Origin of the sequence: Ensifer soli (assembly GCF_041928815.1) — a bacterium.
Taxonomy (GTDB): domain Bacteria; phylum Pseudomonadota; class Alphaproteobacteria; order Rhizobiales; family Rhizobiaceae; genus JBHFEI01.
The window spans coordinates 334728-447779 of sequence record NZ_JBHFEI010000002.1 but is presented as its reverse complement, the minus strand read 5'-3'; the positions used below and the strand labels follow the sequence as shown (position 1 = coordinate 447779).

General features: G+C 67.1%; 100 protein-coding genes (1 of these 100 cut by a window edge). 57 read left to right on the top strand and 43 right to left on the bottom strand.

Annotated elements, in window-relative coordinates:
- Both ACEVQ6_RS04765 and ACEVQ6_RS04760 read left to right on the top strand, forming a co-directional pair.
- Positions 1–123, top strand: partial view of a YdcF family protein gene (locus ACEVQ6_RS04765; RefSeq protein WP_374887748.1) — the final stretch only. The gene continues 624 nt to the left of window position 1, outside the view; 123 of the gene's 747 nt are visible here — the last part of the coding sequence; its start codon lies beyond the left edge, outside the window; it ends in the stop codon at positions 121–123.
- A gap of 174 nt (positions 124–297) precedes the next feature.
- Positions 298–1092 carry a lysophospholipid acyltransferase family protein gene (locus ACEVQ6_RS04760; RefSeq protein WP_374887747.1) on the top strand — a complete coding sequence of 265 codons (795 nt, stop codon included), beginning with the start codon at positions 298–300 and terminating at the stop codon, positions 1090–1092.
- 6 nt (positions 1093–1098) lie between these two features.
- Here ACEVQ6_RS04760 and ACEVQ6_RS04755 read toward each other — a convergent pair whose 3' ends face one another.
- Entirely contained in the window at positions 1099–1629 is a 531-nt protein-coding gene (locus ACEVQ6_RS04755; protein WP_374887746.1) for a gamma-glutamylcyclotransferase, read from the bottom strand.
- Between the two features lie 112 nt (positions 1630–1741).
- Here ACEVQ6_RS04755 and ACEVQ6_RS04750 point away from each other — a divergent pair, with 112 nt between their 5' ends.
- Positions 1742–2755, top strand: a complete 1014-nt coding sequence (locus tag ACEVQ6_RS04750; RefSeq protein ID WP_374887745.1) for a DUF2125 domain-containing protein — start codon at positions 1742–1744, stop codon at positions 2753–2755.
- A 4-nt stretch (positions 2756–2759) separates the two neighbouring features.
- On the opposite strand, the gene ACEVQ6_RS04745 is transcribed toward ACEVQ6_RS04750, so the two are convergent.
- From ACEVQ6_RS04745 to ACEVQ6_RS04735, 3 genes are all read right to left on the bottom strand, one after another.
- Positions 2760–3689 carry a prephenate/arogenate dehydrogenase family protein gene (locus ACEVQ6_RS04745; protein WP_374887810.1) on the bottom strand — a complete coding sequence of 310 codons (930 nt, stop codon included), beginning with the start codon at positions 3687–3689 and terminating at the stop codon, positions 2760–2762.
- Positions 3686–4792: a histidinol-phosphate transaminase gene (hisC, locus tag ACEVQ6_RS04740; RefSeq protein WP_374887744.1), complete on the bottom strand. Its 1107-nt coding sequence runs from the start codon at positions 4790–4792 to the stop codon at positions 3686–3688. Before hisC ends, ACEVQ6_RS04745 begins: the two co-directional genes overlap by 4 nt.
- Before the next feature lie 69 nt (positions 4793–4861).
- Positions 4862–5599, bottom strand: a complete 738-nt coding sequence (locus ACEVQ6_RS04735; RefSeq protein ID WP_374887743.1) for a class I SAM-dependent methyltransferase — start codon at positions 5597–5599, stop codon at positions 4862–4864.
- 96 nt (positions 5600–5695) lie between these two features.
- On the opposite strand from ACEVQ6_RS04735, the gene gloB reads away from it, so the two are divergent.
- Both gloB and ACEVQ6_RS04725 read left to right on the top strand, forming a co-directional pair.
- Positions 5696–6466, top strand: coding sequence for a hydroxyacylglutathione hydrolase (gloB, locus tag ACEVQ6_RS04730; protein WP_374887742.1), 771 nt, complete (start codon positions 5696–5698; stop codon positions 6464–6466).
- Positions 6466–6915: a cupin domain-containing protein gene (locus ACEVQ6_RS04725; protein WP_374887741.1), complete on the top strand. Its 450-nt coding sequence runs from the start codon at positions 6466–6468 to the stop codon at positions 6913–6915. The genes gloB and ACEVQ6_RS04725 overlap by 1 nt, the downstream gene beginning before the upstream one ends.
- Here the strand turns inward: ACEVQ6_RS04725 and yddG are convergent, their stop codons facing one another.
- Both yddG and ACEVQ6_RS04715 read right to left on the bottom strand, forming a co-directional pair.
- Entirely contained in the window at positions 6916–7806 is an 891-nt protein-coding gene (gene yddG, locus ACEVQ6_RS04720) for an aromatic amino acid exporter YddG (protein ID WP_374887740.1), read from the bottom strand.
- Between the two features lie 28 nt (positions 7807–7834).
- Entirely contained in the window at positions 7835–8614 is a 780-nt protein-coding gene (locus ACEVQ6_RS04715) for a DUF3108 domain-containing protein (protein WP_374887739.1), read from the bottom strand.
- Positions 8615–8903: 289 nt separating this feature from the next.
- On the opposite strand from ACEVQ6_RS04715, the gene rpmB reads away from it, so the two are divergent.
- Both rpmB and ACEVQ6_RS04705 read left to right on the top strand, forming a co-directional pair.
- A complete protein-coding gene (gene rpmB, locus ACEVQ6_RS04710) occupies positions 8904–9194 on the top strand; it encodes a 50S ribosomal protein L28 (protein ID WP_374887738.1) in 291 nt (96 codons plus the stop codon).
- Between the two features lie 117 nt (positions 9195–9311).
- Positions 9312–9950 carry a queuosine precursor transporter gene (locus ACEVQ6_RS04705; RefSeq protein ID WP_374887737.1) on the top strand — a complete coding sequence of 213 codons (639 nt, stop codon included), beginning with the start codon at positions 9312–9314 and terminating at the stop codon, positions 9948–9950.
- A gap of 3 nt (positions 9951–9953) precedes the next feature.
- Here the strand turns inward: ACEVQ6_RS04705 and ACEVQ6_RS04700 are convergent, their stop codons facing one another.
- The 4 genes from ACEVQ6_RS04700 to ACEVQ6_RS04685 all read right to left on the bottom strand — a co-directional run bounded on the left by ACEVQ6_RS04700 (position 9954) and on the right by ACEVQ6_RS04685 (position 14552).
- Positions 9954–10898 carry an esterase-like activity of phytase family protein gene (locus ACEVQ6_RS04700; protein ID WP_374887809.1) on the bottom strand — a complete coding sequence of 315 codons (945 nt, stop codon included), beginning with the start codon at positions 10896–10898 and terminating at the stop codon, positions 9954–9956.
- A 44-nt stretch (positions 10899–10942) separates the two neighbouring features.
- On the bottom strand, positions 10943–12844 hold the full coding sequence (cobT, locus tag ACEVQ6_RS04695; protein WP_374887736.1) for a cobaltochelatase subunit CobT: 1902 nt from the start codon (positions 12842–12844) through the stop codon (positions 10943–10945).
- A gap of 5 nt (positions 12845–12849) precedes the next feature.
- Positions 12850–13845 (bottom strand): cobaltochelatase subunit CobS, encoded by a 996-nt coding sequence (cobS, locus tag ACEVQ6_RS04690; RefSeq protein WP_374887735.1) that lies wholly within the window; start codon positions 13843–13845, stop codon positions 12850–12852.
- A 77-nt stretch (positions 13846–13922) separates the two neighbouring features.
- Positions 13923–14552, bottom strand: coding sequence for a J domain-containing protein (locus tag ACEVQ6_RS04685; RefSeq protein ID WP_374887734.1), 630 nt, complete (start codon positions 14550–14552; stop codon positions 13923–13925).
- A 146-nt stretch (positions 14553–14698) separates the two neighbouring features.
- On the opposite strand from ACEVQ6_RS04685, the gene ACEVQ6_RS04680 reads away from it, so the two are divergent.
- The gene (locus ACEVQ6_RS04680; protein WP_374887808.1) at positions 14699–14974 is read left to right on the top strand and encodes a BolA family protein; all 276 of its coding nucleotides are present in this window, start codon (positions 14699–14701) and stop codon (positions 14972–14974) included.
- 28 nt (positions 14975–15002) lie between these two features.
- Here the strand turns inward: ACEVQ6_RS04680 and aroB are convergent, their stop codons facing one another.
- Together aroB and ACEVQ6_RS04670 are read right to left on the bottom strand one after the other, a co-directional pair.
- Positions 15003–16133: a 3-dehydroquinate synthase gene (gene aroB, locus ACEVQ6_RS04675; RefSeq protein WP_374887733.1), complete on the bottom strand. Its 1131-nt coding sequence runs from the start codon at positions 16131–16133 to the stop codon at positions 15003–15005.
- Complete coding sequence (locus tag ACEVQ6_RS04670; RefSeq protein WP_374887732.1) at positions 16130–16717, bottom strand: shikimate kinase; 588 nt, start codon at positions 16715–16717, stop codon at positions 16130–16132. Before ACEVQ6_RS04670 ends, aroB begins: the two co-directional genes overlap by 4 nt.
- 132 nt (positions 16718–16849) lie before the next feature.
- Here ACEVQ6_RS04670 and ACEVQ6_RS04665 point away from each other — a divergent pair, with 132 nt between their 5' ends.
- The 5 genes from ACEVQ6_RS04665 to ACEVQ6_RS04645 all read left to right on the top strand — a co-directional run bounded on the left by ACEVQ6_RS04665 (position 16850) and on the right by ACEVQ6_RS04645 (position 20920).
- Complete coding sequence (locus ACEVQ6_RS04665; protein ID WP_374887731.1) at positions 16850–16993, top strand: hypothetical protein; 144 nt, start codon at positions 16850–16852, stop codon at positions 16991–16993.
- The gene (xerD, locus tag ACEVQ6_RS04660) at positions 16990–17943 is read left to right on the top strand and encodes a site-specific tyrosine recombinase XerD (protein WP_374887730.1); all 954 of its coding nucleotides are present in this window, start codon (positions 16990–16992) and stop codon (positions 17941–17943) included. The genes ACEVQ6_RS04665 and xerD overlap by 4 nt, the downstream gene beginning before the upstream one ends.
- Positions 17944–18006: 63 nt before the next feature.
- Positions 18007–18960, top strand: coding sequence for an acetyl-CoA carboxylase carboxyltransferase subunit alpha (locus tag ACEVQ6_RS04655; RefSeq protein ID WP_374887729.1), 954 nt, complete (start codon positions 18007–18009; stop codon positions 18958–18960).
- 224 nt (positions 18961–19184) lie between these two features.
- Positions 19185–20657 carry a L,D-transpeptidase family protein gene (locus ACEVQ6_RS04650; protein ID WP_374887728.1) on the top strand — a complete coding sequence of 491 codons (1473 nt, stop codon included), beginning with the start codon at positions 19185–19187 and terminating at the stop codon, positions 20655–20657.
- Positions 20657–20920: a sulfurtransferase TusA family protein gene (locus ACEVQ6_RS04645; protein WP_374887727.1), complete on the top strand. Its 264-nt coding sequence runs from the start codon at positions 20657–20659 to the stop codon at positions 20918–20920. The genes ACEVQ6_RS04650 and ACEVQ6_RS04645 overlap by 1 nt, the downstream gene beginning before the upstream one ends.
- A gap of 43 nt (positions 20921–20963) precedes the next feature.
- Here the strand turns inward: ACEVQ6_RS04645 and ACEVQ6_RS04640 are convergent, their stop codons facing one another.
- Together ACEVQ6_RS04640 and ACEVQ6_RS04635 are read right to left on the bottom strand one after the other, a co-directional pair.
- Positions 20964–22094 (bottom strand): CobW family GTP-binding protein, encoded by a 1131-nt coding sequence (locus ACEVQ6_RS04640; RefSeq protein ID WP_374887726.1) that lies wholly within the window; start codon positions 22092–22094, stop codon positions 20964–20966.
- Between the two features lie 8 nt (positions 22095–22102).
- The gene (locus tag ACEVQ6_RS04635) at positions 22103–23173 is read right to left on the bottom strand and encodes a D-alanyl-D-alanine carboxypeptidase family protein (protein WP_374887807.1); all 1071 of its coding nucleotides are present in this window, start codon (positions 23171–23173) and stop codon (positions 22103–22105) included.
- 176 nt (positions 23174–23349) lie between these two features.
- On the opposite strand from ACEVQ6_RS04635, the gene ACEVQ6_RS04630 reads away from it, so the two are divergent.
- Together ACEVQ6_RS04630 and ACEVQ6_RS04625 are read left to right on the top strand one after the other, a co-directional pair.
- Entirely contained in the window at positions 23350–24513 is a 1164-nt protein-coding gene (locus tag ACEVQ6_RS04630) for a M20 aminoacylase family protein (RefSeq protein ID WP_374887725.1), read from the top strand.
- A gap of 10 nt (positions 24514–24523) precedes the next feature.
- Entirely contained in the window at positions 24524–24988 is a 465-nt protein-coding gene (locus ACEVQ6_RS04625; RefSeq protein WP_374887724.1) for an Lrp/AsnC ligand binding domain-containing protein, read from the top strand.
- A 51-nt stretch (positions 24989–25039) separates the two neighbouring features.
- Here ACEVQ6_RS04625 and ACEVQ6_RS04620 read toward each other — a convergent pair whose 3' ends face one another.
- The 4 genes from ACEVQ6_RS04620 to ACEVQ6_RS04605 form a co-directional block, all read right to left on the bottom strand.
- Positions 25040–26092, bottom strand: a complete 1053-nt coding sequence (locus ACEVQ6_RS04620) for an NAD(P)-dependent alcohol dehydrogenase (protein WP_374887723.1) — start codon at positions 26090–26092, stop codon at positions 25040–25042.
- A gap of 107 nt (positions 26093–26199) precedes the next feature.
- Positions 26200–26574 (bottom strand): response regulator, encoded by a 375-nt coding sequence (locus ACEVQ6_RS04615; RefSeq protein WP_374887722.1) that lies wholly within the window; start codon positions 26572–26574, stop codon positions 26200–26202.
- Positions 26567–28099 carry a sensor histidine kinase gene (locus ACEVQ6_RS04610; RefSeq protein ID WP_374887721.1) on the bottom strand — a complete coding sequence of 511 codons (1533 nt, stop codon included), beginning with the start codon at positions 28097–28099 and terminating at the stop codon, positions 26567–26569. Before ACEVQ6_RS04610 ends, ACEVQ6_RS04615 begins: the two co-directional genes overlap by 8 nt.
- A 119-nt stretch (positions 28100–28218) precedes the next feature.
- A complete protein-coding gene (locus ACEVQ6_RS04605) occupies positions 28219–28947 on the bottom strand; it encodes an outer membrane protein (protein WP_374887720.1) in 729 nt (242 codons plus the stop codon).
- Between the two features lie 393 nt (positions 28948–29340).
- Between ACEVQ6_RS04605 and ACEVQ6_RS04600 the strand changes: the two genes are divergently transcribed.
- Complete coding sequence (locus ACEVQ6_RS04600) at positions 29341–30675, top strand: aminotransferase class I/II-fold pyridoxal phosphate-dependent enzyme (RefSeq protein WP_374887719.1); 1335 nt, start codon at positions 29341–29343, stop codon at positions 30673–30675.
- 224 nt (positions 30676–30899) lie between these two features.
- A complete protein-coding gene (locus ACEVQ6_RS04595) occupies positions 30900–31547 on the top strand; it encodes an OmpW/AlkL family protein (RefSeq protein WP_374887718.1) in 648 nt (215 codons plus the stop codon).
- 49 nt (positions 31548–31596) lie between these two features.
- Here ACEVQ6_RS04595 and ACEVQ6_RS04590 read toward each other — a convergent pair whose 3' ends face one another.
- The 7 genes from ACEVQ6_RS04590 to ACEVQ6_RS04560 form a co-directional block, all read right to left on the bottom strand.
- Positions 31597–33456 (bottom strand): putative bifunctional diguanylate cyclase/phosphodiesterase, encoded by a 1860-nt coding sequence (locus ACEVQ6_RS04590; protein ID WP_374887717.1) that lies wholly within the window; start codon positions 33454–33456, stop codon positions 31597–31599.
- Positions 33457–33495: 39 nt separating this feature from the next.
- A complete protein-coding gene (locus ACEVQ6_RS04585) occupies positions 33496–34920 on the bottom strand; it encodes a sensor histidine kinase (RefSeq protein ID WP_374887716.1) in 1425 nt (474 codons plus the stop codon).
- Positions 34921–35160: 240 nt separating this feature from the next.
- Positions 35161–35934 carry an SDR family NAD(P)-dependent oxidoreductase gene (locus tag ACEVQ6_RS04580; RefSeq protein WP_374887715.1) on the bottom strand — a complete coding sequence of 258 codons (774 nt, stop codon included), beginning with the start codon at positions 35932–35934 and terminating at the stop codon, positions 35161–35163.
- A gap of 43 nt (positions 35935–35977) precedes the next feature.
- Positions 35978–36649 (bottom strand): class II aldolase/adducin family protein, encoded by a 672-nt coding sequence (locus ACEVQ6_RS04575; protein ID WP_374887714.1) that lies wholly within the window; start codon positions 36647–36649, stop codon positions 35978–35980.
- 68 nt (positions 36650–36717) lie between these two features.
- Positions 36718–37491, bottom strand: coding sequence for a DeoR/GlpR family DNA-binding transcription regulator (locus tag ACEVQ6_RS04570; RefSeq protein ID WP_374887713.1), 774 nt, complete (start codon positions 37489–37491; stop codon positions 36718–36720).
- A complete protein-coding gene (locus ACEVQ6_RS04565) occupies positions 37478–38956 on the bottom strand; it encodes a rhamnulokinase (RefSeq protein ID WP_374887712.1) in 1479 nt (492 codons plus the stop codon). The genes ACEVQ6_RS04570 and ACEVQ6_RS04565 overlap by 14 nt, the downstream gene beginning before the upstream one ends.
- 105 nt (positions 38957–39061) lie before the next feature.
- A complete protein-coding gene (locus ACEVQ6_RS04560; RefSeq protein WP_374887711.1) occupies positions 39062–39604 on the bottom strand; it encodes a Pycsar system effector family protein in 543 nt (180 codons plus the stop codon).
- 182 nt (positions 39605–39786) lie between these two features.
- On the opposite strand from ACEVQ6_RS04560, the gene ACEVQ6_RS04555 reads away from it, so the two are divergent.
- Both ACEVQ6_RS04555 and ACEVQ6_RS04550 read left to right on the top strand, forming a co-directional pair.
- Positions 39787–43434, top strand: a complete 3648-nt coding sequence (locus ACEVQ6_RS04555) for a FecR domain-containing protein (RefSeq protein WP_374887710.1) — start codon at positions 39787–39789, stop codon at positions 43432–43434.
- Entirely contained in the window at positions 43434–45392 is a 1959-nt protein-coding gene (locus ACEVQ6_RS04550) for a CHASE2 domain-containing protein (RefSeq protein ID WP_374887709.1), read from the top strand. The genes ACEVQ6_RS04555 and ACEVQ6_RS04550 overlap by 1 nt, the downstream gene beginning before the upstream one ends.
- Positions 45393–45399: 7 nt before the next feature.
- Here ACEVQ6_RS04550 and ACEVQ6_RS04545 read toward each other — a convergent pair whose 3' ends face one another.
- Positions 45400–45873 (bottom strand): GFA family protein, encoded by a 474-nt coding sequence (locus ACEVQ6_RS04545; RefSeq protein WP_374887708.1) that lies wholly within the window; start codon positions 45871–45873, stop codon positions 45400–45402.
- Positions 45874–46018: 145 nt separating this feature from the next.
- On the opposite strand from ACEVQ6_RS04545, the gene ACEVQ6_RS04540 reads away from it, so the two are divergent.
- Both ACEVQ6_RS04540 and ACEVQ6_RS04535 read left to right on the top strand, forming a co-directional pair.
- A complete protein-coding gene (locus ACEVQ6_RS04540; protein ID WP_374887707.1) occupies positions 46019–48163 on the top strand; it encodes a methyl-accepting chemotaxis protein in 2145 nt (714 codons plus the stop codon).
- A 231-nt stretch (positions 48164–48394) separates the two neighbouring features.
- Positions 48395–49396, top strand: a complete 1002-nt coding sequence (locus ACEVQ6_RS04535; protein ID WP_374887706.1) for a GGDEF domain-containing protein — start codon at positions 48395–48397, stop codon at positions 49394–49396.
- Between the two features lie 6 nt (positions 49397–49402).
- Here the strand turns inward: ACEVQ6_RS04535 and ACEVQ6_RS04530 are convergent, their stop codons facing one another.
- Positions 49403–50494 carry a helix-turn-helix transcriptional regulator gene (locus ACEVQ6_RS04530; RefSeq protein ID WP_374887705.1) on the bottom strand — a complete coding sequence of 364 codons (1092 nt, stop codon included), beginning with the start codon at positions 50492–50494 and terminating at the stop codon, positions 49403–49405.
- A gap of 416 nt (positions 50495–50910) precedes the next feature.
- Here ACEVQ6_RS04530 and ACEVQ6_RS04525 point away from each other — a divergent pair, with 416 nt between their 5' ends.
- Together ACEVQ6_RS04525 and ACEVQ6_RS04520 are read left to right on the top strand one after the other, a co-directional pair.
- Positions 50911–51243, top strand: coding sequence for a hypothetical protein (locus tag ACEVQ6_RS04525; protein ID WP_374887704.1), 333 nt, complete (start codon positions 50911–50913; stop codon positions 51241–51243).
- A 223-nt stretch (positions 51244–51466) separates the two neighbouring features.
- A complete protein-coding gene (locus ACEVQ6_RS04520; protein ID WP_374887703.1) occupies positions 51467–52003 on the top strand; it encodes a hypothetical protein in 537 nt (178 codons plus the stop codon).
- 95 nt (positions 52004–52098) lie between these two features.
- Here ACEVQ6_RS04520 and ACEVQ6_RS04515 read toward each other — a convergent pair whose 3' ends face one another.
- On the bottom strand, positions 52099–52392 hold the full coding sequence (locus ACEVQ6_RS04515) for a hypothetical protein (RefSeq protein WP_374887702.1): 294 nt from the start codon (positions 52390–52392) through the stop codon (positions 52099–52101).
- Between the two features lie 253 nt (positions 52393–52645).
- Between ACEVQ6_RS04515 and ACEVQ6_RS04510 the strand changes: the two genes are divergently transcribed.
- Both ACEVQ6_RS04510 and ACEVQ6_RS04505 read left to right on the top strand, forming a co-directional pair.
- Positions 52646–53242, top strand: coding sequence for a 5-formyltetrahydrofolate cyclo-ligase (locus tag ACEVQ6_RS04510; protein ID WP_374887701.1), 597 nt, complete (start codon positions 52646–52648; stop codon positions 53240–53242).
- Between the two features lie 5 nt (positions 53243–53247).
- Positions 53248–54072, top strand: coding sequence for a TIGR00282 family metallophosphoesterase (locus ACEVQ6_RS04505; protein ID WP_374887700.1), 825 nt, complete (start codon positions 53248–53250; stop codon positions 54070–54072).
- Here ACEVQ6_RS04505 and ACEVQ6_RS04500 read toward each other — a convergent pair whose 3' ends face one another.
- Positions 54073–54228, bottom strand: a complete 156-nt coding sequence (locus ACEVQ6_RS04500; RefSeq protein WP_374887699.1) for a hypothetical protein — start codon at positions 54226–54228, stop codon at positions 54073–54075.
- 361 nt (positions 54229–54589) lie between these two features.
- Here ACEVQ6_RS04500 and ACEVQ6_RS04495 point away from each other — a divergent pair, with 361 nt between their 5' ends.
- Positions 54590–55900 (top strand): MFS transporter, encoded by a 1311-nt coding sequence (locus tag ACEVQ6_RS04495; RefSeq protein ID WP_374887698.1) that lies wholly within the window; start codon positions 54590–54592, stop codon positions 55898–55900.
- A 464-nt stretch (positions 55901–56364) separates the two neighbouring features.
- Positions 56365–56886: a protease adaptor protein RcdA gene (gene rcdA, locus ACEVQ6_RS04490; protein WP_374887697.1), complete on the top strand. Its 522-nt coding sequence runs from the start codon at positions 56365–56367 to the stop codon at positions 56884–56886.
- 195 nt (positions 56887–57081) lie between these two features.
- Here the strand turns inward: rcdA and rpmE are convergent, their stop codons facing one another.
- Positions 57082–57303: a 50S ribosomal protein L31 gene (gene rpmE / locus ACEVQ6_RS04485; protein WP_374887696.1), complete on the bottom strand. Its 222-nt coding sequence runs from the start codon at positions 57301–57303 to the stop codon at positions 57082–57084.
- A gap of 187 nt (positions 57304–57490) precedes the next feature.
- Between rpmE and ACEVQ6_RS04480 the strand changes: the two genes are divergently transcribed.
- The 4 genes from ACEVQ6_RS04480 (at position 57491) to ACEVQ6_RS04465 (ending at position 66057) form a co-directional block, all read left to right on the top strand.
- Positions 57491–59296 (top strand): ABC transporter transmembrane domain-containing protein, encoded by a 1806-nt coding sequence (locus ACEVQ6_RS04480; protein ID WP_374887695.1) that lies wholly within the window; start codon positions 57491–57493, stop codon positions 59294–59296.
- Positions 59297–59557: 261 nt separating this feature from the next.
- The gene (locus ACEVQ6_RS04475; protein ID WP_374887694.1) at positions 59558–60724 is read left to right on the top strand and encodes a nucleotide sugar dehydrogenase; all 1167 of its coding nucleotides are present in this window, start codon (positions 59558–59560) and stop codon (positions 60722–60724) included.
- An 82-nt stretch (positions 60725–60806) separates the two neighbouring features.
- The gene (locus ACEVQ6_RS04470; RefSeq protein WP_374887693.1) at positions 60807–64583 is read left to right on the top strand and encodes a glycosyltransferase family 2 protein; all 3777 of its coding nucleotides are present in this window, start codon (positions 60807–60809) and stop codon (positions 64581–64583) included.
- Positions 64573–66057, top strand: a complete 1485-nt coding sequence (locus tag ACEVQ6_RS04465; RefSeq protein ID WP_374887692.1) for a CgeB family protein — start codon at positions 64573–64575, stop codon at positions 66055–66057. Before ACEVQ6_RS04470 ends, ACEVQ6_RS04465 begins: the two co-directional genes overlap by 11 nt.
- A gap of 283 nt (positions 66058–66340) precedes the next feature.
- Here the strand turns inward: ACEVQ6_RS04465 and ACEVQ6_RS04460 are convergent, their stop codons facing one another.
- The 6 genes from ACEVQ6_RS04460 to ACEVQ6_RS04435 all read right to left on the bottom strand — a co-directional run bounded on the left by ACEVQ6_RS04460 (position 66341) and on the right by ACEVQ6_RS04435 (position 73167).
- Positions 66341–67708 carry a BNR-4 repeat-containing protein gene (locus ACEVQ6_RS04460; protein WP_374887691.1) on the bottom strand — a complete coding sequence of 456 codons (1368 nt, stop codon included), beginning with the start codon at positions 67706–67708 and terminating at the stop codon, positions 66341–66343.
- Positions 67709–68018: 310 nt separating this feature from the next.
- Positions 68019–69050 carry a peptidoglycan -binding protein gene (locus ACEVQ6_RS04455; protein WP_374887690.1) on the bottom strand — a complete coding sequence of 344 codons (1032 nt, stop codon included), beginning with the start codon at positions 69048–69050 and terminating at the stop codon, positions 68019–68021.
- Positions 69051–69053: 3 nt separating this feature from the next.
- Positions 69054–70160 (bottom strand): MotA/TolQ/ExbB proton channel family protein, encoded by a 1107-nt coding sequence (locus ACEVQ6_RS04450; protein ID WP_374887689.1) that lies wholly within the window; start codon positions 70158–70160, stop codon positions 69054–69056.
- Between the two features lie 200 nt (positions 70161–70360).
- Positions 70361–71161 (bottom strand): inositol monophosphatase family protein, encoded by an 801-nt coding sequence (locus ACEVQ6_RS04445; protein ID WP_374887688.1) that lies wholly within the window; start codon positions 71159–71161, stop codon positions 70361–70363.
- 122 nt (positions 71162–71283) lie between these two features.
- Positions 71284–72504, bottom strand: coding sequence for a tetratricopeptide repeat protein (locus ACEVQ6_RS04440; RefSeq protein WP_374887687.1), 1221 nt, complete (start codon positions 72502–72504; stop codon positions 71284–71286).
- 6 nt (positions 72505–72510) lie between these two features.
- A complete protein-coding gene (locus ACEVQ6_RS04435; RefSeq protein ID WP_374887686.1) occupies positions 72511–73167 on the bottom strand; it encodes a thiamine phosphate synthase in 657 nt (218 codons plus the stop codon).
- A gap of 98 nt (positions 73168–73265) precedes the next feature.
- On the opposite strand from ACEVQ6_RS04435, the gene ACEVQ6_RS04430 reads away from it, so the two are divergent.
- Both ACEVQ6_RS04430 and ACEVQ6_RS04425 read left to right on the top strand, forming a co-directional pair.
- On the top strand, positions 73266–74039 hold the full coding sequence (locus ACEVQ6_RS04430) for a sulfite exporter TauE/SafE family protein (protein WP_374887685.1): 774 nt from the start codon (positions 73266–73268) through the stop codon (positions 74037–74039).
- Positions 74040–74133: 94 nt separating this feature from the next.
- A complete protein-coding gene (locus ACEVQ6_RS04425; RefSeq protein ID WP_374887684.1) occupies positions 74134–74394 on the top strand; it encodes an ArsR/SmtB family transcription factor in 261 nt (86 codons plus the stop codon).
- Between the two features lie 262 nt (positions 74395–74656).
- On the opposite strand, the gene ACEVQ6_RS04420 is transcribed toward ACEVQ6_RS04425, so the two are convergent.
- The gene (locus ACEVQ6_RS04420) at positions 74657–74830 is read right to left on the bottom strand and encodes a YdcH family protein (protein WP_374887683.1); all 174 of its coding nucleotides are present in this window, start codon (positions 74828–74830) and stop codon (positions 74657–74659) included.
- Positions 74831–75041: 211 nt separating this feature from the next.
- Here ACEVQ6_RS04420 and ACEVQ6_RS04415 point away from each other — a divergent pair, with 211 nt between their 5' ends.
- The 6 genes from ACEVQ6_RS04415 to ACEVQ6_RS04390 all read left to right on the top strand — a co-directional run bounded on the left by ACEVQ6_RS04415 (position 75042) and on the right by ACEVQ6_RS04390 (position 78961).
- Positions 75042–75245 carry a YdcH family protein gene (locus ACEVQ6_RS04415; RefSeq protein WP_374887682.1) on the top strand — a complete coding sequence of 68 codons (204 nt, stop codon included), beginning with the start codon at positions 75042–75044 and terminating at the stop codon, positions 75243–75245.
- 60 nt (positions 75246–75305) lie between these two features.
- A complete protein-coding gene (gene purE / locus ACEVQ6_RS04410) occupies positions 75306–75770 on the top strand; it encodes a 5-(carboxyamino)imidazole ribonucleotide mutase (protein ID WP_374887806.1) in 465 nt (154 codons plus the stop codon).
- Entirely contained in the window at positions 75767–76861 is a 1095-nt protein-coding gene (locus tag ACEVQ6_RS04405) for a 5-(carboxyamino)imidazole ribonucleotide synthase (RefSeq protein ID WP_374887681.1), read from the top strand. Before purE ends, ACEVQ6_RS04405 begins: the two co-directional genes overlap by 4 nt.
- Positions 76862–76987: 126 nt before the next feature.
- Entirely contained in the window at positions 76988–77113 is a 126-nt protein-coding gene (gene ykgO / locus ACEVQ6_RS04400) for a type B 50S ribosomal protein L36 (RefSeq protein WP_018327898.1), read from the top strand.
- 70 nt (positions 77114–77183) lie between these two features.
- A complete protein-coding gene (locus ACEVQ6_RS04395; RefSeq protein WP_374887805.1) occupies positions 77184–77786 on the top strand; it encodes a tetratricopeptide repeat protein in 603 nt (200 codons plus the stop codon).
- 104 nt (positions 77787–77890) lie between these two features.
- Positions 77891–78961: an alpha/beta fold hydrolase gene (locus ACEVQ6_RS04390; protein WP_374887680.1), complete on the top strand. Its 1071-nt coding sequence runs from the start codon at positions 77891–77893 to the stop codon at positions 78959–78961.
- On the opposite strand, the gene pyk is transcribed toward ACEVQ6_RS04390, so the two are convergent.
- Positions 78928–80367 (bottom strand): pyruvate kinase, encoded by a 1440-nt coding sequence (gene pyk / locus ACEVQ6_RS04385; protein ID WP_374887679.1) that lies wholly within the window; start codon positions 80365–80367, stop codon positions 78928–78930. The genes ACEVQ6_RS04390 and pyk overlap by 34 nt on opposite strands.
- Complete coding sequence (locus ACEVQ6_RS04380) at positions 80367–80876, bottom strand: DUF1036 domain-containing protein (protein ID WP_374887678.1); 510 nt, start codon at positions 80874–80876, stop codon at positions 80367–80369. Before ACEVQ6_RS04380 ends, pyk begins: the two co-directional genes overlap by 1 nt.
- A 180-nt stretch (positions 80877–81056) precedes the next feature.
- Between ACEVQ6_RS04380 and ACEVQ6_RS04375 the strand changes: the two genes are divergently transcribed.
- From ACEVQ6_RS04375 to ACEVQ6_RS04295, 17 genes are all read left to right on the top strand, one after another.
- Positions 81057–81881 carry an N-formylglutamate amidohydrolase gene (locus ACEVQ6_RS04375; RefSeq protein WP_374887677.1) on the top strand — a complete coding sequence of 275 codons (825 nt, stop codon included), beginning with the start codon at positions 81057–81059 and terminating at the stop codon, positions 81879–81881.
- Positions 81878–82189 carry a DUF1244 domain-containing protein gene (locus ACEVQ6_RS04370; protein ID WP_374887676.1) on the top strand — a complete coding sequence of 104 codons (312 nt, stop codon included), beginning with the start codon at positions 81878–81880 and terminating at the stop codon, positions 82187–82189. The genes ACEVQ6_RS04375 and ACEVQ6_RS04370 overlap by 4 nt, the downstream gene beginning before the upstream one ends.
- Before the next feature lie 121 nt (positions 82190–82310).
- A complete protein-coding gene (locus ACEVQ6_RS04365; RefSeq protein WP_374887675.1) occupies positions 82311–82565 on the top strand; it encodes a DUF2312 domain-containing protein in 255 nt (84 codons plus the stop codon).
- Positions 82566–82651: 86 nt separating this feature from the next.
- Positions 82652–83464 carry an HpcH/HpaI aldolase family protein gene (locus ACEVQ6_RS04360; protein ID WP_374887674.1) on the top strand — a complete coding sequence of 271 codons (813 nt, stop codon included), beginning with the start codon at positions 82652–82654 and terminating at the stop codon, positions 83462–83464.
- 139 nt (positions 83465–83603) lie between these two features.
- The gene (locus tag ACEVQ6_RS04355; protein WP_374887673.1) at positions 83604–84728 is read left to right on the top strand and encodes a Gfo/Idh/MocA family protein; all 1125 of its coding nucleotides are present in this window, start codon (positions 83604–83606) and stop codon (positions 84726–84728) included.
- Between the two features lie 153 nt (positions 84729–84881).
- Positions 84882–86717 (top strand): dihydroxy-acid dehydratase, encoded by a 1836-nt coding sequence (gene ilvD, locus ACEVQ6_RS04350; RefSeq protein ID WP_374887672.1) that lies wholly within the window; start codon positions 84882–84884, stop codon positions 86715–86717.
- A gap of 192 nt (positions 86718–86909) precedes the next feature.
- Positions 86910–90239 carry a transglutaminase family protein gene (locus ACEVQ6_RS04345; RefSeq protein ID WP_374887671.1) on the top strand — a complete coding sequence of 1110 codons (3330 nt, stop codon included), beginning with the start codon at positions 86910–86912 and terminating at the stop codon, positions 90237–90239.
- Between the two features lie 178 nt (positions 90240–90417).
- Complete coding sequence (locus tag ACEVQ6_RS04340; RefSeq protein WP_374887670.1) at positions 90418–92826, top strand: circularly permuted type 2 ATP-grasp protein; 2409 nt, start codon at positions 90418–90420, stop codon at positions 92824–92826.
- Positions 92827–92829: 3 nt separating this feature from the next.
- Entirely contained in the window at positions 92830–93708 is an 879-nt protein-coding gene (locus ACEVQ6_RS04335) for a transglutaminase family protein (protein WP_374887669.1), read from the top strand.
- A gap of 282 nt (positions 93709–93990) precedes the next feature.
- Positions 93991–95226, top strand: a complete 1236-nt coding sequence (locus ACEVQ6_RS04330) for a VWA domain-containing protein (RefSeq protein ID WP_374887668.1) — start codon at positions 93991–93993, stop codon at positions 95224–95226.
- Positions 95227–95621: 395 nt separating this feature from the next.
- A complete protein-coding gene (locus ACEVQ6_RS04325; RefSeq protein WP_374887667.1) occupies positions 95622–98084 on the top strand; it encodes a glycogen/starch/alpha-glucan phosphorylase in 2463 nt (820 codons plus the stop codon).
- Entirely contained in the window at positions 98081–100291 is a 2211-nt protein-coding gene (glgB, locus tag ACEVQ6_RS04320; protein ID WP_374887666.1) for a 1,4-alpha-glucan branching protein GlgB, read from the top strand. Before ACEVQ6_RS04325 ends, glgB begins: the two co-directional genes overlap by 4 nt.
- A 95-nt stretch (positions 100292–100386) precedes the next feature.
- Positions 100387–101649 carry a glucose-1-phosphate adenylyltransferase gene (gene glgC / locus ACEVQ6_RS04315; RefSeq protein WP_374887804.1) on the top strand — a complete coding sequence of 421 codons (1263 nt, stop codon included), beginning with the start codon at positions 100387–100389 and terminating at the stop codon, positions 101647–101649.
- A 9-nt stretch (positions 101650–101658) separates the two neighbouring features.
- Positions 101659–103107, top strand: a complete 1449-nt coding sequence (gene glgA, locus ACEVQ6_RS04310; protein WP_374887665.1) for a glycogen synthase GlgA — start codon at positions 101659–101661, stop codon at positions 103105–103107.
- Positions 103104–104732 (top strand): alpha-D-glucose phosphate-specific phosphoglucomutase, encoded by a 1629-nt coding sequence (locus ACEVQ6_RS04305; protein WP_374887664.1) that lies wholly within the window; start codon positions 103104–103106, stop codon positions 104730–104732. The genes glgA and ACEVQ6_RS04305 overlap by 4 nt, the downstream gene beginning before the upstream one ends.
- Before the next feature lie 34 nt (positions 104733–104766).
- The gene (gene glgX / locus ACEVQ6_RS04300) at positions 104767–106731 is read left to right on the top strand and encodes a glycogen debranching protein GlgX (RefSeq protein WP_374887663.1); all 1965 of its coding nucleotides are present in this window, start codon (positions 104767–104769) and stop codon (positions 106729–106731) included.
- 55 nt (positions 106732–106786) lie between these two features.
- Positions 106787–107275 carry a MaoC family dehydratase gene (locus ACEVQ6_RS04295; protein ID WP_374887662.1) on the top strand — a complete coding sequence of 163 codons (489 nt, stop codon included), beginning with the start codon at positions 106787–106789 and terminating at the stop codon, positions 107273–107275.
- A 6-nt stretch (positions 107276–107281) separates the two neighbouring features.
- Here the strand turns inward: ACEVQ6_RS04295 and ACEVQ6_RS04290 are convergent, their stop codons facing one another.
- From ACEVQ6_RS04290 to ACEVQ6_RS04275, 4 genes are read right to left on the bottom strand one after another with little or no spacing between them, the layout of a single operon-like run.
- Entirely contained in the window at positions 107282–107833 is a 552-nt protein-coding gene (locus ACEVQ6_RS04290; RefSeq protein WP_374887661.1) for a sarcosine oxidase subunit gamma, read from the bottom strand.
- On the bottom strand, positions 107826–110819 hold the full coding sequence (locus ACEVQ6_RS04285) for a sarcosine oxidase subunit alpha (protein ID WP_374887660.1): 2994 nt from the start codon (positions 110817–110819) through the stop codon (positions 107826–107828). Before ACEVQ6_RS04285 ends, ACEVQ6_RS04290 begins: the two co-directional genes overlap by 8 nt.
- On the bottom strand, positions 110816–111154 hold the full coding sequence (locus ACEVQ6_RS04280) for a sarcosine oxidase subunit delta (RefSeq protein ID WP_374887659.1): 339 nt from the start codon (positions 111152–111154) through the stop codon (positions 110816–110818). Before ACEVQ6_RS04280 ends, ACEVQ6_RS04285 begins: the two co-directional genes overlap by 4 nt.
- Before the next feature lie 16 nt (positions 111155–111170).
- Positions 111171–112424, bottom strand: coding sequence for a sarcosine oxidase subunit beta family protein (locus ACEVQ6_RS04275; RefSeq protein WP_374887658.1), 1254 nt, complete (start codon positions 112422–112424; stop codon positions 111171–111173).
- 307 nt (positions 112425–112731) lie between these two features.
- Between ACEVQ6_RS04275 and rpsU the strand changes: the two genes are divergently transcribed.
- Positions 112732–112944, top strand: coding sequence for a 30S ribosomal protein S21 (gene rpsU / locus ACEVQ6_RS04270; RefSeq protein ID WP_374887803.1), 213 nt, complete (start codon positions 112732–112734; stop codon positions 112942–112944).
- The last annotated feature ends 108 nt before the right edge of the window (positions 112945–113052 follow it).

Genomic DNA, 113052 nt, shown 5'->3' with positions numbered 1-113052 from the left:
TATGCCAAGACAGCGGCGGCCTGGCTGCGCCAGGCGCTTGGGGCCGCGACCGGCACGGGACTGCGCACCTCGAACGAGCCGCGCCCGCGGCTTGCCGACCCGACCGATCCCGCGACCGAGTAAGGCATGGCTCGCCGGAGCGGGCGGCGGCTTGCGAAAGGACATGCGCAGAAACAGGGATCTGACGCGTATGGACGACGCTCACGGATCGCCGCGCGCTTTGCGCCCGGCTTCGTCTTCTTCTTGGGGCGATTCTCGTGTAGTCAGCCTGTCGTCGCCGCCTGCCGAAAGCCCGCCATGATCGCCGCCCGCTCCGCCCTCTTCAACATCGCCTTCTATCTGAACCTCATCGTGCAGATGATCGTGCTGACGCCCTTCTACTTCCTGCTGCCGCGCAAGCTCTCCTGGATCATCCCGAAGGCCTGGTCGAAGAGCAGCAACTGGCTCCTGAAGGTGATCGTCGGCACGACCTTCGAGGTCGAGGGGCGGGAGAACCTGCCGGAGGGCGGCTATATCGTCGCGCCGAAGCACCAGTCCTTCTGGGACGTCTACACGCTGCTGCCGCTGATCCCCGATCCGTTCTTCATCCTGAAGCGCGAACTGATGTGGATCCCGCTCTTCGGCCTTTACGTGCTGAAGCAGCGCATGGTGCCCGTCAACCGCGCCGCGCGCGGCCGGGCGATGGCGGCCGTGATGCAGCGGGCGAAGGACGAGATGAACACGGGGCGGCAGCTGATCATCTATCCGGAGGGCACGCGCCGCCCGCCCGGCGCGCCGCCGGAATACAAATACGGCGTCGCCCGCCTTTACCGCGATCTCGGCGTGCCGGTGGTGCCCGTCGTCGTCCATGCCGGCCTGTTCTGGCCGCGCCGCAGCCTGAGGCGCTATCCCGGCCATTTCAAGGTGCGCTTCCTGCCGCCGATCGCGCCCGGCCTCAGCCCGGATGTCTTCTTCGAGGAGCTCGTCCGCGTAACGGAGGCGGCGAGCGACCGGCTGTTGCTGGAGGCCGCGCGCGACAATCCCGACCTGCCGCTGCCGCCGAGCGCCGTCGCGCGCATCGCGGCGTTGACGGCGGCCGGCGACCCGGCCTGAGGCGCCTCAGACGGACAGAAGGCGGCCGACCTGTTCCAGCCAGCGATCGCGGATGCGCATCTCGCGCAGATGGTCGAGCGTGTTCAGCACATAGTCGCGATTGTGGCCCGAGCGGCCGGACGAGGTCGCAACGATCCGCGCCGCCTCCTCGGCCGCGATCGCCCCGGCATACTGCTCATGGGCCCGGTCGACGACATAGCCGGTGGCATCGACCCTGCGCCCATCGCCGAGCAGCAGGGTGAGGCTGCGCTCCTTGTAGACATGGGTGACGAGTTCGCGCGCCCTCAGATAATCGAGCACCGCCGCCTTGTCGTCGCCCGTGACGCGGAACGCCGCGCCGAGGCAGGAGCCGCCCTGGTCGAGGCCGAGCACGAGGCCCGGATGCTCGGGCGTGCCGCGGTGGACATAGGACCGGACGCAGAGCGCGCGCCGGTATCCGAAGGCGCGGGCGGCATGGCGTTCGACGAAGTCGAAGCCGGGGTTCCACATCAGCGAACCGTAGCCAAACACCCAAAAATCGTCCATATCCGCTGCCATTTGCACCTGCACATCATTCCCGGCCGGCGAATCACGCTGCCGTCCCTGCCCCGAACCGCCGGTCGACCCGCGGCCATCCTCCGCGCATGCCGCACGAATCAAGGAAGACCCAATGACGGCAGATGACAACGGCGCTTCGACACGGGCAAGCCGCAAGTTCCGCATTCTCATCACCGCGGTCTTCCTGACGGTCGTGCTCTATTCGGCCGCCTGGTTCGCCGTCGCCCGCGAGGCCGAGACACGGATCACGGAGTTCCTCGGCGCGCCGGGGATCGACGGCGTCACGGGGGCATGCGCCAACCCGGCCGTGCGCGGCTACCCGTTCCGCTTCGGCCTCTTCTGCGACACGCTTGCCCTCGACGACCATCGCAAGGGCGTTTCCGTTTCGCTCGGGGCGCTGCGCTCGGCCGCGCAGGTCTACGATCCCGGTCGCATCGTCGCCGAGATCGACGGTCCGGGCGAGCTGCGCGTCTCCCCGGGCCTTTCCCTCTTTGCCGACTGGGAGCGGGCACGGACAAGCCTGCGCGCCTCACTATCCGGCCTCGACCGCCTGTCGGCCGAGGTCAACGGTCTCAACGGCACGCTGATGCCAGCGTTTCCGGACGATCCGCTCGGCTTTACCGCCCCCCATGGCGAGCTGCACCTGCGCCGCAACGGGGCGGATCTCGACCTTGCCGCCAGCGCGGAGGCGCTGGCGCTGGCGATCGGCGAGGAGCGCCGCGCCCTGCCGGCGATCACCGCGGCGGCGGACCTGACCTTCGTGGACAGAGCGGGCCTGCTTTCGGGCGGTCCCGTTTCCGCCGGCGCGCTGCGCGGAAGCCGGGGCGAGATCCGCAGCCTGACGCTGACCGCGCCGGGCGGCCTGACGGCGTCGGCCTCCGGTCCCTTCAGCATCGATGCGGACGGACGCATCTCCGGCGACCTCTCCCTCGCCGTGCGCAATGTCGAGGCCTGGCGCGATGCGATCACCGCCGCCCTTCCCGAGGCCGGTGACGTCGCGGGCAACATCGCCGGCATGCTTTCGGCCCTCGCCAACGGCGACGGCGAGGCCCGGGTGACGCTCACCCTGCGCGACGGCACCGCCTACCTCGCCTTCATTCCGCTCGGCGAGCTGCCGGAGATCTGACGGATCAGCCCTTCGCGTCGCCGGCGTGGCGGCCGAAATCCGGGAGCCCCGTATCCTGCCCCGCCTCGACGATCGAGCGCCGGATCGCGCGGGTGCGGGTGAAGAGGTCGAAGAGCTTCTCGCCGTCGCCCCAGCGGATCGCCCGCTGCAGATAGGCGAGATCCTCGGAGAAGCGCGCCAGCATTTCGAGGATCGCATCCTTGTTGTGCAGGCAGACGTCGCGCCACATGGTCGGGTCGGAAGCCGCGAGACGGGTGAAGTCGCGAAAGCCCGAGGCGGAATACTTGATCACCTCGGATTCCGTCACCGTCTCTAGGTCGTCCGCCGTGCCGACGATGTTGTAGGCGATGATGTGCGGCAGATGCGAGACGATGGCGAGCACCTTGTCGTGATGGGCCGGGTCCATCTCGTCGACCCGCGAGCCGAGCGCCTCCCAGAAGGCACGCAACCGCGCGACCGCGTCGCGATCCGCCTCCGGCAGCGGCGTCAGGATACACCAGCGGCCGCGAAACAGGCCGGCAAAACCGGCATCCGGGCCGGAATGCTCGGTGCCGGCGATCGGGTGGCCGGCGATGAAATGCACGCCCGGCGGCACGTGCGGCGCCATCTGCGCGATGACGGACGCCTTGGTCGAGCCGACATCGGTGAGGATCGCGCCCGTCTTCAGATGCGGCGCGATCTCGGCCGCGACCGCGCCGGACGCGCCGACCGGCACCGAGACGACGACGAGGTCGGCGTCCCGGACGGCCTCGGCCGCCGACGCATGATAGCTGTCGCCGAGGCCGAGCTCCTCCGCCCGCTTCAGCGTCCCGGCACTGCGGGTCGAGATCGCGACGTGGCCGGCGAGCCCCTCCGCGCGGATGTCATGGGCGATCGAGGAGCCGATGAGGCCGATGCCGATGAGGGCGATGCGGTCGAAGCGGGCGGCCATCAGCCACGCCCCATGAACTCGGCGAGCGCGGCGACGACGGCGAGATTGGCCTCTTCCGGGCCGATCGACAGGCGCAGCGCGTTCGGCAGGCCATAGCCGCGCACGGCGCGGAGAATCAGGCCGCGCGCTGTGAGGAAATCGTCGGCCTCGGCCGCGCGCCTGCCGTCCTCGTCGGGGAAATGGATCAGCACGAAATTGGCGACGGAGGGCGTGACCGTCAGGCCGATCGCCTCCAGTTCCGCGGTAAGGCGGCCGAGCCAGCGCAGGTTGTATTCCACCGCGTCGGCGGCGAAGGCCTGATCGCGGATCGCGGCGGCACCGGCGGCGATCGCCGGCGCGTTCATGTTGAACGGTCCGCGCACCCGGTTCAGCGCGTCGATGATCGCGGGCGGCGCGTAGATCCAGCCAATGCGCAGCGCCGCGAGCCCGTAGATCTTCGAGAAGGTGCGGGTCATCACCACGTTGCGGTTGGCCGAGACGAGCTCGATCCCCGCCTCGTAGTCGTTGCGCCGGACATATTCGGCATAGGCGGCGTCGAGAACGAGCAGCACGGATTTCGGCAGCGCGGCCTGCAGCCGGCGGATCTCGGCGACCGGCACATAGGTCCCGGTCGGATTGCCCGGATTGGCGATGAAGACCATCTTCGTCTTCGGCGTGACGGCTGCGAGGATCGCGTCGACATCGACGCGGTGCTCGGTCTCGGGCACCGTCACTGGCGCCGCCCCCGCCGCCATGATCTGGATGCGGTAGACGAGAAAGCCGTGTTCGGTGATGATCGCCTCGTCGCCGGGCCCGAGATAGACATGGCAGAGCAGGCCGAGCAGTTCGTCCGAGCCGTTGCCGCAGAGGATATTGGCGATGTTCAGCCCGTGCACGGCGGCGATCGCCTCGCGCAGCTCGATCGCCTGACCGTCCGGATAGCGCTCCAGCTGGCCCGCCGCCCGCCCGAACGCTTCGATCGCTTTCGGGCTGGCGCCGAGCGGCGTCTCATTGGAGGAGAGCTTGTAGACCTTCGCCACGCCCGGCGCGTGTTCCTTGCCCGGCACATAGGCGGCGATGTCGAGAATGCCGGCGCGCGGCGAGGGGCTTTCGAGGTCTGTGCTCATCGGGATCGGCTTTCGCGGGCGTTGCAATGCGTGTCCTGCCCATAGCCCCGGCGGGCGCGCTTGTCGAGGTCAGACCCGCGTCGTCGGCACGCCGGAGGGCGCGATGACCGGCACGAAGACGCGGCGCGAGGCGCGGGCTGCGACCGGCAGCCCCTGATAGAGCCGCTTCTGCGCCTCGACGACGATGACGCCGGAAAAGACAGGCCAGAGCGAGCGCCCGATCCGCTCGAAGCCACGGCTGAGCTTCAGCACCGTCTTGGTGTCCGACGGCGGATAGAACAGCGCCTCGGCGGAGGCGCCGGGCGTGAAATTCGTCTCGCGCAGCAGCGCCGTCAGCTGCCCGCGCGAGTAGGGCCGGCCGGAACCGAAGGGCGTATGCTCCATGCGCGCCCAGACGCCGCGCCGGTTCGGTACGACGATGACGAGACGCCCGCCGGGCGCCAGCACCCGCCACAGCTCCTTCATCGTCTCGCGCGGGTTCTCGGCGAATTCCAGCGCATGCACCATCAGCACCCGGTCGATCGAGGCGTCGGGCAGCGGCAGTTCCTCGTCGAAGACGAGCGCGGTCAGGGAAAGGTCGGCGACCGGCCAGTTCACCGCCCCCTGCCCCGCCGGCATGAAGGCAAAGGTGCGCTCGGTGTCGGCGCGGAACCGTTCGAGATAGGGAACCGCATAGCCGAGCCCGACCAGCCGCTCCTCCGGCATGCGCGCCCAGAGCGAGGAAAGCGCCATGGTGATCGACCGCTCGGCAAAACGGCCGAGGCGGGAATGGTAGAATTGCCGAAGGTCGACGATATCCGCGTGCATCGTTGCCGAGAGTAGGCGCTGGCATGGTGGACTTCAAGGCAGGCTCGGCTACATTCCGGCCATCCGCAGTCCCGTCCCGTTCGAAGGAGCCCGCCGATGAGCGTCTTCCAGGTCCACGTCTTCACCTGCCGCACCGACAATTTCGGCGTGCTCGTCCATCATCCGGCGAGCGGCGCCACCGCCAGCATCGACGCGCCGGAGGAGGCACCGATCCTCGAAGCGCTCGCGGCGAAGCGCTGGGACCTCACCCATATCCTCACCACCCACCACCACCCGGACCATGTGGAGGCGAACCTCGCCCTGAAGCGGCGCTATCACGCGCAGATCTACGGCCCCGTCGCCGAACGGGCGAAGATCCCCGGCCTCGACCACCCGGTCGGCGACGGCGACCGTTTCGAGTTCGCCGGCGAGGCCGTCGAGGTGATCGAGACGCCGGGCCATACCGCCGGCCACATCTGCTACCATTTTCCCGAGCACGGACTGCTCTTTGCCGCCGACACGCTGTTCGCGCTCGGCTGCGGCCGGCTGTTCGAGCGCCCGGCCTCGGACATGTGGGTGTCGCTGCAGAAGCTGATGGCGCTGCCGGACGACACCGAGGTCTATTTCGGCCATGAATACACGCTGTCGAACGCCCGTTTCGCCGTGACCGTCGATCCGGACAACGAGGCGCTCCTCGCCCGCTTCGAGGAGATCGAATCGCTGCGGGCGCAGGGCCGGATGACCGTGCCGACGACGATCGGCGTCGAGAAAGAGACCAACCCGTTTCTCCGGCCGCATGACGCGGGCATCCGCGCCGTTCTCGAAATGGAAGATGCGAGCGACGCGGAGGTCTTCGCCGAGATCCGCCGCCGCAAGGACAACTTCTGATGCCGGCACCGGAAACGCCGTCGGCCCGCGCGATCATCGCCGCGCTTTCGATGCAGCCGCATCCGGAAGGCGGCTGGTATGTCGAGACGTTCCGGGATGCCGCGGGGAGCCCGCGCGGCCACCAGACGGCGATCTACTACCTGCTGGAGGCTGGCGACCATTCGCACTGGCATCGCGTCCGCGACGCCGCCGAGATCTGGCATTTCTACGCGGGCGCGCCGCTGGCGCTCAGCCTTTCGGCGGACGGACTGGCAGAGGAACGGATCGCGCTCGGCCCGGACGTGCTGACGGGCGAGCGGCCGCAATGGGTGGTGCCGGCCGGCTGCTGGCAGTCGGCGCAGACGACCGGCGCCTTTACGCTGGTCGGCTGCACGGTGGCGCCGGGTTTCGATTTCGCCGCCTTCGAGATGGCGCCGCCGGGCTGGTCCCCGGGAACGCCGCTCACATGATCAGGCGCTGCCGGCGACGGCGGGCGGCGCCTTGCGGAAGATCATGTCCTTCGCCGCGAGCACCGCGCCGCCGGTGACCAGCAGGCAGGCGAGCAGGACGCGCATCGACGGCTCGGCGAAGCCGAACAGGACGAGCATCAGCGTCGACAGCACCGGCGCCGCGTAGCTTGCGACGCCGAGGAACTGGATGTCACCGTTCTTCACGCCGTGATCCCAGGCATAGAAGGCAGCCCCCACCGGTAACAGGCCGAGGCCGATCAGGCAGGTCCACTGGAAGGCGGTCTCCGGCCAGACCGGCGTTTCGAGAAGCAGGTGGCAGACGAAGGACAGCAGCGACGTCGCCAGGCAGAACCCGGTGACGACATCGGTCGAAACCGCGTCGAAGCGGCGGGTCAGCAGCGAATAGCCCGACCAGGTGAAGGCGCAGAGAAAGGCCGCGCCATAGCCGAGCGCATAGGCGCCGTCGAAGGCAAAGCCGTTGCGGGCGACGATCAGCACCATGCCGGCGAGCCCGGCGAGCGCGCCCAGAACGTGATGGAGCCGGAGCCGCTCGCCCGGCAGCAGCGCCGAGCCGACGACGATGAAGAGCGGCCAGAGATAGGCGATCAGCCCCGCCTCCACCGCCGGCGCGTTGCGCAGGGCCGTGAAGTAGAGGAAATGATAGCCGAAAAGCCCGGCGATCCCGGTGATCCAGACCTTCGGCGGCTGTTTCAGCAGGGCGATGCGCCCGGGCCTTGCCGCGAGCACCGCAAGGCCGGGCAGGCTGCCGATCAGGAAGGCGACCGCCGAAAGCTGGAACGGCGGCATGGTGCCGGAACCTGCGGTGAAGAGCGCCAGCAGCGACCACATCAGGATCGCCGAACATCCGATCAGCGTCGCCTTCACCCGCATGCCCTGTCCTTTGACTGAAACGGCCGTCTCAGCCGCCGAACCGCGTGGCCGAGACGGTGACCGGGCCGTAGCCGGTCGGAATCCGCGCATAGACCGGAGCATATACATTCACGGCGTCCGCCTTGGCAAACCAGATCTCGATCGTCGAGAGCTTGCGGAGGTATTCGACGTCCTTGCGGCCCTTGCGATAGCCGGATTTCGGCACGAACTGGACGCCGCAGACGATCGCCTCGCCGTCGAACCCCTCGGTCTTGAACGGCTTCGTCCCCTTGGCGGAGAGTTTGAGGTCGAGGCGCGACTCGCCGTCGAAGATCGGCAGCGTCTTCGGGCAGACCCTGGCGGTGGCCGGAAAGACGAGCCCGGACAGGGGATCGAGCACGTTGCGCATGTCGGCCTTCGACACCGGCACCCAGTTCTTCGGGTTGCGCTTGCGCATCGGCGACAGCGTCGCCGAGACGACATTGCCGTTGCGGAAGCTGACATCGATCAGCCGGGAACGCTTCCCGCTCTTGTAGGACATCGAGTATTCCCCGGCCCGCAGCCGGTCACGCGAGACGGTGCCGGACACACGCGTCTCGCCCGAGGTCTTGCTGAAGAGCTCGCCGAGCCCGGCCGAGCGGAGCGTGCCGGAGATCGTGTAGCGGTCATCGCTCAGCGCCGTGTGGAACGAGGCCTTGGCGACCGGCAGGCCGGCAAGCGCGATGGCATAGTCGGTCAGGTGCTCGACCTCTGCGGCCCGGACGGGCGCGGCGGCGAGACACACGGCCGCAAGCGCGGCGGAAAGGGAAAGGCGGGGCGTCAACGTCATGTCGTTCCTCGTGCGGCGTCATGCGGCACATCGTGAAGGCGGCCATAGCGGCCGTTTGAGGCGATTCTACGCCAGGCGCCGCGCGGGCGACAGAGGTTTCGCGGGAAAGCCTGTGAAAATCCCGCCACGATATCAAGGGATTTGCCCGCGAACGCAGGTTTGGCTTGACGCACAGGCCATGGCTCACTATAGAACCGCAACTTTTCCAATCATGGCCAGAGGGATCGCGGCCCGGGCTTTCAGGCCCGATCACGCATTTCCCGCCGCCGAATAGAGAATAGGTGCTATCATGTCCCGTACTTGCGAACTGACCGGCAAGGGCGTCCAGGTCGGCAACAATGTGAGCCATGCCAACAACAAGACCAAGCGTCGTTACCTGCCGAATCTCTGCAGCGTCACGCTGATCTCCGACGCGCTCGGCCAGCGTTTTCGCCTGCGCGTTTCGGCTGCGGCGCTCCGCTCGGTCGAGCATCGCGGCGGCCTCGACGCCTTCCTGATCAAGGCCGCCGAGGGCGAGCTGTCGATGCGCGCCCGCCTGCTGCGCCGCCAGATCGTCAAGAAGGTGGCCGAAGCCGCCTGATCCGGATCCCTCCGGCAAACGGGTTCCCGAAGGCCTGGGCGGCGGACGCCTCAGGCCTTTTTCCGTGAGTTTTGTTTCGTCGTCCCTCCAACTGGTGGCATCACCCAGGATAAAAAAATGCATATGACCCGCGCATTCCTGATCTACTCCGCGCTGATGACGCTCGTCGTCGTCGCATCGAACGTCCTCGTGCAGTATCCGCTTCCGGGAAGCATCGCCGGCCTGGCGCTCGGCGACCTTTTGACCTTCGGCGCCTTCAGCTATCCCTTCGCTTTCCTCGTCACGGACCTGACCAACCGCCAGTTCGGCCCTGCGATCGCCCGCCGCGTCGTCGTCGTCGGCTTCGCCGTCGCCGTGCTGCTGTCGATCTATCTCGCGACGCCGCGCATCGCGATCGCCTCCGGCACCGCTTTCCTGGTCGGGCAGCTGCTCGACATCTCCGTCTTCAACCGGTTGCGCCGGCAGAGCTGGTGGAAAGCACCCCTCGTCGGCTCGCTCATCGGCTCGCTCATCGACACCGCGCTGTTCTTCTCGCTCGCCTTCGCACCGGTCTTCGTCGCGCTCGGCCCGAACGAGCCTTTCGCCATCGAATGGGCGCCACTCCTCGGCCTGTTTGCGGCGGAAGCGCCGCGCTGGATCTCCTGGGCGCTCGGCGACCTGACGGTGAAGATCCTCACCGGCCTCGTCATGCTTCTGCCCTACGGCGCGCTGATGAGCGTGCTGAAGCCGATGCCGGGCGTCGCCGCCAGGGGCTGAACGCTATCGCTTCAGCCGGAACTCCAGCATCAGGGTCCGCTGCAGGATCGAGTGGTTGTCGTCGGAGACGAGGATGATGCGGGTCTCGCCGTCGGGACCGGCGACGACGTCCATGCCTTCCATGTTGTCGATCTGGTGGCTCATGTCGACGTTGATCAGCACCTCGCCGTCGACGACCGCACCGGGCCGGAGGCTGTCGGCGGGGATGCGGCGGATCTGCATGCCGACGCCTTCTGCGAAGCTGAAGCGGCGTTCGAGCAGCAGCAGGTCGCCGTCCGGCAGGAAGGCACCGTCAGTGACGGCGAAGGGCTTGATCTCCCGCACGGCGAAAAGCCCCTTGCGCGGACCGTCGAGGATGGCGGCGAGCAGGTTGCCCTTCGCGTCATAGCTCAGTTCGGCGACCGTGACCGCGCCGCCACGCAACGGGCTGTCTGCCGGCGAGACCGCCAGCGTCTCCAGCCCGCGATTGCCGTTGAGCGCGCCTTCGGGAATGAGGATCGGCAGGCCGCCGACGGGCCCGGAGGCGGTGAAGCCCGGATCGGGATAGATGTCGATGCGATCGTCGCGTTCATAGCTGACGAGGACCTCGCCGGGGCGGAGTGCCAGCCCCTCGGCATCCATCTTCCACTTGACCTGCTCGTCATGCCCCTGCCGGTCCTTCATCGAGGTGACCGTCAGATCGCCGACGCCGGCAAGCCGTCCCTCCGCGTCGCGCGTGACGGCGCCTTCGGCAAAGTGCCCCGTGTCGAGGACGGCGATGAAATGGACGCCGTCCGGCCTGAAGCGGATCGAGGACATCGCCCCAAGCAGGGCGTTGGTCGAGGTCAGCTCGATGCCGCTGAGAAATTCGAGCGCGCCGAACACGGTCTCGGTCGAACCGTACTTGAAGGCGCTGATGACGCTGGCGCGCACCGGGACGGTCTCGGCCGCCGCGGGACCAGGCAGCATGGCGAGCAGAAGCGCGGCGGCAAGCCACCGGGCGCGACCCCGCCTCATGCGCTGCGCCGGGAAACCCGCGCGCGGCGGCTCGTCGTTTCGTCGTCGAAGAGCGAGGCGAGTTGCTCCGTCATCGCGCCGGCAAGCTCGTCGGCGTCTACAATGGTCACGGCACGGCGATAGTAGCGCGTCACGTCGTGGCCGATGCCGATCGCCAGCAGTTCCACCGGCGAGCGCGTCTCGATCTGCTCGATGACGGCACGCAGGTGCCGCTCCAGGTAATTGCCCGCATTGACCGACAGTGTCGAATCGTCGACCGGCGCGCCGTCCGAGATCATCATCAGGATGCGCCGCTGTTCCGGCCGCGCCAGCAGGCGGTTGTGCGCCCAGATCAGCGCCTCGCCGTCGATGTTCTCCTTGAGCAAGCCCTCGCGCATCATCAGGCCGAGATTGCGGCGCGCCCGGCGCCATGGCTCGTCGGCCGCCTTGTAGATGATGTGGCGCAGGTCGTTGAGGCGCCCCGGCGCCTGCGGCTTGCCGCTCGCCAGCCATTTCTCGCGCGACTGGCCGCCCTTCCACGCCTTGGTGGTGAAGCCGAGGATCTCCGCCTTGACGCCGCAGCGCTCCAGCGTGCGGGCGAGGATGTCGGCACAGGAGGCTGCGACCGTGATCGGCCGCCCGCGCATCGAGCCGGAATTGTCGATCAGCAGCGTCACCACCGTGTCGCGGAAATTGGTGTCGCGCTCGCGCTTGAAGGAGAGCGGCTGCATCGGATCGATGATCAGGCGCGGCAGGCGGGCGGGATCGAGATAGCCCTCCTCGAGGTCGAACTCCCAGGATCGGTTCTGCTGCGCCATCAGCCGGCGCTGCAGCCGGTTCGCCAGCCGTCCGACCGCACCCTGCAGATGGGCGAGCTGCTTGTCGAGGAAGGCGCGCAGCCGCTCGAGCTCCGCCTCGTCGCAGAGGTCGATGGCCGACACCGTCTCGTCGAACTCCTCGGTGAAGACGGCATAGTCGACCTTCTCGTTGAAGTCGGAGAAGGGATTGTTCGGCCGCTTGACCTCGCCGGGCGTCTCGCTGTCCTCGTCGCCCTCGTCCTGAAGGTCGTCGTCGGAGATCTCGGCGCCGTCCATCTCGCCGTCGTCCATCTGCTCCTCGGCAGACTCGTTCTCCTCGGCGGGCGAGGCATCCTGGCCGGCATCCTCCTCGCTGGCGCTCTGCTCCTCCTCCTGGCTGCGCGGCTGCTCCTCGTCGGAGGTCGTCTCCGACTCCTCCGGCTCGGTGTCGTCGTCGCCGTATTTCTCCGCCATCTCCATCGAGGTCAGCATGTCGCGCACGACGCGGGCGAAGGCCTGCTGGTCGTAGAGCGCGCCGGGCAGGTTGGCGAGGTCGGCGGTCGCCTTCTCGTCGACGAAGCCGCGCCAGAGGTCGGCAACCTTGCCGGCCGAGTCCGGCGGCGTGCGGCCGGTCAGCGCCTGGCGCACGATCAGCGCCAGCGCCTCCTCCAGCGGCGCGTCGCCCTGCCGCTCGATCGTCGAGAAATTGGCCTTGGCGTACTTCTCGTCGAGCATGGCGGCGATGTTGTCGCCCATGCCCTCCATCTGCAGCGCGCCGATCGCCTCGACGCGGGCCTGCTCGACCGCGTCGAAGATGGCGCGCGCATCCTGTCCCGCCGGCGCCATCACCGCATGGATGCGGGCGTCGTGGCAGGCCTTGCGCATCGCCATGCTGTCGCCGAGGCCGCGGGTGACGGAAAGCTCGCGCGCCGTCGGCCGGCGCGACAGTTCGGGGAGGCGGATGCGCTCGCCCGACATGCCCGGCCGCTCGTTGGCGAAGACGACCTCGACCTCGCCGTCGCCGGCGATCGAGCGGATGCAGCCGGTCAGCGCCCGGCGGAACGGCTCGGCATCGACCGTGCCCGAGGGTTTCGCCCGCGAATTGTCGCCCTTGCCCGCCATGAGAGTTACGCCGTCGCTTCCAGAACCATGTTGGCGGCACTTTCCTTCAGCTCGACGCCGAAGGCGCGCTGGTAGTGCTCGGCGACCAGCGCCCGCTCCAGCTCGTCGCACTTGTTGAGGAAGGTGACACGGAAGGCAAAGGCGATGTCGCCGAAGATATGGGCGTTTTCCGCCCAGGTGATCACCGTGCGCGGGCTCATCACCGTCGAGAGGTCGCCGTTGACGAAGGCCGCACGGGTGAGATCGGCGACGCGCACCATCTTCGACACGGTGTCGCGGCCGCGCTTCGCGGTGAAGCCCTTGACCTTGGCGGCGACGATGTCGACCTCGTTGTCATGCGGGAGGTAGTTGAGCGTCGTGACGATCGACCAGCGGTCCATCTGCGCCTGGTTGATCTGCTGCGTGCCGTGGTAGAGGCCGGTCGTGTCGCCCAAGCCCACCGTGTTGGCGGTGGCGAACAGGCGGAAGGCCGGGTGCGGCCGGATGACGCGGCTCTGGTCGAGCAGCGTCAGTCGGCCGGAGGATTCCAGCACGCGCTGGATGACGAACATCACGTCCGGGCGGCCGGCGTCATACTCGTCGAAGACGAGCGCGACATTGTGCTGATAGGCCCAGGGCAGGATGCCGTCCTTGAACTCGGTGACCTGCAGCCCGTCCTTGACGACGATCGCATCCTTGCCGACGAGATCGATGCGGCTGACATGGCTGTCGAGGTTGATGCGGACGCAGGGCCAGTTGAGGCGGGCGGCGACCTGCTCGATATGGGTCGACTTACCGGTGCCGTGATAGCCCGACACCATGACGCGACGGTTGTGGGCGAAGCCCGCCAGGATCGCCAGCGTCGTCTCGCGGTCGAAGAGATAGTCCGGATCGAGGTCCGGCACATAGGCGTCGCCCTTCGAATAGGCGGGAACGCGGATGTCGGAATCGATGCCGAAAACATCCCTGACGGAGACGGTCGTGTCCGGCAGGTTGGAAATATCGAGGTCTACCTTGCTCATCATGGCTCCAGCGGGAACACGCGGCCGCATGTCCCGACAAATCAATCGGTGTCGCACCTAAGGCTGCGTCACGCTTCCTAGCAGAAGCCAGCCTGCTTTAACAATTGATAAGCCTGGATGACCGCACGAAAACGGTCCTCGGAGGCGCGATCGCCGCCATTGGCGTCGGGGTGATGCTTCTTCACCAGGTCCTTGTAGGCGGCCTTGATGTCGGCGGCGGTGGCACTGGCGGCGAGATTGAGCGTCTCGAAGGCCTTGGCCTCGAGCGTCTTCAGCTTGCGCTGGCGCGGTGCCTCGCTGGCGCGGGCCTGCTGCTCGACGAAGCCGAACGGATCGCGCAACCGCGCATGGGCGCCGGCGGTGCCGGAACGCGCCTGTGCCTGCGCCGGCCCGTTCTTGGCGTCCTTGTTGACGCCGACGGTCCAGGTCGGGCGATGGCCGGTGATCGCCTCCTTCTGGTAGCGCGCGATCTCGCTGTCGGAGAGGCCGGAAAAATAGTTGTAGCCCTTGTTGTAGTCCTTCACATGCTCGAAGCAGAACATGAAGTACTGCCCCTCGGCATGGCGGCCGACGGGGGCGCGATGGTCGGCCTTGCGCTCGCAGCCGTCCCACTGGCAGGTGGGCGCCACGGGCTCGGCCGGCCGCGCGGCCCGCCGGCGCGTCCGGATGCCGTCGAAGTATTTTGAATCGAGTTTCATGGCCGACATTATGGGGTCTCTGAGGGACCATCACAAGAATTGACAAATCGGATTGTTGCAGGCTTTGTGAAGCTATTTTCCAAGCCGCAGGATGCCGGCATCCGCGCATCTCCGAAGGAGCCGAAATGGGCGATCCGACCGCATTGGAAGGCACGATGCACGGCCGCATCGAGGCGCGGCTTCGGGACGCCCTGCGTCCCTCCGCGCTTGCCGTCATCAACGAAAGCCATCTGCATGCGGGACACCAGCCGCATTACGACGGAACCGGCGAAACCCACATGCGCGTGCGCATCGAGGCGGAGGCCTTTTCCGGCATGAGCCGCATCGCCCGCCACCGCGCCGTCAACGACCTGCTGGAGGCGGAATTCGACGCGGGGCTGCATGCGCTCGCCGTCGAGCCTGTGGCGCCGGGCGAGCCGCGCCGCTGGTAGGCGACGGCCCTTGCCGGCGAGGCGGAACCTACCCCGCCAGGACGTCGGTCAGGAAGGACAGCACTTCCGAGGCGGGCACGTCGTCGGCGACGAAGGACTGGCCGATGCCCCTGGTCAGGATGAAGGTCAGCCTGCCGCCCTTGACCTTCTTGTCTTGGGCGATCGCCTCCATCAGCACCTCTGCCGGCGGAAGCCCCCCCGGGATCTGCGACACGCGGGTGGGCAGGCCGACCTCGGAAAGATGCGCCTCGACCCGGGCGGCCGCGTCATGGCTTGCGAGGTTCATCCGCGCCGAGAAGCGGTGCGCCAGCACCATGCCGATCGCGACGCCCTCGCCATGGACGAGACGGGCGCCGTCATAGGCGGTCGCCGCCTCCAGCGCATGGCCGAAGGTATGGCCGAGGTTGAGGAGCGCGCGAAGCCCGGTCTCGCGCTCGTCGGCGGCGACGACGCGGGCCTTGGCGGCGCAGCTTGCCGCCACCGCCTCGATGCGGGCGGGGCCGCCGGCAAACACGTCGCGCCAGTTCGCCTCGAGCCAGGCGAAGAAGTCCGGCATGTCGATCAGGCCGTATTTCGCCACTTCCGCGTAGCCGGCGCGAAACTCGCGCGGGCTCAGCGTGTCGAGCACGTCGGTGTCGGCGAGCACCACGTCGGGCTGGTGGAAGACGCCGATCAGGTTCTTGCCGTGGCGCGAATTGATGCCGGTCTTGCCGCCGACGGAGGAATCGACCTGCGCCAGCAGCGAGGTCGGCACCTGGATGAAGCGCGAGCCGCGCCGGACGATGCCGGCGGCAAAGCCGGTCAGGTCGCCGACGACGCCGCCGCCGAGCGCGATCACCGCGTCGTTGCGCTCGATCCTGGCGCCGAGGACGGCGTCGCAGACCGGAATCAGCTGGTCGAAACTCTTCGTCTTCTCCCCCGCCGGAAGCGTCACCGCGACGGAGGCGATGCCGCTGGCGGCAAGGCTCGCCTCGAGCGCCGGAAGGTAGAGCGGACCGACCTGCTCGTCCGTCACGATCGCGACCCTGCGTCCTTTCAGCCGGGCCGCGATCTCGCGCCCCGCCGCGCCGATGAGCCCGGGACCGATGAGGATGTCGTAGGAACGGTCGCCGAGATCGACGCGGACGCGGCGCTCGGCTGCGGCAGGAGAGGTGGTCATGATTCGGCCTTCCCGTAATGATCGACGATGGCGGCGAGAACCTCCTCCACCATCGCTTCCTTCTTCACGTCGCGCGAGACGACCGTCACCTGTGCCTCGGCATAGACCGGATAGCGCGTGTTCATCAGGGTCTCGAGTGTCTGCTTCGGGTTCTCCGTCTTCAGCAGCGGCCGGTTGTCGCGCTTGGAGACGCGCTCCCAGAGGAGGTCGAGATCGGCCTTCAGCCACAGCGTCAGGCCGCCTTTCAGGATCTGCTTGCGCGTGTTGTCGTTGATGAAGGCACCGCCGCCGGTCGAGACGACCCTCGGCCCCCCGCGCAAGAGCCGCTTGATCACCCGCGTCTCGAGCGCGCGGAATTCCGCCTCGCCGTAAGCCGCGAAAAGCTCGTTGATCGTCATGCGCGAGACGCGCTCGATCTCCGTGTCGGAATCGACGAAGGGCAGGCCGAGCGCCGCGGCGGTCAGCCGCCCGACCGCCGATTTTCCGGCACCCATCAGGCCGATGAACACCAGATTGCGCCTGCCGAGCGCCGCGCGCGCGCGCTGCGCCAGCGGCACGGACACCTCCCCGACCTGTTCATCCATCACGCTTCCCGCCCCTGTTTCCCCCGGTATCGGCAAAAGGAAATGGGGCGTCAAGACGCGGCCCCGCCGAATTCCCGCTTCTTGCGCTGACCGCGCGCCCGTCTACATATGATCCGTCACAAGGAGTCCCCGATGCCGACGCTGACCCGCTACATCCTGTTCCTCGCCGTGGCGGCCACGCTCGGTCTGGCGGCGATCGTCGCGCTGGCGACGCTCGTGACGCCGCCGCAACGCGAGATCACCATCAGCGTGCCGAAAGAGCGGCTGGCGCCATGAGCGGGCGAAGCGGGCTGGCGATCGAATCCTTCCTCGAGATGATGAGCGCGGAACGCGGCGCGGCCGAGAACACGCTTTCCTCCTATGCGCGCGACCTTCAGGACGCCGCCTCCTTCATGGCGGGGCGCAAGGCGGCGCTCGTCCAGGCGGACGCCGCCGATGTCGCCGCCTATCTCGCCCATCTGGCGGAGGAGGGCTTCAAGGCCTCCTCGCAGGCCCGGCGCCTTTCGGCGCTGAGGCAGTTCTTCCGCTTTCTCTATTCGGAAGGCCTTCGCGCCGACGACCCGACCGGCACGGTCGACGCACCGAAGAAGGCGCGCCCGCTGCCGAAGACGCTGAGCGTCGAGAAGGTGACCCGCCTGATCGCCCGCGCCGAGACGGAGGCCGCGCAAGCCGGGCCCGGCCGGCACGCACGGCTGCGGCTCCACGCCCTCGTCGAGCTTCTCTACGCGACAGGCATGCGCGTCAGCGAACTCGTGTCGCTGCCTTTTTCGGTCCTTGCCCGCGACGGTCGCTTCCTCGTGATCCGCGGCAAGGGCGCCAAGGAGCGGCTGGTGCCGCTGTCGCGCGCCGCGATCGCCGCCATGCGCGCCTATGGCGCGAGCCTCAGCGACGAACAGGCGGCGCGGGGTCTTGCCGAGGATCCGCGCTGGCTGTTTCCGGTCGAGGGCGCGGAGGGCCATCTGTCCCGCCAGGTCTTTGCCCGCGAGCTGAAATCGCTCGCCGCGCGCGCCGGGATTTCCGCCGACAGCATCTCGCCGCATGTGCTGAGGCATGCCTTTGCCAGCCATCTCCTCGAGAACGGCGCGGACCTTCGCGCCGTGCAGGAACTGCTCGGCCATTCGGACATTTCCACGACGCAAATCTACACCCATGTGCTGGAGGAGCGGCTCCACCGGCTGGTGCAGGACCATCACCCTCTTGCCAAACAGGCGAAAAAACTGGATTAGCAGCCCTGACACTGCCGGACGGCCCTGCCGTGAAGTTGGCGCAAACGATCGGAAACGGATCTCATGCACAATTATCTCGATTTCGAAAAGCCGATCGCGGATCTTGAAGGCAAGATCCATGAGCTCAAGAAAATCGCGACGGAAGACGAGAGCATCGACACGCGCGAGGAGGTCGATCGCCTGGAGGCCCGCGCGCGCGAAGCGATGGTCGAGATCTATTCCAAGCTCAATCCGTGGCAGAAGACGCAGGTCGCCCGCCATCCGCAGCGACCGCATTTCAACGACTACGCCGCCCGGCTCTTCACCGAGTTCACGCCGCTCGCCGGCGACCGCAAGTTCGCCAATGACGAGGCGATCCAGGCAGGCTTCGCCCGGTTCCGCGGCGAGCCCGTCGCCGTGATCGGCCAGGAAAAGGGCAACGACACGAAATCGCGCATCAAGCACAATTTCGGCAGCGCCCGGCCGGAAGGCTATCGCAAGGCGATCCGCATGATGGAAATGGCCGACCGCTTCGGCCTGCCGCTCGTCACCCTGATCGACACCGCCGGCGCCTATCCCGGCATCGGCGCCGAGGAACGCGGCCAGGCGGAGGCGATCGCGCGCTCGACGGAAATGTGCCTCAGCGTCCGCGTGCCGATCGTCTCCGTCGTCATCGGCGAGGGCGGTTCGGGAGGAGCGATCGCGATCGCGACCGGCAACCGCGTCTTTATGCTCGAACACGCGATCTACAGCGTGATCTCGCCCGAGGGCGCGGCCTCGATCCTCTGGCGCGATTCGACGCGGGCGCGCGAGGCGGCGAGCAACATGAAGATCACGGCGGAGGATCTAAGGACGCTCGGCGTCATCGACGGCATCATCGCCGAGCCGCCGGGCGGCGCCCACCGCGACGCCGCCGCCGTCATCGAGCGCACCGGCACGGTGATTTCGGACGCGCTCGCCGAGCTCGCGCCGCGCAGCGGCGACCAGCTGCGCAGCGACCGCCGGCAGAAATACCTGTCGATCGGCCGCAATCTCTGAGACAGAGGTCATCGCAATCTGTGGACGCGGGACGCGACCAATGGGAGAGTGGCCAAACCTTGGCCATATTCCTGCGCTTTGAGCGACAGTCGCGTCGTCGCATGCCCGGAGCAAGCCCGGGCGTTCAGGATGGACGGCCCGGCGCCGCCGGGAGATGAAGGACGGCCGGGGTTCACGGGGGACCGTCCGGCCGGGGGGCATTCTCGTTAACTGGGCTTTCGCTGATGCGCATAGGACATGCCGTAATCCTCGCTTCGATGGCCGCGCTGCTCGCCGGCTGCACCAACGAGACGCTGGACGAGTTCAGCAAGACCAATGTCGACATCAAGACGGTGTCGAACAAGACGCAGCATCCGCTGTCGCCGGCGATCGTCGCCGAGCTTCGCGGGCGCGGCATCGAGCAGAATTCGCCGATCATGATCCGCATCCTGAAGGAGGAAGGCGCGCTGGAGATCTGGAAGGCGGATACGTCCAACCGTTTCCAGCGGATCCGCCACTACAAGATCTGCGCCTGGTCGGGCAAGCTCGGGCCCAAGGTGAAGGAAGGCGACCGGCAGGCGCCGGAAGGCTTCTATCCGCTGCGGCCGCAGCAGATGAACCCCAACTCCAGCTACTACCTCGCGATCAACACCGGCTACCCCAACATGTTCGACCGCGCCAACCGGCGCAACGGCACGAACCTGATGATCCATGGCGCCTGCTCGTCCTCCGGCTGCTATTCGATGACCGACGAGCAGATGCTCGAAATCTTCGCCTTCGCCCGCGACGCCTACAAGGGCGGGCAGCAGAGCATCCAGCTGCAGGCCCTGCCCTTCCGCATGACGGCGGAAAACATGGCGCGCCATCGCGACAATCCGAATTTCGAATTCTGGAAGAACCTCAAGGAAGGCTATGACCAGTTCGAGCTGACCAAGCGTCCGCCCGAGGTCAACATCTGCGAGAAGAAATACGTCTTCAACGTCGAGGCGAAGGGCACGTTCAATCCGTCCGGCCAGTGCCCGGCGATGACGACGCCGCCGGCATTGCAAGGGGCGCTCGCCGCCTACCAGAAGACCTACGACGCCAATTTCGAGAAGGCGGTGAAGAAGCTCGACGGCCTCGTCTGGTACGAGCCGAGCGAGGCCGACCGCAAGGCGCTGATGCGCGATGCCCGCAAGGGGCGCGAGCTTGCCTATGCGCCGACCGCCAACGCACTCGACGCCGGCAAGCTGATGAAGGTCGAAGACCTGGAGAAGCGGCTGGCGGCCCAGCGCGAGGCCGAGGAGGGGCGCAAGTCCGCCGCCTTCCAGAACGCCGAGATCGAGAAGGCGACACGCGCCGGCCGGCCCTTGCCGGTGCCGAGGGACAATCCCCTGCCCCGCCCGGCCGTCGAGGAGGCCGCCGTCGAGGCGAAGCCGAAGGCGGGCTCGTTCTGGAGCATGTTCGGCGCCAAGACGGCGCGCCAGACACCGCCCGAAGCGGCCTCTGCGACCGCGGACGGCATCGTCGCCGTCGCGCCGCCCTCGGCAGCGGCCGAAGGCGCCAGGACCGCGCCGGCAGGGCAGGCACAGGCAAGGCAGGGGCAGACGAAACCGCAGCAGGAGACGAGCGCTGCGGCCTCGGCCCCCGTTCCGGCCGCAAGCCCGCAGGCGGGCGTCGAGGCGACACCGGCCGAGCCGGCGAAGAAGAAGCCGTTCTGGAAGATCTGGGCGGACTGATGCAGCCACCGGCGCCTTCGAGCCCGACGGAGCGGGACGCCGTGCCGCATCTCGACCTTCGCGGGCTGAAGTGTCCGCTTCCGGTGCTGCGCACCCGTAAGCACCTGCGCACATTGAAGAGCGGCCAGACCCTCAGCATCGAGACCACCGATCCGCTCGCCGGCATCGACATTCCCCATTTCTGCCGCGAGGACGGCCACCGTCTCGAACACGCGGAACGGCTGGACAATGGCGGATACAGGTTCCTGATCCGCAAGGCTTGAGACCTCGTTTCTCCGGCAAGGGACGGTTTACGTCAGAGACGACTTACACACCGATCCGCATGCCGGGGATCGCGAGCGGATTGTCGGCAAGCGCCGCCGCGTCCGGCCGGTCGATCGAGGGGCGGCCGGTAAAGGCGTCGAACAGGTCGCGGACGAAGGTCTCCGGCAGGTTCTTCGTGATCAGCACCATGCGCGTCCGTCGGTCCTCGGGGTCAGGCCAGGCCGCCAGACGCTCCGGCGGATGAAAGACGCTCTGCACGCCATGCAGCACCAGCGGCCGCCCCTCGCTGCCGGCAATGCAGGCGACCGCCTTCATCCGCAGGATGCTCTCGCCATGGGCCGAGCGCAGCAGATCGACGAACATGCGCAGCGCCAGCGGATCGATCGGCGTGTCGTGGACGATGCTGAAGCTGCGCAGATCGGCCCCGTGATGGTGATGGTGATGAGCGTGGTGATCGTGACCGCAATGGGCATCGTGTTCGTGCTCGTGGTCATGCGCATGACCGGTGCCCAGCCAGCGGGCGATATCGGCGCCGCGGCCGGCCGGATCGAGCAGGCCGCAGTCGAAGAGGCCGGCCTTGCGCGCCTCCTCCGCATCGCCGTCGACGATGCGCACGCGCGGATTGATCGCGGCGATGCGTGCGAGAACGCCGTCCCTTTCGTCGGCATGGGCGAGGGTCTGCTTGCTCAGAACGATGAGATCGGCGACGGCGACCTGCCGTACCGCCTCCTCATGCGCCTTGAGCGTCGCGACGCCGTTCACGGCATCGACGACGGTAACGATGCCGTCGAGGCGATAGTTCTGCGACAGGACCGGGTTGCCGATGACCGACTGCATCACCGGCCCCGGATCGGCGAGGCCGGTCGTCTCGATGATCACCCGTCTCAGCGGGCGGATGCGTCCCGTCTGCATCCGGTCCATCAGGTCGGCCAGCGTGTCGACCAGTTCGCCGCGCACGGTGCAGCAAAGGCAGCCGTCGGACAGTTCGATCACGCCGTCGCCGGAGGTTTCGACGAGGAGATGATCGATCGACACGTCGCCGAACTCGTTGATGATCACCGCCGTATCGGCAAGCGCCTCATCGCGCAGGACATGGTTGAGCAGCGTCGTCTTGCCGGCGCCGAGGAAGCCGGTGAGGATCGACACCGGCACGGATGCGAAGGAGGGGGTCATGGATCAGCTCAGCGCAACGGACGCGGCACGGGGATCGGCACGGAGGCGAGGTCTCCCTGCCCGCCGCCCTTGCCTTCCGGCGCTTCCGGCGTGTCGCGACCGGGGATCAGCCCGGCGAAGACGAGGCGCAGGGGCCGGTCGAGTTCGTGGATATAGGGAGACAGAAGCTTCTGGCGGCCGGCCTCGTCGCGGCCCTCGCTGCGCACCTTGGCCGCCTTGGGATTGCAGATCTCCTTGCTGATATCGGCGACGACGTCGCGGCTCTCGCCATAGGGGGCGATCTTGCCGAGGCCCGGCTTGTCGGCGCCCGATGTGGTCAGGCCGAGCTGCAGCAGCCGCGCCGATTCGTCTGCGCGCGCGCCGAGGCTCTGCTCGCCGAGCACGACCGAGACGACGCTGCGGCCATTGCGGGTGGCGGAGGACACCTGGTTGAAGCCGGAGGCGCAGATGAAGCCGGTCTTCATTCCGTCCGCGCCGTCGAAGCGGCCGATCAGCATGTTGTAGTTCGAATAGGCCTTCTTGCCGGTGGTGAACCCTTCGAGCGCGAAGAAATTCGCATATTCGGGAAACTCGCGCTTCAGCGTGATGGCGAGCACGGCGAGATCGCGCGCGGTCGTATACTGGCCGGGTCCCGGCAGGCCGTTCGGATTGACGAAATGCGAGGAGACCATGCCGATGCGGGCGGCCTCGCTGTTCATCATGCCGACGAAGCCCGCCTCGGTGCCGCCGATCGTCTCGCCGATGGCGACGGCGACATCGTTGGCCGACTTGACGAGCAGGATCTTCAGGGCGCTGTCGAGGGTCAGCGCCTGGCCGGGCTTGTAGAACATCTTGCTCGGCGGCTCGGCGGCGGCGTGCCTGCTGATCACCACCGGCGTTTCCATCGTCACCTGGCCGGCCTTGACGGCGCGAAAGGCGACATAGGCGGTCATCAGCTTGGTCAGCGAGGCCGGATACCAGCGCTGGAACATGTCCTGGTGCTCGTAGACCCGCAGGCTGCTGACGTCCACGACCAGACGCGGATTGGCCGACGCGGCCGGCACGATCGCCATGACCAGCGCGAGCCCCAAACCGACCATGCCGCCGCGCCGGGCGCGGCCGGCGCCGAAAATGCCTGTCATCACTCTGTTCGTCCTCGCATTCCGTCGCTTGCCTCGTCGCCCGCAGCTATTTAGCCTATATGGCAGGGGAATGGCAAAGACGATATCTGATCGCCATGCCGCCGCATCCTTGCGCCGAACACAGGACCTGAGACATGCCGATCTTGAACCGCGCCGCCGAACTCCAGAGCGAAGTCGCCGAGTGGCGCCGGCACCTGCACACCCGGCCCGAACTGCTGTTCGCCGTCGAGGATACCGCGGCTTTCGTCGCGGCGAAACTGACGGAATTCGGGGTTGACGAGATCGTGACCGGCATCGGCCGCACCGGCGTCGTCGGCATCATCCGCGGCAGCCGGGGCGCCGGCCGCACCATCGGGCTTCGCGCCGACATGGACGCGCTGCCGATGACGGAAACGACAGGCAAGGCCTGGGCCTCGACCGTTCCCGGCAAGATGCACGCCTGCGGCCATGACGGCCACACGGCCATGCTGCTCGGCGCGGCGAAGCATCTTGCCGAGACCCGCAACTTCGCCGGCAGCGTGGCTGTCATCTTCCAGCCGGCAGAGGAAGGCGGCGGCGGCGGCAACGAGATGGTGAAGGACGGCATGATGGAACGCTTCTCCATCGCCGAGGTCTACGGCATGCACAACATGCCCGGCATGCCGGTCGGCAGCTTCGGCACCCGCTCCGGCCCGATCATGGCCTCGACCGACGAGTTCTCCGTGACCATCAAGGGGCGCGGCGGCCATGCCGCCCAGCCGCACCGCACGATCGACCCGATCATGATCGGCGCGCAGGTGGTGACGAACCTGCAGACGATCGCCGCGCGCACCGTCGATCCGCTGTCGTCCATCGTCGTCTCGGTGACGAAGTTCAACGCCGGCTTCGCCCACAATGTCATTCCGGAACAGGCGGTGCTCGCCGGCACGGTCCGGACGCTGAAGACGGAGCTGCGGGCGCTGGCCGAGAGCCGCATCCGCGACATCGCCACGAACATTGCCGGCGCCTATGGCGCGGGCGCCGAGGTGCGTTACGTCCGCAACTACCCGGTGACGGTCAACCATGCCGCAGAAGCCGCCCATGCAGCGGACGCCGCGCGGGCGATCGCCGGCGAGGCGGCCGTCGACCCGGCGATCGAACCGATGATGGGCGGCGAGGATTTCTCCTACATGCTGCTGTCGCGCCCCGGCGCCTTCGTCTTCATCGGCAACGGCGACAGCGCCGGCCTGCACAATCCGAACTACGACTTCAACGACGAGGCGATCCCGCACGGCATCTCCTACTGGGTCAGGCTCGCGGAAATGCGGCTTGCGGCCTGAGAGCCGTCCGATGCAGGCCATCGACAAGATCGACCGGATGATCCTCTCCATCCTGCAGGGCGACGGCCGCATCACCAACCAGGATCTGGCGGCGCGGATCGGCCTGTCGCCGACAGCGACGAGCGAACGGCTGCGCCGCCTGCTGAAGGAGGGCTATGTCAGCGGCTTCGGCGCGCGGCTCGATCCGCACCGGCTCGGCTTCGGGCTGCTGGTCTTCATCGAGGTGATGCTGGACAAGACGACGCCGGACGTCTTCGACCGGTTCGCCGCCGCCGTGCGCCGCGCGCCCTCGGTGCTCGAATGCCACATGGTCGCCGGCGGCTTCGACTATCTGGTCAAGACGCGCTTCGAGGACATGGCCGCCTATCGCGCCTTCCTCGGCCAGGTGCTGTGGAACCTGCCGGGGGTCAAGGAAACCCGCACCTATGCGGTGATGGAAGAGATCAAGAACGACGGCCCGTTGCCGCTGCTCTGAACGACCGTCCGGGCACCGTCCAGCGGCACCCGGACGTTGATCACGCTGCGCTCACTCGGCGGCCAGCGTCGCGATGTCGATGACGAAGCGGTAGCGCACGTCGCTCTTCAGCACACGCTCATAGGCATCGTTGATATCGGCGGCCGAGATCAGCTCGATCTCGGCGACGATGTCGTGCTTGCCGCAGAAGTCGAGCATCTCCTGCGTCTCCTTGATCGAGCCGATGCTGGAGCCGGAAAGGCTGCGGCGGCCGGCGACGAGCGAGAAGGCGGCGATCGGGGCGGGATGCTCCGGCAGGCCGACCAGCACCATCGAGCCGTCGACCTTCAGCAGGTTGAGGTACTGGTTGAGGTCCATGCTCGAACCGACGGTCGAAATGATCAGGTCGAAGGAACCGCGCAGCGTCTCGAAGGTCTTCGGATCGTTGGTCGCGTAGTAATGCGTCGCACCGAGCTTCAGCCCGTCTTCCTTCTTCGACAGCGTCTGGCTGAGCACGGTGATCTCGGCACCGAGGGCCGCACCGAGCTTCACGCCCATATGGCCGAGGCCGCCCATGCCGACGATCGCCACCTTCTTGCCGGGGCCGGCCTTCCAGTGGGTCAGCGGCGAATAGAGCGTGACGCCGGCGCACAGCAACGGCGCGGCGGCGTCGAGCGGCAGGTTTTCCGGAATGGACAGGACATAGCCTTCCTTGACGACGATATGGTCGGAATAGCCGCCATAGGTCGGCGTCACGCGGTCCGCCTCGAAATGGTTGTAGGTGTAGACGATGTCGTCCGTCAGGTACTGCTCGATGTCGGGATCGCGCGTGGCGCAGCCGACGCAGGAATCGACGAAGCAGCCGACGCCGACATGGTCGCCGACCTTGAACTTCGTCACGTCCGCGCCGACAGCCGTGACGATGCCGGCGATCTCATGGCCGGGCACCATCGGGTAGTTCGAGTTCTTCCACTCGTTGCGCGCCTGGTGGATGTCGGAATGGCAGATGCCGGAATACTTGATGCTGATGACGACGTCGTCCGCATTCGGCTCGCGTCGCTCGAAGGTGAAGGGGGTCAGCGGCTTGGTCGCATCCGTCGCCGCATATCCTCGTGCCAGGGCCATGTCGTTCTCCTCGTTGAAACCCGCGGCACATTCGTCCAGTCGTATGACAGGGTCAAGCGGGAAGCGGGCGGCGGCGAAGAAAATGCGGAACGTACGTCAGGCGCGGCTCATCCGGCCGGCTGGCCGAGGCAGCCGTTGATCTTGCCGAGCAGGCGCTGGATGTCGACGGGCTTGGTGTCGAAGTCGGCGCAGCCGACGGCGAGGCTGCGCGCCCGGTCGCTCGACAGCGCATGCGCCGTCAGCGTGATGATCGGGATCGCGGCGGTGCGCGGGTCGGCCTTGATGATCGTCGTCGCCTCCCAGCCGTCCATCGCGCCGAGCGCCACGTCCATCAGGATGAGGTCGGGCGCCTCGGAGACGGCCATGGCGATGCCCGTCGGCCCGTCCACCGCCGCGACCACCGCGAAGCCATGGCGGGTGAGACGCCGCGTCAGCATGTCCCGGTTCATCTCGTTGTCTTCGACGATCAGGATTTTAGGCACGGGCGGCCACCCTTTCCCGGCCGCGCTGGCCGAAGGTCGTCTTTGCCACGGGACGGCGGAGGTCGCCCTGGGTCAGGCGAAGATCGTTGTCGGGGCGTGGCGGCCCCAGCGGATCGGCGACCGGCGCCGCCTTGCCGCCGACCGGGACCGTCAGGGTGAAGCAGCTGCCGACGCCCGGCCTGCTCTCGACCGCGACATCGCCGCCCATCAGGCGGCAGAGCTTGCGCGTCAGGGCAAGGCCGACGCCGGTCCCGCCATATTTGGTCGAGGTCTGGTCGTCGACGACGGCGAACTGCTCGAACAGCGAGGGCAGGTCGTTGGCGTCGATGCCGATGCCGGTGTCGCGCACGCGCACCTCGATCGCCTCGCCGACCGCGGTCGGCACCCGGACGCAGGAGACGGTGACGATGCCGTCCCGGGTGTACTTGATCGCATTCTCGACGATGTTGGCGACGGCATGCTGCATCTTCAGCGCGTCTCCGTTGATCGTTCCGGCCCCGGGACTGATCTCCAGCCGCAGGTCGTTGCCGTTCGACGCCGCGAAGGCGCGCAGGCCCTCGACAGCCGTCGAGACGACGGCGGCGACCGCATAGTCGTCGTTGTAGAGTTCCATGTGCCCCGCCTCGATCTTGGAGAGGTCGAGCACATTGTTGACGAGCTTCAGCAAATGATGGCCGGCGGCGTGGATCTTCTCGAGATCCGGCACGTCCTCGTCGTCGCCGCTGTCGGCGGCGTCCTCCATCAGCATCTGGCTGTAGCCGATGACGGCGTTGAGCGGCGTGCGCAATTCGTGGCTCATCTTGGCGAGGAACTCGGATTTCGCCTTGCCGGCACGCTCGGCGTCGATCGCCGCCTGCCTGAGGTCCACCGCCGTCGCCATCTGCTGGCGCATCACCGCCTCGAGTTCGCCCTGGGAAGCGAGCGCCTTGGCATAGTAGACGGCCATCATCGTCACATAGAGCGCGGCGGCAATCGTCGACACGAGGCCGAGCGCCTGCATCTCGGCGAGCGGCATGCCGTGCGGCTCGGGTGGCCGAAAGAAGAACAGGGAGAAGAAGCCGACGAGGTTGACCGCGAACATCGACAGGACCATCAGCCGGAGCCGCGCGGAATCGCCGACATAGAAGAAGGCGAGCAACGGGATCGTCAGCACCCAGGACAGCGTCGGCGACGTCACGCCGCCGTAGAAGTAGCAGCTCCACAGGATGCAGAAGATCAGGTTCTGGATCGAGACCAGCGCCAGCAGATTGTAGTGGCCGAACGTCTTCAGCAGCGGCGGGAAGATCCAGAAGCCGATGATCGACAGGGCGAGCACGACGATGTCCCAATGCGGATTGGGATCGAAGATGTAGAGCGCGATCGGCACCGTGCTGCCGATGAAGGGCCCAAGGAGATGGCTGATCAGGAACAGCCGCGCCTGTTTTCGCGCATCCTTGTCGGCGGCGATCTCGGCGGGAATGAACCAGTCGACCAGATGATCCAGCCGGTTCAAAACATTCGAAAGCTTCATCGTCAGGCCCGTCATGTCCACCCGCACCGCTCCACAACCCGGAACACGTGCAGACTGTAGCGCAGCCCCGTTTGAGATTGCGTTAACACATCAGGACCAGCGCGAAGCGTCGCCGGCGAGGCCGCGCCGCTGCTTCAGAACTTGTAGCTGATCGACAGGCGCAGCGCGTCGGACTTCGGCTCCTGCGTGCCCGTCAGGCCGGGAAAGGCGACCGTGGAGACGTTGGAGAACCGGTCGAACTCGGTGTGGCGGTATTCGAAGCCGGCGATCCAGTTGTCGGTGATGGCGTAGTCGACGCCCGCGCCGACGGTCCAGCCGCGATGGGTGTCGGAAAAGCTCTCGCGGGTGTTGGTCGGCACGAAAGTATAGGTGTTCTCGATCCGCGCGAAGGAGACGCCGCCGGTGCCGTAGATCAGCACCCGGTCCATCGCCAGACCCATGCGCACCCGCAGCGAGGCCTGCCAGTCATAGGTATCGTCGCCGCGGCCGAGATCCTCGATCCGGTCGATGAAGGTTCCCTTGATGCTGGTGCGCTCGATATCGGCCTCGAGGCCGTAGACGAAGGAGCCCTGCTCGAAGTTCACGCCGGCCTTGACGCCGCCGCTGATGCCGTCCGGGCTGTAGGCGAAGGTGACGTTGCGCGCCGCGCCGGTCGCGGTGATGTATTCCGAGGTCAGGTCGTCGTTCCAGTTGTAGCCGGCGACGCCGCCGACATAGAATCCCGACCAGGAGAAGCTCTCTCCGGCCGCCGCCGGCCCGGCCGCGCCGAGCATCAGGAGCGCGCCACCCACAAGCCAGGACGCCATCGACGGCCGCGACCGAAGCCGCGCGCCCGTGCCCACCAGATGCCGTTTGATCGCCATGACGTCACGCCCCTCGAACTTCCGAAACCGAGGGCAGAATATGGGTTTATGGTTAACAAATGCCTAAGGCGCCATCCCGCTTTGTCGCCGTTCCGATCCCGTTTCACGATGCGCGTACAACCGACGTGAAGCCCCGGACCGGCGGCTCCCGCGAGCGCCGGACGGCGCCGGTTGGGGCGGAGACCGACCTGCCTTCAGCGCAAACGCCAGGAAAACCGGGCAATCGGGAAGGCCGATCCTCCTGCTTTCGAGGCATCCTTCTAAGCGGTCCTTAAGCATGTCCCCGGACGGCACATGCAACTTAACGCCATTTTAAACGGGAAAACGAGAACCTGCCGAGGCGAAAAGCAAAAACACTGAAGACGGCATGGATCAAACAGGGGCAATACGACGATGGACAGCTTCAACCACAGAATACAGACCGCGCTCGGCGGCAGCATGCGCGATTTCCGCGTCCCCGGCGGCGCGGACCTGTCGCGGCGCGGCGACCAGTTCTTCGACTGGCAGAACAGCCGGCGTTCGAACGGGCTCTGGCCCTTCTCGCGCTCGACCGAAGCCGGCCCCGGCGCCGTGTGCCACGCCGCCGACGACCGCGGGCAGCCGATCCAAGGCGTGAATTTCGCCTCGCAGGACTATCTCAGCATGTCCGCCCATCCGGCGATCCGCGAACTGGCGATCGAGACCATCCGCGTCTACGGCGTCCACAGCGCCGGATCCTCGGCGCTCGTCGGCAACACGAACCTGTCGGTCGAACTGGAGCATCGCATCGCCGAGTTCCTCGGCATGGAGGAGGCGATCCTCTATCCGACCGGCTGGGCCGCCGGATACGGCGTGATCAAGGGGCTCGTCCGCTCCTCCGACCACGTGGTCATGGACATGCTGTCCCATGTCTGCCTGCAGGAAGGCGCGAATGCCGCAACCCGCAACATCTACCAGTTCCGCCATCTCGACGTCGAGCACTGCCGGCAGAAGCTCGCGACGATCCGCGCGCGCGACACGGAGAACGGCATCCTCGTCGTCACCGAGGGCCTGTTCTCGATGGACTCCGATACCCCGGACATCGCGGCGATGCAGGAACTCTGCCACGAATACGGCGCGACCCTCGTCGTCGACGTCGCCCATGACCTCGGTTGCCTCGGCGAGGACGGCCGCGGCCATATCGGCATCCAGAACATGATCGGCAAGGTCGATCTGGTCATGGGCAGCTTCTCGAAGACATTCGCCTCCAACGGCGGCTTCGTCGCCTGCCGCACACGGGCGCTGAAGGAATATCTCCGCTTCTTCAGCCCCTCCGCCACCTTCTCCAATGCGCTGTCGCCGGCCCAGGCCGCGATCGTGCTGCAGGCCTTCGAGATCATCGAATCCGACGAGGGCGCGGATCTTCGGCGCAGGCTGATGACCAACATCCTGTCGCTGCGCGCGAAGCTCGACGATGCCGGCCTCTCCTATTATGGCGACCCCTCGGCGATCGTCGCCGTCAAGATGGGGTCGGAGAGCCTCGCCCGGCTCGTCAGCCGCCGCCTGCCGGGCCTCGGCCTGCTGTCGAACCTGGTGGAGTTCCCCGCCGTTGCGAAGGGCGCCGCCCGCTTCCGCATGCAGGTGATGGCCGGCCATAGCGAGGCGAACATCGCCGCCGCGGTCGCCGCGATGCGCGAGGCGCTCGACGAGGCGAGGCTCGACCTCGACGACCTGAACGCGCCGGTCGAGGCGATCACCGCCGCCGCCTGACGCCCGCCGAAACCCCTGAAACCGAGGCCGCCGGCGCCCTTTGCGCCGGCGGTTTTCGTTCGGCCATCGCGCGCCGCAACCGCCTACACCCGGCGTTAACCATATTTCCACTTTTCCGTTGCATCGTGACGATCACGTTTCGGCAGAACCCGCGTCCGGGAGCGAGGCCGGGGATCTCCCCGCCGCCAGCGGATCACGGCAGCCACACGGAAGAGGAACAGGCAGTGAAATACGGTTCGATCGTCACTCTCCTTGCGGCCACCTGCGCGCTGGTGGCGACCTCCGCCCATGCGGAGGACGACAAGCGGTGGTTCCTGAAGTCGGGTCCGGCCGTGCTCATCCTGAACGAGGGCGCGGAGGTGAAGGCGGGGGGTGCGAAGGTTCCGGGCGGGACGATCTCGATCGACAACCACTACACCGCCGCCTTCGAACTCGGCTATTTCCTCACCGACAACATCGCCGTCTCCTTCACCGGCGGCTTCCCGCCGACCGTGGACATCAACGGCGCGGGCACGCTCTCGCCGACAGGAAAGCTCGGCGCCGTCACCTACGGTCCGACGGCGCTGACGGCCCAGTATCATTTCGACGAGATCGGCCGGTTCCGCCCCTATATCGGCGGCGGTCCGATGTTCATGTTCGTCTTCGACAACAAGGATGGCGCGCTGAACAAGCTGAAGGTCGATCCGGCGATCGGCGCGACGGTGCAGGCCGGCGTCGACATGAAGATCACCGACGACTGGGGCCTGTTCGTCGACGTGAAGAAGGCCTATCTGCGCACGGATTCGAGCGGGTCGCTCGGCGGCGCGCCGGTCAAGGCCGACGTCCGCCTTGACCCCCTGGTCATCAGCGCCGGTGTGTCCCTGAAATTCTGATCCGCCGAGGCCGGCCGGAGCGTTCCGGCGCGGCGCGATGCGGACCGCGTCAGTCGACGGAGGCCGGGAAGATGCCCGAGTGCCATTCGCCGAGCTGGTCGCCGGACATGACCGCGAGGACGTCGGGGATCTGGCTTGCCGGGATCGCCTTGCTGAACACCCAGCCCTGGACCTCGGCACAGCCCTCGCCGGCGAGATGGAGGAGCTGTTCCTGCGTCTCGACCCCCTCCGCCGTCGTCGCGATGCCGAAGCGGAAGCCGAGATTGGCGATGGCATGCACGATCGCCTCGCTTTCGTGGTTCTGCACCACGTCGCGGATGAAGGACTGGTCGATCTTGATCTTGTCGAAGCGGAAGCGGCGGAGATAGCCGAGGCTCGAATAGCCCGTGCCGAAGTCGTCCATCGCGATGCGGACGCCGAGATCGCGCAGCTGCCCGAGCGTCTCCATGTTCTTCTCGGTCTTCTCGAGGAGGACCGATTCGGTGATCTCCACCTCGAGGCGGTGCGGCTGCAGGCCGGACGACGCCAGCGCGCTGACCACGCTTCCCGTCACATTGCCGCGCATGAACTGGATCGGCGAGATGTTGACGGCGACGCGGATGTGGTCCGGCCAGCGGGCCGCCTCGATGCAGGCCTGGCGCAGAACCCAGTCGCCGAGCTGGAGGATCAGCCCGGTCTCCTCCGCCACCGGAATGAAGTCGGCCGGCGACATGATGCCCAGATCCGGATGGTTCCAGCGCAGCAGCGCCTCGAAGCCGCAGACGGTGTTGGTCTTCACCGCGATCAGCGGCTGGTAGTAAACCTCGTACTGGCCATGGACGAAGGCGTTGCGCATGTCGAGTTCGAGCACGCGGCGCGCCTGCGCCTTGGCGTCCATCTCCGGGTCGAAGATCCGGTAGGTGCCGCGTCCGTCCGATTTCGCCCGGTACATGGCGAGATCGGCATTCTTCAGGAGTTCCTCTGGCTCGTCCTCGCAGCGGCTGCTGACGACGACGCCGATGCTGGCGCCGACGGTGATCAGCTGTCCCTCGATGACCCGCTGGCGGCTGGCGATCTCGATCAGCTTGGAGGCGAGGCGGATGGCGCTGTCGGATCCACGGGCGCCGTGATGCAGGATGGCGAATTCGTCGCCGCCGAGACGGGCGATGCGGTCGTCCTCCCGCAGCGCGTTGCGGAAATCGGCGGCGACCGTCTTCAGCAGCAGATCGCCGATCGTGTGGCCGAGCGTGTCGTTGACGCTCTTGAAGCCGTCGAGGTCGATGAAGAGGACGGCGACCTCCTCGGCCACGCCGTTGAGGCGCGCCAGCGCGTTCTCCAGGTCCTCGCGGAACAGCAGCCGGTTGGCAAGCCCGGTCAGCGCGTCGTGAAAGGCGAGGTAGCGCGTCTCGGCTTCCGAGCGCTGGCGCTGCTCGATCTCGCCCTTGAGCTTCTGGTTGATCTCGACGAGCTTGGAGGTGCGCTCGCTGACGCGCTCCTCGAGCATCTGGTTGGCGCGCTTCAGCGCGTCGTTGGCGTGCTTGCGCTCGATCTGGATGTTGACACGCGCCAGCGCCACGGCGAAGTCGACCGGCTTCGTCACATAGTCGTTCGCCTTGAGATCGAGGGCCGAGACGATGTCCTCGCTCTGCGCCTTGGCGGTGACCATGATGATCGGCAGTTCGACGGGGGAGAATTTCTGCCGGATGCGCGTCAGCACCTCCATGCCATCGATGCCGGGCATCATCACGTCGAGCAGGACCGCATCGAAACGCTCGTTCTCCATCAGTTCGAGCGCCTTGAAGCCGTTGTCGGCCTCGATCACCTCGAAGCCGCGCCGCGCGAAGCGCCGGGCGAGGATGTAGCGATTGTCACCGATGTCGTCGACGACGAGCAGGCGCGGCCGCTCCTGCGCGCCCGGGGAAGCGAGCATGTTCAGATCTTCGGCTGTCTGGGTCATCAGGGTCATGGCTCAGCTTGCAAACTGGAGTGTGGACAATGGATCGGCGGCGTAGCGTTCGTCGGTGGCGGGCGCGGCATCCGGCGCGGCGGCGGGAATGCGCACGGTGAAGCTCGAGCCCTTGCCGAGCTCGCTGATCACGGTGATGCCGCCGCCCATCAACGTGCAGAGCTTCTGGCTGATGGCGAGGCCGAGGCCGGTTCCGCCGTATTTCCCGCCGTTTCCGCCCGTCACCTGCTGGAAATCCTGGAACAGCCGCGGCAGGTCGTCGGCCGGGATGCCGATCCCGGTGTCGCGCACCGTCATCTCGATCCAGTCGCTCGAGGCGATCTTCTGGCGCTTGACGATCAGCGTCACCGTGCCCTCGCGGGTGAACTTCGCGGCGTTGCTCAGGAGATTGACGACGACCTGGCGCAGCTTGGTCTGGTCGCCGACCATCGTTCCGATCCGCGCCGGGCGCTGCACGGAGAGCGTGTTCTTGTTCGATTCGACCAGCGGCTGGATCGTCGCCGTCACCTGCTCGCAGAAATCGTCGAGGCTGAACGGTTCGGCCTTCAGTTCGATCGTGTCGGACTCGATCTTCGACAGATCAAGCACGTCGGTCACCAGCGACAGGAGGTGCTTGCCGGCGGCGTTGATGCGGCGCAGGTCCTCCTGCTTCTGGGCGGTCGCGGTCGAGGGCTCGATCATTTCGAGGAGCAGTTCGCTGTAGCCGATGACGGCGTTCAGCGGCGTGCGGAATTCGTGGCTCATCTTGGCGAGGAAGATCGACTTCGAATGGTTGGCGCTCTCGGCGCGCTTCTTCGCCTCGCGCAGTTTCTCCGCCGTCTGGCGATGCAGCTCCGTCTCGCGCTCGACGGTGGAGCGCATCGACATGATGTTGGAATAGTAGATCGCCATCCAGGACATGTAGAGCGTCGCCGAGAGGATCGAGATCCAGCCGACGCTCGACAGGCGCGACAGCGGCACGATCTCCGGGAAGCCGAAGGCGAGATAGGCGGCGATGAAGCCGGCGAAGTTGCAGGCAAAGAGCACCATGATCACCAGCGGGCGATCGTTCAGGTAGAAGAAGCCGAGCAGCAGCGCGACGATCAGCCAGGGCAGGAAGGGCGAGCTGACGCCGCCATAGAAGAAGGTACCGAACAGCGAGGTGAAGGTCAGCAGTTCGACCGAGAGGATCGCGCTCAGATGCAGGTCGTTGGTGAGCTTCAGAACGAAGGGAAGCGTCCAGAACAGCCAGATCGAGACGATGATCGTCCAGCATTCGATCCCCGGATCCGGGTCCGTGCGGTAGAGATAGATGACGATCGCCTGGCCGAGGAACGGGCCGAAGAGATGCGTGAACACGAAGTTGCGCGCAACGCTCAGATCCGATCGCTCCAGAACGGCGGCGTTCAGAATGAAGGAGTCGATGAGTTTCAATGCCTGGTTCAGCATGGGCCGCGCGGCTTCCGGTGGGTCATGAGCGCTCCTCGCGCAGCCTTGGTCTACATCATCCTTTCCTTACTTTCGGTAAAATGGCCAAATTGGACCAACGCCGCCGTGCATATGGTTGCAAAAGTCCTAAGACGGACGGCAGGGTTTCGCGGCTTTCGCCGGGGTTTGGCGGCTGAAAACGATGCGGGCCCGAGGCGCATCGCCCGGGCCCGCTGCCGCTCTCCTTTAAAAAACCGTGACCTACCAGCAGGTGAAGCCGGCATCGGCGACGACCGTCGTTCCGGTCATCAGGCTCGAGGCGTCGCTGGCGAGGAAATGCACGACCGAGGCGATCTCGTCCGGCTTGCCGAGCCGGTGCATCGGCGTGTCGCGCAGCCAGACGTCGATCATGCCGTCATTGTCGTGGCGGTACATGGTCATCGCCGTCTCGATATAGGTCGGCGCCACCGCATTGACGCGCACGCCGCGGTCGGCCCATTCGGCGGCGAGCGACGAGGTCATCTGGTGCACCGCCGCCTTCGAAGCATTGTAGTAGGTCTGCTTCTGCGGCCTGTTGGAGATCAACCCAGACATCGAGCCGATATTGACGATCGAGCCCGATCCCGCCTTCAGCATGGGACGGGCGAAGGCGCGGTTGCACCAGAACACGCCGTTGTAGTTGACGTCGTTGACGTTCAGCCAGTGCTCGTCGGTGACGTCCTCGGCCGCGACCCCGGAACGGGCGATGCCGGCATTGGCGACGAGAATGTCGACCCGGCCATAGGTCGCGACGACCCAGTCGGCCAGCGCATCGACCTCGGCCGACTTCGTCACGTCCACCGCGCGCGTCGCCGTGTCGTATCCCTTGGAAAGCATCGCCTGCCGGCCTTCCCCGGCGATCGCCGCGTCGATATCGGCGATGATAACCGTCGCCCCATGCTCCGCCAAAGCCTCGACGCAGCAGAGGCCGATGCCGCGCCCGCCGCCGGTGACGACGGCGATGCGACCGTCCAGCCTGAATTTTCCGCCATACATGCCGTTTCTCCTCCCTGGATTTCCGTGATTTTCCGCAGGACGCTCAATCGATGAACGGATGGCGGCCCGGCTGGTTGAAATGCCGGCGGCGGACGTCGAGCAGTTTCTCGATCTGCTCCGCGTTGAATTCCTTCGCGCCGCCATAGCCGGCGGCGAGGTAGACGACCTTGGCGTAGTAATCGAGCGCTTCCATCTTGAAATAGGCGCTCATCAGGTCGTGGCCGTAGGTCAGCGCGCCATGGTTCTCGAGGAGCAGCGCATCGTGGCGGGCGAGATAGGGCGTGATCGACGCGGCGAGTTCCGGAGAGGACGGCTGGCCGTAGGGCGTCAGCGGCACCTCGCCGAGGAACATCGTCGATTCGGGCATGATCTGCGCCGTCAGCGGCTTGCCGCAGATCGCATGCACCGTCGCATAGAGCGGATGGGCATGGACGACCGCGCGCACGTCGTCGCGGTGGTCGTAGACGCAGAGATGCATGCCCATCTCCGAGGACGGCTTGTAGCGGTGCCCGGCGAGGAGCCGGCCCGCGCGGTCGACATGGCAGATCATGTCCGGCGTCATGAAGCCCTTCGACACGCCGCTCGGCGTGCACAGCAGCGTGCCGTCGTCGAGCAGCACGGAGATGTTCCCGTCATTGGCGGCGCCCATCTCGCGCTTGTAGGCGCGCCGGCCGAGTTCGCAGATCAGTTCCCGCAGCGCATTGAGATCCTGCATGGTCCATCCTTTTTGTTTCGGACCGGGAAATAACAGGAAATCAGACAAAAATCAACAAAAACAGAAATTCAGACATCGCCGTCTTCGGCCACCCGCAGACGTGCCCCGGCGCGCGCCAAGAGCGACGGCCAGTCGCCGCCCGGCATGCGGTCGGTCAGGACGACGTCGATGCGGTCGAGACCGCAGACCCGGGTCAGCGCCGATCCGCCGAACTTGTCGCCGTCGACGAGCAGGCACACCTTGCGCGCCGCGCCGATGAAGGCGCGCTTCACCTCGGCATCGGCAAGGCTCGCATCGAGCACGCCGCCGTCGCGCGCGAGCGCCTTGCAGCTGATCAGCGCGACATCGGCGCTGAACTGGCCGATGGCGCCGGTGGCGAGCGGCCCGACGAAGGTCATAGACTGGCGGCGCAGTTCGCCGCCGACCGACATGATCGGATGGGCGGTGACGGTCGGCTCGGCGACGATGCGGACGGAATTGGTGACGAGCGTCAGGTCGCGGAAGCGGGCGAGGAGCGGCAGGACCTCGTAGGCGGTCGAGGAGGAATCGACCATCACCGCGTCGCCCTCGGCGATCTCGGCGACCGCGAGGGCGGCGATGGCGCGCTTGGCGGCGATGTTGGTCGTCTGCCGCAAGGGATAAGGCAGGTCCTCGGTCTCCCGCGCCCGGGCGACGGCGCCGCCATGGGTTCGGCTCAGCAGCCCCTCGCGGTCGAGACCCTGGAGGTCGCGCCGGATCGTCTCCTCGGTGACGCCGAAGGCCAGGCTGAGGTCGGCGACGGTGACGCTGCCGTCACGGTCGACGCGCGCGAGGATCTTCTGCCTGCGTTCAATGGCCAGCATAGGGGCGTGTCGTCCAGGATCGCGTCATCGGGTCATAGTCGCGGAAAGGAAGCGAGCGCTGCACGAGGTCACGCCCTTCGGCAAGATCGGCGATCGCGCCGATGCCGATCAGTTGCAGGAGGGCATTGCCGCAGACGCTCGCCTCCACCGGCCCGATGCTCACGGGAACCGAAAGCGCCGAGGCGATCATGCCGCAGAGCACCTCGTCATGTGCGCCGCCGCCGCAGATCTGCAGCGACCGGATCGGCGCGCCGTGATGGCGTTCGAGCGCATCGAACGCTGCGACCGCATCGGCGGCAAGGCCGCGATAGACGGCAAGCGCGAGACGGCCGAGATCCGCGTCGGCCGCAAGTCCCCTCTCCTCGAGATCGGCGATGACCGTCGCCGCCATGTCGTCCGGATCGAAATAACGCGGATCAGCGGGATCGATGGCGATGGTGGGATCGACGCCTGCCGCCGCCGCGATGCGCCCGGCGAGATCGGCGAAGGCCACGGCCTCGCCGGTGCGCAGCCGCCACGCCTCGAGAAGCCGGCGCAAAAGATGCAGCCCGTTGAGGCTGCGGATCAGGCAGAGCCTGTCCTCGACGCCGCCCTCATTGCCGAAGCCGTCGCGCCGCGCCGCCTCCGTCAACACCGGCGCGACCCGTTCGACGCCGATCAGCGACCACGAGCCGCAGATGAGGAAGGCCCGGTCCGGGCCGGGCGGAAGTGCTGCGACCGCGCTCGCCGTGTCGTGGCCGGCCACCGCCACGACCGGCACGGGCGGCCAGACAAGCGCATCGGCAAGAGCGGGACGCAGCGGTCCGCAGACCGTTCCGGGCGTGAGCAGCGGCGGCAGGAGATGACCCGGCAGGCCCGCCTCGGCCAGGAGCGTCGCGCTCCATTCGCCGGTCCGGATATCGAGAAGGCCGGAGGTGCGCGCGAGCGTGCGCTCCCCGCTGACGCTGCCGGTCAGGTGGTGGTTGACGGCATCGGCGATCATCAGCAGCGCGGATGCACGTGCGATCCGCTCCGGCGCAGACGCGCATTCGTCTAAAAGCTGGTAGAGCGTCTTCAGCGGCAGCGACTGGGCGCCGGTCTCCTCGAAGAGCCGCTGTTCGGGGATCGGGAACGCGGCGTGGCCCCGCATCGAGCGCGGATGGCGGTAATGGAAGGGATCGCCGAGCGGCCGGCCCTGCCGATCGATGAGCAGGTAGTCCAACCCCCAGCCGTCGACGCCGATCGCATCGACCGGACCGCCGCATTCGGCGGCCCGTGCCAGCCCCGTCTCGATCTCGGCGAAGAGGCGCGCGATATCCCAGTGCGGCCCGTCGGGCAGCCGGCGCTCGATGCCGGAAAAGCGGTGGATCTCCTCGAAGTCGAGCCGGATGCCATCGAAGCGGCAGAGCACGGCTCGGCCGCTGCCCGCCCCCAGATCGAAGACGAGGCAGCGCACCGCCGTTCCCTTCGCCGTCATCTTCACCATGCCCTGCTCCTTCCGCGCGCATCAGCATTGCCCGAAGCGGCGGGTGGCGACAAGATGGAGACGCCTGATTTTCTTCGTTTCTGCCCGAAAGTCTTTGATGATGCCTTAGACCGCGACCAGCAGCGCGACATAGGCGAGGACGGTCACGATCAGGCCGCGAAAGGCGAGCGTGACGAAGCGGTATTTCGCCCGGGAGATCGCCGCCAGCGTGTCGGCGTTCTGCAGGTACTCGTTGAAGAGATAGGCGGGGTCGCGCCGCTCGGCCGCCGCCTTGAGGATGTCGCGGTGGCGCGTCCAGGTCCCCCAGAACAGCGAGGTCGAGGTCGGGAAGCGGCGGGGCAGCACGACGATGATGGCGCAGAGCAGCGAATAGACGGCGCTGGCGCCGAGCGCGAGCGAGCAGAGGATCGCGCCCACGTCCCCGTCCGTGTAGCGCTGCCAGGTGAAGACGCCGCGCACGTCCTCCGAACTGATCAGGAAGGCGAGGATGAAGGTGAAGATGTAGGCGGCCTTCTGGTCGCTGATCTTCACCTGGTCGTAGAAGATGTCGTTGATCTTGCGCACATGGTCGAAATAGTCGCGATCGATGTCGCCGTCCGACGCTCCGGTCTCGGCGAGTTCGGGGGAGGAAAGATCGAAATCCGACATGCGTGACATCCTTCAGCCAGTCGCGCGCCGCCCCGTCTTGCGCAACGCCGGCCGCACCGCGCCCTCCGGCACGAATCCAAGAGGGCAAGTCCGGCCCAGATGCCCTGACCGCTTGACATTTTTCAAGCCGAAATCCACAGATCGGCGCGAGGCAGCGGGCAGGTCGACCGATGAAATTTCCAATGGCCGTGGCGATTGTCGCCGGCGCGGCGACACTCCCGCTTGATCCGGCAGTGGCGGAGCCCGTCGCGCGCGGAGGCGAACGGGCGGGCGCGGTGATCGCCCGCAAGGCCGGCGAGGAGATCCGTTTCGTCGAGGTCGACGGCTGGCGCTATGTCGATCTCGACCAGGCGCTGGCGACCGGCGACGTGCTGCGCACCAATGCGACCGGGCAGCTCGCCGTGCTGTTTTCCGACCGCACCCAGGTCCGCCTCGGCCGCAACACCTCGCTCATCGTCAAGAAGATGGAGACGTCGGGCGACAGCGGCCTCGCGCTTGAGAGCGGCACGATCTGGGCGCGGGCCGAACGCGGCGGCACCGGCGTGACCATCGATACGCCGGCGGCGACCGCGGCCGTGCGCGGCACCGACTGGACGCTTTCGGTCGACGCAAAGGGCCAGACATCTCTTCTCGTCCTCGACGGTTCGGTGGAACTCGCCAACGGAAAGGGCCGCGTCACCGTCGGGCGCGGCGAGGGTGCGATCGCCGGCATTGGCCAGGCGCCGCGCAAGATCGTTATCGCCGATCCGAAGGATCGCGAGCAGATGCTCTTCTATCTGTCGCTGCGCGACGTCTATCGCTGGATGCCGTCCTCGCCCTTGTCGGCAAGGAGCCTGATCGCCGAGGAGAGCCGCATCGGCGCACTGCCGGAGGCGGGGCGCAGCGGCGCGGACTGGCTGACGCTCGCCGAGGCGGCGCTGGAGTTGCGCGGCCGCGCGCCCGCCGCAGCGGCTCTTGCGCGCGCCGAGGCCGCCGGCCTGTCCGCCTCGGAGGCGGCACGCGCCGACCTCGTGCGCGCGATCCTCGCCGGCGCGGAAGGGCGCCATGGCGAGGCCGCGACCCTCTTTGCCCGGGCGGAACCGCGCCTCGACGCGAAGCGCCGCGCGATCGCGGCCTATGGCGGCTATTTCTCCCGCAGCCTCGCCGATCCGAACCGCAGCGAGGCGCCGCCCCGGATGGAGGATGGCCCCTTCGGCGCCTTCGCCGACGCCTTCATCGCCGGCATGGTCGAGGGCATTCCGGCCGCCTTCGCCAGGGTCGAGGCGGCGGAAAGGCGATACCCCTCCGATCCGACCCTGCCGGCCGCCCGCGCGCAGCTGGCGCTTTTCCTCGGCGACCGCGAGGCCGCGCGCGCCGGCATCGACCGTTCCATGGCGCTGGAGCCGGGCAACGTCGCGGGCCTCGAGGCGCGCGCCCATTTCCGCTCGAGCTTCGAGGGCGACCTCGATGGCGCGCTTGCCGATGTCGACGCGGCGCTGGCGATCATGCCGGGTTCGACGACGCTCTGGGACCTGCGCGGCCACATCCTCTCCGGCCTCGACGCGACGCGCGAGGCGGAGCGCGCCTTCCGCCGCGCGATCGAACTGCAGCCGGAGGACGCCGTCTCGCGCGCCAACCTCGCCATTCTGCTGCTCGACGAGAACCGCGTGGCGGAGGCCAAGGAGGAGATCGACCGCGCGCTGGCGCTCGACCCCGGCTACGATCTGACGCTGATCGCGCGCGGCCGCTACCACATGCAGGTCGGCGACCGGGAGAAGGCGCTCGAGGACCTGCTCGCCGGCTCCGTCGCCAATCCGGGCGTCGCGGCGGGCCAGACCATGCTGGCGGCGGCGCATTTCGAACGGCGCGAGCGCGTCGCCGCGATCCAGGCGCTCGACAATGCCGACCGGCTCGATCCCGAGGACGCCTCGATCGCGGCCCTTCGCACCAGCATGGCGATCGACGCCTATGATTCCGAAACGGCGATGGCAAGCGCCCGCGCCTTCCTCAAGCGGTCGCGCGCCAAGGGCGGCCGCCATGCAGCGCTCAGCGGCAACCAGGCCGCCGGCTCCTCGCTCAACGCCGCCTTCCGGCTGCAGGGGCTGGACGCCTGGGGGCAATATTACGGCGACGCCGTCTTCAATCCCTTCTCCGGCAGCAGCTATCTCGACCAGACGATCCGCGGCAGCGTCGATCCCTTCGCCACCAGCGCCACCTACGGCGCAAACGCCACCGACTTCACCCAGAACAGCCTGACCTTCTCGGCCCTCGTACAGGGGCTGATGCTGGAGCCGCACATGCTGGCGGGACGGACGAAGACGCCGGCGGTGGTGCAGAGCCCGTTCCTCGAGGGCGCGCTCGGCGGCGGCTTCACGCGCACCGGCCACGACTGGGGCTGGACCAGCGAGGCCGAGCTTCAGGGCTACACCAACGCGCCCTTCCCGATCAGCGCCTATGGCCAGCTCGTCTGGGAATCGACGCCGGACCTGCGCGAACTGAACGGCATCCTCGGCGCCTTCGCCACCGAGACCGAGATCAAGAGCGGCACCGCCTACCTGACGGCGAACCCGACGCCCGACGATCGCGTCGTCGCCTATGCCAGCCGCGCCCGAAGCGACGACCAGTTCGAACTCGCCTTTCTCGACCCGGCGAGCGGCGCCGTGGTCAATTACTACCGCAACAAGATCGACGAGGGCACCAATGCCGGCATCGGCTGGAGCCACAGCTTCGACCATCGCAGCATCGTCAACGCCGCGCTCTTCTATTCCGGCATCGACGCGCAGAGCGGCGAGGCCATCACCGCCGACGGCGTCCTGACGGGCCTGATCGGCAGCCAGGCGGCACAGAAGAGCCGGATCGCCGCGGTCAACCATCTCTACGGCAGCGGCGACCTCACCTGGCGCTACGGCATCGAAGGCGGGACGATCGACATCAAGACGCAGGATCGCACCGTCACCGACGTCATCGAAGAGACCAACAGCTACGCCGATGCCCGCCCATTGGCGCGCGCCTATGCCGACGCGCTCTACGAGATCTCGCCGACGCTCAAGGCGGAAGGAGCCCTGTTCTACGGCTATCTCGGCGGCGACGCGGATGTCTCGCGCCTCGAGCCCCGGCTCGGCCTTGCCTGGGCGCCCGCGGACGGCCAGTGGCTGCGGGCCGCCTATCTGCGCGAGGGCCTCGACCTCAGCCTGCCCACGCTGTCGCCGATCGGCATCGTCGGCATCCAGTCCAACCAGCGCCCGCTTTCGCCGATCGGCTATTCCGACACGCTGGCGCTGCGCTGGGAGGCGGAATGGAGCGACCGGCTGTTCACCGCCGTCGACGTCCAGCACCAGACGCTGAACGACCTCTCGATCGCCATCCCTTTAAGCGCCGACACGATCGATCTTGCGGAAGGGCGGATCGACCGCGTCGGCACCACCGCCAATCTGGCGCTCGGCCACGGTTTCGGCCTGTCGGGCACGGCGAGCTACACGGCCTCGGAAGATCTCGACCCGGCAAGCGCCGGCTCCGGCAGGCCCCTGCCCTACCTGCCCGAATGGGCGGGGCAGGTCGCCGTCACCTTCGTCAGCCAGGCGAACCTCAAGGCCCAGCTCGCCGCCAACTACACCGGTACGCGCGAGAGCGAGGCGGGAACCGCCGATCTGACGACCGGGCTCGTCCCGCCGCCGGCGGCGCGCCTCGGCGGCTACTGGACCCTCGACGCCGCCCTGACCTGGGAGCCGCTCGACAAGGCGGTCGCCTTCAACCTTGAGGCCTACAATCTGCTGGATGAGGAATTCGAGGTCGCCCCGAATGTCCCCGGCTGGGGCCGTGCCTTCAAGGCGTCGGTCAAGGTCCGCTTCTGATGGCGACGCCGGCGTCGGCGAAACCGGGTGGGGGCAGCCGCCGGCGCAGCGTCGAGCTCGCGCTCCTGTCGGCGCTGGTCGCGCTGACGCTTTCCGCCCTGTCGTTGACCGCGCCGGTCGCGCTTGTCGACCTGCGCGCCTTCGACCTTCTGTCGACGCTCGATCCGCCGGCGCCCGACAGCCGCAGCCCGGTGATCGTCGCCATCGACGAGCCCTCCTTCGCCGACATCCAGAGCCAGTGGCCCTGGCCGCGCGCGCTGCATGCCCGGCTGATCGAGGAAGTGCGCGCGGCCGGGGCACGGGCGATCGGTCTCGACATCATCTTCGCCGAACCCGCCGCCGATCCCGGAAACGACGACGCGCTCGAGGCCGCGCTCGGTCCGGACGTGGTCCTTGCCGGCGACGAGACGCTGATCACCACCCCTCAGGCCGACCAGCTCGTGCGCACCGAGCCGCTGGCGCGCTTCACCGCCGCCGGCGCCCGCGCCGGCATCGCCTCGGTCGCGCTCGACGGCGACGGCACGCTGCGTGCCCTGCCCGCCCGCGAGGACGGCTTCGCCCGAAGCCTCGCGGCGGCGGCCGGACGCGACGCCGCCCCGCCGCGCGAGGACATGCTGATCCAGACGATGGGTCCCGCCCGCACCTTCCAGACCGTCTCCTACTACCAGGCGCTCGACGCGCGCCGCATGCTGCCGGAGGGTTTTTTCCGTGACCGCGTCGTGATGGTCGGCTTCAGCCTCCAGGCGGCCCCGACGCTCGATGCCGGCGGCGCGGATGCCTTTCCGACCTCCTTCACCCTAAGGACGGGCCGCCTGGTGGCGGGCGTCGAGGTCCATGCCGCGATCTACGACAACCTTACCCGCGACCTCGCCGTCCACCGGGCAGGGCCCGCGACCGCCGTCGCAGTGATCGTCATCGCCGCGCTGGCCGCCGCGGCGTCCGTTTTCGGGGGAATCGGCTGGAAGACGCCGCTGGTCGCGCTGGCCGCTCTCATCCTGATCGTGCTCGCGGCCTGGGCAACGCTCCGCTTCGGCCGGGTCTTCGTCTCGCCGGTCGGCGGCAGTGTCGCCTTTCTCGCCGTCATCGCCGGCCAGGCCGCCTTCGACTATGCCGGCGAGCGCCGCTCGCGCCGGCAGATCACCCGTGCCTTTTCGCAATATCTCTCGCCGGCGCTGGTCGAGCGGCTGGCGAGCGATCCCTCAAGGCTGAAGCTCGGCGGCGAGCGGCGCACGCTGTCCATCCTTTTCAGCGACGTGCGCGGCTTCACGACGATCTCCGAGCGGCTGAAGGACGACCCCGAGCAGCTGACGACGCTGATGAACCGGCTGCTGACGCCGCTCTCCGAGGTCGTGCTCCGCCATGGCGGCACGATCGACAAATATATCGGCGACTGCATCATGGCCTTCTGGAACGCGCCGCTCGACGATCCGGACCATGCACAGAACGCCGTCCTCGCCGCGCTCGACATGCTGGCCGCGATCGAGCGGCTGAACGATGCGCTCAAGGCCGAGGCGACGGAAGCCGGCGCGGCGCCGGTGGCGCTGGCGATCGGCGTCGGCATCAACACGGGCGACTGCGTCGTCGGCAACATGGGGTCGCTGCAGCGCTTCGACTATTCCGTGCTCGGCGACACGGTCAACCTCGCCGCAAGGCTCGAAGGCCAGTCGAAAGCCTATGGCGTGCCGCTTCTGATCGGCGAGGCGACGGCGCGCGCCCTCTCGGCACCGCTCGTGGCTTTCGAACTCGACCGCGTTACGGTCAAGGGCAAGACCATCGCCGTGCCGGTCTACACGGTGCTCAGCGATCCTCCGGCCGAAGCCGTCGCCCTGCACCAGGCGGTGGTGGCGGAGAGGTTCTCGGGAACGCTCGCAGCAGGCGACACACGCCTTGCCGCGCTCGCCGCCCATCTTCCGGCTCTCGCGCCCTATTACCGGACGCTCCCCGCCGGCAGCGACTGACGTCTTCCTATGCGCCCGACGGACGGGCGTCCTCGAGCGCGGCGAATTCCTGCGCCAGCCGGCCATAGTCCTCGAAGGGCGGGAACCGCTCATAGCTGTGCCGCGCGCCTGTGTCGGCGAAGCCCAGCTTCTCGCAAGTATAGGTCTCAACGAAAGGCGTGAACCATCCGGTCTCGTCGAGCATCGTCGGCCGGAGATTGACGAAACCCGCCATGACGTCGGCCCGCGTGAACATCCAGCTCATGCAGTGGCCGCAGAAGAAATGGCGGAGTTCACCATGCAATCCGCCGATCACCGGCTCGCCGTCGATCACGGCAAAGCAGTCGCTCGGGATGGCGACGCTCAGCGAATAGGCGCTCGAACTCATCTTCTGGCAGCCGCGGCAATGGCAGGCCATCGTCAGGAGCGGCGGCGCGCTGATGCGCAGGCGGACGCGACCGCACCGGCATCCCCCCTCCATCGGCAGGTTCGGCATGGCCATGGCATCTGTCCTCGTCGCTCGGGGAGCGGGCACCGCGCCCGCGATTCCTGGGTCTTCGGTTTATCTCAAAATCAACGCTTTTGCGCCACGTTTCGTTCACCACAGGATTTTCGGCCCGCGCTGCTGGCCGCCGCGGAGGAAGACGATGACAGAGGCCCGCATTTCCCGCCCGCTCTGGGCTCGCATCAGCCTTTACGGCTTTGCCGCCGTGCTGTTTTCGGCAGCGGCGATCGGCGGCCTTGCCTGGTACCAGCAGTCGACGGAAAGCGAGCGTGCCATCACCGTCGAACTCGCCTCGGATCTCGCCTTCGTCGAGGCGGACATGGATGCGCAGAAGCGTGCCGCCGCCGGCCTCGCGCTGGCGCTCGCCGGCGAGCCGGAGACCGCGGGATTGATCGCCGGGAATGCGCGCCAGGACATTCTCGCCCGCTATTCGGCCGCGCTGCCGGCGATCGCGGAAAACAGCACCCTGCAACTCATCACCTTCAGCACCGGCAAGGGCGTGGTCGTCGCGCGCATCCACGAGCCGGACGTGTTCGGCGACGACATCACCGGGCGGCGCAAGATGATCGTCGAGGCGCTGAAGACTGGCCGGCTGATGGCCGGCATCGAGCCCGGCCGCACCGCGGTCAGCATCTTCGCCAGCGCGCCGGTGACGGCCGGCGGCGCCGTCGCCGGCGTCGTGGACGTCGGCACCCGGCTGACGGAGGACTACTTCTCGCGGCTCGCCGGAGCGCGAAACGCGCAGATCGCCATTCACCTGCCGGCCGATGGCGGCTTCAAGGCGCAGGCCTCGACCTTTCCCGAGACGCCGCTGCTGACGGCGGACGACCTTTCGCGGATCGCCGCCGGCGGGACCGTGCGGCACATGGGCCTTGTCGGCGGACGCGACCATGCCGTCACCGGCGTACCGCTGATCGATTTCTCCGGCAAGCCCGTCGGCGTGCTCGAGATCGCCTCCGACGTCGCGGACCTCGTCGCAGCCGGGCGCACCGCCTTCTGGTCGGTGCTGCTCGGCACCGGCGCCGTGTCGCTGCTCGCGCTCCTGTTCTTCTTCGCGTTCGCCAAGGCGCTCGCCGGCACGATCCGGCGCATCACCACGACGATGAGCCGTCTTGCCGCCGGAGATCTTGCGACCGATGTCGGCGACAAGGACCGTCCGGACGAGATCGGCGCCATGGCCCGCGCCGTCGAGGTGTTCAAGCAGGCGGCCCTCGAGAAGAAGGCGCTGGAGGAGGAGGCCCGCGCCACACGTGCCGAGCAGGAGGCGCAGCGCGCACGCGACGCACGCCTGAGCGACAGCAAGGCCGAGGACCTCCGCCGTTTCATCCTCAGCGTCGAGGCGAGCTTCGACGCGCTCTCGGCCGGCGACCTCACCGTGCGCATGGACGGCGCCGTCGCGCCGGAATTCGAGCCGATCCGCAACACGTTCAACGACAGCGTCGGCAGGCTGGAGGAGACGATCACCGGCGTCGTCAGCGGCGTGCAGGCGATCCGCGCCGGCCTCAACGAGATCTCGACCGCCTCGAACGACCTTGCCAAGCGCACCGAGCAGCAGGCCGCCTCGCTCGAAGAAACCGCGGCGGCGCTGAGCCAGGTGACGGGCGCCGTCAACGAGACCGCATCCGGCGCCGACCGCGCCCAGACCGTGGCCGAGACCGCGCGGCAGAACGCGGCGCGCGGCGGCGCCATCGTCGATACGGCGATCGCCGCCATGTCGGAGATCGAGCAGTCCTCCGAGCAGATCGGCAAGATCATCAGCGTCATCGACGAGATCGCCTTCCAGACCAACCTGCTCGCGCTCAATGCGGGCGTCGAGGCGGCGCGCGCCGGCGAGGCGGGCCGCGGCTTCGCCGTGGTGGCGCAGGAGGTGCGCGGGCTTGCGCAACGGTCCGCCGAGGCGGCGCGCGAGATCCGCACGCTGATTTCCACCTCCTCGGCCCAGGTCAAGCAGGGCGTCGAACTCGTGACCACCTCGGGCCAGTCGCTGCGGGAGATCGTCGCCCAGGTGACCCAGGTGAGCGGCGTCGTCACCGACATCGCCCGCAGCGCGCGCGAGCAGGCCGGGAGCCTGCGCGAGGTGTCCTCGGCCGCGGATCAGATGGACCAGGTGACGCAGCAGAACGCCGCCATGGTCGAGCAGACGACAGCGGCGGCGCAGAACCTGACCGCCGAGACCGAGGATCTCGCCCGCCTGATCGAGCGCTTCAGGGCCGGGCCCGCGACGGCGGGCGCAACGGTGACCCGCCTGCAACGCACGGGGACCGGAGGCAGGGCGGCAAGGGCATAGCCGCTTTCAGGCGAAAAGGTCGCCGGCGCCCCGAAGAGGCGGCGCGCCTCATTCTGATACGGATTGAGGAGCGCGGCACGCAGAGCATTGATGATGAAACCCGACTTTCGGCAGGCTGGCGTCGAAAGCCCTGCATGTCGACACAAGCCGGCCCTATAACACTGCTTCGCGTTTTGCGGCGCAGCATGAAACGGGGGACGCCCGGCGGACATGGGACGAGGACGAACAGGCATGCCGATGGCCATTTCCGACAGCGGTGTCCTCGCGCGAGGGGCAACGGCCGGTCTGACCGCCGATCCGGCCCTTTCCACGCTCGCCGACCTCGTCGACGGCCTTGCGGCAAGCGAGATGGCGATCGCGCTCTTCGATCCCGCAGACCGGCTGATGCTCGCCTCGCCGGCTTTCCGCAGCCTCTACGACGTCCAGCCGGGCGAACAGAGCTTTGCGACCATCATCACCCACTGCCACGCGGCCGGACGCGGCGGCCTGATCGTCACCGACGACATCGGGGCCTGGCTGAAGGCCGCGAACGGCAAGCGTCGGCGCCAGCCCCATCGCGGCTTCGAGGTGGACCTCGTCGACGGCCGCTGGTTCTGGGCCCAGGAAACCACCTACAATGGCGGCTGGATCCTGCTGACGCTGACCGAACTCACCCGCTTCAAGCTGCGCGAGCGCGACCTCGAGACCGCCCGCGACGAGGCGATGCTGGCGGCGGACACCGACACGCTGACCGGCCTCAACAGCCGGCGCGCCATCGTGCGCTACCTCGACGAATGCGTGCGGCTTCTGGAAGGCGGCGGCGTGCTCAGCGTCGCGCTCATCGACATCGACCATTTCAAGCAGATCAACGACACGTTCGGCCACGACATGGGCGACCGGATCCTCGAACGGTTCGGCGACCACTGCCGCCAGGTCTTCGGCGGTGACGACGTCACCGGCCGCGTCGGCGGCGAGGAATTCCTGCTCGTCATGCCGGGACGGTCGATGGGAGCGGCGATCTTCGCCCTGCAGCGGTTCCAGCGCCACATCCTGCGCGCCAACCACAGGCTCCCGCAGCAGTTCGGCTTCAGTTTCTCCGCCGGCGTCAGCCAGTGGCTGCCCGGGCAGACGCGCGACGACCTTTACCACGCCGCCGACCGGGCGCTCTACACGGCCAAGGCGAACGGGCGGAACTGCATCGCGACCTCCGAAGGGGCCCCGGTCCTGCGCTATCGCGCGGCGAACCAGGTCTGAGCCCGCTCAGTTGCGCAGGCGGCCGAGCCCCGACAGCAGCATCACCAGTTCCGACTGCCGTCCCGTTCCCGTCTTCATGAAAATGCGTTTCAGGTTGGTGCGCACCGTCTCGCGGGCGATCCCGAGCTTCTGCGCCGCCGCGTCGATCGACGTGCCGATGGCGATCTCGCGCGCGACGCGCGCCTCCGCCGCCGTCAGGTCGAAGAGACCGGAAATGACGCGAAGGTCCGGCGGACCGACCGCGCCGACCGGCGTGACGATCAGGATGGCGGCGCTGCGCGAGAAGATGTCGCGCGCCTGCCGGCGCACGGGCAGTAGGTGCAGGATCAGCGCCGGCCCCTCGGCGGCCGCGGCGATCGGGATCGACTGGACGAAGGGCGCCACGCTTTCGCGCAATTGCGCCAGGGCCATCTGCAAGAGGCCGTTGGCATCGGCGGAATCCAGCGTCAGCCGGTTGCGGGCGCCGGTGCGGATGCGCGGGGCGAGGTCTTCCATGCGGCCGTTCAGCGCCACGGCGGCGCCGCTGTCGCCGACGACCGCGGCCGGCAGGCCGATCGCGTCGAGCGTCTCGGCGACCGTCCGGGCCCGCTGGAAGGCGAGCCTCGACGACATCAGCGCCGCGCGCGCCAGATCCGGCCGCAGCGCATTGAGCCGCGCCACCCCGGCCTCCGTGAACGGCCCGTGCGCCGCCTTGCGCGTCAGGTCGAACATGATCGCGTGCCCCGACGGCTCCTGGATGAGGTCGCCGACGGTCCAGCCGAGACCGAGCGGATGGAGGAACGCCTCGTAGATCGGATCCGCGGCGAGTTCCGCCGGGCTCATCAGGTCGATGTCGCGGGAAAACGACATCAGCCCGCGCTCGACATGGCGCTGCGGCCGGCTGTTCTGCAGCCGCATCGGGCTCAGCGCATAGCGCTCCATCACCGCCGCGATGTTCGGCGTCGCGATCCAGCGGAAGGTCTGCCACTCGTCGATGGCGACGACGGCGGCCGAATAGGCCCCGGCCTCCTCGCACAGGCGCTCGCAGACGACGGACCACTGGTCCGGCAGGAAGGCGGCCTCGTAAATATGGTCGACGATGGAGAGGTCTGCGTTCATGATGATGCCGGAGGAGGACCGTCCTATGGCAATGGCATCTGCGAGCGTTTGTCAACGCCTGATTGCGGAATGCTCGGAGAAACGGGCGGACGGACCGGAACGATCAGGGCCACACGGCTCGAAGCATCCCTGGATTGCAGGAGAGCGCCCGCAGCCGGACGGGTTGAACCGCATAACCCGGCCGGGGGATGACAGCGCACGGCGAATGATTTACGTCTCGACGGATGTATATCGTCCGGGACTCCACGAATAACGGCGCCCATATCATTTTACTCAAATTTTAACTTTAACAACACTTGCAAATCGACCTGAACAACCGCCGCGACATAAACTGAAACACTTGACTCGCAAGAGCCCGCAACTTTATTCATGATTGGCGCCAACGTGGCGTAATTTGGTCAAAAAGGATTATTAAAATGGTCGGAAAGGTCATTCATATTGCGACCGCGATTGCTGTCACTGCGGGCAGCCTCGCCGTCGTCGCGCTTCCTTCGGTCGCGAGCGCCGAAGTCTACACCAAGCGCGAATACCTCAACAGGGACGTCTGCTACCGCGCGAAGAAGGTGCCGGCAACGGTTGCCTACAACACGCGCGGCATCAAGCTGCGTGACGCCTCGCGCGAGTGGAAGGGCAACATGCAGCGCAGCGGCGCCTATGTCGTCGATCGCTACAACGACGAGGTCTTCATCCAGACCCGCGAAGTGATCGAAGACCAGCACATGACGCTGGTTCCGGTTCCCTGCCGGTAAAACCAAAGACGGCCTGCGGCGATAGGGGGGAGAGACCGCATCGCCGCGGCCACCCGGCCGAACGCCGCCCTAAAGCATGTTGCGATCTTTCAAATTCGCTCCTACGCTTTGGGTCTTTGTTTTGACGCATGTCTTTTCGCTGCACACCTTTGCGAGATACGCTTTAGATCCCGCGCACCGCCGGCTTGGCCTTGACGGTTCGCAACGCGGCACGGAGGATGTCATGTCGTCATCGATCAGGAAATGCCGGGTGGCGGCGATCGCCGGCTTGCTCCTCGCCGCGCCCGCGACGCTGGCTGCGGCGGACAACAACCTCGTCCTCTCGTTCCAGGCGGCCGGCGCGCCGATGATCCTGCCGGAGACGGGCGGGGCGGACACGTCCCGCGCCAGCGACTTCGTCGTGGAGGGAGAGATCCTGTCGGCGGCCGACATCGTCGCACGCGGCCGGGCGAAGACGGTCGACGGAAAGCCGAAGGGCCTTTTCAGCGACGCGCGCCTCGTCGTCGACATCCGCAACGCCGACGGAACGATCGGACTGGTCCACGAGATCGGCCCCTGCCGCAGCCTCGATCTCTTCTCGGTCGTCGAGGATACCTTCCCGCAGAAGGCCTCGTGCGACGGCAGGCTCTACGAATACAGCGCCGGCGAGACCGGAATCGTGCTCATCCGGGACAAGCAGCCCGCTTCCTTCTTCGATCTCGAGGCGGGCCTCTACGCGGTCAATGGCGTGCCCTTCCGCGTCGGGAGCGGGGCGAAGTAGCACGGCCCGTCCGGCCTCCTTCCTTTGCGGGACGACGCGGAAAACCGAAGTGAGCCGCGCGACGGCTGCCCGGAAGGCCATGCGACTCCATATCCTCAGATGAGCCTCATGCGGGCCGCGCGAAAGATAGCCTCGGCGAGATTGGCGGCCTGGAGCTTGCGCATGGCCCCGGCAAAGGCATCGCGGACCCGCTGGCACGGCAGGTCGGTTTCAAGGATGATGTCGTCGATCGTGCGCCCGTAGGCCGCGAGCCCGAGGCAGCGCAACTCCAGCGGCGACAGGGGCGGGACGATCATCGCCGGCATGTCGATGGCCTCGCAATTTTCCTCGCGCGCATTCCGTGCGCCCTTCTCCCTATCGTCCTCGTTCATCACAGGCGTCTCTGGCATGGGCGGCGGTCCCGATGAAAGCCGAAGCCGCCCGTATCGTGAACGGGAGGCTAATTCCGGCGGCACGCACGGCCAGGCTGTGCCGCGACGGCACGGGAACGGCCGGGGACAAGGGCAAGTTTCACGGCCGCGGCCGCGCAATGTCGGAATGCGCCGTTTCCAGCCCGGCCCGCGATGCTGTAAGGGAGGCGGAGACGGGAAAGAGGCGGCATCGCACGCAGGCGACAGCCGCCGGCATGGCAGCGGAGGACACATGACGGACACCCCCGACCCGAAGGCGCTGAAGGCGGAGATCCGCGCCGGACGCCTCGCCGCCCGTGACGCGATCGCCTCCGCCGACCGGCTGGAGGCGAGCCTCGCGATGGCCGATAATGCCGGCGACCGCATCGCGCTGTCGCCGGGCGAGATCGTCGCCGGCTTCCTGCCGATCCGTTCGGAGGCGGACATCCGCCCGCTGATGCACCGGCTGCGCGAGCGCGGCGCGCGGCTCTGCACGCCGGTGGTGATCGATCGCGAGACCATTGTCTTCCGCGAACTCGTCGCCGGCGCGCACCTGATCAAGACCGGCTTCGGCACGGTCGGCCCCGGCCCTGAGGCGGCCGTGCTCGACCCCGACCTCATGCTGGTGCCGCTCTCCGCCTTCGACGCCGCCGGCAACCGCATCGGCTACGGCGCCGGCCATTACGACCGGGCGATCGCGCGGCTGAGGGCGAAGGGACGCGCGCCGCGCCTGATCGGCATTGCCTTCGACTGCCAGGAAGTGGCATCAGTGCCGGCCGAACCGCATGACGTTCCGCTGGAGGCAATCCTGACGGAGACGGGCCTGCGGCAGGTGTCGGGCGGAAGGTAGGACGGATGCGGCTTTTGTTTCTTGGGGACATGGTGGGCAAGACGGGGCGCGTGGCGGTCTGGGAAAAGCTGCCCGGGCTCGTGCGCGACCTGAAGCTCGATTTCGTCATCGTCAACGGCGAGAACGCCGCCGGCGGCTTCGGGATCACCGAGGACATCTTCCTCGAAACCCTCCAGGCCGGCGCCGACGTGGTGACGACCGGCAACCATGTCTGGGACCAGAAGGAGGCGGTGGTCTTCGCCGGCCGCCACGACGCCTTCCTGCGGCCCGCCAACTATCCGGCCGGAACGCCCGGGCGCGGCTCGAACCTGTACCTTGCCCGCAATGGCGCCCGCGTCCTCGTCGCCAACGTCATGGGCCGCGTCTTCATGCATCCCGAACTCGACGATCCGTTCAAGACGGCGGAAGCCATCCTCGCCGCCTGCCCGCTCGGCGAGCAGGCCGATGCCGTCGTCTTCGACTTCCACGCCGAGGCGACCAGCGAAAAACAGTGTTTCGGTCATTTCGTCGACGGCCGCGCCAGCCTCGTCGTCGGCACCCACACCCATGTGCCGACGGCCGATCACCAGATCCTCAACGGCGGCACCGCCTACCTGTCCGACGCCGGCATGTGCGGGGACTATGATTCCTCGCTCGGCATGGACAAGGAGGAGCCGCTGAACCGCTTCATCTCGAAAATGCCGAAAGGCCGCTTCGAGGCGGCGAGCGGCCCGGCGACGATCTGCGGCATCGGCGTCGAGATCTCGGACAGGACCGGCCTTGCCGAGCGCATCGCGCCGCTGCGCCTCGGGCCGCGCCTTACCGAGACGATTCCGGACTTCTGGTCCTGATCAGGGGCGGATCAGCGTCGTCGCCATCATCACGGCGATGGCAAGCACCGCGATCTTCCAGAAGTCGCGCCGAAGCCTGAGGCCCGGCAGGCCGAGCGGGCGGATGATGTGGACCGCCATGGCCAGAAGCAGGATGAACGCGATCGCTTTCGACATGGCGGGCCTTGGAACATGGCGGCCGAAGCAGGATCGCTCCTGCGTCGGACGATGCGGTTAAAACGGAAGGACGGCGCCGCCCGGTCGATCCGGTTGCCGCTGGAAACGCTTCCGGCACGATCGGCGGCGCGCGGCGTCCCTGCGCCACAGCTATTGGCTTTCGCCCGCGATTTCAATCGGGTAAAAAGCGAAAGACGGCTGGCCTTCGCTGCGGGCCCAGCCTAGAGCATTTCCAGCCGAAGCATGATCGCTTCGGCGCCGGAGAATGCGCCAAAAAGAACGACTTGGAGTATTGAAGGTGATCCCGTGATCACCGGAAATGCTCTAGTTTTGCCTTCGAACCGCGGGATCCGGACGTCCGATGCGCAACAATCTCATTCCCGTCGCCGCCCTGCTGCTCGGAACCCTGTTCCTGTTCCTCGGCAACGGCCTGCACAGCCTGCTGCTGCCGGTGCGCGGCACGACCGAAGGCTATTCCACCACCCTGCTCGGCCTGCTCGGCACCTCCTGGGCAAGCGGCTTCGTCCTCGGCTGCCTGCTCGCGCCCAACATCGTCAAGCGCGCCGGCCACGTGCGCGCCTTCAGCGGCTTCGCCTCGCTGCTCGCCATCATCGCGCTTCTGACCGGCCTCCTCGTCGACCCGATCTGGTGGGTGGCGCTGCGCGCCGTCACCGGCTTCTCGACCGCCGGCACCTCGATGATCATCGAGAGCTGGCTGAACGAGCGCGCCACCAACGAGAGCCGCGGCGCGATCTTCTCGCTCTATATCGCCATCACGCTGTTCGGCGTCGTCGGCGGCCAGCTGATGATCCCTTTCGGCGACACGTCGGCCGCGACCTTCTTCATGATCTGCGGCATTGTCTACTGCCTTGCCATGCTGCCGACGCTGCTCTCCACCGCCGCCTCTCCACAACCGCTGAAGCAGGTGCGCCTCGACCTGAAGGCGCTCTACGCCAATTCGCCGGTGTCCTTCCTCGGCATCCTGCTGATCGGCATCGCCAACGGCGCCTTCGGCACGCTCGGCGCCGTCTTCGGGCGCCAGGCCGGACTTTCGGACAGCAGCGTCGCCATGATGATGAGCGTGACGATCTTTGCCGGCGCCGCGATGCAGTTCCCGGCCGGCAAGCTCTCCGATGCGATCGACCGGCGCTACGTGCTTGCCGGTCTCGCCGGCCTCGGCGCGCTGGCCGGCTTCGTCATCTTCCTCTTCGAGCCGTCGAGCGTCGTGCTGCTGCTGACCTTCACGGCGATCTACGGCGCTGCCGCCAATGCGCTCTATCCGATCGCCGTGTCGCATGCCAACGACTTCGCCGCGCCCGAAGATTTCGTCAAGGTGTCCGGCGGGCTCCTGCTGCTCTACGGCATCGGCACCATCATCGGCCCGACGATCGGCGGCCCGATCATGACGGCGACCGGCGCACACGGCCTGTTCATGATCACCGCCTGCGCGCATTTCCTCATCATGGCCTATGCCATGTTCCGCAGCCGCCGCCGCGCGCCGATCCCCGCCGCGGAGCGCGATGCCTACTCCACCATCAATCCCGGCACGCTGACGACCCCGGAAAGCCTGCAGCTCTCGCCGCGGGCGATCGCCGCCGAGGAGACGGCGGAGGTCCGTCCGGCTGCGGACGAATTGCCGCAGCCCGAGGCGCCGCTGGTCGATCCCCGATAGAGAATGTCCAGCCGAAGCGGAATCGCTTCGGATCCAGACAAGGCAGCACGAACGAAAGGAGAGAGCACGTTCGCGCCGCCGGCGGCCCCGTATCGTCGCGGCACAGGAGCGTTACCGTTTCCTTAAGACGAAGATGCGAGAAAATCCTTTCGTTAACCGTATATTAAGCTTTATAATGGATGATCATTTCATCCGGTTCTTCCGGATTCAGCCCCTTCACCTTCTGGCGAACCGGTCTGATTTTCTCCCTGTTTTACCTTGAGAGCCGCTTTCGCGGCTCTTTTTTTGTTCGGCCCGACTTTTGCCAAAGAGCTGTGGAGATTAACCCTTTCTTAAGATGCCCCTTGCGTGTTTTGGGTTATGGGATCATTCTGCGGCCTCCCCAGCGGACGGCTCAGGAACATTTGCCGCGACACGTCCGTTACCTGATGGAAGTGATGCGTTTAGCCAGGGATTGTGAGAGAATGTCCGAAAGAGGATTGAACACGGTCAGCTTCGCCGGTCACGCTGCCGCGTCAGCGCAGTTCAAGGCCCTTTACGGTGAAGGCATGGGCCTCGTCGAAGAGACGGCGAGCTATCTCGACGGACAGGGCCGCGTCGCCTCGAAGATGCTGCCGCGCATGGCATCCGTTCTCTACGCGGCGGAATCGATGCGGCTCACCACCCGTCTGATGCAGATGGCATCCTGGCTGCTGTTGCAGAGGGCAGTCAACAATGGCGAGATGACGCGCGAGCAGGTTCTTTCCGAGAAGAACAAGGTCCGTCTCGACAGCTTCAACGTCGATCGCGCCGCGCCCGGCTGGAACGACCTTCCCGAAAGCTTCCGCGACCTGATCGAGCGTTCCCTGCGCCTGCAGAACCGCGTCGCGCTCCTCGACCGCGAGATCTATCGCCCGCAGGAAGCGGCCACGTCCGTTCCCGACAACCAGAACGGCGTCAAGGCTCAGCTCAACCTGCTGCAGACGGCCTTCGGCCTCAATGCCTGACAAGGACAGACCCCTCGACGATCAAAGCCCGGCCCTGCCGGGCTTTTTTATTGGCGTCCGTGCCGCGAGAGCATGCCCAGACGAAGCGGGCTCGCTTCGGCGGCGGACGATGCACCACAAACAAAACGACAGATCCCGGCAACAAAAAAGCCCGGCGGAGCCGGGCTTTCAGCAGGCCTGCACGGATGCCAAGCCTCAGAGGCCGAGACCTTCGAAACGCTTCTTGAACTTCGAGACGCGGCCGGCGCGGTCGACGAGCTGCTGGTTGCCGCCGGTCCAGGCCGGATGGGACTTCGGATCGATTTCGAGATTCATCGTCTGGCCTTCGGCGCCCCAGGTCGAGCGGGTCGTGTATTCCGTGCCGTCGGTCATGACCACCTTGATGGTGTGGTAATCGGGATGGATGTTCGCCTTCATAACAGTCTTCCTGATCTTTCGGGTCCAATTGCCGCAACCGGTTGCGGCGCCATGACCAAACAAGTAAGTGAGCCGCAAACAGTGTAGCTGTCCGGCCTCCCCGTGCGATGCCGTGCCCTATACATGAGGACCTTCGGGATAACAAGTACCGCGGCGGAAGAGTTTGGCGCCGCGACAGGGGGATGACGTGCAGGATCAGGCAAGGCGACCCGGCGGACGGGCACCCCTTCGGCAGCTTCGCGGCGTTCTCGTGCACGTGATGCGCTATCGCGGTCTCGTCCTCGGGGCGCTCGTCTCGCTGGCGGTCGCGGCGGTCACGACGCTGACCCTGCCGATCGCCGTGCGCCGGATGATCGACCATGGTTTCTCGACCGCCGACTCCGGCTTCATCGACACCTATTTCGCGATGCTGATGGTGCTGGCTGTGATCCTGGCGCTCGCGAGCGCCGCCCGCTACTATTTCGTCATCACGCTCGGCGAGCGGGTGGTGGCCGATCTGAGGCGCGAGGTCTTCACCCATGTCATGTCGCTGTCGCCCGCCTTCTTCGACGTCAACCAGTCGGGCGAGATCGTCTCCCGGCTGACGGCGGACGCGACGCAGATCAAGTCCGCCGTCGGCGCGACGGCATCGATGGCGCTGCGCAACCTCATCCTCTGCCTCGGCGCCATCGCCATGATGGTTTACACCAGCCCGCGTCTGTCGAGCCTGGTGCTGATCGCCATCCCCGTCATCGTCTTTCCGCTCGTCGCATTCGGCCGCTCGGTGCGCCAGCGTTCCCGCGCCGCGCAGGACCGGCTGGCGCGGGCATCCGCCTATGCCGGCGAGGCGATCGTCGCCGCCCGCACCGTCCAGGCCTTCAACGGTGAGGCCGCCGCCGGCGCGACCTTCGCCGATGCCGTGGAAACCGCCTTCGTCGCAGCACGCGCGGCATCGCGGGCCCGCTCCTTCCTCACCGCCTTCGCCATCACCATGATCTTCGGCAGCGTCGTAGCCGTGCTCTGGTTCGGCGCACAGGACGTGCTGTCCGGCACGCTGTCGGCCGGAACGCTCGGCCAGTTCCTGCTCTATTCGGTCTTTGCGGCCGGAAGCCTCGGCGCGCTCTCGGAAGTCTGGGGCGAGCTTTCGCAGGCGGCGGGTGCGGCGGGACGCCTGCAGGAACTGCTCGCCGAGCGCCCGGCGATCGCCGCCCCGGTAAACCCGGCCCGCCTGCCCGATCCCGCCCCGGGCACGGTCGCCTTCGACGGCGTCTCCTTCGCCTATCCCGCCCGGCCGGGCGCACCCAGCTTGCACGGCGTCAGCTTCGGCGTGCGCGCCGGCGAGACGGTCGCCGTGGTCGGCCCGTCCGGCGCCGGGAAGAGCACGCTATTCTCGCTGATCCTGCGCTACTACGATCCGACAGGCGGTCGCGTGCTGGTCGACGGCGTCGACGTGCGCACGGCCGACCCGGAGGCACTGCGCCGCCGCATCGCCATCGTGCCGCAGGACGCCACACTCTTTTCCGCCAGCATCCACGACAACATCGCCTTCGGCCTGCCGGGGGTCGCGCGCGACGCGGTGGAAAGAGCGGCGCGCGCCGCCCAGGCCCATGACTTCATCGTCCGCCTCGACCAGGGCTACGACACGGCCGTCGGAGAACGCGGCATGACGCTTTCCGGCGGCCAGCGCCAGCGCATCGCTATCGCCCGCGCCGTGCTGCGCGGCGCGCCGATCCTGCTTCTCGACGAGGCGACCTCGGCGCTCGACGCCGAGAGCGAGACGCTGGTCCAGGACGCGCTCGACGGGCTGATGCGCGACCGCACCACCCTCGTCATCGCCCATCGCCTTGCCACGGTGCTGAAAGCCGACCGGATCCTCGTCATGGAGGGCGGGCGCATCGTCGAGGAGGGAACCCATGCCGGCCTCGTTCGCCAGAACGGGCTCTATGCCCGCCTCGCGCGGCTCCAGTTCGAGCAGACTCCGACCCCTCGAATACCGGCGGCAGGCGAGGCGTAGCCATGCGGCAAGCGTAGGGAAAACGCCTATAAACCGATTGAAATGAGCATTCGTTTGCGAGACGTCACCCTTCCTCTCCCCCCGGCCGCGGATGCGCCGACGCCCGACCGGGCGGCTTTTTTGGAACTGCCGCTCTTTTCACCCCCTGACAAATGGCGTATCAAAACCCGGCTGGCGCGCCATGGAACGCCCGTTCCATAGAGCGGCAATGCGCCCTGCAGCAGGAACAGCGTGGAATATGCAGACAGAAGGCCTGGAAATATGAAAATTGCGATTGCCGGAACCGGCTATGTCGGACTGTCGAACGCTCTCCTTCTTGCTCAGAAAAACACGGTCGTCGCCTACGATATCCTTCCTGAAAAGGTTCGGCTGCTCAACGAACGCCGGTCGCCGATCGTCGACGTCGAGGTCGAGGCCTACCTCAAGCGCGAGGATCTCGATTTTCGCGCGACGACCGACAAGGAAGACGCCTATGGCGGGGCGGATTTCGTCATCATCGCCACCCCGACCAACTACGATCCCGACGCCAACTATTTCGACACGCGCTCGGTCGAGAGCGTGGTCCGCGACGTCATGCAGATCAATCCGCACGCGACGATGGTGATCAAGTCCACCGTGCCGGTCGGCTACACGGCTGCGACCAGCGCCGCGCTCGGCTGCTCCAACCTGATCTTCTCGCCGGAGTTCCTGCGCGAAGGCAAGGCGCTTCACGACAACCTGCACCCCTCGCGCATCGTCGTCGGCGAACGCTCCGAACGGGCGGAAGTCTTCGCCGAGCTTCTCCGCGAGGGCGCGATCAAGCAGGACATCCCCGTTCTCTTCACCGGGCCGAGCGAGGCCGAGGCGATCAAGCTCTTCGCCAATACCTATCTCGCGATGCGCGTCGCCTATTTCAACGAACTCGACACCTATGCCCAGATGCACGGTCTCGACACGCGCGAGATCATCAACGGCGTCAGCCTGGATCCCCGCGTCGGCAACCATTACAACAATCCGTCCTTCGGCTACGGCGGCTACTGCCTGCCGAAGGACACGCGGCAGCTTCTCGCCAACTACAGCAACGTGCCGCAGAACCTGATCCGCGCCATCGTCGACGCCAACACGACCCGCAAGGATTTCATCGCCGAGAGCATCCTGCGTCGCAGGCCCCGTGTCGTCGGCATCTATCGCCTGACGATGAAGGCGGGCTCGGACAATTTCCGCGATTCGTCGATCCAGGGCATCATGAAGCGGATCAAGGCGAAGGGTATCGAGACGATCGTCTACGAGCCGACGCTGGCGGAGGCCGAGTTCTTCCGGTCAAGGGTCGTCCGCGATCTCGATGCCTTCAAGCAGGAAAGCGACGTCGTCGTCGCCAACCGGGCAACGGCCGAGATCGCCGACATCCGCGACAAGGTTTTCACGGCCGATCTCTTCGGCAGCGACTGAGCGCGGCAATGCCGGCAGGACCTTGCCGAAAAGCCGTCAGGATCCGCCGGAGACCTCCGGGCGACATATTCGGGAAACACGTATGACGAAAATCAGCGGTCCGCACACGCAGTTCGACATGGAGGGGCATGCGGACGGCGTCATCGGAGGCGTGTTGACCGGCTGGGCGCTGAACCGCGCCGACAGGGACGACAGCCTTTCGCTGGAACTGCTGTGTGACGGAACGAGCGTGGCGACCTTTCGCGCCGATCTGCCACGGGCGGTCGATGAAAGCGGCATCGAGCGCCCGCACGGCTTCGAAATCGCATTGCCAGCGGCTGTCCTGGACGGGCGGGAACATGAATTGTCCATCGTGGCAATCGGAAACGGGGAAGAAGTGGTGCGCGTGACGTTTCAGGAGCAGATCGAGGCGGCGGATGCCGAAGCGGCGGCCGTGGCTGCCGATCTCGGGCCCGCATTGTCCGACGAGGACGGCGTGACGGAAGAAAGCCAGGCGGAATTCGAGCAGGGCCTGCCGGTCGACGACACCGAGGAAGAGGAGCCAGCCATCACGCCGGCGACCGATCCGACGGGGTCGACGCCGGCCGAGGTGCTGGTCTCGACGGCCGATACCGTGCCGGTCACTGTCGAACACGCGCATCCGATCATGGGCCAGATGGACATCGTCCAGGACCGGCAGGTCCTGGGCTGGGCCTTCGATCCGCTGACGCCCTTCGACCCCGCCGAGCTGCATGTCCTCGTCGACGGCGTCCCGCGCCTTTTGATCGTCGCCGACAAGTCGCGGCCGGATGTGGCGCTCGCCGGCATCGGCACCGGCAGCAACGGTTTTTCGGATCCTCTTCCCGACCTGTGCTTCAACGGCGATGAGCACGCCGTCGAGATCGTCTCGGTGCGCACCGGCCAGGTGATCCTCGGCGGGTCGTTCAAGGTCAAGATCGCCCTGGAGGGCGTCGCCTTCCTCGACCGGAACGCGGCGGCGATCCGGGGATGGGCGCGCAACTGCTCTTCCGTGCGCGTCGACTTCGACGACGGTCGCAGCTTCGAGGTCGAGACGGGACTTCCGGTTCCAGGCTTCGCGCCGACGGACAAGCTCGGTTTCCGTCTGCCGATCCCCGCCGACATGCTCGACGGCCGCTGGCACACGGCGGTGGTGCGCTTCGGCAGCGTCGACCGCCTGCTCGACGGCAATCCGATCGCCTTCCGCCTGACCTCTCCCGGAACGAGCGTCGAGCTTTTGACGGTGAGCGGCCGCAGGATCACGGCACTTGCAACCGACCCGCGCGATCCGTCGCGCGAGATCAGCGTCGTCGTCGACATCAACGGAACGACCTTCGCCCGGCTGACGGCGGACCAGAAGCGGGCGGCGGCCCTGCCGGAAGGCGAAACGCGCAAAGGCGGCCTCTTCTCCTTCGTCCTTCCCCCCGCGGCAGAATCGCTGACGATCCGGGACGCCGAGAGCGGCGAGATCCTGGCGTCCTGGACGCTCGAGGACGAATTCGCCCCGAGTTCGGCGCGGACCGATCTCCGGAACGAACTGACCGCCGCCGCCCTTGCCGATCCCGCGCTTTCCCGCGCGGTTTCCGAGCGCTTTTCCGCCTTCGCGGCGGAACCGGGCGAGGATTTCGACGCGTCCTGGTATCTCACCGCCTACCCGGATGCCGCGAAAGAGGTTGCCGCCGGCGGTCACGCCGATGCTCTCGCCCATTTCGTCGCCGTCGGATCCCGCGCCGGCCACTCCCCGAGCCCGTTCTTCGACGAGGCCTTTGTCCGCCGCACCCTGCCGCTGGTCAACGATGCCGTCGAAGCGGGGACGCTGGCGAGTGCCTTCGCGTTCTACCTGCATCTCGGCAAGGGAGCCGCGCTCGATCCGCTCGAGGGCTTCGATGCCGCGGCCTATCTCTCCGAGCATCCGGAGGCCGAAGGCCGCAATCCGCTGCTGCACGCACAGGGATCCGCTTTCGAGGAGGCCGTGACGGATCGCGCGGAGGATACGCAGGTCCTGCCGCCTCCCGCCATCCTGCCGCCACCGCTGCGCCAGCGCGGCGCGGCCGACCATATCTATGCCGCCTGGATGGAACGCCTCTCCATGCCGGCAAACGTCGTCGGCGGCCTGATCGAGCAGGAAGCCGCGGTGCGCCGCTTCATCGGCAACACGGTGCTGACGCGCGCGCCGCTCGTCAGCATCATCATGCCGACCTACAACCGTGCCTACACGATCGGCGAGGCGATCCAGAGCGCACTCGACCAGACCTACCAGAACTGGGAACTGATCATCGCCGACGATGCGAGCGACGACAAGACGCCGATGGTCGTGGCGCAGTTTAAAGATCCGCGCATCCGCTACATGCAGTTCGAGAAGAGCAACGGAGCGGGCACCCGCAACAAGGGGCTCCGGTTCGCGCGCGGGGAATATATCGCCTATCTCGATTCCGACAATCTCTGGGATCCGCTGTTCCTCGACGTGATGATGCGTCACCTGCTGGACAGGCCCGGCCAGCCGATGGCCTATGCCGGCTATTTCGATACGGAGATCGTCGGAGCCAGGGTAACGCTGCAGAATATTTCGTTGCCGCCGTTCAACCCCATCCAGCTGTCGAGCAGAAACTTCATCGATCTCAACACGATCGTTCATCACCGTCATCTCTACGAATGGATCGGTGGCTTCGACGAGACGCTGATCAGGCTACAGGACTGGGATCTGGCGCTGCAGTTCACCTCCGTGTTCAACCCGATCTTCGTGCCGTTCTGCCTCGTCTACTACCGGCGCAATGTTGCCTGGGGCCAGGTGACGCATCTCTTCCTCGACCAGAACGTCAAGAGCACGGTCGCCGACAAGACGGATCTCCGGTTGAACCAGGGGCATGTGAAACTGCGGATCGATTGGCCGGACCGGCCGCGGATCACGCTCCTCGCCGATGGCGCCGGCAATATCGCGACCGCGGTGAGCTTCGCCGAACTGGCCCGTGAGGTCGCCGACGGCGTGATCGTCTGCCCGGACGATGTCGCGGTCGATCCGGCGTGGGAACCGCTGCTCCTGAGGGTCCCGCGCGCCCGGTTCGAGCGTCCCTGGCTGATGACCTCGCTTCTGGCCAACCTGCCGGTGGCCGTCGCCACCATCGGCTTCGGCATCGCTGCCTTCTCGATGGAACGCCTCGTCGCGGGCTCGGCGATCCCCGCCTTCACGGCCCGGCTGAAACCCGAGGGCATCGCGCTCGAAAGCGTTGCCGACGCGCGCCTGTCCTTCTTCATCGGCGCGCTGCCGGTGACGGCGATGACGGAGCCGCTTTCGGGCGGCGCCGAAACCGCCTTCGGCGCGACGGTGTTCCCCTTCACGAACACGCAGGCCGACATGGCCCAGCTCGCGCGGCTGACGGCCGGCAAGCCCTACAGGCTTTATGTGGCGCCGGCGGATCCCTTCGGCGGCCGTTGGGCGACGATCCAGGACGGCATGGCGGAGTGGTCGTCCGTCGCGCCGAGGGATGCGTTGAACGCGGCCCGGACCGGGTCCCAGTTCGTCATCGCCGCCCGTCCACTGCACGAGTTGTCGCTCGCCGCCTATTGCCTGGTGATCGACAAGCTGGCGGGCGGGACGACCGCCCTGCTTCGGCCTGAGGGTTTCGGCCGGCAGCTCGTCGAGGCGGGTGCCGCCTATCGCATCGACGTTGCGACCTACGAATGGATCCTCGACAAACTGCCGAAGCTCCGGAACGCGGCCGCCAACGTCGCGACGTTCAGGGAGCGTTCGGCGAAGTGCTATCGCATCCAGATGCATCCCGAACTGGCCCAGGAAAGGATCGCCTTCTTCATCCATCAGGCCGCCTACGGCAATATGAAACTGGAGGTCAGCCATGTGGCGTAATGCGTCCCACCTTGTGCCGGTCGTCAACGGGGGCGTGGTCCTCGCCCATCCGGGTGCCGCGTCCCGTCTGGACGTGATCACCGACGGGACCCCGGTCGGCGCCATCGGTGCCTCTGGTCTTCCAAGCATCTGTTTCGTCCAGCCGCCCCTCGAAGGGACATTCACCGTCGAACTGGTCGACAGCGACGGAGGCACGGCGGTCGTCGGCAGTCCGGTGACGATCCGCATCGGCGGATGGCAGGGCGCCGTCCGCCGCGTCAGGGACCGTTTCGTCTCGGGCTACGCGCAGGACCGTTACAATCCGGGCCGCGACGTGACGGTCGTCGCCTATTCCGGCTCCGAGGTGCTCGCCTTCGCCACCGCCCGGGCGGAGAAGGGCGGGCAGTTCCTGCTGGTGCTGCCCGCCGATGTCGTCAGCGGCCCCGGCCGCGTGGTGCAGGTCGGCATCGCCGGTTCGGACTTCCTGCTGCATGACGGCACCTTCGGCACCGGAACCACCGGACGGGTCGTCAGGCCCTCGCTGCGGCGCGTCGCGAGGCCGATGACGGTCGCCATCAAGATCTCGACGCCCAACCTCAGGGTCGCCCACGAATGGGGCGACTATCATTTCGCCAATTCGCTGCGCGCCTCCTTCGAGAAGATCGGCGTCGCGGCGAGCGTCGACACGCATGACACATGGTACGATCCGACACGGGATGCCGATGTCGTCATCGCGCTGCGCGGGCGCCAGCCCTACCAGACCGATCCGTCGAAGATCAACCTCATGTGGCTGATCAGCCATCCCGACCGGGTCGTCGACGGCGAGATGGACGGCTACGACCACGTCTACGTGGCATCGGACGTCTATGCGCGCACGCTGCGGCTGCAGGGCCTGCCCTCGGTCGGCGTGCTGCACCAGGCGACGGACCATCGTTTCTTTCATCCCTTCGACGACATCCAGCGCGACAGGGACTGCCTCTTCGTCGGCAACTCGCGCCGGGAATACCGGACGATGGTGCGCTGGTGCATCGAGCGGAAGCTGCCCCTCGCGCTTTACGGCGGCGGATGGGACGGCATCCTTCCGGGCGAGATGGTGCGGGCGGAGAACATTCCGAACGCCGAACTGGCGCGGCACTATGCCTCTCACCTGATCCTGCTCAACGATCACTGGGATACGATGCGCGACAGCGGCTTCCCGTCCAACCGCCTGTTCGACGGCAGCGGCGTCGGCACGCCGATCATCACCGACGCGGTGGGCGGCCTCGCCGATGTCTTCGGCGACACGATTTCGGTGGCCCATACCGTCGATGACCTGGAAGCGATCGTCGCCGACGCGCTGTCGAATCCCGAGCCCTATCTGCGGCGGGCCGAGGAGGCCAGGGCCATCGTGCTCGCCAACCACACGTTCGACCATCGCGCCGAGGAGATCCGCAGCTTCGTCGAGCAGCATGAGAAGTTCGCACTCCTGCAGGGCCGCGGCAGCGCTGCGGCCTGACGCGTCCTTTCGGATGCGCTCCTAAAGCGTGTCTCGTAAAGGTGTGCAGAGGTTTTGCGAAAAGACACGCGTAAAAATGCAAAGACCTAAAGCGTAAGGGCAAATCTGAAAGATCGCGACACGCTTTAGGCTTCAGGGAGGGTTTCCATGCATGCTTCGCGAGACCCCGCTGCTGAGGTTTGCAAGGTAAATCTTAACGCTCCCTTGCGTCACATATGCCATGCCGCGCGCGCCGTGTTGTCCGGGACCGCCTGCGACAGCAGCAACGGCTCCGTGTAACGGTTCAGCGGAAGAGCTGGGGCCAGGGCCAGCGCGTGAAGGCCGAGAATGAGGGAAAGGCCTTGTTCAGCACCTCCGCCGGGTTCGAGCGGTAGGTCCAGGTAACGAGGCGCGCCCGCGCGCCATGCCTGTCGGGCTCGCCATCGCGCGACATGCCCTGCCGGCAATGCTGCACGTAGATCGACAGTTCTCCGCGCATCTTCCATCCGCTCCTGTCGATGACCGGCTCATAGAAGCCGAGATCCTCGTCGATCAGCACCTGCGACTGGCTGAAGGCGTAGTCGTAGTTCGGCGCGAAGAACAAGCGCGCCATCAGCCGGTTCTGTTCTTCGACGCTGCGGTAGATGACAATGACGTTGTCGTCGTCGGTCACGACGAATTCCGGGCGGCTGTGCGGCAGGGGAAGCGTTCCCTGGCCGTCGAGACGGAAGGCAGTCAGGAAACGGCTGAGCGCCGCCGTGCGCCAGGTGTGCCCATCGCTCCAGCAGAGGCGGTATTGCGGCACGCCGCCGGGCTCCGCCCAATAGGTCATGGCCGCCGGCCGGTCACCACTCATCACCTGGGCCGAGGCCTGGTTCATGAGGCTCGACCCCAGAGGCACCGGCACGACCCGCTCGATATTGCTGCGGGTCACCGGCATCGACAGCGCCATGCCGCCTCCCGTCTGCACCGTGCGCAGGCCGTCCGTGGACAGCAGATAATCAAGCCCCGAATTGATCACCTCCCCGCCGGAGGTGGACGTCACATGCAGGCGCCAGACCACGAACAGGTGCACGTTCCCCTGTTCGTCGACGACGGGCGTGTTGACATAAGGACCGCTCGTCCAGCGATCCTCCTTGCCGCTCAGCACCGGCGTCATCGTCTCCCGCCACTCGCCGGCTTCCGGATTGTAGTGCGCAACCCGCATTTCCCCGACATTGTGCCGGCCTTCCCGGTAGAGGAACAGGAAGTCGCCCTTCGGCAGGCGGAGGAACATCGGATAGGTGGCATGGGCCATGAAGTCGCCGACGGGCTCGAAACCGTCCTTCAGGTCCGATGTTCGCGAGCGCGTCGCCAGAAGCGTCGTCGCATGCGCGCCGAAGGCGAGGTGAAGGATGCCGGCGCCGTCGAACCCCATGCTGATCGACTGGTGCGCGTCATAGGGCATCAGCGTGTTGGGAATGACGACGCTGTCTTCGGTGTCGTCGATGAGATCATGACGCAGGATACGGATGTTCCCCGCTTCGTCATAGAATGCAACGTAGCGCGCCTGCTCCTCGGTCAGCACCGGGCCGGACCGGTAAGGGACGCAGTTGACGGTGTTGCCTGCCCAGGCCTTGCCAAGATCGATGACATGCCGCTGGGAAAGAAAATCCGCCGTCATGGCCAGCATTGCACAGGACCTCCCTCGATGGATCCGGCCCGCACAGCCCTCGGCTGCAATCGACGGCATCGGCCGGGTTCCATTTTTGGGTCGATCCTACGAAAGGTTAAAGCAGGGTGCAAACGTCTTCCCGCAGAAACAACGCAGCCTCCACCGGTTTTGCGCCCGACTGTTGCATGCCTGCCGTTGTCCGCGGCAGCGACGACACCCGCCGCGGATGTCGATGCACACTCTTTGCCCAGCCTCAGAAAACGATGCATTTTATAGCGCGATGAACGGCTTAATCGTCACACAGCCGGAGACACGGACCCGGCCGCCCTCACTTCTCCGTCAGCTTCAGCTCGATCCGGCGATTCTGAGAGCGTGCTTCCGGCGTGTCGCCTTCGGCGATCGGCTGGAACTGCCCGAACCCGGCGGCGACGAGGCGGTCTGCGGGAACACCGTTGGCGATCAGGAACTTGACGACCGACGTCGCACGCGCCGAAGACAACTCCCAATTGTCCGCATAACGCCCGCTGCCGGACAGGGGCACGTTGTCGGTGTGCCCGTCGACGCGCAGCACCCAGTTGATCTCAGCCGGAATTTCCTTGGCGAGGTCCAGGAGGGCGGCGGCGAGCTTGGCCATCTCGGCCCGGCCCGCCTCGTTGAGCTCGTTGCCGCCGGAGGGGAAGAGCACCTCCGATTGGAAGACGAAGCGGTCGCCGACGATCCGGATGTTTTCGCGGTCGGACAGGATTTCGCGCAGCCGGCCGAAGAAATCGGAGCGGTAGCGGTTGAGTTCCTGCACGCGCTGCGCCAGCGCGACGTTCAACCGGCGGCCGAGATCGGCAATCCGCGTCTGCGACGCGCTGTCCTTCGCCTCCGCCGCCTGCAGCGCGCCCTCGACGGCGGCGATCTGGCTGCGCAGGGCGGCGATCTGCTGGTTCAGGAGCTCGATCTGGCTTGCGGCGCGGGTGCTCGTCTGGCGCTCGGCGTCGAGCGCGCCTTCCAGCTCGCCGATGCGCTGCCCGGCGGCGGCGGAGACGCCCGACCCCTGGTCGAGCAGCTGCTGCAGGCGCGAGCGCTCGCTCTCGGAGGTGGCAAGCGAGGCCTGCAGATTGGCGAGCGTGTCCTCGGTGTCCTGGCGACCGCTCTTTTCCAGCGCCAGCAGTTGCGTCAGTTCGTTGATCTGGGTGTTCAGCCGGCTCAGAACCTCGTCGCGGCCGCTGATCTCGCGGCTCATCAGGAACTGCGCCAAGACGAAGACCGAGAGCAGGAACATGATGGCGAGCAGCAGGGTCGAAAGCGCGTCGACGAAGCCGGGCCAGTAATCGACCGTCCGGTGGTGACGGCCCCTGCGTGCCAGCGCCATCGCCTATTCCCCCGGGCTGTCGTCGGCGCGGGCGCGCTTCGCCGCGCCTTCAGCCTTGGCCGCCGGCGCGGCCTTCTCGGCATGGGAGACGCGGGTCGCCAGCTTGTCCAGCGTCCGGCGCATGGCACGGCCGTCCTCCTGCTGCGCCTCGATCCAGTCGCGCAGCATCTGCTGCTCGCCGCGCATGTTCTTCACGAGGCCCTGGATCCCCTCGGCGAGGCTCGCCATGGCCGCGGTGGTGCGCTGGCTGCTGCCGCCGTCCTGGTTGAAGCGGGCAAGCTGCTCGTTGAGGCTGCGCAACTCGCCGACGAGGTCGGCATCGGCGCCGTCATGGCCGCCATGGCCGAGGTCGGAGCCGACATCGGTGACCGAGGACAGCCAGTTCTCCAGTTCCGTGTAGAAGCGGTTCTGCGCGCGGCCCGCCTGCAGGTCGAGGAAGCCGAGCACCAGCGAGCCGGCAAGGCCGAAGAGCGAGGTCGAGAATGCCGTGCCCATGCCGGAAAGCGGCGCGGACAGCCCTGTCTTCAGCGCGCTCAGCACGTCCTCGGTGTTGCCCGAGCCCGCATCGAGCGACTGGATGACGGTGTTGATCGATCCGATCGTGCCGAGCAGACCCCAGAAGGTGCCGAGCAGGCCGAGAAAGACGAGGAGGCCGATCAGGTAGCGCGACGTGTCGCGCGACTCGTCGAGGCGCGTGGCGATCGAATCGAGGATCGAGCGCAGGGCCGCCGTCGAGATCGCCTTGGTCTGGCGCCGGCCGATCAGCGCCCGCATCGGCGCGAGCATCACCGGGTCGCGCCCGACCTTTTCCGCACTGCCGGCCGCGCGGAACGAGTTGAACCAGCGCACTTCGGGGCGAAGCGCCAGGACATGGTTGAAGACGAGCAGGATGCCGATCGACAGCACGCCGAGGATCAGCCCGTTCAGCCCGGGATTGCTGAAGAAGGCATCCCGCGCCTGCCGGAAGAGGATGGCGGCGACGAAACCGGCGATGATCAGGAAGATGATCATCGACCAGAAGAAGGGCATCGGGCTCGACAGCTTCTGCGGGTTGTAGCCCTCGTCCGCCGCCTGCGCGGCCTCCCATCCAGACAGTTTCACATTCGCCATAGGACCTCTTGCTCCCGGTTCCGAGGCCGGCTGGTGCCGGCCGCGGCCTGACCCGTTCCGGGGCGACGTTACAGCCATGTGGAGGAAGTTGGTAGTGGCGCGGCTGCCGCACAAGCCCGCAAACGCGCGTCAAACGCCGTTTTGAACAGGGAAACGCCGGCCCGCGGCGTCCGGAAATAGAGCGAAGCGCGCAGTCGACCTCAGCGCGCGGGCACGGGCCGGTGCAGCACCTCGTGCAGCGCCTTGGCGATCGCCTCGTTGCCGGCGATCACCGAGCCCTTTTCCATGGGCCTGGCGCCGCCGTCGATGTCGGTGGCAAAGCCGCCGGCCTCGCGGATCAGCAGCAGGCCGCCGGCGATGTCCCAGAGATTGAGGTTGCGCTCCCAGAAGCCGTCGAAGCGCCCGGCAGCGACGAAGGCGAGATCGAGCGAGGCCGATCCCATGCGTCGGATGCCGGCGACCTCGCCCATCACATGGCGCAGTTCGATCAGGTACTGGCCGTGATGGCCGTGGCCGAGATGCGGCGTTCCCGTGCCGATCACGGCGTCGGACAGCTGCTTGCGCGCGCCGACCCTCAGGCGCCGGTCGTTGAGGAAGGCGCCGCCGCCGCGCTCCGCGGTGTAAAGCTCGTCCGTCGCCGGATTGAGGATGGCGGCCGCGACGATCTCGCCGTTGCGCTCGAGCGCGATCGAGACGGCGAAATGCGGGATGCCGTGCAGGAAATTGGTGGTGCCGTCGAGCGGATCGACGATCCAGCGATGGGCGCCGTCCGTGCCGGCGATCGCCTCGCCTTCCTCACCGATGAAGCCGTAGGTCGGGCGCGCCTTCAGCAGTTCCTCGCGCAGGGTCCGCTCCGCCTTGCGGTCGGCCTGCGAGACGTAGTCGGCCGGTCCCTTCAGCGACACCTGCAGGTTCTGCACCTCGCCGAAGTCGCGGGCCAGCGCCTTGCCCGCCTTGAAGGCGGCCTGGACCATGACGTTGAGAAGTGCGGAGCGGGCCATGGCGGCTATCCTTCGAAGTGCAGTTCCGGCGGGAAATCGGCAGGGAAATGGCCCGCTGCCGAAGTCGGGCGGGCGCGAAACCGCGCCTCAAGACCACAAACGGGCCGGAAATTCAAGTGCCCTCACGGCAGGCCTGCGACGCGGCGCGCCGGATGGGCACCGCGCGCGTCCGCCGCGTGCGTCGCGGCCTGCTGCTGCTCGTCGTTGATCCCGAGGTAGAAATCCTCAAGCGCGACGTCGTTGAGCCCGGCGCGGCGCGACAGGAGATACCATGTCGCCGCCTCGACCGGATCGGGCCGCGTGCCGATGGCATTGACATAGAGATGGGCAAGGCGGTTCTGCGCGGCGACGTTGCCGCCCTCGGCCGCCTTCTTCATCCAGGCGAAGCCTTCCTCGAGATTGCGGGCGCCGCCGATCCCCTCGATCAACCAGATGCCGAGGTCGAGCTGGGCGGTGTCATAGCCGGCCCGCGCGGCGCGCGTCAGCCAGCTGCGCGCCTCGGCCCGCCGGTCCTCGTCGATGCCCTCGACGTTGAGGTAGATCTGCGACAGCGCGTATTGCGCGTCGGCGATCCCCTGTCCGGCCGCCTTCTCGTAATAGGGCAGCGCCGCCTTCAGCCCCTTCTCGCCCGGCATGTCGGCCACCAGCGTCTGGGCATAGTTGAACTGGGCGGAGGCATTGCCGAGATCGGCCGAGCGGCGCATGAAATCGAGCGACTTCACCTTGTCGCGCGCGACGTAGCGGCCTTCGATCAGCATCATCGCATATTTGAACATCGCCGCCGGATCGCCGTTGCCCGCGGCCTCGGCATACCAGAAGGCGGCTTCCTTCGGGTTGCGGGCCACGCCGAGGCCCGCCTCCATCAGCTCCGCGACCAGCGTCTGCGCGGCCGCGTCGCCCCCTTGCGCCCGGGGAAGGGCGAAATCCATCGCCGTCAGATAATAGCCGCGCTGGAAGGCGCCGTAAGCCTCGTCGACCGCGCCTTCGAACGGCCTTTCCTGCGGAAGCGCCGGCAGCGTCATGCCCATGCGCTCGTAGACGCCGGCCCCGCCGGTACCCTTGAGCACCTTGCCGGGGCGGGAATTGTCCATTGCCCCGTCCGTTCCCGGGCGTGCCTCCGGCCGCGCGCCCGTGTCGGGCAGCACGGCGCCGTTGAACGGGGTGATCCGGCCACGCTTCGGGTCGCCCTTCTGCGCCGTCCCCGTTTCAGCGGTCGTCGTCTCCGGCGTCGCAGCAACCTCCGCGGACACCGGACAGGCGACGCCCGCCGTCAGCGCAGCACAGGCGCAGGCGGCGACAAGGCGGCGGATCATCGACGGCATCGGTCGGAAGCGGGCGGACATGGACACCTATTCAGCGTCAAACCGTGGCGCTTTTTCGTCAAGCAGCGCATTTGCCTCCGCCACCTTCAGCGCCGCCTCTGCGGGATCGGCGAAGACGGCGAGCCGGAGCGCGACGAATTCGGCCCCGGTCGCCGCCACGGAGACCACCGACTGCACGTCGGTGCCACCCATGGCGATGCAGGGCAACTCGATCATCGAGGCCCACCATTCGGCCAGTTCCAGCATCTTCGGATGGGCCTCCGGCTTTACGTCGCCGTCGGTCCGCCCGAAGAAGACATAGTCCGGCCCGGCATCGCCGATCTCCAGCGCCTGGTGGCGGCTGGTAACGTTGCCGGCGCCGACGATCAGCCTCGGCGCGTGTTTTTCCACCGCCTCGCCGATCGCCTCCGCCGTTCCGGCGATATGCAGGCCGTCCGCCTTCGCCCGCCCGGCGATGCGGGTGTCGCCGTCGATCAGGGCGGCGGCGCCGGCCGCCTGGATGACGGGCACCAGGGCTTCCGCATGGCGCTGGAAGGCGTCGGCGGCCAGCCCGTATTGCGGCACGATCACCGAGGCGACGTCGCCGCCGCGCAGGGCGTCCGCGACGACGCCCGCCCGTTGCGCCGCATCCGCGATCTCCGGGGCCACCAGCACCAGCCGGCAGCGGTTCTCCGTCTGCGTCATCCGATCCTTTCCGATGCGGCGCGCCGCTGCGACACCGCCCCTCGATTTCCCATCGGAAAAGCGATAGACCGGGCCGACAAAAGGATCAACCGTTCCCCATGCTCCCCGACCCCGGCTTCTATCTCATCGCGGTCCCCGCCGTCATGCTCGTCGGGCTGAGCAAGGGCGGCATGGGCGAGGCCCTGTCGCTGATGGGCGTGCCGATCCTCTCGCTCGTCGTCTCGCCGGTCGAGGCGGCGGCACTGCTCCTGCCGATCCTCGTCGTGATGGACATCGTCTCGCTGACCATCTGGCGCCAGCACGGCGACGCCCGCACCCTGAAGATGCTCCTACCCGGGGCGATGCTCGGCATCGGCATCGGCTGGGCGACCGCCGCCTATGTGCCGCGCGACGCGCTGCGGCTGATCATCGGCCTGATCACCGTTCTCTTCGTGCTGCGCTATGCCGTGCTTCGCCTTCGCGCCCGGCGCGGGGCGGCCGCACCCGCACCGCGCGGGCAGAGGCCGGCGGCAGCCACGCTCTTCGGCGGCTTTGCCGGCTACAGCAGCTTCGTCGCCCATGCCGGCGGCCCACCCTTCCAGATCTACGCGCTGCCGCTGCAACTGCCGCCGCGGGAACTGACGGGCACGAGCGTCCGCTTCTTCGCCATCCTCAATGCGGTCAAGCTCGTCCCCTATTTCGCCCTTGGCCAACTCGACCTCGCCAATCTCGGCACCTCGCTGACCCTCGTTCCCGTCGCGATCCTGGCGACGATCGCCGGCGGCTTCGTCGTGCGCCGGATGCGTCCCGACATCTTCTATCCATTCATGTATGCGATGGCCTTCGCCGCCGGCGTGAAACTGCTCCTCGACGGCCTGGCGGCGCTTGCCTGAAACGGCCGCGACCCCTTGGGAAACCGGAGCTTCACGCTTTGCCGCACTGCACAATTTTCTTGCCGCGCCATGGAACTTGTCCTATTCTCGCGCCATGATCTCAGCCGACCCCTTCGATGCCATCGCGGACCCAAACCGGCGTCACCTCCTGGAGGAGTTGCGGCGGTCACCGCGCACGGTCAACGAACTCGCCGAAGGCCTGCCGATCAGCCGTCCCGCCGTGTCGCAGCATCTGAAGGCGCTGCTGGACAGCAACCTCGTCAGCGTCTCCGCCAGCGGCACGAAGCGCATCTATGCGATCAACCGCGCCGGCTTCGATCGCCTCAACATCTGGCTCGACCAGTTCTGGAGCTGAGCCGCGCGCAGGCGGCCTCCGCCGCATGAGATCCCGGTCCTGCCATGGCGAGCGTTGCCGCACACCGGAAGGTCGTGACGCGCGAGGATATCGGGAGATGCGGGGGGTCGTGAGATTGCCGGCGGCTGCAGGAATGGCAGGCGACGATGATCGATGAAAGATCCGTCGCCTGCCTTTCGTCCGGATCATCCCCGTCGGGATCGCGGGGAAGATCCGTCAGTGCGTCACTGGCCCGCCTCATGCGGGCGCCAAGGGATCACATTCAGTGAATGGAGGAACGGATCTTCTCGATCTCGTCCTTGATGCGCAGCTTCCGGCGCTTGATGTCGGCGATCTCCTGATCGGCGGCAGAGGGCTGTTTCAGCGCGTTGTGGAGGGCTTCCTCCAGGGCGCCGTGTCTTTTTTCAAGCGTGGCAAGATGAGCCTCAATATTCATGTGGCAGTCCCTTCCTTTTGCTTGCACCCGGCCGTCAAAGCCGGGTGTTCCCGTTTTTGACCGTCAAAGTGTGCCACGGTATTTTTCATTTGTCGAAGGCGAAATCGTGGCGAAGGATAACTTCCCGTTACCAGCCAATCTGTGATAGAGCGGCTCAAACATGGAACGCCGGCGGGGCGAAACCACTGCCGGACGCACGGGGAATTTCTGAATGCCGGACCAGGATCAAGCAGAGCTCAGACTCGTTCTCGCTCGGCTGAAGCAGGAGCACGAGGACTACGACGCGGCGATCAACGCGATGATCACCACCGGCTGCGACGCGCTCCGCATCCAGCGCATGAAGAAGAAGAAGCTCGCCATCAAGGACAAGATCACCAAGATCGACGACCAGATCACCCCCGACATCATCGCCTGACACCACAAACGGATCCAAGCCCACGTGAACGCCGAAATCTCCCCGCCCGTCGCCATCATCATGGGCAGCCAGTCGGACTGGGACACGATGAAGAATGCCGCCGACACGCTCGACGCGCTCGAGATCGCCTATGAGGCGCGCATCGTTTCGGCACACCGCACGCCCGACCGGCTGGTCGCCTTCGCCAAGGCCGCCCGCGGCGAGGGCTTCCGGGTGATCATCGCCGGAGCGGGCGGCGCCGCCCATCTTCCCGGCATGTGCGCCGCCATGACGCCGCTGCCGGTCTTCGGCGTGCCGGTGCAGTCGAAGGCGCTGTCGGGCCAGGACAGCCTGCTGTCGATCGTGCAGATGCCCGCCGGCATTCCCGTCGGCACGCTGGCGATCGGCCGGGCGGGCGCCGTCAACGCCGCGCTGCTCGCCGCCGCCGTGCTTGCCCTCACCGACCCCGACCTCGCCGACCGTCTCGACGACTGGCGCGAGCAGCAGACGCTCGCCGTCGCCGACTTTCCCGTGGACGAGGCATGAAGACGCTCGGCATCATCGGCGGTGGCCAGCTCGGGCGCATGCTGGCCATCGCCGCCGCCCGCCTCAACATCCGCACCGTGATCCTCGAGCCGCAGCCCGACTGTCCGGCGGCCCAGACCGCCGACCGGCAGATCGTCGCCGCCTATGACGACCCGGCCGCGCTCGACGCGCTGGCCGCCGCCAGCGACGTCGTCACCTACGAATTCGAGAATGTTCCTCTTGCCGCCGCCGAGCACCTGGCCGCGTCCCGCCCGGTCTACCCGCCGCCGCTGGCGCTCGACGTCGCGCAGGACCGGCTGAACGAGAAGATCTTCATCAACAGTTGCGGCATCGGCACCGCGGACTTCCGCACCGTCGACAGCGACGCCGATCTCGCCGCGGCCCTTGCCGCCTTCGGCGGCAGCGGCGTGCTGAAGACGCGGCGCCTCGGCTATGATGGCAAGGGCCAGCGCGTCTTTCGCGGTGGCGAGGAGGTCGAGGGCGCCCATGCCGCGCTCGGCGCCGTGCCGCTGATCCTCGAAAGCTTCGTCGCCTTCGAGCGCGAGATCTCGGTGATCGCCGCCCGCGGCCGCGACGGCACGGTCGCCTGTTTCGACCCGGCGGAAAACGTCCACCGGAACGGCATCCTGCACACGTCGACGCTTCCGGCCGGGGTCGGCGACGATACGGCCGCCGCCGCGCGCCGGGCCGCCGGCGCCATCCTCGAGGCGCTCGATTATGTCGGCGTCATCGGCGTCGAATTCTTCGTGCGCGCCGACGGCACGCTGCTCGTCAACGAGATCGCGCCGCGCGTCCACAATTCCGGGCACTGGACCGAGGCGGCCTGCGCCGTCTCCCAGTTCGAACAGCATGTCCGCGCCGTCATGGGCCTGCCGCTCGCCGACGGCGCGCGCCATTCCGATTGCGTCATGCAGAACCTGATCGGCAACGACATCGACGATCTTCACGCATGGCTGGCGACGCCCGCGACCCTCGTCCATCTCTACGGCAAGGCGGGGGCGCGGCCGGGCCGGAAAATGGGCCATGTCACCCGCCTGACAGGGCCGAAAAGCCCGGCCGCCGCCGGGGGAGAAACGGCGCCGCGCGGTTGACACGAGGGGGGCGAGCCTGTATTGCGCTCTCACCTTGAAAGCGCGCTCCGATACCAGCGGCGGCGCGCTTTTGATTGACATGAGACAGTGGGCGAACGGAACGTCCCGAAACTGCGGATCAATGCCATGAAGATCAAGAACTCGCTGAAGTCGCTGAAGGCTCGCCACCGCGAGAACCGCCTGGTTCGCCGCAAGGGCCGTATCTACATCATCAACAAGCTCAACCCGCGCTTCAAGGCGCGCCAGGGCTGAACGCTCTCGGGCAGGCACGCGGCCCGCTTGCGCGAAATTGTGAATTGACCGACATGGCGAGCGGGATATCCTGCCCGCCATGTCGTCGTTTTTGCGCCTGATTCTCTCGTTCGGCCTCCTCCTTCCGCTGTGCGCCCCCCTGCCCGCCGTAGCGCAGGAGCAGCCGAAGCAGACGGCCGCGCTGAAGAGCGAGCCCGAGCGGCTGAACGCGCTCTTTACAGAACTGAAGCGACAGGGCGACGAAACCAAGGCGCGGGCGATCTCTGATCAGATCCGGCGGGAATGGACCGATTCCGGCAGCGCCTCGGTCAATCTGCTGATGCAGTGGGCGGAGAAGGCGATTACCGACAAGAAGGAGTCGGTCGCGCTCGATCTCTACGACCAGGTCATCGTGCTCGACCCCGCCTATGTCGAAGGCTGGAACCGCCGCGCGACGCTGCACTACCAGATGGGCAATTATCGCAAGTCGATGTCCGACATCAACCGGGTGCTGACGCTGGAACCGCGCCATTTCGGCGCGCTCGCCGGCATGGCAGCGATCTTTTCCGCCTCCGGGCAGGACGAACTGGCGCTGAAGGCGTGGGAGCGGTTCCTCGACGTCTATCCCGCCGATCGCAAGGCGCAGGAACAGCTCGGCGCGCTCGAGGAAAAGCTCGCCGGCAACCGCATCTGAGCTGTCGCCCCGCGCGCCCGCGCCTTGAGATCGACGATGAAACCGGAACCGTCGCCGCGACGTATAGGGCGCAACATCACGGATCTGCGCGGCGGCGAAACGGCATGAAATTCCTGGCAATCGGCTTCTGTCTGCTGGCGCTCGTCATTGCCGGCGCCCTCCTCTATTCCGCCCTGAAGGCGCGCGAGATCGCCGCCCGCTTCCCGAACGAGGGTAGGCTGATCGACGTCGGCGGATACCGGCTGAACAGCGTTCTCGTGCCGGCCGGGCCCGATGCGGACCTGCCGCCGCTTGTCTTCATCCATGGCGCGAGCGGAAACCTGCGCGACCCGATGGGCGCCTTCAGGCCATCCCTCGAAGGCCGGGCCGCCCTGCTCTTCGTCGACCGCCCGGGACACGGCTATTCGGAACGCGGCGGTGCGGCGAACGCCTTGCCTGACGGCCAGTCCGACGCGATCGCAGCGCTTATGGAGCGTCGCGGCATCGGCGCCGCGATCGTCGTCGCCCATTCGTTCGGAGGCGCCGTGGCGGCGAGCCTCGCGGTGCGGCATCCGGACAAGGTCGCCGGCCTCGTCTTCCTCTCCCCCGCCACCCATCCCTGGCCGGGCGGGGTCGACTGGTATTATTCGCTCGCCCGCACGCCTGTCCTCGGCTGGATTTTCGCCCATGCGGTGGCGCTTCCGGTCGGCCTCGGCCGGATCGACAGCGGCACCCGCTTCGTCTTCGCACCGAACCGGCCGCCGGCCGACTACAGCGAACGGGCCGCGACCGCGCTGGTGCTGCGGCCGGACAATTTCCGCAACAATGCGATCGATGTCGCCAATCTCAAGGACTATGTCAGCCGCGTCGCGCCGCGCTATCGCGAGATCCGGGCGCCGACGGTGATCGTCACCGGCGACCGCGATGGCGTCGTGCTGCCCGGCATCCACTCGGCAGGCCTGAAACGGGATATCGAAGGTTCGGAACTGGTGACGATCCACAATCTCGGGCACAAGCCGGATTATATCGTCACGGATGTCGCGATCGCAGCGATCGAACGGGTCGCCGGCAAGACGGTCGACCTCGAGGCCGTGGCAAGGCGGGCCGAAGCCCGCATCGCTGGAGACGATGAGCCCGCTTCAGGCGGCGGGCCGCAGCCGGATCAGACGCCGCTCAGCCCGTCCGAACCGATATAGGCGATGCGCAGCATGTTGGTCGCGCCGGGCGTGCCGAGTGGCACGCCGGCGGAGATGATGATGCGGTCGCCGGGCTTGCCGAAGCCTTCCGCCGCGACGATGCGGCAGGCGCGGTTGACCATGTCGTCGAGATCGACCGCGTCGCCGGTGACGACGCAATGCAGGCCCCAGACGACGGAAAGCCGCCGCGCGGTCTGGATCACCGGCGACAGCGCCAGGACCGGCACCTGCGGCCGCTCGCGCGCGGTGCGCAGGCCCGTCGTGCCGGACGAGGTGTAACAGACGATGGCGGAGAGGCGCAGCGTCTCGGCGATCTGGTGGGCGGCAAGCGAGATCGCATCCGCCCCCGTCGCCTCGGGCGGCGTGCGCTGGGCGTAGATGATGCCCGGGTAATGCGGGTCGGTCTCGACCTTGCTGGCGATCGACGCCATGGTTGCGACCGCCTCGACGGGATACTGCCCCGAGGCCGATTCGGCCGAGAGCATCACCGCGTCGGCGCCCTCGAAGACGGCGGTGGCGACGTCGGAGACCTCGGCGCGGGTCGGCACCGGCGCCGAGATCATCGATTCCAGCATCTGGGTCGCGACGACCACCGGCTTGCCGGCGCGGCGGCAGGCGCGGATCAGCTGCTTCTGCAGGCCGGGAACGGATTCGAGCGGCATTTCGACGCCGAGATCGCCGCGCGCCACCATCAGCGCGTCGGACAACTCGATGATCTCGTCGATGCGCTCGATCGCCTGCGGCTTCTCGATCTTCGACATCAGCCCGACGCGGCCGCGCGCCACCTTGCGCACCTCGGAAAGGTCTTCCGGCCGCTGGATGAAGGAGAGCGCCACCCAGTCGACATCGTCCACCTCGAGCACGGCGTCGAGGTCGGCGCGGTCCTTCTCGGTGAGCGCGCCGACGCCGAGCAGCGTGTCGGGCAGGCTGACGCCCTTCTTGTCGGAAATCCTCGTGCCGCTGACGACGGTGCAGACGATCTTGGTGCCGTCGGAGCTTTCGGCGCGCAGATGCAGCTTGCCGTCGTCGATCAGCAGCCGGTGGCCGGCCTTGACCGCCTCGAGGATCTCGGGATGCGGCAGGTAGACGCGGCTGGCGTCGCCGAGCGCTTCGCTGTTGTCGAGCGTGAAGGTCTGGCCGGGAACGAGATCGGCCTTGCCGCCCTCGAACTTGCCGACGCGCAGCTTCGGCCCCTGCAGGTCGGCGAGGATGCCGATCGGGCGGCCCGACCGGGCCTCGACCGCGCGGATCCGCGTGACGAGCGTTCGCATCGTGTCGTGGCTGGCATGGCTCATATTGATGCGGAAGAGATCGGCTCCCGCCTCGTGCAGCTTGTAGATCATCTCCTCCTCGGAGGAGGCCGGGCCGAGCGTTGCGAGAATTTTGGCTTTTCTGTTCCGCTTCATCAGTTCTGGCTTTCTTGCGTGCCGGGCGTATCGGACAGCTGAACCATCCAGCTTCCCTGCCGCCCCGTGTCGTATTCCTTGAATCCCATCCGCTGGAAACCGCGGGCGAAGCAGTCCTGGACGCCGGTGATCTTGAACTCGTTCTCCGCCACGCACATGTTGACCTCGCCGGTCCAGCGCCCGCCGCGCGCCGCGTCCTCGGCGTAGAGATAGTAGTAGCGCGACTGCAGTTCGCCCTCGATCAGCGTGGCGCAGGTCGTCGCCGGCACCTGCCACCAGCCCTCGGTGATCCAGCCCTCCTTCGCCCGGTAGCCGATCGCCACGCCGACAAGGTTCTGCGTGCCATTGCAGACGCGGAAATCGGCGCGCGCCTCGGGTGCGGGGATGAGGGCGAAGAATGCGAGAGCGAAGACGCTGGCCGCCACCGGCCGTCCCGTGTTCCGGACGAGGGCCCGGGCTGCGGACGGGAGGAACGAGGGGGCCGGTCTGTCAGCGTTGCGATGTCTCATCGGGCCTGTTTTCGCTTGTCTAGGGCCTGTCTTGCGACGATGGCCGTTGAAAGTCAACGCGAGTCTAATCGATTATATCGCGCTGCACCGCGCCTGGACGCGCCTGCAACATCCCTGTCTTGCGATCGCCCCCACTTGATGCCATCAAAGTGTATCAAAGGAAATACGGACAAATTCGGGATGCATGAGGATCCACCGTTCGAGGTCATCGAGGGCGACGCCCGCAAGGGGCTCTTGCTCATCGCGGACCACGCGACGAATCGGCTGCCGCCACGCTATGGCACGCTGGGCTTGCCCGAAAGTGCCTTTCGCCGCCATATCGCCTACGACATCGGCATCGAGCCGCTGACCCGGGCGCTCGCCGCCGATCTCGGCGTGCCGGCGGTGATGAGCCGTTTCTCCCGCCTGCTGATCGATCCGAACCGGGGCGAGGACGACCCGACGCTGATCATGAAGCTCTCGGACGGCGCCATCGTTCCCGGCAACCATCCGATCGACGTGGCGGAGGAGAACGCACGGCTCGACCTCTTCCACCGCCCCTATCACCGCGCCGTCGCCGAGGCGATCGCGCGGGTGGCCGAGGCGAGCGGAGCGGCCCCTCTCCTCATTTCGCTGCATTCCTTCACCCCGGTCTGGCGCGACGTGCCGCGCCCGTGGCATGCGGGCGTGCTCTGGGACGGCGATCCGCGCGCGGCGCGCGCGCTGATCGACCGCTTGGAAGCGCCGGGCGACATCGCCGTCGGCGACAACGAGCCCTATGACGGGGCGCTGCGCGGCGATACGCTGTTCCGCCACGGCATGGCGGCCGGCATCGCCCATGCCCTGATCGAGGTGCGCCAGGACCTGATCGGCGATGCCGCCGGCGTCGCCAACTGGACGGTGCGGCTGGCACCGATCCTTGCCGAACTCAACGCGACGCCTTACCTGCACGAGGTCAGGCGCTTCCCCTCGCGCACCGGACCCTATGACGACGAGGCCGGAGGGGAAAGGGAGGACGGACGATGACCGAGCTCACGAAGGAACAACAGACGGAATTCGAGGCGGCGGCCTTCCGCCGGCTGCTCGCCCATCTCGACGCGCGTGGCGACGTGCAGAACATCGACCTGATGAATCTTGCCGGCTTCTGCCGCAACTGCCTCGCCAACTGGTACCGCGACGCCGCCGAGGCCTCGGGCGTGGCGCTTTCCAAGGACGAGGCGCGCGCGATCGTCTACGGCATGCCCTACGAGGCCTGGCGGGAGCGCCACCAGAAGGAGGCAGCGCCGGCGGCACTTGCCGCCTTCGAGGCGAACCGCCCCGACACCCATCGCTGAGCCGGCAGGCACCCGTTGAGAGATTCCGCGCTTGACGCGGCGGCGACTTCGCGGCACCTGACACGCCCGAACGGCCCGGTCGCCGACCGGGTTCCCGCAGCCGTCGGCAAGGAGTGGACGAATGGACGAAAGCAACAGTGTCGAGAACGTGGCCGCCGCCGAGCTGCGCCAGTTCATCGAGCGGATCGAACGGCTCGAGGAGGAAAAATCCTCGCTGAACGACGACATCAAGGATGTCTATGGCGAAGCCAAGGGGCGCGGCTACGACACCAAGGCGATGAAGACGATCATCCGCCTGCGCAAGAAGGATGCGAACGAGCGGCTGGAGGAGGAATCGATCCTGCAGACCTACATGGCCGCGCTCGGCATGGAATAAGGTGACGGGGAGCCGCGCGGGGGGCGGGGCCTGCGCGGCGTTTGGAGCGGAAACGCTCCGGATCGGCTTTCGGGAGGAAGGGCGTCATGCGGAAGAACAGGCTGAGGCAGATCTGGGCCGAAGGACGGCCCGCGCTCAACGGCTGGCTGTCGATCGGCAGCCCCTTCTGCGCCGAGATCATGGCGGCGCAGGACTATGACGCGCTGTGCATCGACATCCAGCACGGCGCCCTCGACTATGGCGACGCGCTCGCGATGCTGCAGGCGATGCGGGCATCGGATGCGGTGCCGCTGGTGCGCGTCCCCTGGCTCGATGCCGCATGGATCTCGAAGGTGCTCGACGCCGGCGCCTATGGCGTGATCTGCCCGATGATCAACACGCGCGCCGAGGCCGAGGCCTTCGTCCGCTTCATGCGCTATCCGCCGCTGGGCGAACGCAGCTATGGCCCGACGCGCGCCGCCTATGCCGCGGGCGCGAACTATGCGGCGGAAGCCAATGACGAGATCCTTGCGCTTGCGATGATCGAGACGGCGGAGGCGATGGAAAACCTCGAGGCGATCGCCGCGACGCCGGGGCTCGACGGCCTCTATGTCGGCCCCGCCGATCTCAGTCTGTCGCTGTCGCAGGGCGCGCTCACCCCCGGCTTCGACCGGGAGGAGCCGGAGATCGTCGCCGCGATCCGGCGGATCGCGGAGGCCTGCCGCCTGAACGGCATCAAGGCGGGCATCCATTGCGGCACGCCGGACTATGCGGCAAGGGCGATCGGCTGGGGCTTCGACCTCACCACCGTCTCCGGGGACGCGCGCCTGATCGCGGCCGCCGCCGCCGGTTCCGTGGCGCGCTGGCGCCGGCTGACGGAGCCGACGGCGGCAGAGGCCGGGGCTCCGGAGGGATACTGATGCAAGCCGTGGCTTCCTCCTCGCGGTCCGGAAGGGCATGGCAGGCACCGGGACGAAGGCACACGCTCCGCGTGTTCCCGTCGCCCCTACGCCGCGTACCGCATCTCGCCTGTCCCGCCCACCGCGAGGAGAGGCCCAGATGAGCGGTAAGCCCCCCTTGCGCATCGGTCTGATCGGCACCGGTTTCATGGGAAAGGCCCATGTCTTCGGTTTTGCCATGGCTGAAAAGGTCTTCGACCTGCCTTATGCGATCGTGCTCCGCACGGTCGCCGACGTCACGGAGGAGGCGGCCGCGCGCGCCGCCGCCGACCTCGGCTTCGCCCGATCCACCTCCGACTGGCGGACCCTCGTCGAAGACCCGGAGATCGACGTCGTCGACATCACCGCGCCGAATGCGCTGCACAGGGAGATGGCGCTTGCGGCGATCGCCGCCGGCAAGCACGTCTACTGCGAAAAGCCGCTCGCCCCGTCCGCCGCCGATGCGCGCGCCATGGCCGAGGCCGCCGCGGCAGCCGGCGTCGTCACCCAAGTCGGCTTCAACTATCTCTGCAATCCGATGCTCGCCCTTGCGCGCGACCTGATCGCGAGCGGCGAGCTCGGCGAGATCCGCGGCTATCGCGGGCTGCATGCCGAGGACTACATGGCGGATGCGGACGGCGTCTTCACCTTCCGCCACGACACGGCCGGCGGCGGCGCGCTCGCCGATATCGGCTCCCATGCGCTGGCGACGGCCGAATTCCTGCTCGGCCCGATCACGCAGGTGATGGGCGACTGCGTGACGATGATCGGCGAGCGGCCGGACGAACGGGGCGGCCGCCGGGCGGTCGAGGTCGACGATGTCGGCCGCGCCTTCCTGCGCTTCGCCAGCGGCGCGCAAGGATCGATCGAGGCCAACTGGATCGCGACCGGCCGCAAGATGCAGCATGATTTCGAGGTTTACGGCAGCAGAGGCACGCTGCATTTCAGCCAGGAGCGGTTCAACGAGCTGCACCTCTACACGACCGCCGATCCGCCCGGCCGCCGCGGTTTCCGCAGGATCGAGGCCGCGCCCGAACACCCGCCCTACGGGCGTTTCTGCGTCGCGCCCGGCCACCAGCTCGGCTTCAACGACCTGAAGGCGATCGAGGTCGCGGGATATCTCCGCGCGATCTCGGGCGAGACCGCCGAGCCCTTCGGCTTTACGGCCGGGCTTCGCATCCAGAACCTGGTGGAGACGATCCACCGGTCCTCCTCCGAAGGCCGATGGCTGGCGGTGCCGGCCTGAATGCCGGCTCCGAAGAAAGTGCCCCGCCCCACCTCAGAAAAGATGACGCGGCGGACGTTTTGCGCTAGGACGCTGCGATCGTCGCCGGCCGACCCTTCGTCGGCCCAGTCCCGACGCCGGCCCGCCGCCGCGTCGAAGCCGAGGGGGAGACCTATGCCAGCCTATCGTTCCCGCACCACCACCCACGGCCGCAACATGGCCGGCGCGCGCGGCCTCTGGCGCGCGACGGGCATGAAGGATTCCGATTTCGGCAAGCCGATCATCGCGGTGGTCAATTCCTTCACCCAGTTCGTGCCCGGCCACGTGCACCTGAAGGACCTCGGCCAGCTCGTCGCCCGCGAGATCGAATCCGCCGGCGGCGTCGCCAAGGAATTCAATACGATCGCGGTCGACGACGGCATCGCCATGGGCCATGACGGCATGCTCTACTCGCTGCCGTCGCGCGAGATCATCGCGGACTCGGTCGAATACATGGTCAATGCGCATTGCGCCGATGCCATGGTCTGCATCTCCAACTGCGACAAGATCACCCCCGGCATGCTGAACGCCGCCATGCGGCTGAACATCCCGGCCGTCTTCGTCTCCGGCGGGCCGATGGAGGCCGGCAAGGTCGTGCTGCATGGCAAGACCGTTGCGCTCGATCTCGTCGACGCGATGGTGGCGGCCGCGGACGAGAAGATCTCCGACGAGGACGTCAAGGTCATCGAGCGCTCGGCCTGTCCCACCTGCGGCTCGTGCTCCGGCATGTTCACCGCCAATTCGATGAACTGCCTGACCGAGGCGCTCGGCCTGTCGCTGCCCGGCAACGGCTCGACGCTTGCCACCCATGCCGACCGCAAGCGTCTCTTCGTCGAGGCCGGTCATCTGGTGGTCGATCTGGCGCGGCGCTACTACGAGCAGAACGACGAGAGCGTGCTGCCGCGCACCGTCGCCAACAAGCGCGCCTTCGAGAACGCCATGTCGCTCGACATCGCCATGGGCGGTTCGACCAATACCGTGCTGCACATCCTCGCCGCCGCCCACGAGGGCGGCATCGACTTCACCATGGAAGACATCGACCGCTTGTCGCGGAAGGTGCCGTGCCTGTCGAAAGTAGCGCCCGCCAAGCAGGACGTGCACATGGAAGACGTGCACCGCGCCGGCGGCATCATGCGCATCCTCGGCGAGCTCGAGCGCGGCGGCCTCATCCACCGCGACACGCCGACCGTGCATGCCGCAAGCCTCGGCGACGCGATCGACCGCTGGGACATCACCCGCACCAGCAGCGAGACGGTGCGCACCTTCTTCCGCGCCGCACCCGGCGGCGTGCCGACCCAGGTCGCCTTCAGCCAGTCCTCGCGCTGGGACGAGCTTGACGCCGACGGCGAAAAGGGCGTCATTCGCTCGGTCGAGCATCCCTTCTCGAAGGACGGCGGCCTTGCGGTGCTGAAGGGCAACATCGCGCTCGACGGCTGCATCGTGAAGACTGCCGGCGTCGACGAATCGATCCTGAAATTCTCCGGTCCGGCCGTCGTCTTCGAAAGCCAGGACGCGGCGGTCAAGGGCATCCTCGGCAACGAGGTCAAGGCCGGCGACGTCGTCGTCATCCGCTACGAGGGGCCGAAGGGCGGCCCCGGCATGCAGGAAATGCTCTATCCGACGAGCTACCTGAAGTCGAAGGGGCTCGGCAAGGCCTGCGCGCTGATCACCGACGGCCGCTTCTCCGGCGGCACCTCGGGCCTGTCGATCGGCCATGCCTCGCCGGAGGCGGCGCAAGGCGGCGCGATCGGCCTCGTGCGCGATGGCGACCTCATCGAGATCGACATCCCGAACCGGACGATCAACCTGGCGCTTTCCGACGCCGAACTCGCAGCGCGGCGCGCCGAACAGGACACGCTCGGCTGGAAGCCGGCCGCGCCCCGCAAGCGCAACGTCACGACGGCGCTGAAGGCCTATGCCGCCTTCGCGTCCAGCGCCGACAAGGGCGCGGTCCGCATCCTGCCGGAATGAGGACATCCCCGCTCGGGACAGAAGGCGCGGCGGCAACGTCCGCGCCTTTTTTATGGGCACGCGCGGGAGGATGCCCAAATCCGCGACAGCAATCGCGTCCCGCCGAACGAGCGGCCTTGCAATCTCCCTTCGCATTGCACAAAGTCAGGATCAACGATGGCCGAGACCATCAAAGGGGAATGACGAGGCAGCATGTCGATCAAGGCCAGCATCCATCACCTGACCCATTACATCTACGACCGGCCGGTCCGCCTCGGCCCGCAGATCATCCGGCTGAAGCCGGCGGCCCATTCCAAGACCAAGGTGATCAGCCACTCGCTGAAGGTTTCTCCGGAAGGCCACTTCGTCAACCTGCAGCAGGATCCCTACGGCAACTATCTCGCCCGATACGTCTTTCCCGATCCTGTCACCGAACTGAAGATCGAGGTCGATCTCGTCGCCGACATGACGGTCTACAATCCCTTCGACTTCTTCGTCGAGGAGAGCGCCGAGCACTGGCCGTTCGACTATCCCGAGGATATCCGCGAGGACCTGAAGATCTACCGGGAGCCGGAGCCGGCCGGCCCGGCGCTGTCCGCCTATCTCGAAACGATCGACCGCAGCCCTGAGCGCACCACCGATTTCGTCGTCGGCCTGAACACGAAGCTGCAGCAGGCGATCGGCTACGTCATCCGCATGGAGCCCGGCGTGCAGACGCCGGAGGAAACGCTCACCCTCGCGCTCGGCTCCTGCCGCGATTCGAGCTGGCTGCTGGTACAGATCCTGCGTCATCTCGGCTTCGCCGCCCGCTTCGTCTCCGGCTACCTGATCCAGCTCACCCCCGACCTCAAGGCGCTCGACGGGCCTTCCGGCACCGAGGTCGACTTCACCGACCTGCATGCCTGGTGCGAGGTCTACCTTCCCGGCGCCGGCTGGATCGGCCTCGACCCGACCTCCGGGCTCCTGACCGGCGAGAGCCATATTCCGCTCGCAGCCACGCCGCATTACCGCAATGCCGCGCCGATCTCCGGCGGCTTTTCCGGGGATCCGGAGACGAAGACCCGCTTCGACTTCGACATGACGGTGCGCCGCGTCGCCGAGCATCCGCGCATCACCAAGCCCTTTTCCGACGAGAGCTGGCAGGCGCTCGATGCGCTGGGCAACGCGGTCGACGGCGTGCTCGACGTAAACGACGTGCGCCTGACCATGGGCGGAGAGCCGACCTTCGTCTCTATCGACGATTTCCAGTCGGGCGAATGGAACACCGACGCCGTCGGCCCGACCAAGCGCCAGCTTGCCGACACGCTGATCCGCAAGCTGCGCGACCGTTTCGCACCCGGCGGCTTCCTGCATTACGGCCAGGGCAAATGGTATCCCGGCGAAAGCCTGCCGCGCTGGACATTCTCGCTCTACTGGCGCCGCGACCTGCAGCCGATCTGGGTGGACGAGGCGCTGGTGGCGAAGGAGGGGTCGGATGCCGGGGTGACCTCGGCGGATGCTGAGAACCTGCTTGCCGGCATCGCCGCCGAACTGGCGATCCCGGCAGACATGGTGGTCCCGGCCTATGAGGATCCTGCCGAATGGATCATCAAGGAGGCAAACCTTCCCGACAATGTCGATCCGTCGAATTCGAAGCTCAAGGATCCCGAGGAGCGCAACCGCATCGCCCGCGTCTTCGAGCGCGGCCTGACGGAGCCGACCGGCTTCATCCTGCCGATCCAGGCCTGGAACGCGCGGGCGGGCGGCCGGCGCTGGATCAGCGAGAAGTGGCGCACCCGGCGCGGCAGGATCTTCCTCGTGCCCGGCGACAGCCCCGTCGGCTACCGCCTGCCGCTCGGCACGCTGAGCTACCTGTCCCCGACCGCCTTTCCCTATGTCAACCCCGCCGACCCGACCGAGGAGCGCCCGCCGCTGCCGGACTATACCGACCCCGGCAGGCCGCTGGCGGAGGCCTCGTTCCAGGCGAGCGATCCGGCCCAGACCGGGCGCGTCGAGCAGGTGATCAGCGAGATCGAGGGGTTCGTGCGCACCGCCATGAGCGTCGAGGCGCGCGACGGCCGGCTCTGCGTCTTCATGCCGCCCGTCGCCCGGATCGAGGACTATCTGGAGATCATCACGGCGGCGGAACGGGCCGCCGCCGCCCTCAACCTGCCCGTCCATATCGAGGGCTATGCCCCGCCGCAGGACGAGCGGATCAACGTCATCCGCGTCGCCCCAGATCCGGGCGTGATCGAGGTCAACATCCATCCGGCGCACAGCTGGAAGGACTGCGTCGACATCACCACGGCGGTCTATGAGGAAGCGCGCAACAGCCGGCTCGGCGCCGACAAGTTCATGATCGACGGCCGCCACACCGGCACCGGCGGCGGCAACCATGTCGTCGTCGGCGGCAAGAACCCGAACGACAGCCCGTTCCTGCGCCGCCCGGACCTCTTGAAGAGCCTCGTCCTGCACTGGCAGCGCCATCCCTCCCTCTCCTATCTGTTCTCGGGCCTGTTCATCGGCCCGACCAGCCAGGCGCCGCGCCTCGACGAGGCGCGCCACGATTCGCTCTACGAACTGGAGATCGCGCTGGCGCAGGTGCCGATGCCGGCCTCGGGCCAGCATCCGCCGCTGCCCTGGCTGGTCGACCGGCTGTTCCGCAACCTGCTCGTCGACGTCACCGGCAACACCCATCGCTCGGAAATCTGCATCGACAAGCTGTTCTCGCCGGACGGGCCGACCGGCCGCCTCGGCCTCGTCGAGTTCCGCGGCTTTGAGATGCCGCCGAATGCGCGCATGTCGCTCGCCCAGCAATTGCTGGTCCGGGCGCTGATCGCCCGCTTCTGGCTGCATCCGGCGGACGGGAAGTTCGTGCGCTGGGGCACGTCGCTGCACGACCGCTTCATGCTGCCGGAATTCGTCTGGCAGGATTTCCTCGAGGTGCTCGCCGACCTCAGGAGCCACGGCTTCGATTTCCGCGAGGAGTGGTTCGAAGCCCAGCTCGAGTTCCGTTTCCCCTTCTGCGGCGAGGTCGCATACGAGGGAACGAAGCTGGAGGTCCGCCAGGCGCTCGAACCCTGGCACGTCATGGGCGAGCAGGGCGCGATCGGCGGCACGGTGCGCTATGTCGACAGTTCCGTCGAGCGGCTTCAGGTGAAGCTCGAGACGCCGAACCCGGCGCGCTACACGGTCGCCTGCAATGGCCGGCCCCTGCCGCTGCAGAAGGCCGGGGCGAACAACGCGTCCGTGGCCGGCGTCCGCTTCAAGGCTTGGCAGCCGGCCTCGGGCCTGCATCCGGTCCTTCCGGTCAACACGCCGCTGACATTCGACATCTACGACAGCTGGACACGCCGGTCGATCGGCGGCTGCGTCTACCACGTCGCCCATCCGGGCGGGCGCAACTACGACACGTTCCCGGTCAACGGCAACGAGGCAGAGGCGCGGCGCCTTGCCCGTTTCGAGCCCTGGGGCCACACGCCGGGCGCCTATGCGCTCTGGCCGGAAACGCCGAATGCGGACTTCCCGCACACGCTCGACCTGCGCCGTCCGGCCGGGCTTTGAGGGGGGCTGCCGGCGGCGGCGCTTCTCGGGTGGCGTCCCGGCCGCGACTTCGGGTATACCGGTGGCGCGCGGCACGGCCATCGCAGCGGACGGGGCCGAGCGCGAGCGGCCGGGGCGGCGTGAACGAACGGTCTTACGGGGGACAGGGCGCCGTCGGCGCGCAGGAACGGGCGGGTGGATGTCGAAGACGCAGACGACCAAGACGCGCGGCAAGGCAGCGGAGGCCGATCCCTTGATGGGCTACCGTACGCTTTCCGGCGTCGCCGACGAGATGGTGGATCCGGGCGGCGCGGTGCGCCCGGTCTGGCGCAATTTCCTCGCGGCGATCGGCCGGATGGACGAGACGGAGCTTGCCAACCGCTTCGCCCGCGCCGACCGCTACCTGCGCGATGCAGGTGTCTTCTACCGCGCCTACGGCACCAAGGGAAATTCCGAACGGAGCTGGCCGCTCTCCCACATCCCGGTCCTCGTCGACGATCACGAGTGGCAGGCGCTCTCCGCCGGGCTCGTTCAGCGCGCCGAGCTTCTGGAGCGCATCGCCGCCGATCTCTATGGCCCGCGCCGGCTGGTCGAGGACGGTTTCCTGCCGCCGACGCTGATCGCTTCCAACACGCAATATCTGCGCCCGCTCGTCGGCGTCGCGCCCGCCGACGGCCATTTCCTGCATTTCTGTTCCTTCGAGATCGGCCGCGGGCCGGACGGAAGCTGGTGGGTGCTGTCCGACCGCACCGAGGCGCCCTCCGGCGCCGGCTTCGCGCTGGAGAACCGGGTCGCCACCACCCGCGCCTTCTCCGACATCTATGCCGAAAGCCATGTGCATAGGCTCGCCGGCTTCTTCGGCGCCTTCCGCGACCAGTTGCAGTCGATCAAGCGCCATGCCGAGGACAGGATCGCGGTTCTCTCCCCCGGCGTCGCCAACGAGACCTATTTCGAGCATGCCTATATCGCCCGCTATCTCGGCTTCATGCTGCTCGAGGGCGAGGACCTGACCGTGGTCGACGGCCGCGTCATGGTGCGCACCGTCGCCGGGCTGAAACCGGTCGGCGTGCTCTGGCGCCGCCTCGACGCCAATTTCGCCGATCCGCTGGAGCTCGACCAGGGCTCCCATATCGGCACGCCCGGCCTCGTCGAATCCTTGCGCGCCGGCACGGTCTCGATCGTCAACGCGCTCGGCTCGGGCATCCTCGAGACCCGCGCCTTCCTCGCCTTCATGCCGCGCATCTGCCGCCATCTTCTCGGCGAGGACCTGGCGCTGCCGAGCATCGCCACCTGGTGGTGCGGGCAGAAGGCCGAGCGCGACCACGTCGCCGCCAGCATCGCGAAGATGGTGATCGGGCCCGCCTATTCCACCCGGCCCTTCTTCGACGACAACGGCCAGTCGGTGCTCGGCTCCTCCCTGCGCGACAATGCCAAGCTGTCGATCTCCGAATGGCTGAAGAGCGACGGGGTGAAACTCGTCGGCCAGGAAGTGGTGAAGCTCTCGACCACGCCCGCCTGGGTCAACGGCCGGCTGACGCCGAGGCCAATGAGCCTTCGCGTCTTCGTCGCCCGCACGCGCGACGGCTGGCAGGTGATGCCCGGCGGCTTTGCCCGTATCGGCAGCGGCCCGGACGCGGCCGCAATCGCCATGCAGCAGGGCGGGTCGGCCGCCGACGTCTGGATCGTCAGCGACCGGCCGGTGGAGCGCATCACGCTGCTGCCGGCCGAGGAGAGCTTCACCCGCAACATGCCGGGCAGCCTGCCGAGCCGGGCGGCGGACAACCTGTTCTGGCTCGGCCGCTACATCGAGCGGGCCGAAGGGGCGCTCCGGATCCTGCGCGCCTGGCACGGCCGTTTCGCCGAGGCCGCCGATCCCGAACGGCCGCTGCTGAAGGACGTGACCGCCTATCTCGCCGCGCTCGACATCGACACCGCCAAGCCCGTTCCCGACAGCCTGATCCGCAACATCGGCAGCGCGCTCTACAGCGCCAGCAACATCCGCGACCGTTTCTCGCCGGACGGCTGGCTGGCGCTGAACGACCTCGCCAAGACCGCGCGGCGCTTCACCGCCACCGTCCAAGCCGGCGACGACGCCACCCATGCGATGACCATCCTCCTGCGCAAGCTCGCCGGCTTCGCCGGTCTCGTGCACGAGAACATGTACCGCTTCACCGGCTGGCGCTTCCTCTCGATCGGCCGCTATCTCGAACGCGGCCTGCACATGACGCGCCTGCTCGGCCACATGACGGGTCCGGACGCGCCGGACGGCGCCTACGACATGCTGCTCGAGATCGGCGACAGCGTCATGACCCACCGCCGCCGCTACAACGTCAACACCGCCTCGCTGACCGTCACCGACCTCTTGGCGCTCGACCCGCTCAACCCGCGCTCGGTGCTCTACCAGCTGAACGAGATCAAGACCGAGGTCGAGCTTCTGCCGAACGCCTTCATCAACGGCCAGATGTCGCCCTTCTATCGCGAGGCGATGCGCCTGCATGCCGGGCTCGCGGTGATGACGCCGGAGGCGATGACGCCCGAGGTCTACAAGCGCTTCGAGAGCGACCTCGAACGGCTCTCCGACATCCTCGCGCAAACCTATCTCGGCTGACCCATGCTCTACGACCTCTCGCTCCGGATGCACTACGCCTACGAGGTTCCGGTCTCCGGCGGGCGGCATGTCGTCAGGCTGCTGCCGCTCTCGATCCCCGGCCGCCAGCGGCTGATCGCCGGCACGATCGGCGCGACGCCTTCGCCGGAGGAGCGCAGCGACAGCGTCGACTTCTTCGACAATGCCGCGACCTCGATGGTGTTCCGCAAGGCGCACGAGACGCTGACGATCCGCATGCAGGCGCGCGTGCAGGTCGAGACGCTGGCCCCGGAGGCGGATCTCTCCCCGACGATCGAGCGGCTTGCCGACGAACTGGCGGCGATCTGGTCGATCGACGCGGCGGCACCCCACCATTTCGCCGGGCGGAGCCCGCGGCTCGGCGACGACCCGGACATCGCCGCCTATGCGCGAAAGCACGTGAAAAGCGGAATGACCGTACGCCAGATCGCGGCCGACATCAGCAAGGCGATCCACACGGATTTCACGTATGATCCGGAGGCGACGTCCGTCGACACGACGCCGCGCGAGGCTTTCACGCTGAAGGCCGGCGTCTGTCAGGATTTCTCCCACGTGATGATCGTGGCGCTGCGCAGCCTCGGCATTCCCGCCGGCTATGTCAGCGGCTTCCTGCGCACCATCCCGCCGCCGGGCAAGGAGCGGCTGGAGGGCGCCGACGCCATGCATGCCTGGGTCCGCTTCTGGGCCGGCGCCACGCTCGGCTGGATGGAGATCGACCCGACCAACGACATGTTCGTCAATTCCGACCACATCGTCGTCGGCTACGGCCGCGACTACAGCGACGTCGCCCCGGTGATCGGTGTGCTGAAAAGCTACGGAAACCAGGAGATCGACCAGGCGGTCGACGTCATTCCGGTCAAGTGAGGAAGACCACGAACGGCGGGTGCGTCATTCGGGTACAGGTCGCGGACAGGAAAACCCGTACGGCGACCGCCCTCTGCCGCACCGGCGAAACCCATTGAAATCAAAAGCCTGGGCTTCCGGTACGCCTCACGATCGGACGGGAGCCTATCGTCTGCGACCGCGCGGGATACAGGGATCGGGCGAAAATCCCGGGAATGATTAAAATGCGAGGAGGCGCGGAAAGCAGACCGCAACAGTTTTTTCATAATCATCCGGAAACACAGTCGAACCCGGATGGGCACCATGTCCCGATTTTCAGCGAAGACCCTGACCCGCCGCTTCCTTGGCGACCGCAGGGGCAATTTCGGCATGATGAGCGCGATCCTCCTGCCGATCGTGTTCGGCGTCGGCGGCGTCGCGATCGACATGGCGCAGATGGTTCTCGTCGAAAACGATTTCCAGGAGGCCGCCGATGCGGCGTCGCTGGCGGCGGCAACCGCACTCGTCAAGGACGGCGCGACGATCCCGCAGGCGAAGGCCGTTGCCCGCGAATACCTGAAAGCCCAGTCCGTCGGCTCGCAATGCACCTCCGGCACCGACACCGGCAGCGACTACAATATCGGCGACAGCAGCGACGTCGTCATTACCCAGGCCGCCCTCCTCGGCAACGCGAAGCGCTACGAGGTCGAAGTCTCGTTCAACGCACCCTACTGCTTCAACGGCCTGACGCGCTTCTTCGGCAAGGACCAGACGACGCTCGGCTCCTACAGCAAGGCAGAAGCCTCCACCGAGGCGAAGAACGCGCTGTCGATGTATTTCGTCCTCGACCGGTCCGGCTCAATGCGTGAGCCCACCTCGACAATCAACGCGAGCCAGCCAACGGAACAGGAAAGTTACGACTGCGGATATTACTATAGAGTCGGAAATCGTTACTACTATTATTATCAGACGTGCTACCGTACCGTGACGAACTACATCAAGAAGATCGAAGCGCTGAAATCGGCGTCCGCTCAGCTTCTCGGCCAGTTGAGCGGCGCGGACCCGACGGCGCAGCTCGTGCGCACCGGCGGCATCTCCTACAGTGACGTCACCTATGCGGAAACGCCGCTCGCCTGGGGCACGACGGCTGTCTCGACCTACATCAACGCCCTGATCGCCGATGGCGGCACGGATTCGGGCACGGCCTTCAAGACCGCCTATCAAAAGCTCACAACCTCGGGCGCCAGTTCGGAAGACAATCTTCATCGCGCCCGCAACGGCCAGGTGCCGACCAAGTTCATCGTCTTCATGACGGACGGCGACAACAATTACAGCTCCGCCGACACCGAGACGAAGCGCTGGTGCGATCAGGCACGCGCGGCGCGGGTCGAGGTCTACACGGTCGCCTTCATGGCCCCCGACCGGGGACGAAGCCTGCTCAGCTACTGCGCGACCTCGGCAAACCACTATTTCCGCGCCGAGGACGCGGCGCAGTTGACCGCCGCCTTCAAATATATCGGCGAACGGGCGACGGAACTGACATCGCGGCTGACCAAATAGGCGCCCGCCGCCTGCCCCGACCGGATGCGCGGCCGAGGATTTGAATGCGCTTTCGATTTTTGCCTCCAAACCAGGCGCCCGGCCCAGGCCGGGCGCTTTTTTGTGCAGTCCCGGCCGGACGCGTGCCATGCGTGCTGAAACAGCGACGGATTTCTGGAAAAATCCGGGCGAAGCCGAAAAAAAAAACGTGATCGCAAGCAGTTGCCGGGGACGCCGAACACCATCGCATGCAATATGGCACCGGAATTGCTTCGCGGACCTACGCCCGGACGAAATTCCGCCATGCGCAAATCCCGTATTGCAAGCGTTTCGCATCAGTGCATAAATTGATTTAAATAACGCTTGTATATCGCAAGGCGGGCTCCCAAACCGCAACGAGAGGCACATCGTTTCCCATGACCAGCATGTCCAACAACGAACTCCTGCAGGCGGCGCCGCGCACCTCCAAGCCCGAGGATCTGGCCCGGGAAATCGTCGAGAGGCTGATCTACCGCATCGGCAAGGACCCGAAGGTCGCCAAGCCGCATGACTGGCTGACGGCGGCGATCCTCGTCGTGCGCGACCGCATCACCGACAACTGGATGGAATCGACGCGCAAGACCTACCGGACCAACGCCAAGCGCGTTTACTACCTGTCGCTGGAGTTCCTCATCGGCCGGCTGCTGCGCGACGCCGTCACCAATATCGGGCTGATGGACGAACTGCGCGAGGCGCTGACGACGCTCGGCGTCGACCTCGACGCGATCGCGCTGCTCGAGGCCGACGCGGCGCTCGGCAATGGCGGCCTCGGCCGGCTCGCCGCCTGCTTCATGGAATCGATGGCCTCCGTCGACATCCCCGCCTATGGCTATGGCATCCGCTACGTGCACGGCCTGTTCCGCCAGCAGATGGCCGACGGCTGGCAGGTGGAACTGCCGGAGACCTGGCTCGCCCACGGCAACCCCTGGGAATTCGAGCGCCGCGAAAGCTCCTACGAGATCGGCTTCGGCGGCGCGGTCGAGACCGTCAACATCGACGAGGAAGTGACGCGCTACGTCTGGAAGCCGGGCGAGCGCGTCATCGCCACGGCCTACGACACGCCGGTCGTCGGCTGGCGCGGCAAGCGGGTGAACACGCTGCGGCTCTGGACCGCCCAGCCGATCGACCCGATCCTGCTCGACGCCTTCAACGCCGGCGACCATATCGGCGCGCTGCGCGAGAGCAACAAGGCGGAAAGCCTCGCGCGCGTGCTTTACCCGGCCGATGCGACGCCGGCCGGCCAGGAGCTGCGCCTGCGCCAGGAGTTCTTCTTCTCCTCCGCCTCGCTCCAGGACATCCTGCGCCGCCACCTGCAGCAGTATCCCGATTTCACCTCGCTGCCGGACAAGGTCTCGATCCAGCTCAACGACACCCATCCCGCCGTCTCCGTCGCCGAACTGATCCGGCTGCTGACCGACGTGCACGGGCTCGATTTCGAGGCCGCCTGGAGCATCACCCGGCGCACCATCTCCTATACCAACCACACGCTGCTTCCCGAGGCGCTGGAGAGCTGGCCGGTGCCGCTGTTCGAGCGGCTGCTGCCGCGCCACATGCAGATCGTCTACGCGATCAACGCGAAAGTGCTGATCGAGGCGCGCAAGAAGGGCGACACGTCCGACCAGGAGATCCGCAGCATCTCGCTGATCGACGAAAGCGGCGAGCGCCGCGTGCGCATGGGCAACCTCGCCTTCGTCGGCTCCCATTCGATCAACGGCGTCTCGGCGCTGCACACCGAGCTGATGAAGGAAACGGTGTTCGCCGACCTCCACAAGCTCTATCCCGAGCGCATCAACAACAAGACCAACGGCATCACGCCGCGCCGCTGGCTGATGCAGTGCAATCCGGACCTGTTCAAGCTGATCCGCGAGGCGATCGGCGACGACTTCATGGACGACGCGGAGGCGCTGAAGGCGCTCGATCCCTTCGCGACCAAGGCCGATTTCCAGGAGAAGTTCACCGCGATCAAGCGCGCGAACAAGGTGAAGCTCGCCCAGCTCGTGCAGAGCCGGATGGGCATCAAGATCGATCCGTCGGCGATGTTCGACATCCAGATCAAGCGCATCCACGAATACAAGCGGCAGCTGCTCAACATCGTCGAGGCGATCGCGCTCTACGACCAGATCCGCTCGCATCCGGAACTCGACTGGGTGCCGCGCGTAAAAATCTTCGCCGGCAAGGCGGCGCCGAGCTACCACAACGCCAAGCTGATCATCAAGCTCGCCAACGACGTCGCCCGCGTCGTCAACAACGATCCGGCGGTGCGCGGCCTGCTGAAGGTCGTCTTCATCCCGAACTACAACGTGTCTCTGGCCGAGATCATCGTGCCGGCGGCCGACCTGTCGGAACAGATCTCCACCGCCGGCATGGAGGCGTCCGGCACGGGCAACATGAAGTTCGCGCTGAACGGCGCCCTGACCATCGGCACGCTCGACGGCGCCAATGTCGAGATGCGCGACTGGATCGGCGAGGAAAACATCAAGATCTTCGGCATGACCGCCGAGGAGGTCACCAAGGTCCGCTCGGAAGGACACAATCCCCGCGCGATCATCGAGGCCTCGCGGGAACTGTCCCAGGCGCTGGCCGCGATCTCCTCCGGCGTCTTCTCGCCCGACGACCGCAACCGGTTCAGCGGGCTCGTCGACGGCCTCTACAACCATGACTGGTTCATGGTCGCCGCCGACTTCGACGCCTATGCCAAGGCGCAGCGTGACATCGACGATCTGTGGACCCGTGCTCCCGACTGGTCCGCCAAGGCGATCCTCAATACCTCCCGCATGGGCTGGTTTTCTTCGGACCGGACCATACGTCAATATGCGGGGGAAATCTGGAGAGCAGGATGACGACACCTATGGGGAGCGGGACATCGACGACGGCACCGCCATTGCCGGAACAGGAAGTGGCGGCGATCGCGGCGGGGACGCATGCCAATCCCTTCGCGGTCCTCGGCGTGCAGGCCGCCGGAAAGGGATACGTCGCCCGGTGTTTCATTCCCGGCGCCGTCGAGGTTTCGGCCGAGACGATTGCCGGCAAGGCGATCGGTACGCTGTCGCGCGTCAACGATGCCGGCGTCTTCGAAGGCGCGGTGTCCCTGCGCAAGCTGCAGGCCATCCGCTACCGGGCCCGCAATGACGGCGGCGAATGGATCGTCGTCGACCCCTACAGTTTCGGGCCGGTGCTCGGCCCGATGGATGACTATTACATCCGCGAGGGGTCGCATCTGCGGCTCTTCGACAAGATGGGATGCCACGCGATCCGGCACGAGGGCGTCGACGGCATGCATTTCGCCGTCTGGGCGCCGAATGCCCAGCGCGTCTCGGTCGTCGGCGACTTCAACGGCTGGGACGGGCGGCGCCATGTCATGCGGCTGCGCATCGACACCGGCATCTGGGAGATCTTCCTGCCCGACGTGCCGGTCGGCGCCGCGTACAAATACGAGATCGTCGGGCGCAACGGCGCGCTCCTGCCGCTGAAGGCCGATCCCTTCGCCCGCCGCTCCGAGATGCGGCCGAAGAACGCCTCGGTGACGACCGGCGAGGTGCAGCAGGTCTGGGAGGATGGGCCGCACCGGGAATTCTGGGCGCGCGCCGACGCCCGCCGCCAGCCGATCTCGATCTACGAGGTCCATCCCGGCTCCTGGCAGCGCCACGGCGACGGCGGCTTCCTCACCTGGGACGAACTCGCCGATCGCCTGATCCCCTACTGCGTCGACATGGAATTCACCCATATCGAATTCCTGCCGGTCAGCGAGCATCCCTACGATCCGTCCTGGGGCTACCAGACGACCGGGCTCTATGCGCCGACCGCACGCTTCGGCGATCCGGAAGGCTTCGCCCGCTTCGTCAACGGCGCCCACAAGGTCGGCATCGGCGTCATCCTCGACTGGGTGCCCGCCCACTTCCCGACCGACGCCCACGGGCTCAAATGGTTCGACGGCACCGCGCTCTACGAGCACGAGGATCCACGCCAGGGCTTCCACCCCGACTGGAACACGGCGATCTACAATTTCGGCCGGCAGGAGGTCTTTTCCTACCTCGTCAACAACGCGCTCTACTGGGCGGAGAAATTCCATGTCGACGGCCTGCGCGTCGACGCGGTCGCCTCGATGCTCTACCTCGACTATTCGCGCAAGCACGGCGAATGGGTGCCGAACGAATATGGCGGCAACGAGAATCTCGAGGCCGTGCGCTTCCTGCAGGCGATGAACAAGGCGGTCTATGGCAGTCATCCCGGCATCATGACGATCGCCGAGGAATCGACCTCGTGGCCGAAGGTGTCGGCGCCTGTCCATGACGGGGGCCTTGGCTTCGGCTTCAAGTGGAACATGGGCTTCATGCACGACACGCTGCAGTATTTCGCCCGCGAACCGGTCCACCGCAAGCACCACCACAACGACCTGACCTTCGGCCTCGTCTATGCCTTCAGCGAGAACTTCGTCCTGCCGCTCTCCCATGACGAGGTCGTGCACGGCAAGGGATCGCTGATCGCCAAGATGGCCGGTGACGACTGGCAGAAATTCGCCAATCTGCGCGCCTATTACGGCTTCATGTGGGGCTATCCCGGCAAGAAGCTTCTGTTCATGGGCCAGGAATTCGCCCAGTGGCAGGAATGGGCGGAAAGCCGCGGGCTCGACTGGAACCTGCTCGAATATCCGATGCACGAGGGCATGCGCCGGCTGGTGCGCGATCTCAACGGCACCTATCGCAGCAAGCCGGCGCTGCACCGCATGGACTGCGAGCCGGACGGCTTCGAATGGCTGATCGCCGACGATCGCGACAATTCGGTCTTCGCGTGGCTGCGCAAGGCGCCGGGCGAGCGCATGGTCGCCGTCGTCTGCAATTTCACGCCGGTCTACCGGGAGGACTATGCGGTCAGGCTGCCGGTCGCGGGACGATGGAAGGAGATCCTCAACACGGATGCGGAGATCTACGGCGGCAGCGGCAAGGGCAATGGCGGCGCGGTGCAGGCGACCGCCGACGCGAATGGCGGCATTTCCGCCGTGATCACCCTGCCGCCGCTGGCGACGCTGATGTTCGAACAGGATGCCTGACGCCGGTTACGGCGCCAGAGGGGACAGGACCCTTCGCCGGCTCGCGCGGGTGAAGGCGAAAAATGCGATCTACAAGGATATTCGGGAGGAACATCATCATGGAAAAACGTACGCAGCCGCTCGCCCGTGACGCCATGGCCTATGTGCTTGCCGGCGGGCGCGGAAGCCGGCTGAAAGAGCTGACGGACCGCCGTGCCAAGCCCGCGGTCTATTTCGGCGGCAAGGCCCGCATCATCGATTTCGCCCTGTCGAACGCGCTCAATTCCGGCATCCGCCGCATGGGCGTCGCCACCCAGTACAAGGCGCATTCGCTGATCCGCCACCTGCAGCGCGGCTGGAACTTCTTCCGCCCCGAGCGCAACGAGAGCTTCGACATCCTGCCGGCCTCCCAGCGCGTCTCCGAGACGCAGTGGTACGAGGGCACGGCCGACGCGGTCTACCAGAACATCGACATCATCGAGGACCACGGCGTCGAATACATGGTCATCCTTGCCGGCGACCATATTTACAAGATGGACTACGAGCTGATGCTGCAGCAGCACGTCGATTCCGGCGCCGATGTGACGATCGGCTGCCTCGAGGTGCCGCGCATGGAGGCGACCGGCTTCGGCGTGATGCATGTCGACGACAAGGACCAGATCATCGCCTTCGTCGAGAAGCCGGCCGATCCGCCGGGCATCCCCGGCAATCCGGAGATGGCGCTCGCCTCGATGGGCATCTACGTCTTCCACACCAAGTTCCTGATGGACCTGCTGCGGCGCGACGCCGCCGATCCGAACTCCAGCCGCGACTTCGGCAAGGACATCATCCCGTACATCGTCAAGAACGGTAAGGCGATCGCCCACCGCTTCAACACGTCCTGCGTCCGCTCGGACTTCGAACGCGAGGCCTACTGGCGCGACGTCGGCACCATCGACGCCTACTGGCAGGCCAATGTCGACCTGACGCATGTGACGCCGGAGCTCGACATCTACGACAGCACCTGGCCGATCTGGACCTTCGCCGAAATCAAGCCGCCGGCGAAATTCGTCCATGACGACGAGAACCGGCGCGGCTCGGCGATCTCCTCGCTCGTCTCCGGCGATTGCATCATCTCCGGCGCAGCGCTCTATCGCAGCATGCTGTTCACCGGTGTCCGGGTCAATTCCTACTCGCGCCTCGACGGGGCCGTCGTGCTGCCGAACGTCAAGATCGGCCGTCATGCCATCCTGAAGAACGTCGTCATCGATGCGCGTGTCGTCATTCCCGAGGGCCTCGTCGTCGGCGACGATCCGGAACTCGACGCCAAGCGCTTCAACCGCACCGAAAGCGGCATCTGCCTGATCACCCAGCCGATGATCGACCGGCTCGGTCTCTAGGGCGGCACGATGGACATCCTCTCGGTCGCCTCCGAGGTCTTCCCGCTCGTCAAGACGGGAGGCCTCGCCGACGTCGCCGGCGCGCTGCCGCTGGCGCTGAAGCCCCAGGGCGTGCGCATGCGCACGCTGCTGCCGGGCTACCCGGCCGTGCTGTCGAAGATCGGCGACGCCGAGGCCGTCGCCCATTTCGGCAATCTCTTCGGCCATCCCGCCCGCATCCTCGCCGCCGGCCATGCGGGGCTCGACCTGCTCGTTCTCGACGCGCCGGCGCTGTTCAACCGTCCGGGCGGCCCCTATGTCGATCCGGCGGGCAAGGACTTTCCCGACAATTTCCGCCGTTTCTCCGCGCTGTCGCTCGCCGCCGCCGAGATCGCCGGCGGCGTCCTCGGCACCTGGCGGCCGGACCTCGTCCACGCGCATGACTGGCAGGCGGCCCTTGCGCCCGTCCACATGCGTTTCGGCCCGGCGCGCGGCACGCCCTCGGTGCTCACCGTGCACAACATCGCCTTCCAGGGCCAGTTCGGCCGCGACGTCTTTCCCGAACTCGCTTTGCCGCCGGAGGCGTTCTCGGTCGACCTCGTCGAATATTACGGCGACGTCTCGTTCCTGAAGGGCGGCATGCAGGCGGCGAGCGCGATCACCACCGTCAGCCCGACCTATGCCCGCGAGATCCTGACGCCGGAGTTCGGCATGGGCCTCGAGGGCCTGCTCGCCGCACGCATCCGCGATCTCTCCGGCATCGTCAACGGCATCGACACCGACGTGTGGAACCCGGCCGCCGACCCGCATCTCGCCGCGACCTACGGCCTGCCCGATCTTGCCGGACGGGCCGCCAACCGGCGCGCCGTCGAGGCGCGCTTCGGCCTCGAAAGCGGCGACGGGCCGATCTTCTGCATCATCAGCCGGCTCACCTGGCAGAAGGGCATGGACCTCGTCGCCGAGGTGATCCCCGACATCGTCGCCGGCGGTGCGCGCCTCGCCATCCTCGGCTCGGGCGATGCGGACCTCGAGGACCGGCTGCTGCTCGCCGCCGGCCGCAACCAGGGCCGCATCGGCATGGTGCGCGGCTATGACGAGCCGCTTTCCCACCTGATGCAGGCCGGTTCGGATGCCATCCTTATCCCGTCGCGCTTCGAGCCCTGCGGCCTTACCCAGCTCTACGGCTTGCGCTACGGCTGCGTGCCCGTCGTCGGCCGCACGGGCGGCCTCGCCGATACCGTCATAGACGCCAACGAGGCCGCCCTGACGGCCGGCGTCGCCACCGGCTTCCAGTTCTCGCCGGTCACGGCCGACAGCCTTCGCCTCGCCATCGACCGGGCGATCGCCGCCTTCCGCGATCCCGCTCTCTGGTCGAGCCTGCAGGCACGCGGCATGGCCTCCGACGTTTCCTGGGAGCGCAGCGCCGGCCGCTACGCCGCTCTCTATTCAAGGCTTCTCTCGAAAGGCGCGTTCCTATGATCAAGACAGTCCCCACGACGCCCTATGGCGACCAGAAACCCGGCACGTCGGGCCTGCGCAAGAAGGTGCCGGTGTTCCAGCAGGCGAACTATGCGGAGAACTTCATCCAGGCGATCTTCGATTCGCTCGAGGATTTCGCCGGCAAGACGCTGGTGATCGGCGGCGACGGCCGCTTCTACAACCGCGAGGTCATCCAGATCGCCATCAAGATGGCGGCGGCGAACGGCTTCGGCCGCGTGCTCGTCGGGCGCGGCGGCATCCTGTCGACGCCCGCCGCCTCGAACGTCATCCGCAAGTACAAGGCGTTTGGCGGCATCGTGCTCTCCGCCAGCCACAATCCCGGCGGCCCGACCGAGGATTTCGGCATCAAGTACAATATCGGCAATGGCGGCCCGGCGCCGGAAAAGGTGACCGACGCCATCTTCGCCCGGACAAAGTCGATCGATGCCTACAGGATCGCCGATGTCGCCGACATCAACCTCGATGCCGAGGGCACGCAGGATGTCGCCGGCATGACCGTCACCGTCATCGACCCGGTCGCCGACTATGCCGAACTGATGGCCGAACTCTTCGACTTCGATGCGATCCGGGCGCTGATTTCCGGCGGCTTCACCGTCACCTTCGACGCGATGAGCGCCGTCACCGGCCCCTATGCCAAGGAGATCCTCGAAAACCGCCTCGGGGCAGCCAAGGGCTCGGTGCTGAACTTCGTGCCGCTGCCGGATTTCGGCGGCCACCACCCCGATCCGAACCTCGTCCACGCCAAGGAGCTCTACGAGACGATGATGGGCCCGGACGCCCCGGATTTCGGCGCCGCCTCCGACGGCGACGGCGACCGCAACCTCATCATCGGCAAGGGCATCTTCGTCACGCCCTCGGACAGCCTCGCCATGCTCGCGGCGAACGCCCACCTTGCACCCGGCTATGCCAAGGGGCTTGCCGGCATCGCCCGCTCGATGCCGACCTCGGGTGCTGCCGACCGGGTCGCCGAGAAGCTCGGCATCGGCCTCTACGAGACGCCGACCGGCTGGAAATTTTTCGGAAACCTGCTCGACGCGGGCCTCGCGACGATCTGCGGCGAGGAGAGTGCGGGCACGGGCTCCAACCATGTGCGCGAGAAGGACGGGCTCTGGGCCGTGCTGCTCTGGCTGAATATCCTTGCCGTGCGCCGCGAGAGCGTCATCGACATCGCCCGGCAGCACTGGACGACCTATGGCCGCAACTACTATTCGCGCCATGACTACGAGGAGGTCGATTCGGAGGCGGCGAACGGGCTGATGACGGCGCTGCGCGACCAGTTCGGCACGCTTCCGGGCAAAAGCTTCGGCGCCCTGACCGTCGAGACGGCCGACGATTTCTCCTATCACGATCCGGTCGACGGCTCCGTCAGCAACAACCAGGGTGTGCGCATCCTGTTCGAGGGCGGCTCGCGCGTCGTCTTCCGCCTCTCCGGCACCGGCACCTCCGGCGCGACGCTGCGCGTCTATATCGAGCGCTTCGAGCCCGACACCGCGCGTCACGACCTCGACACGCAGGCGGTGCTCGCCGACCTGATCGCGGTCGCCGACGAGATCGCCGGCATCAGGGCGCGCACTGGACGCGATGAGCCGAGCGTGATTACCTGACCGGCACGGCAATACGGCATCGAGGACGCGACCAATGTCACTGACGGAGATTTCCTTCCCGCTCGGCGCGACCGTCACCCGGGAGGGAACGCGCTTCTCCGTCTGGTCCGACAGCGCGAGCCGGATCGAGCTCTGCCTGTTCGACGACACCGGAGAGACGGAGATCGCCCGGCGGGTGATGACGCGCAGCGGCGACGGCACCTTTGCCCTCGTCGCCACCGACGCGCCGGTCGGCACGCGCTACGGTTTTCGCGCGGAAGGCCGCTATGCGCCGGACGAAGGCCTGTGGTTCGATCCGGCGAAGCTGCTGGTCGACCCTTACGCCGTCGAGCTCGACCGGCCCTTCGTCCACCATCGCTCGCTGACGGTCTTCGGCGACGACACGGCGCCGCTGGTGCCCCGCGCGATCGTCACGGCCCCGGCCTCCGTGACGGTCGAACCGCCGGTCTTCCGCCCGGGCGGCCTCGTCTACGAGGTGGCGGTCAAGCCCTTCACCCGGCTGCATCCCGATATCCCCGAGGCGATGCGCGGCACGGTGGCCGCCCTTGGCCATCCGGCCGTCATCGCCCATCTGAAGCGGATCGGCGTCTCTGCGGTCGAGCTCATGCCGGTGACGGCCTGGATCGACGAACGCCACCTGCCGCCGCTCGGGCTCTCGAACGGCTGGGGCTACAATCCGGTGGCGATGATGGCGCTCGACCCGCGCCTCGTGCCGGGCGGCGTCGCGGAGCTTCGCGATACCGTCGCGGCGCTGCGCGCAGCAGGGATCGGCGTGATCCTCGACCTCGTCTTCAACCATTCCGGCGAAAGCGACCGCTTCGGCGCGACGCTTTCCATGCGCGGGCTCGCCAACACGGCCTATTACCGCCATCTGCCCGGCCAGCCCGGCGCGCTCGTCAACGACACCGGCTGCGGCAACACGATCGCCTGCGACCATCCGGTCGTGCGCCGGCTGATCCTCGATGCGCTCCGGCATTTCGTCGAAAAGACCGGCGTCGACGGCTTCCGCTTCGACCTCGCCCCCGTGCTCGGCCGCCATGCCGACGGTTTCCGCCGCGATGCGACTTTGTTCGGCGAGATCCTCTCCGATCCCGTGCTGAAGGATCGCGTGCTGATCGCCGAGCCGTGGGACATCGGTCCCGGCGGCTACCAGCTCGGCAATTTTCCCGACGCCTTCCTCGAATGGAACGACCGGGCGCGGGACGACCTTCGCCGGGTCTGGCGCGGCGACCGGCACATGGTGGGCGCGCTCGCCACCGCGCTTGCCGGCTCTTCCGACATCTTCGCCCGCCATGGCGGCACGGCGACGCGCAGCGTCACCTTCCTTGCCGCCCATGACGGCTTCACTCTGATGGACCTCGTCTCCTATGCCGGCAAGCACAACGGGGCGAATGGCGAGGACAATCGCGACGGCCACAACGACAACCATTCCTGGAACAACGGCGCCGAGGGCCCGACCGACATCGCCGACATCCTCGACGACCGCCGCCGCGACGTGACCGCGCTGCTCGCCACGCTGTTTTCCACGCGCGGCACGATCATGCTGACCGCCGGCGACGAGGGCGGGCGCAGCCAGAAGGGCAACAACAACGCCTATGCGCAGGACAACGCCCTGACCTGGCTTGACTGGCAGAGCCTTGACGACGGGCTCGTCGGCCATGTCGCAACGCTTTCGGCGATCCGCCGTCGCTTCGACGTCTTCGACGGCACTGCCTTCTTCACCGGCAGCGGCGACGTCGCATGGCACCGGCTCGACGGCGAGGCGATGACGGTCGCGGACTGGGAAAGCCCGCTGACCGATGCGCTGGTGATGCTGCTTGCAACGGGCGACCGCGACACGGGCCGGAAGGCGACGCTTGCGGTCGTGATCAACCGCAGCCATGCGCCGCATCGCTTCCATCTGCCGGACGGCGACTGGCTCCGGCTTGCCGGCGGCGGCGATCCGGCAGGGGCACCCGTCCCGGCGCGCTCCGTCGCCCTCTTCGTCAGCAAGGTTTAACCGTTTTCCGGCAAGGATAGGGGCGCGCCGCGTGCCCTTCTGACAGGACCCAGGAATGCCGCAGGAAATTTCGCTTCGAGACGTGCCCGGACTTGTCGGCAGGGAGGTCGGCGTCTCGGACTGGATCACCGTCAGCCAGGCGACCATCGACGGCTTCGCGGACGCCACCTTCGACCACCAGTTCATCCACACCGACCCGGCGCGCGCCGCCGCCGAGACCTCCTTCGGCGGCACCATCGCGCATGGGTTCCTGTCGCTCTCGCTGCTCTCGGCGATGAACTACAACTGCCTGCCGCGCGTGCGCGAGCAGACGATGGGCATCAATTACGGCTTCGACAAGGTCCGCTTCATGACGCCGGTGAAGAGCGGCGCGCGGGTGCGCGGCCGCTTCACCATGGCGCAAGCGCGCTTCCGCGGCGGCGGCATGCTGATGGTGACCTATGACGTGACCGTCGAGATCGAAAACGAGCGCAAGCCGGCGCTGACCGCCACCTGGCTGACGATCATCCAGTTCGACCCGAAGGACCGGCCGGACGACCTCTGACCCGCCTCAGAGCGCCGCGTCCGCCGCGCCCTCGGCGAGCATGGCCGCGACATACGGGGCGAAGGAGCGCCAGCATTCGACGCGAAACGCGTCCTCGCGCGTCCGGTAGAGCACGATCTCCGCCTTGCCATAGACGGTTCGCGCCGCACCGCCGACCGGGAACACGTTCAGCGACAGGTCGAGCGGGCAGGCGCCCTGAAGCGTCGCCTCGACCCTCGGCCCTTCGACGAGAACCGCCATGTTGCGGTGGGAAACATCGGTCGCCGAATGGAGCACGCCGGCGGAGGCGGCAACCGCGAGAAGGTCCGCCTCGGTCTCGTCGATCAGCAGCCATTCGTCCGGGCCGAGCCAGAGGGCGTGGCGGCCATTCGCGGATGCGGAGGTCTTGGGCCGGGTCGGCAGGTCCAAACCGAAGGCGGACGACAGCGCCGCGACGGCGTCCGGCTTCGCCCTCAACGACAGGCGCGTGGAAGGCGGCGCCGGCGTCAGGCGCGCGGCGGCGGAGCCGCCGAGGAAACCGGAAAGCGTCGGCTTGCGGGTTGCGATCGCGTCAGCCATGGAGGCGGCCTCCTTCCTTGTCAAAGAACACCATGTCGCTCACCTCCGCCGCGATCGTCTTGCCCGGCATCGGGATGTAGACTGTCTGCCCGAGCTTGGCCCTGCCGCCGGCGACGACGGCCAGCGCGATCGAGCGGCCGCAATTTTCCGACCAGTAAGAGGAGGTGACGTGGCCGATCATCGTCATCGGCACGGTCCCGTTCGGATCGGCGACGATCTGGGCGCCTTCGACCAGGACCTCCTTCGGGTCGCGCGTCAAAAGCCCGACGAGCTGCTTGCGCCCTTCCGCGACAAGGTCGGGGCGCTTCAGTCCGCGAATACCGACGAAATCCGCCTTCTTCTTGCCGACGGCCCAGGTGAGCGCCGCATCGTCCGGGGTCAGCGTGCCGTCCGTATCCTGGCCGACGATGATGTAGCCCTTCTCGGCGCGCAGCACGTGCATGGTCTCGGTGCCGTAGGCACAGGCGCCCATCGGCTCGGCCCGTGCCCAGATCGCCTCCCAGACCGACTGGCCGTATTCGGCCGGCACGTTGACCTCGAAGCCGAGCTCGCCGGTGAACGACATGCGGAAGAGCCGGGTCGGCACGCCGCAGATTGTTCCTTCCGCGACGCTCATATGCGGGAAGGCCTCGTTCGAGAGATCGATGCCGTCGACCAGCGGCGCGATGATCGCGCGCGCCTTCGGGCCTTGCACGGCGATGACCGCCCATTGCTCGGTGGCCGATGTCAGCCAGACGTCGAGCTCGGGGAACTCGGTCTGGAGGTAGTCCTCCATGTGGTTCATGACGCGGGCCGCACCGCCGGTCGTCGTCGTCACATGGAAACGGTCCTCGGCGATCCGGCCGACGACACCGTCGTCATAGATGAAGCCGTCCTCACGCAGCATGATGCCGTAGCGGCAGCGGCCGGGCTTCAGCGTGTCCCAGCTGTTGGTGTAGACGAGATTGAGGAATTTCGCCGCATCCGGGCCGACGACCTCGATCTTGCCGAGCGTCGAGGCGTCGAAGACGCCGGCAACCGCGCGCACCGTGCGGCATTCGCGGTTGACCGCCTGGTGCATGTCCTCCCCCGACCTCGGATAGTACCAGGCGCGCTTCCACTGGCCGACATCCTCGAAGATCGCGCCATGGGCCGCTTCCCAGTCGTGGATCGCCGTGCGGCGCTCGGGATCGAAGAGATCGCCGCGCGAATGGTTGATCAGCGTGCCGAAGGTCACCGGCGTATAGGGCGCGCGGAAGGTGGTGAGACCGACCTTCGGGATATCGCGGCCGAGCGTCTCGGCGGCGATCGCCAGGCCGTGGATGTTGGAGAGCTTGCCCTGGTCGGTCGCCATACCGTTGGTGGTGAAGCGCTTGATGTGCTCGATCGAGTGCATGCCCTCGCGCACCGCCAGGCGGATGTCCTTGGCGCAGACGTCGTTCTGGAAGTCGATGAAGGCTTTTACCGTGGTGTCCGCACCGGCGCCGGCGGCGGCCCCCGCCATGCCGCCCGTCCAGGCGAAGGCGCTCGCCGCGGATGCGGGCGCGGCCTCGCCGGCCACAAAGCCCGCCTCGGCCGCCATGCGCGCGCCGGCGGCATGGGCCTCGGCGACGAGCGCCGCGACGTCGTCCGTGCCGTTGCAGGCGCCGGCGCTTGCGGCGGCCTGCGCATAGGTGCCGGGCAGGAAGCGCTGCGTTTCAGCGTCGAAGACGAGCTTGCCGCGCGACTGCGAGAAGAGATGCACCGACGGCGTCCAGCCCGACGAGGTCAGCAGCGCATCGACCGCGATCTTGCGCGGCGCCCCGCCGCCGTTGCGCGCGACGGACATGGACGAGATGCGCAGCTTGCCGGCGGTATCGACCACGGCGTGGCCGGTCAGCACCTCGATGCCGAGGTCGCGCGCCATGGCAAGCACCGCAAGACCCGGCTGCTCGCGGCAGTCGACGATCGCCGCGACGGCGACGCCGGCGCGCTTCAGGTCGAAGGCGGCCTCGTAGGCCGAATCATGGGCGGTGTAGACGCCGACCGTGCGGCCGACGGCGACGCCGTACTGGTTGAGATAGGCGCGGGCGGCGGACGCCAGCAGGATGCCCGGCCGGTCGTTGTTGGAAAAGACCATGTGGCGCTCGATGGCGCCGGTGGCGATCACCACGCGCTTCGCCCGCACCTGCCAGAGGCGCTCGCGCGGCAGGGCCTTGCCCGGACGCGGCAGGTGGTCGGTGACCCGCTCGGCAAGGCCGAGGAAGTTGTGCTCGTAGTAGCCGAAGGCCGTGGTGCGCGGCAGCAGCGTGACATTGTCCATCGACGCCAGTTCGGCGATCGCGCCCGTCGCCCAGTCGTAGCCCGTCTTGCCGTCGACCGTGACGCCCGTGTCGAAGCGCAGCGCACCGCCCATCTCCGCCTGCTCGTCGCAGAGAATGACGCGGGCGCCCGCCCTTGCCGCCGCGAGCGCCGCCGTCAGGCCGGCAAGGCCGGCACCGGCGACGAGCACGTCGCAATGGGCATAGCGCCCGGCATAATGGTCCGGATCCTCCTCGGTCGGCGAGACGCCGAGACCGGCCGCCTTGCGGATCTGCGGCTCGTAGATGTGCTTCCACGCCTGCTTCGGCCACATGAAGGTCTTGTAGTAAAAACCGGCGGCGAAGAAGGGCGCCAGGAGGTTGTTGATGCCGCCGACGTCGAAGGAGAGCGACGGCCAGCGGTTCTGCGAGGAGGCCCGCATCCCATCGAAGACCTCCTGCACGGTGGCGCGCACGTTCGGCTGCCGGCGGGCGCCGTCGCGCGAGACGTCGACCAGGGCGTTCGGTTCCTCCGCGCCGGCCGAGACGATGCCGCGCGGCCGGTGATACTTGAACGAGCGGCCGACGAGATGGACGCCGTGAGCAAGCAGCGCGGAGGCGAGCGTGTCGCCCTCGAGCGCCGTGTAGCTCCTGCCGTCAAAGGTGAAACGTGCGGTCTTTGCGGGCGTCAGGCGGCCCGCGCCGGCAATGCGATAGGCCCCGGTCATTGCGCGTCGGACTCCGTGGCTTCAAAGGTTTCGACGGCCTGAGCGACCGGCGCCGGCGACAGATCCGGCTTCGGCAGGCCCGCCTTGTAGGTGGTGACGAAATCGTCGGTGACGGTGTGGCGCACCGCGTTGAAGAAGCGGCCGCAGCCGTTCATGTGGCGCCAGCGCTCATAGATCAAACCCTTCGGGTTATCGCGAAGGAAAAAATATTCGGCGAAGGCCTCGTCGGAGATTTCGGCGATATTTTCCGGCCGGGCGATATGGGCCTCGCCGGCGGCGCGGAATTCGAGCTCCGAGCGGTCTTCCTCGCAATAGGGGCAGTGAATCAACAGCATGGATCAGACCTCCGGATCAGTGCGCGACGGCAGCGGCCGCCGCCTCGTCGATCAGCCGTCCCGTGCGGAAGCGGTCGAGGGTGAAGCCGGCGCCGTGCCTGTGCGGCTCGTCGCGGGCAATCAGGTGGGCGAAGAGATGGGCCGAGCCGGGCGTCGCCTTGAAGCCGCCGGTGCCCCAGCCGCAATTGACGTAGAGACCCTGAACCGGCGTCTTCGACTGGATCGGCGAGCGGTCCGGCGTGTTGTCGGTGATGCCGCCCCACTGGCGCATCATCTTGACGCGGCGGAAGATCGGGAAGAGCTCGCAGATCGCGTCGAGCGTATGGGTGATGATCTGCAACCCGCCGGTCTGGGAATAGGAGACATACTGGTCGGTGCCGGCGCCGATCACCAGTTCGCCCTTGTCGGACTGGGAGATATAGGCATGCACCGAATTCGACATGACGACGCAGGGGAAGATCGGCTTCAGCGGCTCGGAGACCAGCGCCTGCAACGGATTGCTGGTCAGCGGCACGCGCACGCCGGCCATCTCCATGATCATCGTGTTGTGGCCCGAGGCGGAGACGCCGACCTTCTTCGCGCCGATGAAGCCGCGGCTGGTCTCGACGCCGACGACGCGCCCCTCGGGCGAGCGGCGGATGCCGGTGACCTCGCAGTTCTGGATGACGTGCACGCCGCGATCGGAGGCCGCGCGGGCATAGCCCCAGGCGACCGCGTCGTGGCGGGCGGTGCCGCCGCGCCGCTGCAGCGCCGCGCCGTTGATCGGGTAGCGGGCGGTCGCGGAGATATCGAGCGGCGGGCAATAGGCCTTGGCCTGCTCCGGCGTCAGCCATTCATTGTCGATGCCGTGCAGGCGGTTGGCGTGGACGTGGCGGGTGAAGGACTGCCGGTCATGCACATTGTGCGACAGCATCATCACGCCGCGCGGCGAATACATGACGTTGTAGTTCAGTTCCTGGCTGAGGTTTTCCCAGAGCTTCAGCGAATGCTCGTAGATCCCCATGCTCTCGTCATAGAGATAATTGGAGCGGATGATCGTCGTGTTGCGGCCGGTATTGCCGCCGCCGAGCCAACCCTTCTCGATCACGGCGACATTGGTGATGCCGTGTTCCTTGGCGAGATAATAGGCGGCGCCGAGGCCATGGCCGCCGCCGCCGATGATGACGACGTCGTATTCCGAGCGGGGCTCCGGCGACGTCCATTGCGCGTCCCAGCCCTTGTGGCCGCGCAGGGCCTCGCGCGCCACCGCGAAAACAGAATATGTGCGCATCTGCCGTTTCCACTCCGTCAAGCATGCCCGATATGGTGGGTAGAGATCGCAAATCCGGCCATGGCGCAACGTTTCTTTTGCGACGCCGAACGGCGCTCCCCGCACGAAATGCGACATGTCGCAGGCAAGCGGCGGCAATGGGGCGGGACGGCGGATTTTCGAGGATGCGCGCCTTCCCGCGACTGGACTTGCCGGCACCGATCTGCTATCGCCTCCTGCAATCGTAGAGCCTTCGGGCTCCAGCGACCGTTATTTCTTTGCCTCCTCCGGTGGGGCGGGACTCCAGATACAAAGGAACGGGATTCACGTGCAGGTACTTGTCCGCGATAACAATGTCGACCAGGCTCTCCGCGCTCTGAAGAAGAAGATGCAGCGCGAAGGCATTTTCCGGGAAATGAAGATGCGCGATTTCTACGAGAAGCCCTCGCAGAAGCGCGCCCGCGAAAAGGCCGAGGCCGTTCGCCGCGTTCGCAAGCTGGCCCGCAAGCGCGCCCAGCGCGAAGGTCTCATCGCCCGCTGATCGACGATCCGGCGCGACACCCAACCTAGATCGGGCGGAGGCGAAGGTTTCGCCGCCGCCTTTTCTCATGTTCCGGCCCTGGCCGATCATCCGTCGGCGCGGCGGCAT

What these genes read in the sequence shown, in the direction of transcription:
- ACEVQ6_RS04760 (WP_374887747.1), top strand. Translation starts at nt 298, where the DNA reads ATGATCGCCGCCCGCTCCGCCCTCTTCAACATCGCCTTCTATCTGAAC.
- ACEVQ6_RS04755 (WP_374887746.1), bottom strand. Translation starts at nt 1,629, where the DNA reads ATGGCAGCGGATATGGACGATTTTTGGGTGTTTGGCTACGGTTCGCTG.
- ACEVQ6_RS04750 (WP_374887745.1), top strand. Translation starts at nt 1,742, where the DNA reads ATGACGGCAGATGACAACGGCGCTTCGACACGGGCAAGCCGCAAGTTC.
- hisC (WP_374887744.1), bottom strand. Translation starts at nt 4,792, where the DNA reads ATGAGCACAGACCTCGAAAGCCCCTCGCCGCGCGCCGGCATTCTCGAC.
- ACEVQ6_RS04735 (WP_374887743.1), bottom strand. Translation starts at nt 5,599, where the DNA reads ATGCACGCGGATATCGTCGACCTTCGGCAATTCTACCATTCCCGCCTC.
- gloB (WP_374887742.1), top strand. Translation starts at nt 5,696, where the DNA reads ATGAGCGTCTTCCAGGTCCACGTCTTCACCTGCCGCACCGACAATTTC.
- ACEVQ6_RS04725 (WP_374887741.1), top strand. Translation starts at nt 6,466, where the DNA reads ATGCCGGCACCGGAAACGCCGTCGGCCCGCGCGATCATCGCCGCGCTT.
- yddG (WP_374887740.1), bottom strand. Translation starts at nt 7,806, where the DNA reads ATGCGGGTGAAGGCGACGCTGATCGGATGTTCGGCGATCCTGATGTGG.
- ACEVQ6_RS04715 (WP_374887739.1), bottom strand. Translation starts at nt 8,614, where the DNA reads ATGACGTTGACGCCCCGCCTTTCCCTTTCCGCCGCGCTTGCGGCCGTG.
- rpmB (WP_374887738.1), top strand. Translation starts at nt 8,904, where the DNA reads ATGTCCCGTACTTGCGAACTGACCGGCAAGGGCGTCCAGGTCGGCAAC.
- ACEVQ6_RS04705 (WP_374887737.1), top strand. Translation starts at nt 9,312, where the DNA reads ATGCATATGACCCGCGCATTCCTGATCTACTCCGCGCTGATGACGCTC.
- ACEVQ6_RS04700 (WP_374887809.1), bottom strand. Translation starts at nt 10,898, where the DNA reads ATGCTGCCTGGTCCCGCGGCGGCCGAGACCGTCCCGGTGCGCGCCAGC.
- cobT (WP_374887736.1), bottom strand. Translation starts at nt 12,844, where the DNA reads ATGGCGGGCAAGGGCGACAATTCGCGGGCGAAACCCTCGGGCACGGTC.
- cobS (WP_374887735.1), bottom strand. Translation starts at nt 13,845, where the DNA reads ATGAGCAAGGTAGACCTCGATATTTCCAACCTGCCGGACACGACCGTC.
- ACEVQ6_RS04685 (WP_374887734.1), bottom strand. Translation starts at nt 14,552, where the DNA reads ATGTCGGCCATGAAACTCGATTCAAAATACTTCGACGGCATCCGGACG.
- ACEVQ6_RS04680 (WP_374887808.1), top strand. Translation starts at nt 14,699, where the DNA reads ATGCACGGCCGCATCGAGGCGCGGCTTCGGGACGCCCTGCGTCCCTCC.
- aroB (WP_374887733.1), bottom strand. Translation starts at nt 16,133, where the DNA reads ATGACCACCTCTCCTGCCGCAGCCGAGCGCCGCGTCCGCGTCGATCTC.
- ACEVQ6_RS04670 (WP_374887732.1), bottom strand. Translation starts at nt 16,717, where the DNA reads ATGGATGAACAGGTCGGGGAGGTGTCCGTGCCGCTGGCGCAGCGCGCG.
- ACEVQ6_RS04665 (WP_374887731.1), top strand. Translation starts at nt 16,850, where the DNA reads ATGCCGACGCTGACCCGCTACATCCTGTTCCTCGCCGTGGCGGCCACG.
- xerD (WP_374887730.1), top strand. Translation starts at nt 16,990, where the DNA reads ATGAGCGGGCGAAGCGGGCTGGCGATCGAATCCTTCCTCGAGATGATG.
- ACEVQ6_RS04655 (WP_374887729.1), top strand. Translation starts at nt 18,007, where the DNA reads ATGCACAATTATCTCGATTTCGAAAAGCCGATCGCGGATCTTGAAGGC.
- ACEVQ6_RS04650 (WP_374887728.1), top strand. Translation starts at nt 19,185, where the DNA reads ATGCGCATAGGACATGCCGTAATCCTCGCTTCGATGGCCGCGCTGCTC.
- ACEVQ6_RS04645 (WP_374887727.1), top strand. Translation starts at nt 20,657, where the DNA reads ATGCAGCCACCGGCGCCTTCGAGCCCGACGGAGCGGGACGCCGTGCCG.
- ACEVQ6_RS04640 (WP_374887726.1), bottom strand. Translation starts at nt 22,094, where the DNA reads ATGACCCCCTCCTTCGCATCCGTGCCGGTGTCGATCCTCACCGGCTTC.
- ACEVQ6_RS04635 (WP_374887807.1), bottom strand. Translation starts at nt 23,173, where the DNA reads ATGGTCGGTTTGGGGCTCGCGCTGGTCATGGCGATCGTGCCGGCCGCG.
- ACEVQ6_RS04630 (WP_374887725.1), top strand. Translation starts at nt 23,350, where the DNA reads ATGCCGATCTTGAACCGCGCCGCCGAACTCCAGAGCGAAGTCGCCGAG.
- ACEVQ6_RS04625 (WP_374887724.1), top strand. Translation starts at nt 24,524, where the DNA reads ATGCAGGCCATCGACAAGATCGACCGGATGATCCTCTCCATCCTGCAG.
- ACEVQ6_RS04620 (WP_374887723.1), bottom strand. Translation starts at nt 26,092, where the DNA reads ATGGCCCTGGCACGAGGATATGCGGCGACGGATGCGACCAAGCCGCTG.
- ACEVQ6_RS04610 (WP_374887721.1), bottom strand. Translation starts at nt 28,099, where the DNA reads ATGACGGGCCTGACGATGAAGCTTTCGAATGTTTTGAACCGGCTGGAT.
- ACEVQ6_RS04605 (WP_374887720.1), bottom strand. Translation starts at nt 28,947, where the DNA reads ATGGCGATCAAACGGCATCTGGTGGGCACGGGCGCGCGGCTTCGGTCG.
- ACEVQ6_RS04600 (WP_374887719.1), top strand. Translation starts at nt 29,341, where the DNA reads ATGGACAGCTTCAACCACAGAATACAGACCGCGCTCGGCGGCAGCATG.
- ACEVQ6_RS04590 (WP_374887717.1), bottom strand. Translation starts at nt 33,456, where the DNA reads ATGCTCGCTTCCCCGGGCGCGCAGGAGCGGCCGCGCCTGCTCGTCGTC.
- ACEVQ6_RS04585 (WP_374887716.1), bottom strand. Translation starts at nt 34,920, where the DNA reads ATGCTGAACCAGGCATTGAAACTCATCGACTCCTTCATTCTGAACGCC.
- ACEVQ6_RS04580 (WP_374887715.1), bottom strand. Translation starts at nt 35,934, where the DNA reads ATGTATGGCGGAAAATTCAGGCTGGACGGTCGCATCGCCGTCGTCACC.
- ACEVQ6_RS04575 (WP_374887714.1), bottom strand. Translation starts at nt 36,649, where the DNA reads ATGCAGGATCTCAATGCGCTGCGGGAACTGATCTGCGAACTCGGCCGG.
- ACEVQ6_RS04570 (WP_374887713.1), bottom strand. Translation starts at nt 37,491, where the DNA reads ATGCTGGCCATTGAACGCAGGCAGAAGATCCTCGCGCGCGTCGACCGT.
- ACEVQ6_RS04565 (WP_374887712.1), bottom strand. Translation starts at nt 38,956, where the DNA reads ATGGTGAAGATGACGGCGAAGGGAACGGCGGTGCGCTGCCTCGTCTTC.
- ACEVQ6_RS04560 (WP_374887711.1), bottom strand. Translation starts at nt 39,604, where the DNA reads ATGTCGGATTTCGATCTTTCCTCCCCCGAACTCGCCGAGACCGGAGCG.
- ACEVQ6_RS04555 (WP_374887710.1), top strand. Translation starts at nt 39,787, where the DNA reads ATGGCCGTGGCGATTGTCGCCGGCGCGGCGACACTCCCGCTTGATCCG.
- ACEVQ6_RS04550 (WP_374887709.1), top strand. Translation starts at nt 43,434, where the DNA reads ATGGCGACGCCGGCGTCGGCGAAACCGGGTGGGGGCAGCCGCCGGCGC.
- ACEVQ6_RS04545 (WP_374887708.1), bottom strand. Translation starts at nt 45,873, where the DNA reads ATGGCCATGCCGAACCTGCCGATGGAGGGGGGATGCCGGTGCGGTCGC.
- ACEVQ6_RS04540 (WP_374887707.1), top strand. Translation starts at nt 46,019, where the DNA reads ATGACAGAGGCCCGCATTTCCCGCCCGCTCTGGGCTCGCATCAGCCTT.
- ACEVQ6_RS04535 (WP_374887706.1), top strand. Translation starts at nt 48,395, where the DNA reads ATGCCGATGGCCATTTCCGACAGCGGTGTCCTCGCGCGAGGGGCAACG.
- ACEVQ6_RS04530 (WP_374887705.1), bottom strand. Translation starts at nt 50,494, where the DNA reads ATGAACGCAGACCTCTCCATCGTCGACCATATTTACGAGGCCGCCTTC.
- ACEVQ6_RS04525 (WP_374887704.1), top strand. Translation starts at nt 50,911, where the DNA reads ATGGTCGGAAAGGTCATTCATATTGCGACCGCGATTGCTGTCACTGCG.
- ACEVQ6_RS04520 (WP_374887703.1), top strand. Translation starts at nt 51,467, where the DNA reads ATGTCGTCATCGATCAGGAAATGCCGGGTGGCGGCGATCGCCGGCTTG.
- ACEVQ6_RS04515 (WP_374887702.1), bottom strand. Translation starts at nt 52,392, where the DNA reads ATGCCAGAGACGCCTGTGATGAACGAGGACGATAGGGAGAAGGGCGCA.
- ACEVQ6_RS04510 (WP_374887701.1), top strand. Translation starts at nt 52,646, where the DNA reads ATGACGGACACCCCCGACCCGAAGGCGCTGAAGGCGGAGATCCGCGCC.
- ACEVQ6_RS04505 (WP_374887700.1), top strand. Translation starts at nt 53,248, where the DNA reads ATGCGGCTTTTGTTTCTTGGGGACATGGTGGGCAAGACGGGGCGCGTG.
- ACEVQ6_RS04500 (WP_374887699.1), bottom strand. Translation starts at nt 54,228, where the DNA reads ATGTCGAAAGCGATCGCGTTCATCCTGCTTCTGGCCATGGCGGTCCAC.
- ACEVQ6_RS04495 (WP_374887698.1), top strand. Translation starts at nt 54,590, where the DNA reads ATGCGCAACAATCTCATTCCCGTCGCCGCCCTGCTGCTCGGAACCCTG.
- rcdA (WP_374887697.1), top strand. Translation starts at nt 56,365, where the DNA reads ATGTCCGAAAGAGGATTGAACACGGTCAGCTTCGCCGGTCACGCTGCC.
- rpmE (WP_374887696.1), bottom strand. Translation starts at nt 57,303, where the DNA reads ATGAAGGCGAACATCCATCCCGATTACCACACCATCAAGGTGGTCATG.
- ACEVQ6_RS04475 (WP_374887694.1), top strand. Translation starts at nt 59,558, where the DNA reads ATGAAAATTGCGATTGCCGGAACCGGCTATGTCGGACTGTCGAACGCT.
- ACEVQ6_RS04470 (WP_374887693.1), top strand. Translation starts at nt 60,807, where the DNA reads ATGACGAAAATCAGCGGTCCGCACACGCAGTTCGACATGGAGGGGCAT.
- ACEVQ6_RS04465 (WP_374887692.1), top strand. Translation starts at nt 64,573, where the DNA reads ATGTGGCGTAATGCGTCCCACCTTGTGCCGGTCGTCAACGGGGGCGTG.
- ACEVQ6_RS04460 (WP_374887691.1), bottom strand. Translation starts at nt 67,708, where the DNA reads ATGCTGGCCATGACGGCGGATTTTCTTTCCCAGCGGCATGTCATCGAT.
- ACEVQ6_RS04455 (WP_374887690.1), bottom strand. Translation starts at nt 69,050, where the DNA reads ATGGCGCTGGCACGCAGGGGCCGTCACCACCGGACGGTCGATTACTGG.
- ACEVQ6_RS04450 (WP_374887689.1), bottom strand. Translation starts at nt 70,160, where the DNA reads ATGGCGAATGTGAAACTGTCTGGATGGGAGGCCGCGCAGGCGGCGGAC.
- ACEVQ6_RS04445 (WP_374887688.1), bottom strand. Translation starts at nt 71,161, where the DNA reads ATGGCCCGCTCCGCACTTCTCAACGTCATGGTCCAGGCCGCCTTCAAG.
- ACEVQ6_RS04440 (WP_374887687.1), bottom strand. Translation starts at nt 72,504, where the DNA reads ATGTCCGCCCGCTTCCGACCGATGCCGTCGATGATCCGCCGCCTTGTC.
- ACEVQ6_RS04435 (WP_374887686.1), bottom strand. Translation starts at nt 73,167, where the DNA reads ATGACGCAGACGGAGAACCGCTGCCGGCTGGTGCTGGTGGCCCCGGAG.
- ACEVQ6_RS04430 (WP_374887685.1), top strand. Translation starts at nt 73,266, where the DNA reads ATGCTCCCCGACCCCGGCTTCTATCTCATCGCGGTCCCCGCCGTCATG.
- ACEVQ6_RS04425 (WP_374887684.1), top strand. Translation starts at nt 74,134, where the DNA reads ATGATCTCAGCCGACCCCTTCGATGCCATCGCGGACCCAAACCGGCGT.
- ACEVQ6_RS04420 (WP_374887683.1), bottom strand. Translation starts at nt 74,830, where the DNA reads ATGAATATTGAGGCTCATCTTGCCACGCTTGAAAAAAGACACGGCGCC.
- ACEVQ6_RS04415 (WP_374887682.1), top strand. Translation starts at nt 75,042, where the DNA reads ATGCCGGACCAGGATCAAGCAGAGCTCAGACTCGTTCTCGCTCGGCTG.
- purE (WP_374887806.1), top strand. Translation starts at nt 75,306, where the DNA reads ATGGGCAGCCAGTCGGACTGGGACACGATGAAGAATGCCGCCGACACG.
- ACEVQ6_RS04405 (WP_374887681.1), top strand. Translation starts at nt 75,767, where the DNA reads ATGAAGACGCTCGGCATCATCGGCGGTGGCCAGCTCGGGCGCATGCTG.
- ykgO (WP_018327898.1), top strand. Translation starts at nt 76,988, where the DNA reads ATGAAGATCAAGAACTCGCTGAAGTCGCTGAAGGCTCGCCACCGCGAG.
- ACEVQ6_RS04390 (WP_374887680.1), top strand. Translation starts at nt 77,891, where the DNA reads ATGAAATTCCTGGCAATCGGCTTCTGTCTGCTGGCGCTCGTCATTGCC.
- pyk (WP_374887679.1), bottom strand. Translation starts at nt 80,367, where the DNA reads ATGAAGCGGAACAGAAAAGCCAAAATTCTCGCAACGCTCGGCCCGGCC.
- ACEVQ6_RS04380 (WP_374887678.1), bottom strand. Translation starts at nt 80,876, where the DNA reads ATGAGACATCGCAACGCTGACAGACCGGCCCCCTCGTTCCTCCCGTCC.
- ACEVQ6_RS04375 (WP_374887677.1), top strand. Translation starts at nt 81,057, where the DNA reads ATGCATGAGGATCCACCGTTCGAGGTCATCGAGGGCGACGCCCGCAAG.
- ACEVQ6_RS04370 (WP_374887676.1), top strand. Translation starts at nt 81,878, where the DNA reads ATGACCGAGCTCACGAAGGAACAACAGACGGAATTCGAGGCGGCGGCC.
- ACEVQ6_RS04365 (WP_374887675.1), top strand. Translation starts at nt 82,311, where the DNA reads ATGGACGAAAGCAACAGTGTCGAGAACGTGGCCGCCGCCGAGCTGCGC.
- ACEVQ6_RS04360 (WP_374887674.1), top strand. Translation starts at nt 82,652, where the DNA reads ATGCGGAAGAACAGGCTGAGGCAGATCTGGGCCGAAGGACGGCCCGCG.
- ACEVQ6_RS04355 (WP_374887673.1), top strand. Translation starts at nt 83,604, where the DNA reads ATGAGCGGTAAGCCCCCCTTGCGCATCGGTCTGATCGGCACCGGTTTC.
- ilvD (WP_374887672.1), top strand. Translation starts at nt 84,882, where the DNA reads ATGCCAGCCTATCGTTCCCGCACCACCACCCACGGCCGCAACATGGCC.
- ACEVQ6_RS04345 (WP_374887671.1), top strand. Translation starts at nt 86,910, where the DNA reads ATGTCGATCAAGGCCAGCATCCATCACCTGACCCATTACATCTACGAC.
- ACEVQ6_RS04340 (WP_374887670.1), top strand. Translation starts at nt 90,418, where the DNA reads ATGTCGAAGACGCAGACGACCAAGACGCGCGGCAAGGCAGCGGAGGCC.
- ACEVQ6_RS04335 (WP_374887669.1), top strand. Translation starts at nt 92,830, where the DNA reads ATGCTCTACGACCTCTCGCTCCGGATGCACTACGCCTACGAGGTTCCG.
- ACEVQ6_RS04330 (WP_374887668.1), top strand. Translation starts at nt 93,991, where the DNA reads ATGTCCCGATTTTCAGCGAAGACCCTGACCCGCCGCTTCCTTGGCGAC.
- ACEVQ6_RS04325 (WP_374887667.1), top strand. Translation starts at nt 95,622, where the DNA reads ATGACCAGCATGTCCAACAACGAACTCCTGCAGGCGGCGCCGCGCACC.
- glgB (WP_374887666.1), top strand. Translation starts at nt 98,081, where the DNA reads ATGACGACACCTATGGGGAGCGGGACATCGACGACGGCACCGCCATTG.
- glgA (WP_374887665.1), top strand. Translation starts at nt 101,659, where the DNA reads ATGGACATCCTCTCGGTCGCCTCCGAGGTCTTCCCGCTCGTCAAGACG.
- ACEVQ6_RS04305 (WP_374887664.1), top strand. Translation starts at nt 103,104, where the DNA reads ATGATCAAGACAGTCCCCACGACGCCCTATGGCGACCAGAAACCCGGC.
- glgX (WP_374887663.1), top strand. Translation starts at nt 104,767, where the DNA reads ATGTCACTGACGGAGATTTCCTTCCCGCTCGGCGCGACCGTCACCCGG.
- ACEVQ6_RS04295 (WP_374887662.1), top strand. Translation starts at nt 106,787, where the DNA reads ATGCCGCAGGAAATTTCGCTTCGAGACGTGCCCGGACTTGTCGGCAGG.
- ACEVQ6_RS04290 (WP_374887661.1), bottom strand. Translation starts at nt 107,833, where the DNA reads ATGGCTGACGCGATCGCAACCCGCAAGCCGACGCTTTCCGGTTTCCTC.
- ACEVQ6_RS04285 (WP_374887660.1), bottom strand. Translation starts at nt 110,819, where the DNA reads ATGACCGGGGCCTATCGCATTGCCGGCGCGGGCCGCCTGACGCCCGCA.
- ACEVQ6_RS04280 (WP_374887659.1), bottom strand. Translation starts at nt 111,154, where the DNA reads ATGCTGTTGATTCACTGCCCCTATTGCGAGGAAGACCGCTCGGAGCTC.
- ACEVQ6_RS04275 (WP_374887658.1), bottom strand. Translation starts at nt 112,424, where the DNA reads ATGCGCACATATTCTGTTTTCGCGGTGGCGCGCGAGGCCCTGCGCGGC.